Raw genomic sequence first — 115,343 nt, 5'->3', positions numbered from 1 at the left:
TGACACCGATGAGTTGGACGGTCGGAGGGGAATGAGTCGCATGACGTGCTTCCTCGCGAAACTCCGTGCTGTACTCACCATGGAGAAGGTCGAAGCCGTGCAGCGCTGAGCGGCCGGCCGGGACGCGCGGTGCCCCTTCCTTCCTGCCGGGGAGGGAGGTGTACCGCCGTGCTTCCGCCGGCGCTTCCCGATTGACCAACCCGCTTGGTTCGCCAGGGCCGGCTGTTTCGGAGTGGATCAGATGAGGGTTCTTCGCTGGGTACTCGCCGTGGCCGCCGCCGTGCTGGTGCTGGCTGTGACGGACTTCGTCGTCAGTGCCTTCCATGACCGGTCCGCGGCCGGGGACCGTCGCGTCCGGGCGCAGGCCGAGGCCGGGGCGGATGCCCATCGGTACGCGGCCGGGCTGGTGCCTGCCTTCACCGCCGGGCCGCAGACGGCCATGTCGCTGGAGGCGCTCGCGGCGCGCACCGCGGTGCACGTCGTCACGCTGGCCGGGGACGGGGGCTCCGTTGTGGTGGGTGTGATGGCTGACGTGGTGTACCCGACGGGGTGGGGGGCCTCGGAAGTCGGGAGTGCCTGCCTGCGAGTCGTCCTCGCCCGGGCCGGCGAATCGATCTCCGAACAGGCGTCCGACATTCCGTGCTCGGAGCTTCCCCCCGGCGGGTCCCTGACCGAGGCCTTCATCGTGCGCTGACCGAGGCCTGCCGACCCCCGTCCGGGCAGGCCGGGTCCGGGTGTCGGCAGGGTGGGGCGGCTCCGAAGCCTCCCGGTCGCTACTGTCCTTGGTGTTCGAATGTCATGCGGATTGATCGATCAGGAATTCGGTGGAGGATCGTGTGACGAGGGGACGGCGCGTCCTGTTCGGCGTGCTGGGTGGGGTTCTCGGTGTTCTCGGCGTGGGCGTGGTCGTGTGGCTGACGTTCCGGCCTTCCTGGCCTGACGTGTCAGACCCGGTCGGACGGTGGAGCGGCGGCCCGGCGGTGCTCGAGTTCCTCCCGGACGGGCGGATCGGGTCCGCGACGGTGCCGGCCTACGTGTGCGACAGCAGGGAGGCCGATCCGGCGCAGCTGACGGAACTGGAGGGGAGTTGGAAGAAGTCCTACCTCGACGACGCCGGTCAGGGGGTGTATGTGACGGCGACCCGTAAGGACGGGGGAGGCGACTGCAGGATCTGGCTGACGGCCATGACCAACGAGAAGGACCTGTGGCTGCTGGCGAGCAAGGGGTTCGTCATGGAGAAGGGCTGAGATGGCCGTGGTGACTTCGAGTACGACGGCGTGGAGCGAGGGGGAGCTGTGGCTGGTCGATGGACGTACCTGAAGTCCCGGGAGGGCGCTGTCCTGCTGGCGGGTTTCCTGCTGATCGCCGGTCTGACGGGGTATCTGAAGGCTCGGTCGGGAGGGCCGGATCCGAAGGACTACGTGGGGCGTTGGGCGTCGCGGGACGAGGTGATCGAACTGCGGGAGGGCGGCCGGCTCGGTGAGGTGCGGCTCGACGGGTACTTCTGCGCGAAGGATCCCGTCGGGCAGGGGGCGGCGTTGGGGGAGTACCAGGGGAGTTGGCGGACGGGGAGTGTGGACGACGCGGGGTCGGGTGTCTTCGTGGTGCTGCGGGACTACTACTCCGGGGGTGACTGCGAGATCTATCTGCAGGAGGAGCGGAAGGGTACGGTGGCCGCCCTGGGCGGTCAGCCACGGGGGAGCGCGCAGCGGGTCTTCTCCAGGGCGTAGGGGGCTCGGAGAGTTGCAGGTGACCGCCAACTCTTGGCCAAATAAGGATTGTTGAGTGCGGCGCTCCGCTCCACACTGGCGTGACCGGTGGCGAAGGGGGCGCGATGGGGCCGTTCGTGGGGTTCTTCCTCGTGTCGGGCGTCGCCCTTCTCGTGGCCGGGCTCGGCTACCGTGCGGCGCTGCGGGAGCTGCACCGTGCGGAGCGGGCGGCGGGCGGAGCGGAGGGCGTTGAGCGGCTGTACGAACTGGCCTGCCTCGCCCGGCACGTGGGCGAGACCGCGCTCGTGCTGATGCACGAACGCGGCGACCTCGTCGCCTCCCGCTCGGGTGAGGTGACCGCCACTCGCCGGGCGCGGAAGAACGACTTCGAGGCCGCCGTGGTGGCCTCCGTCGGGCAGAGCCGCACCCGTGACCTGCTGAGTGTGGTCGTGGAGGTGGAAGCAGGCCCGGCGGTCGCGGCCCTGCGGCAGCGGCTCGCCGGCCGAGGCCTGGTGCAGGACGAGGGACTGTACCGGCGCGCCGTGAAGGCTCGAACCCGGCTGCGGGTGGTGCTGGGGCTGGCGATGACGGCCGGCGTGGCCGCCGGGTGCTGGTTGGTCGCGGACGGTGGGAACGGCCTGTTGGCGGCGTTGGCCTTCGAGGTTCTGTGCTGCGCCGTTCTGCTGCTCGTCCGCCGGAACAGGCTCGTCCGCCGCCACACCACGGTGCTCGGTGACCGGGTGCTGGCGCAGGCCGGTGCCCAGGCCCGCTGGCGGCACAGAGGGGGAAGCGTCGCGCTCGGCGGGCTGGACGTCCTCCCGCAGGAGCACGACCTCCGGCTGGCGCTCGCCGGGTCGCAGGCACACGCGCGGGTCCTGCGCGAGGCGGCGGTCGCCGCCTCGCGCGCACGCCGCCAGGCCGCTGCTTCCGGGGGAAGCCATGACGGTGGTGGTCTGGGCGGCGCATGCGGTGGCGGAGGCTGCGGCGGCGGGTGCGGGGGAGGTTGCGGCGGCGGACTGTAGACCCGAGGCGCCGGGCGGCTTCCAGGAGGGCATGCCTCGTGAGTCGGCCGTTGCCGGTCGGAACGCCTGGATCGGACAGCTGAGCGCGCTGCTGGCGACGACGTGGTCGGCGATCAGTTTGTCCAGCAGGCAACCCAGGGCCGCTCCGCCCGTAGCGGGAGGGGCGTCAGTTCCCGTCCCCGTGTTTCCAGGGCGGACGGCGTTGATGCGGCGAACCGTCGCCGTATTCGTGCCGATCCGCGGTACGCGGTCGCGGGTCGGTTTGCCGAAACGGCAACAAGCCTCGCCCTGCTCGGTGCGTGCGCAGCATGATCGGCATTGCGTCGGCACCTGAATCGGCACCGCATCGGCACCGCATCGGCACCGCATCGGCATCGTGCCGCCGAACAGCAGCCTGCCGAACCGAACTTGGTGTACGTCGGATCGAGATCCCAGGAGGACGACACATGTCACCGTCGCTGACCACGGGCCCCACGCACCGGCTGGTCCCCTCGCCCGCCGGCCGGATCCACCTGGTGGAGCAGGGCACCGGGCCGCTGGTCCTGCTGCTGCACGGGTTCCCGGAGTCCTGGTACTCCTGGCGCCACCAGCTGCCGGTGCTCGCCGCTGCCGGGTACCGCGCGGTCGCCATCGATGTCCGCGGGTACGGGCGCTCCTCCAGGCCGGAGGAGGTGACCGCGTACCGGATGTTCGACCTGGTCGAGGACAACGTCGCGGTGGTGCACGCCCTGGGTGAACGGTCCGCGGTGATCGTCGGCCACGACTGGGGCTCGACCATCGCCGCCAACTCCGCCCTGATCCGACCGGACGTCTTCCGCGCCGTGGGGCTGCTGAGCGTTCCCTACCTCCCGCGGGGCGGACCGAGGCCCAGCGAGGTCTTCGGGCACCTGGGCGGCGACGAGGAGTTCTACGTCTCCTACTTCCAGGAGCCGGGCCGGGCCGAGGCCGAGATCGAACCGGACGTGCGCGGCTGGCTCGCGGGCTTCTACGCCGCGCTGTCCGCCGACACCATGCCGGCGGCCGACGCTCCCGACCCGCACTTCGTCAGCCGTGGCGGGACACTTCGTGACCGGTTCCCCGCCGGGCGGCGGCCCGGCTGGCTCAGCGCGGAGGAACTCGACTTCTACGCCGGGGAGTTCGAGCGAACCGGCATGGGCGGAGCGCTGGGACGCTACCGGAACATGGACCGGGACTGGGAGGACCTCGCCGACTTCGACGGCGCCCCCGTCACCCAGCCATCGCTGTTCATCGGCGGGAGCCGGGACGCCTCCACCACCTGGCTGGCCGACGCGATCGCGGCCTACCCCGCGACCCTGCCCGGCCTGCTCTCCAGCCACGTCCTCGACGGCTGCGGGCACTGGGTCCAGCAGGAACGCCCCGCCGAGGTCAACCGGATCCTGACCGACTGGCTCGCGTCCCTCCCCTCCTGAACCGGGAGCGGGGAGCGGGGAGCAGGGTACTGCGCGGGCTCGACGGTCGGGTCGAACCCGCGGCCCGTCAGCGCCGTGGTGCTCCGGGGCGCAGCGCTCACCAGGCCACGGTTCGGCCGAGGTAGTCGACGTAGTGCAGGCCCGGGCTGCTCCGGAGGGCGTCGAGCGTCCTGACCACGTTCGGGATGCTCTCGTCGATGCCGAGCAGGGCGTCCGAGCCGCCCATGTCGGTGCGCACCCAGCCGGGGGCCATGAGGACCAGGGGCCGGGGTCCGCCGCTGTGCCGGGCCGCGTAGCTGCGCATGAACGTGTTGAGCGCGGCCTTGCTGCCCCGGTACACCTCGTGGCCGCCGTGCTCGTTGTTGGCCACGCTGCCCTGGCCCGAGGACATCACCGCGATCGTGCCCGCGGGCTCGACGAGGTCCTGGAGGGCCTCGATGACGCGCAGCGGGCTCAGCGCGTTGGTGACCATGACCCGGACGAACTCCTCGGTGGAGGTCTGCGCCACCGTGCCCTCGGGCTGGTTCGTGACGCCGGCGTTCACGAAGAGCAGGTCGAATGTCCGGCCGGCCAGGCGAGCGCTCAGCGCCGCGACCTGTTCGGGCTCGGTGATGTCGACGGTCTCGATCTCGACCTGCCCGGCGTGGGCGTCGGCGAGCTCGTGCAGCCCGGTCCGGCCCGAGCCGCGCACGGTGGCCACGACCTGCCAGCCGGCCCGCGCCCATTCCTGGGCGAGGGCGAGGCCGAGGCCTCGGGACGCGCCGATCAGGAGTACGTGCCTGCCGGGGGCCGGGGCCGGGGACGGCGCGGAGTGGCTTTCCGAGGTGTTCGTCGACATGACAGCGATTGTCCGAGGCGTCACCGCTTCCGGCAAGCCGCCTCCCCGGCGGGGGAGTTGGCAATCCGGGGCCGGGTCCGGGTCCGGGTCCGGGGTGCGGGGCCGGGGGCCTCACGCTTGTCGCCGTGGCGCCGGCCGGCGGCGGCGTGTGGCGGCCGGCTCAGAGGCCGAAGCGGGCGCGGTGGGAGGCGGGGACCAGGTCGGTGTACTCGGGGTGCTTGGTGATCCAGCCGCGGATGAAGGGGCAGTAGGGGAGGACGGCGAGTCCCTGCTCGCGGGCCGTGTCCAGTGCCGCGCGTGCCAGTCGGCCGGCCAGGCCGCGGCCTTCGAAGCGGGGGTCGATCTCGGTGTGGATGAAGGCGATCTCGTCGTCCGAGCGGTGGTACTCGGCGAAGCCGGCGAGCTCTCCGCCGTCCTGGATCTCGAAGCGCGACTTCTCGGTGTTGTCGGTGACGAGCTGGTCCATGGTTCCTCCGCAAGGTGTGGGACGGCCCGGGAGAGCCGGTGGCGGGGTGGTGCGGCATCGCCACTATAGTTTAAGAATCAACATTTGTCGTCCGGTCACCACGCAGGCCGACGGACACGGGCTGGGTCGCCAGGTGACCATCCGGCAGCCGAACTGTCCGGCGGCAGGTTTGCCCGGCGCAGCTGCCGGGATACCCATGGCGCATGATTCCCGCTGCGGTCAGTGACGTCCTGCCGGAACTCGTCCCGTTCGTGCGGGCGGTCCAGGAACGCAGGCCCGACGACGGGACGTGGTGCGAGGCGTGGACGGTGCGGGACGTCCTCGCCCACCAGACCGGCAACGCCGAGGAACTCGCCCGCGTCCTGCGCGCCTTCCACGCGGGTGAGCCCGTGGAGACCCGCGGCTTCGACCGGGAGGAGCCGTACCGGCGGATGTCCGACGCACAGCTGTGGGAGGCCTTCGCCGCCCGCTGCGCCGAACTGGCCGAGGTCGCCGCGGCCGCGGAGAGCGACCTGCCCCCGGACACCGAGGTGCGGTGGACCGGCCGGACCGTGACGGTGCCGTTCTTCGCCGAGCACCTGCGCGAGGAACTGATCCTCCACCGGTGGGACCTCACCGGCGACGACCGTACGGCCCGGGAGGCGCTCGCCGAGCCGTGGATGACGTCGCACAGCGTGCGGCTGGTCGGCCGGCCACTGCTGGCCCGGGGCGTGGCCGGACTCGACCTCGGGCCCGGGGGAAGCGTCGAGGCCCGCCTGCGCGTCCCCGGGACCGACGACGTCCTGGTGACCGCGGACGCCGACGGCGCGTCCATCGCCCTGGCCCCGCCCGAGGGCCCGGCCACCATCGAGAGCGACGCCGCGGTGCGCGTCCTGCTGTTGTGGGGGCGGCGTCCGGCGGACCCGGGCCGCTGGCACAGCACGGTCGGTCCGGAGGAGCTGCGACGGGTGCGTGCCCTGCTGAGCGGCTACTGAGCGGCTACTGAGTGACTACTGAGCGGGCGGGGGGAAGGGGGCGCGCGGGGTGTCCGGCTCGGTCCGGGGCGCCGGGGTGACGGACACCCGGGGAAGCGCCTCGGGGTGGTGTTCGCAGATGTGCGTCACCAGGTGCTCGCGGAGCTGGCAGCGGAGGGAGAACGCGTCGTCGGCGTTGGCGGCGGTCGCCAGGAGCCGGACCACGATGGTGGTGGGCGTGGTGTCGACGACCTGGAGGGCGCTGCCCTCGCCGTCCCAGAGGGGGCTGTCGGCGAGGAACGCGTCGAACTCCTTGCGCAGCAGGGGGACCGGGGCCCGGTGGTCGAGGTGGAGGAAGGCGGTGCCGGTGATCCGGCTGGAGCGGCGCGACCAGTTCTCGAACGGGCGGCCGGCGAAGTAGGACATCGGCATCACCAGGCGGCGCTGGTCCCAGGTCGCGATCACCACCGCGGTGAGGGTGATCTCCTCCACGGTGCCCCACTCGCCGGACACCACGACCACGTCGCCGATCCGGACCAGGTCGCCGAAGGCCAGCTGCACCCCGGCGAAGAGGTTGGCCAGCACGCTCTGCGCGGCGATGCCCGCGACCACGCCGACCAGGCCCGCCGAGGCGAGCAGACTGGTCCCGATGCCGCGCACGGACGGGAAGGTCATCAGCATCGCGCCCAGGGCGGCGATCGCGATGATCGCCTGGCAGATCCGGCCGAGCAGACCCGCCTGGGTACGGGCACGACCGGCCGAGGACGGGTCGCGGCGGTGGACGGCGAGGCGGACGGCGCCTTCGACGACGAGCCCGACCACCCGGGCGCCGAGCCATCCGCCGGAGGCGATCGCCAGCAGGATCAGGAGGTGGTGCAGCTGCTCCCGGGTCTCCGGCGAACCGCCGACCCACGGCTGGACGGCGAGGGACAGCGAGGTGGCGAGCACGGTGATCAGGGGGCGCCGGCAGCTGCGCAGCATCCCCGGCATGACGCTGCCCGGCCGGTGCGGGGCGAATCTGCGGACCAGCCGTTCGGCGGTCCGGTCCAGGACGTAGGTGGTCAGGGCCACCCCCGCACCTGCCAGGAGCAGACGGAACAGGCTCCACCACACGCTCGCTCTCCTCCCGCGACGGCCGCAGCGCGGCGCTGTGGGCGGACCTTCCCCGGGCCCGCTTCCCGGACCCCGTTTTCCCGTTCGGCGGGATTCACACCTGCCGGAGGTGAGGTGTGGGCCCGGCCACGGCTTTAGGCCGTTCGGGTGAGGGGGACGAGGGGGGCGAGGGGGAGCGAGACGGGGGAGACGGGTGAGGGGGGCGAGCCGAGGGGCCGCGTCGAGGGTTCAGCTCGGGTGCATATCGGCCCGGGAACGGGGCAGCCGGGGCCTGAAGGCCCGCCGGCCCGGGCGGGCACCGACATGTCAGGAGGAGCGATGCACCGGATCGAGGAGTCCGTCGAGGTGGCGGCGCCGCTCGGCACGGTCTACGAGAGCTGGGTCAGGTGTGAGGAGTTCCCGCAGTTCATGCGGGGTGTGGTCAGGGTCGACCGGTCGGGCCAGGACACCAGCTGGGTGGTCCGGACCGCCGCCGGCCCGCGCGAGTTCACGGCCGTGACCACGGAGCTGGTGGAGAACGACCGCGTGGCGTGGGACAGCGGCCCCGGCCCGGTGCGGCACCAGGGCGTGGTCACCTTCCACGCCGTGGGCGACGCCGTCACCCGGGTGATGTTCCAGCTTCAGGTCGAACCGCACGGGCTCTGGGAGCACCTCGCCGAGGCGCTCGGGTTCGTCGACCGCCGGGTGATCGACGACCTGACCGACTTCAAGCGCCACGTCGAGGAGGGCGGCGGACCGGTCGAGGCCACGGTCGACGACACGGTGGCATGAAGCTCAGGATCGGGGGCAGCCGAAGCGTACCGACAGCCCGAATCCGACAGCCCGATCCGGCAGTCAGACCTGACAGCCGGATCTGACAGCCAAACCCGACAGCCAGACCCGACGACGGAAGGAGACGGTCGTGAGTGATCGCGTCAACATCTGGGAGTTCCGGGACACCGCCGGTCACACGGCGGGCACCGACCTCATCGGCTTCCACGTCGAGGCCACCGACGGAGCGATCGGCAAGATCGACAAGCTGTCCGAGGCGGTCGGCGCCCAGCACCTGGTCGTCGACACCGGTCCGTGGATCCTCGGCAGGCGGGTGCTCCTGCCCGCCGGCACCGTGATCCGGATCGAGATCGGCGAGCAGAAGGTGTACGTCGACCGGTCCAAGGACGACATCAGGAACGGTCCCGGCCTCGACGACGGCGCGGCCGACGTGTCGGCCGACGTCCGCGACCGCTACGGGCTCTACTACGACCCGTTCTACGGCGGTCGGATCTTCTGACGAAAGGGAGCAGCAGTCATGCCGCACGGTTCCACGCAGCTCCAGCCTCAGCCCCAGTCCCGGCTCCAGCCCCAGTCCCAGTCCCAGTCCCAGTCCGTCGGATCCATCAGTCCGCCGGTGGTGCCGGATCCTCCGTTGCCGCCCGGCGTGCCCGAGCCGCCGCCGGATCCGGTGCTCCCGGGCCCGGCTACGCCGTCACCCGCGCCGCCCGGGCCTGAGCCCGAGCCCGAACCGGGCCTGCCCCGCCCGCCCGAGCCGCCGGACTGAAGAGCCGGACTGAAACGCCGGACGGAGGAGCCGGACAGCGGGGGTGGGCCAGAGCGTTACCCCCAGTACCCCGTGTGCACCGCGGAGGCCTCCTCGAAGAGGTGCGGGCCGGACGCCTCCACCGTGCTGCCGCCGGCGGCGAAGACCTGGCGGCACGGCAGGTCGAGCACCGGCTCCTCCGGGTCCACCCCCGCGATGGCGTTCAGCTCCGCCCCGGCGAGCGCGTAGACGACCTTGTGGATGCCGCTCCAGTAGATGGCCCCGGCGCACATCGCGCACGGTTCGGTACTCGTGTACAGGACGGCGTCGACGAGCTGCGTCGGGGCCAGGGTGCGCGAGGCCTCCCGCACCAGGTTGGTCTCCGCGTGGGCGGTGACGTCGCGGTCGGTCAGCACCGAGTTCTCGGCCGTGAGCAGGACGTTCCCGGCGGAGTCGGTCAGCAGCGCTCCGAAGGGGTGGTTGCCGTGCGCCCGGGCGTCGGCCGCGATCTCGATGGCCGCGAGCAGGTGCTCGCGGGTGCGGTCGGTCATGACGTGCTCCTCAGGGGATCGGCGGTGGGGCGGGCCCCATGGTGTCGCGGTCGGGCGGGGCGGTGGTACCAGGTTGCCGCACCCGCTCTCCGCCCGCGACCACCCCCGGCGGCGGCCCGGGCCCGCGAGCCGGTGCGGAGTGTGCCGCGGGGACCGGCCCCGCCCGGGCGGCCGCGCCGTCGTCAGCGGGCGAACTTCTCGACGGCCGCCGGTGTGACGGGTGTGAAGAAGTTGATGAGGTTGCCGTCGGGGTCACGGAGCAGGAGCGACCGGTTGCCCCAGGGCATCGTGGTGGGCTCGGTCACGAAGTCGGTGACGAAGCCGGTCAGGTTCCGGTGCACGGCGTCCACGTCGGCGACGAGGAATTCGAGGATCACGCTGTTGTTGTCGGCCGGACGGGCGGAGCCGGGCGCGAACAGCGCCACGGTCCGGGTGCTGCCGATGGCGAGGGTCCCGCCGGCGGTCCGCAGTTCGGCGAAGTCCTCGGTGGACCAGTGCGCCCGTACCCCCGTGGCCCGCTCGTAGAAGCCGACGAGGCGTGCGATGTCGTCCGTGATGATCCGGATCGAAACGAAGTCCATGGTGCTCTCTCCTCGGGTCGGTGAAGCCGTTGCACCCCGGACGGTAGAGGAGATAGTGGACAGAATCGGTCCGGTATCAGCGCTAGGCTCGTGGACATGGGCCGACCGACCAGCCGTGTGCTCACCCTCCTGGAACTCCTGCAGTCGGGCGGCATCAGGACGGTGGCCGAACTCGCCGACCGGCTCGGCGTCGACGGGCGCACCGTGCGGCGGTACGTGGACCACCTGGTCGACCTCGACATCCCCGTCGAGGCGGTCCGCGGCCGCTACGGCGGGTACCGGCTCGCCCCCGGGTACCGCCTGCCTCCGCTCATGCTCAACGACGACGAGGCGCTCGCCGTGCTGCTCGGCCTCGTCGCGGGCCGCAGGGCGGGGCTGCTGACGGCGACCGGGACCGCGACCGGGACGGCGGGCGAGACGGCGGCGGCCAAGATCCGCCGGGCGCTGCCCGAGCGCCTCGCCCGTCGGCTCGACGCCGTCCTGGAATCCCTCGCCTTCACGGCCGAGCCCGGCGAGGCGGCCACCCCGGAGACGGGTGTCCTGCTCGCCGTCGCCGACGCGGTGCGTCACTGCCGCCCGATCTCGATCAGGTACACCGCCCGGGACGGCCGGCGGAGCGAGCGCACGCTGCACCCGTACGGGATCGTCACCCACGGGGGCCGGTGGTACGTCACGGGCACCGATCCCGGGATCGAGCCCGAGGTCGATTCCGGGGCCGGCCAGGACCGGACCTTCCGGCTCGATCGCATCGCGGACGCGCGGCCCCTGCCGGGCTCGTTCGAGCCGCCTGCCGGGCTCGACCCGGCCCAGCGCGTCCTGTCCGGGCTCGCCAAGGCCGCATACCGGTACGAGGTGACCCTGCGGATCCACGGGACGGTCGAGCAGATCCGCGCCCGGCTCCCCGCCAGCGTCGCGAGCATCGAGGAGCCCGTACCCGAGGAAGGAACGGATCCGCACACCGAGCGGTGGCTGCACGTCGAACTGCGGGCGGAGCGGCTCGACTGGCTGCCCCCCGTCCTCGCCTCGCTCGACCGGCCGTTCGTCATCGAGCGGCCGGACGAACTCCGCGGCCTCGTCCTCGCGCTCGCCGACCGGCTCGCCGCCTCCGCCCGCCAGGCCTGCGATCCGGACCGGACGGGACGCCGATGCGCCTGACGTGCCCTCACGGACGCCGATGAGCCCGCCCCGGTGTCAAGACCCGCGGAACCTTCCCGGCGCGGGAGCGTTGGCAGTGCACCGGAAGTCCCGGTCAGGTAGGTGGGAGGCAATCGTCGTGCTCGTGGAACCTGTCCTTGTCACCGGCGCCGGCGGTGGGGTCGGCGGAGTCGGACGAAGGGTCCTGGAGGGGCTGCGGGCGCAGAACGCGCCCGTCAGGGCCCTCGTGCACCACGACGACGAACGGGCCTCGGAGCTGAGGGCGATGGGCGGCGTGGAGGTGGTGGTCGGCGACCTCACCCGTGGTGCGGACGTGGTCGAGGCGCTGGCCGGTTGCCGCCGGGCCTACTTCGGGATGAGCGTGTCGTCCGCCTACCTGGAGGCCGCGGCGACGGTGGCGGCCGCCGCCCGGGAGAGCGCAAGCCTGGAACTGCTGGTCAGCATCTCGCAGATGACCGTCTCGCAGATGGACCTCACCAGCGACACCGAGTCCCGGCAGCAGCGACTGCACTACCTCGCCGAACACGTCCTCGACTGGTCCGGGGCGCCGGTCGTCCACGTCCGGCCCACCGTGTTCATGGAGAATCCGCTCTTCACCGGGGTGGCGGCCGCTTCGATCCGGCGGGACGGCACGATCCGCCTGCCCTTCGGCGCGGCCCGGACCTCACCGGTCGCGGCCGCCGACGTGGCCGAGGTCGTCACCGTGCTCCTGCTCGACCCCGCCCCCCGGACCGGCCGCGTCTACGAACTGACCGGGGCCCGATCCCGCGACATGACGGCCATCGCGGCCGAGTTCTCCGCCGCCCTGGGCCGCGAGGTGACCTACGTCGACGTGCCCTACCAGGAGTGGCTGGAGCACGACCTCAGGAACCAGGGCCTGCCGGACCACGTGTTCGACCACATCGCCACGATGGCCAGGCTGCACGGCGAGAACCGGTACGACCGGGCGACGAACGACGTCGCCGACCTTCTCGGCCGCCCCCCACGGGGGTTCGACACCGTGATCGAGGACCTGCTCGCCGGGCGGCGGTAGCCGGCCTGCGACCGTGGTCGGCCTGTGACCGCAGCCGGCCGGGTGTCGGGGGAGCGGTCGCTCAGAGCCAGCCGCGCTGCGCCGCCTTGAGGCCGGCCTCGAAGCGGCTCGACGCGTCGAGGCGCTCCATCAACCCGGCCATCTGGCGGCGGACGCTGCGCGCCGACAGGCCCAGGTTCCGGCCGGCGGCCTCGTCGGTGAGGCCGGACGCGAGCAGCCGCAGGAGTTCCTGCTCGGTGGCGCTGAGGCCGGTCTCGGTGTCCTTGCGCCGGTCGGCGCCGAGCGGGACGGCGGCCTGCCAGGTCCGTTCGAAGAGGGCGACCAGGGAGACGACGATCCCGGGCTCGCGCGTGCACAGGGCGCCGAGCCGGGTGTGGGCCGGGTCGATCGGGACCACGGCGACCTGGCGGTCGAAGATGAGCATCCGGGGCGGCAGCGTCGGGCAGGTGCGGACCAGGCCGCTCTCCTCGGTCATCCAGCGGGCGTAGGCGAGCGTCGCCGGATCGTGTCGCACGCTGTCCTGGTAGAGCGTCAGCAGCGCCACCCCGCGCCGCATGGCCGCCTCGTCCAGCGGCCGGGAGGCGTCCAGGCTGGCCTGGGACTGCGCTCCGCCGGGCATCACGGACAGGCACTCCCCGGTGACCTCCTGGGCGAGGATCTCCAGCTTGGCCTGGATCGCGTCCAGGCCCACCAGGCGCTCGGCGGTCTCGACCGGGGTGTTCGGCCGCAGGTCGGCGTACTCGGCGATCGCCCGGGCGGCCGCGGCCTTGCCGATCTCCAGATCCTGCTGGCGGCGCAGCAGTTCCTGCTCCTGGCGGCGCAGGATCAGCTCCAGCCCGAGCGCGGGGCTCACCGGCAGCAGAAGCCCGGGTGCCTCCCGGGAAGCCCGGAGCAGCTGCAGATCGGCGAGCCGGTCGAGGGCCTCCCGTACGGCGGGCTCGGGCATGCCCAGCTGGTCGCACAACTCCCTGACGCCGCCCTGCGGATCGGCGAGCATGGCCCGGTAGACGGCCTCCGAGACACGGTCCAACCCCAGCATGTCCAGCATGCGCGCAGCCCCCCGGTGCGGTGTCGAACGTGCCGTGCCGCCGTGCGACACATCGGGATCATCCCAGCCCGGCTTCGACTCCACAAGCAGTCCTGCCCCGGGCGGGGTCCGGCTGCTTCGCCGTGCTCGTCTCCTGTGCTCGCCGCCCGTTCTCGTCTCCCGTGCTCGCCTCCCGGTCGCGGGTTCAGGCGCTCGGGGGCAGCAGTCGTGACAGTCCGTAGTGGAAGCGGTTGTCGAAGGAGTCCGCGACCATGAGGTCCTCGCCGATCCGGGCGAGGGCGGGGTAGCCGCCGGTGGCGACGAGGTCGTGGAACGAGCCGCGGGGGCTGTCGGAGGGGGTCTGCTGTTCCTGGGTGAGGCCGAGGGTGAAGTAGACGATCGACCAGCACAGGCGGGCGGCGTCCGGCTCCGGGTGTCCGGCGTCCAGCAGGGCGCCGGCGATGGTGTCGGCCACGCGCAGGGTCTTGCCCGTGCCGTTGAACGTGCCGGCGACCAGGCGGCCGCCGTCGCGGTGTGCGAGCAGGGCGTCCCGGTAGCGGGTGGCGACCGTGCGGGCCCGCTCGACCGGTTCGTCGGGCAGGTGGGTGACGTCGACGGAGCCGACGATGTGGTCGGCCATCGTCTCGATGAGTGTCTGCTTCGTCTTCACGTACGAGCTCACCGAGTTGAGGTGGGAACCGAGGGTCCGGGCGACCCCGCGCAGCGTCAGCTTGTCGAGGCCGTCGGCTTCGAGCGTGGTGAACGCAGCCTCGATCACGTCGTCCAGCGTCCAGCGCATCCTCGTGTCCCGTTCCGTCCTGCGCCACCCACCGGCGACTTCCCGGTCATGGTACAAGGAGCCTGTTCGGTACAAGCAGCCTGTTCAGGGCCCTGTTCAGGCGCCGAACGCCGCCTGGGACACCGCGTCCCAGCGCCCCCACTCCTCGATGCGGGAGGCGTACTCGGCCCGGATCACGTCGAGGGGCCCCTTGCCGAAGAAGATCCGCAGGGGCGGCTCGTCGGCGTCGACGACGGTGAGGATCGCCGTGCGGGTGGCGGTCGGCTCGCCGCGCACTCCGGCCGGGCGTTGCATGGCGGCGCGGAAACCGTCGTAGGCGGGCAGGGGTTCGGCCCGGTCGGCGGAGGGCCCGGCCCAGTCGGTGGAGTATCCGGCGGGTTCGACCAGGGTGACCTTGATGCCGAAGTCCTTGACCTCCTTGGCGAGGCTGGCGGTGAATCCCTCCAGGCCGAACTTCGAGGCGTGGTAGACGCCCAGGCCCGGCAGGGAGAAGACGCCGGCGATCGAGGAGACCTGGATGATGTGTCCGCCGCCCTGGGCCCGCAGGTGCGGCAGCGCGGCCTGGGTGACCCACAGCGGGGCGAGCAGGTTCACGTCGATCTGTGCCCGGGCCTGCTCCTCGCTGATCTCCTCGACCATGCCGAACAGGCCGTAGCCGGCGTTGTTGACGACGACGTCGAGGCGGCCGAAGCGGTCGGCCGCCTGGCGTACGGCGGTGTGGACGGCCGCGCGGTCGGTGACGTCCAGTTGGATCGGCAGCAGGTCGTCGCCGTGGGCGGCGGCCAGGTCGTCGAACGCGCCGGGGGTGCGGCTCGTCGCGGCGACGCGGTCGCCCCGTTCCAGGGCGGCTTCGGCCCACTGCCTGCCGAAGCCCTTGGAGGCGCCGGTGATGAACCAGGTCTTCGTCTTCGTGGGCAGGTCGTGCTCCGTGGTCATGCTGCGCTCCGTGGTCATGTCGTGCTCCTGTGTTCCTCGGTGCCGGTCGGTTCCTGCCGGCCGTGCGGGGTGAGCCGCGATCACGGCCGTGCCCCCTCGTAGGGGGTGTAGTCGGGCAGCGCGAAGCCGTTCGACAGGCGGATCTGGTCGCGCAACAGCAGAGCGCCGAGCGGCAGCCGCTCCTGGAGCGCCACCACGCCGCGCCGGAACGCGATGCCGGCCGGGGTCCGCGGCGTCATCGTCCTGCCGTTGCCCTGCCCGAACCGCTGGACGCGGCTGATCCACGGCCGCAGCCGCTCCTCGTACGCGCGCAGCCCGGCGGCGACGTCTCCCCGCGCCCGGGCCAACTCGCCGGCGAGCACGTAGGCCCCGACGAGTGCGATGGTCGTACCGTGCCCGGACAGCGGCGAGGCGCAGAACGCGGCGTCGCCCACGAGGGCGATCCGGCGCGACGACCAGTGCGGCACCACCACCTGGCTGCACGCGTCGAAGTAGAAGTCCGGGGTGTCCTCCAGCTGGGCGATCAGTTCTTCGGTGTGCCAGCGCATCCCGGCGGCGCGGGAGCGTACGACGGTCTTCAGCGCGGCGCTGTCGCGGGGGTCGTACCGGAACGGGGCGGACCGGAAGGAGAGGAACGCCATCAGCTGGGTGTTGTCGTTCACGGCGCGGGCGCCGATGGTGCGGCCCGGTTCGGAGTACACCTCGGTCCAGTCGCACAGCCCCAGCGTGTTCCGTGCGGTCCAGAACGACAGGTAGTGGCAGAGGTGGCGCAGCCGCGCGCCGCCCGTGTCCTGCGGGCCGAACGCCAGGGCGCGCACGCCCGAATGCAGGCCGTCGGCCCCGACCACGACGTCGAAGCGGCGCGGTGCGGCTTTCTCGAAGGTGACGTGCACGCCGTCACTGCGGTCGTCGAGTGCGCTGATGCGGTCGTCGAAGACGTACTCGGTCGAGCCGCCGGTCGCGTCGTGGAGGATCTCCACCAGCGCGCCCCGCAGGATCTCGGTGTCGGTCACCGGTCCGTCGCCGCCGAAGCCGTCCGCCCGCATCGACGCCTGTCGCCGCCCTCGCGCATCCACGAACGACAGCCCGTCCGCGCCGGTCCGGGCGGCACGGACCGCCTCGGCCAGGCCCGCCCGGGCGATCACGTCGCGCCCGCAGCCGCGGATGTCGATCAGCTGCCCGCCGGTGCGGCGCGCCGGCGCGGACTCGACCACCGTGACCTGCGCCCCGTACCGCGCCAGCCAGTAGGCGAGTGCCGGGCCCGCGATGCCGGCGCCGGAGACCAACGCCTTGATTCCGGGCATCGTTCACCACCTCCAATTTTGGTCATTGACCAACTTCTGCCCCCAGTAAAGTTGGTCAATGACCAAAAATCAACCGCTGTGCCGGTGGTGGGTGCGGGGATCTCACGAACAAGGCGGCGGGCGGCGGGGCATCGGGTCCTGAAGCGGCCAGGCCGGTTGCTGACGGGCTTCTCACCTTCCGGGGCGCGGGCGGTGCCAGCAGGATGGTGGTCACCGGGAGAACGGCGGGGCAACCGCCGAACAGCCTCCCCGAAGCTCTGGTCCTCGATCAGATCTCCCACCACACAAGCCGCCTGGGGTGCCGCCATGTCCAAGACCGCCCGCCTGCTCGCCACCGCCGCCGTCACCGTCGCCCTGTCGGGGATCCTGGCGCCCGCGGCCTCCGCCACCGCCGCGACCACGGCGCCGGCGGGCATCGGCTGGGACGGCACCACCGTCGCGCCGCCGGTCGTCGCGGGCGGGGCCGGGGACGGTATCGGCTGGGACGGCACCACCACCGTGCCGCCGGTCGTGGCCGGCCCGTCCGCCGGCGGCATCGGCTGGGACTGATCGCCGTGCTCCCCGTCCGGGCCACCGTCGTGGACACCAGCGGTGCGCCCACCACGACCGCCGCGGCGCGGATCGTCGAAGACGTCCTGTGGGCGCACGCCACCCCGGAACACGGACTCGAACACGTCCGCGCCGTACCGGACCAGGGCCGCATCGCCCTGGTGCTCTTCGTCCGCGCGGACGGCCCGGCCACCGCGCACGCCCTGGCCGAGAACCTGCTGGCCCGGGCCCTCACCGCGGCAACGGCCGGCCGGTACGCCGCCGCCGTCCACCCGCACTGACCCTCGCCGACCTGTACCGACCCTCGCCCGCCCGCCCACATCCAGGGGGACCCCCATGCCCAGCACGCCCCGTCCTGCCCGTGCCCTGCGCCGCGTCTGCGTGCTCGCCGCGACCACCGTGGCCGCCGGTCTTCTCACCGTCTCCCCCGCCTCGGCGGACGGCACCTACTACCCGGACGGCAACAAGACGCCGACCTCCACCGGCACCCTCGGCACCGGTGTCGGGAACAAGCTCACCGGCGCCCAGATGGTCCAGCGTGCCCGGGACTGGGTCGCCCACGGGGTCACCTACAACCAGGGGCAGTCGTTCTCCGACAGCGCGGTCGGCGGCCCGTACCGCACCGACTGCGGCGGTCTCGTCGACATGGCCTGGCAACTCCCCGGCAGCCCGCCGGTCACGTACCCCGCACCCGGTATCGACGACCCGAAGTACAGCACCAAGCTCAGCAGTTGGTCCCAGCTCCAGCCCGGTGACGCCCTCGCCGTCGCCGGCAAGCACATCAACCTCTTCGCAGGCTGGACCAACCAGGCCGCCGGCGACTTCACGTACATCGCCGAGGACAACAGCAGCGTCCCGACCAAGGAGTACTCGGCCAACACCCACTGGTCCTCCATCGACGGCTACCCCACCTCCTCCTTCGAGCTGCTGCGCTCCAAGAACCTCGCTCCCGCCATCCCCGCCGACTTCAACGTCCTGCTGTGGGGCTTCAACTCGGGCCAGACCGTGTCCGGCACGCTGAACCTCACGGCACACCCGACGCAGAGCGGCGTCATCAACTGGCTCGACTACGTGGTCACCGGCCCGAACGGCTACTACAACCGCTTCCGCGCCACCAGCGGCGGCGCCACCAACTACCAAGTCCCCTTCGACACCGCCCCCTTGGCGGCGGGCACGTTCAGCATCTCGATGATCGCCAACGAGATCGACGGCCAGGAGCACACCTACCAGGGCGGCGTCTTCACCATCGCGCCGCAGGCCTCCACCGCCCGGGGCTCCGCCGACTCGACGGTGCTCACCAGCAACGGCACCATCGCCCTGTACCGGGTCGGTGCGGACGGCAACGTGTACGGCACCAACCAGAACACCCCCGGCGGTCCCTTCGTTCCGTGGGCGCAGCTTTCGACGGGTGGTGGGTTCGTCGGCAAGCCGGCCGCGCTCCAGACACCGAGCGGCCTCATGGTGGTCTACGCCCGGACTACGGGCGGGACCATTCAGGGCACCAACCAGAGCACTCCGGGTGGCCCGTTCGGGTCGTGGGTCACAGTTGCTGATGCGGGTGACCCGACGGGTGTGGCGAGTGACCCGAGCGTGGTGTTCACTCAGTCCGGCACCATCGCGGTTTACGTGACGTCTGCCAACGGCAACGTCGTCGGTGCCAGTCAGGGCACGCCTGGTGGTCCCTTCTCTCCCTGGCAGCAGCTTTCGTCGGGTGGTGGGTTCGTCGGCAAGCCCGCTGCGCTCCAGGTGCCCAACGGCACGATGGTGGTCTACGCCCGTACCACCGCCGGGACCATCCAGGGCAGCAACCAGAGCACTCCGGGCGGTCCGTTCGGGTCGTGGGTCACAGTTGCTGATGCGGGTGACCCGACGGGTGTGGCGAGTGACCCGAGTGCGGTGTTCACTCAGTCCGGCACCATCGCGGTCTATGTGACGTCTGCCAACGGCAACGTCGTCGGTGCCAGTCAGGGCACGCCTGGTGGTCCCTTCTCTCCCTGGCAGCAGCTTTCGTCGGGTGGTGGGTTCGTCGGCAAGCCGGCCGCGCTCCAGGTGCCCAACGGCACGATGGTGGTCTACGCCCGTACCACCGCCGGGACCATCCAGGGCAGCAACCAGAGCACTCCGGGCGGTCCGTTCGGATCGTGGGTCACGGTTGCTGATGCGGGTGACCCGACGGGTGTGGCCAGTGACCCGAGCGTGGTGTTCAGCCAGTTCAACACCATCGCCATCTATGTGACCTCCGCCAACGGCAACATCGCCGGCAGCAGCCAGGCCACCCCCGGCGGTCCTTTCTCTCCCTGGGGCCAGATCGGCTGATCACACCCCAGCCGCAGACCCGCCGCGTGCGCAGACCGCCACCGCCAGGCCCGAACCCCGAGAGGGTTCGGGCCTTGGCGCGTGGCGGCCGGGCGCCCTCGCCGGTCACGCGGGACTACGGCGTCCCCACGGGTTCCTGGGTCCAACGGCCGGGGGCAGGGACGGTCGAGCCGGTTGGACCAGGTCAGTCCTTTCCGATGTCCTTGATCTTCTCGCCGGCCTGCTTCAGGTCGCTCTTGACCTGTTTGCCCCGGCCCTCGGCCTCGACGACCCGGTCGCCCGTGGCCCGTCCGGCGGCTTCCTTGGCCTTGCCGTGGACCTTCTCGGCCGCGTTGTGCAGCTTGTCCTTGGCACTCATCGGATCAGTCCTCTCGGTAGTGGGGGCTCGGTCCACCCCGGACGGCGTCTGCCCGGGATCGCCGGTTCCACACCCGGAACATCCGGAGTCGGCCGTCGGCCATGAGCCGACGCGGTGCCGACGGGGCCGGTTGGGCAGGCTCAGCGGAAGGCGGCGACGTTGCGGGCGGCCCAGTCGGCGAAGGGGCGCGGGGCGGTGCCGAGGACCCGCTGCACGTCCGGGCTGACGCGCAGCTCGGCCGGGTTCGGGGAGCCGAGGATGTCCAGGGTGTCCTCGGCGAGCTCCACCGGCATGCCGTGGGCCATGGCGGCGGAGGCCTCGTCGCGGGTGAGGTCGTGGAACCGCACCGGCGAGCCCAGGGCGGCCGCGATGGCCTGCGCCTGCCGGCGCGGGGTGATCACCTCCGGGCCGGTCAGCTCGTACACGCCGCCGCTGTGCCGGTCCTCCAGCAGGCAGGCCGCCGCGACGTCGGCGATGTCCGCCGGGTCGATGATCGGCACCCCGACGTCGCCGAAGGGCGCGGCGACGACCCGCTGTGCGCGGACGGACTCGGCCCACCACAGGGCGTTGGAGGCGAAGCCGCCCGGCCGCAGGATGCTCCAGCCCACGCCGGACCCCCGCAGGACGTCCTCCAGTTCGCGCATCGCGATCCGCGTCGGGCCGAAGGGCCTGGTCGCCACGCCCTGCGAGGAGAGCAGGACGATCCGGCGGACCCCGCCGGCCACGGCCTGGCCGATGAGGTCGGCCGGGTCGGCCCCGGCGGCGTGCAGGTCGCCGGACAGCAGCAGGAAGAGCGCCTCCGCCCCGGCCAGCGCGGGTTCGAGGCCGGCCGGCCCGGCCAGGTCGGCCGCCACGTGGCGGACACCGTCCGGCACCGCCGCCGCGTGCCGCGACACCGCCGTCACCTGTCGGCCCGCCTCGGCCAGTGCCCGCGTCAGCGGCCGGCCCACATTTCCGGTAGCCCCGGTCACCACGATCATGGTCAGCTCCTCGTTCGACGTCCGCCGTGGCCGCTGTGGCCTCGGTGGTCCTCACGCTAGGAGCCAGGGCTAACCTTTGGTAAGGACATACCTTGACGTAAGCTCAGGACATGGTGGTAGGTGTGCAGCACAGGCAGGGCGAGGCCGGGAAGCGGTATGAGGTGTTTCACACCGACTGCCCCGCGCGCGATGTGGTCGACCACGTGACCAGCAGGTGGGGCATCTGGGTGCTGATCTCCCTGCAGAGCAACGACCTGCGGTTCTACGAGCTGCGCGAGAGCATCCACGGCATCAGCGAGAAGATGCTCGCCCAGACCCTGCGCGCGCTGGTCCAGGACGGCCTGGTCTGGCGGAGGGTCGAGCCGACGACACCGCCCCAGGTCACCTACGGGCTGACCGAGTTCGGTCAGGACCTCGGCGAGCCGCTGGCCGAGCTGTTCGACCGGATCACCCGGGGGCTGCCGCCGCGCGACGCGGGGTAGCGGTGCGGGACAGCGACGCGGGACAGCGGCGCGACACACCCCCGGCCTCCTCCTCGGCGTTGTCGCCCGCGCGCCGTAGGTTCGTCGGATGAAGCGATTGAAGACCACCCGACTGGACGCCATAGACCGAGCCCTCTTCGACCGCATCGCCGCCGCGCCACTGCACGGCACCCGCCCCTGGCTGCGGGCGCTGAGCCGGGCCGCCGACCACGGGGTGCTGTGGATGGGCACCGCCGCCGTCCTCGGCGCGGTCGGCGGACGCCGCGGGCGACGCGCGGCCCTGCGCGGCCTCGGCTCGCTCGCCATCGCCTCGGCCACCGCCAACACCGTCGCCAAGCACGCCACCCGCCGACCCCGCCCGGTGCTGGACGCCGTCCCGGCCGTGCGCCGGCTGCTGCGCCAGCCCGTCACCACCTCCTTCCCCTCCGGTCACTCCGCGTCCGCGGCCGCCTTCGCCGCCGGTGTGGCGATCGAGTCCCCGCTGCTGGGCGCGGCCGTCGCGCCGGTCGCGGCGGCGGTGGCCCTCTCGCGCGTCTACACCGGCGTGCACTACCCGGGCGACGTCCTGGCCGGTGCGGCGCTGGGTACGGCGGCCGCCGCCGCGACCCTGCACTGGTGGCCGCGCTCCTCCGACGTGCCGCCGCCCGCCGCCCCGGCCTCCTCTCCGGCCCCGGCCCTGCCGCAGGGGAGGGGGCTGTCGGTGGTGGTCAACTCGGGCTCCGGCAGCGGCTCTCCGCTCGCCCCCGACGCCGAGGACGTGGCCGGGACGCTGCGCGCCCTGCTGCCCGAGGCGGACGTCCGGGTGTGCGGGCCGCAGGACGACCTGGCGAAGATATTGACGGAGGCCGCCGACCGGGCCGCCCGGGCCGGCGGCGCGCTCGGGGTGTGCGGCGGAGACGGCAGCGTCAACCTGGCCGCGGCGCTGGCCGTCGAGCGCGCGCTGCCGCTGGCGGTCTTCCCCGGCGGCACCCTGAACCACTTCGCCCTCGACCTCGGCGCCACCACCCACGAGGCCACCGCCGAGGCCGTCGAGGCCGGCACCGCCGTCGGCGTGGACCTGGGCCTGGCCGCCGACGACGCCGGCACCCGGACCTTCGTGAACACCTTCAGCCTCGGCATCTACCCCGAACTCGTCCACCAGCGGGAGAAGTTGGAGAAGCGCATCGGCAAGTGGCCGGCCCTCGCGGTGGCCGTCGCCAAGCTGCTGCCGACCGCCGAACCCGTCACCGTCCACGCCGACGGCCGCCCGCACCGGCTGTGGCTGCTGTTCGCCGGCAACGGGGCGTACGAACCGGCGGGCTTCGCCCCCACCCACCGCGCCGCCCTGGCCGACGGACAGCTCGACGTCCGGGTCGTCGACGGCGGCCGGCCCTTCGCCCGCACCCGCCTGGCCGCCGCCTTCCTCTCCGGCACCCTGGACCGGTCCCGGGTCTACCGGGCTGTTCGGCTGCGTGCCCTGGACCTGGACTCCCTCGGCGACGCCGCCCGCATCGCCGTGGACGGCGAGAGCGTCCCCGCGCGCGGGGCCCTGCGACTGTCCAAGGCCCCGGCCGGGCTCACCGTGTACCGGCCCGCGATCGCCGCCCCGGCGGGCGAGCTGCGGGGCCCGGGCGGGGGCGGGCGGTAGCCGCAGGGGGTTTCACCTGGTGTCACCGGGCGTCGGGGGACGACGGGCCGCGCGGCCCGTCGTCCCCGGCCCCGCCGGGCCGCTCCCCGTCGTGGAAGGAGACCTCGACGTGCTGCTCGGGGCGGCGCTCCTCCTGACGGGCGACGGAGGACAGCACCTTCTGGTCGGCGGCGGTGAGCGGCGGCTGCAGGAGGCTGCGGGGCCACAGCCGACGGGTGAGCACCGCGTTGGCCTCGGCGGTGTACACGGTGATCTGCGCGGCCAGGTAGAGCCAGGAGAGCAGGCCGATCACGGTCGCGAAGAAGCCGTAGACCTGGCCCGCGTGGCGCAGCTCGTGGGTCACCAGGAGCGAACCGAACGCCTGGAGGACGGTGAACAGCGGCCCGGCGACGACGCAGCCGGGCAGCAGGGCCCGGGTCGGGATCTCGCGCGGGGTGAGGACGCGGAAGCAGGCCAGGCACAGGGCGGTGTTCAGCAGCGCCGAGACCAGCAGGCCCCCGACCCGGGCGGGCACGCCGCCCAGGGCGCTGCCGACCAGCGAGGCGGCCGCCGTGCCCAGCACCAGGCCGGCGGCCAGGACGGTGAACAGCAGCAGGCCGCGCGCCAGCCGGGGCCAGTAGCCGGGCCGCTGCACCCCGGGCACGTTCCAGACCTCGGCCATGGCGTGCTGGAGGACCTGCGTGATGCCGAGCGCTCCGTACAGCAGGCCGAGCGCGCCGATGGCCAGTGCCAGGCCGCTGCCCTGGAGGGAGTGGACGTTCTGGCGCAGCTGGTCGCCGATGATCGGGAAGTCGGCGAGCGCCGAGTTCAGCACGGACTGCTGGGCCCCGGGGTGGCCGTGCAGGACGAAGCCGAGGACGGTGCTGAGCAGGAGCAGCAGCGGGATCAGGGCGACGAATCCGTAGTAGGTGATCAGGGCGGACAGCAGCCCGCCCCGGTCGTCCCCGTACTTGCGCACGACGCCGATGACCACGGCGGGCACCCGGTGGTGCTGCTGGAAGCGGTCCACGGCGCGCAGGGCCCGTTCGATCGGGTTCATGCCCCGGCGTCTGCCCCGGCCCGCGCCCGCGACACCTGCCGGTTCCGCCCCCCGGAGCGGTGCGGGAGGCACGCACGCGCGAGCCGCCGCGCAGGGGCTGCGCGGCGGCTCGGGCGCCCCGGCGGCCGGCGACGGGGCCGTGCGTACGGCGGGCTACCAGCGGTACCAGCGACCCCGTCCGCCGGAGGAGGTGGTGCCGCGGGCGAGAAAGCCCAGCAGCCAGACGACGAGGACCGCGAGGGCCACCCACCACAGCACCTTCAGGGCGAAGCCGAAGCCGAACAGGAGCAGGGCGAGCAGCAGGACCAGGACCAGGGCGAGCACGGGGACCTCCTCGATCAGGGGATGCGTCGATTCGTCCCTCGGTTGCCCCGGTTCGTCGCGGACATGCGCCTGCCCTGCCCGTCCGACCGCTACCGCACCATCACTCCGACCAGGCAGGTGTCGTCGTCGGTGTCGGCGTTGCTGTAGCGCAGCAGGTGGTCCAGGAGCTCTTCGAGGTTGGCCGAGCCGGTGTCCGAGCCGGCTGCGGACCTGGTGGCGGACCCGGTGGCCGATCCGGTGCGGGACTCCTCGGCGAGGGCCGTCAGGCTGGTCAGCGACGCCTGGAGGGATTCGTCGCGGCGCTCGATGAGCCCGTCGGTGTACATCACCAGCGTGTCGCCGGCCTCCAGGACGAGCTCGCCCTGCTCGTAGTCGGCGTGGCCGATCGCGCCGAGGAGGATGCCGCCCAGCTGGGGCAGGATGGCCGCCCGCCCGCCACGCAGCAGGACCGGCGGCGGGTGCCCGGCGCGGGCCCACCGCAGCCGACGGGTCGCGGGTTCGTAGAGGCCGCACACCGCGGTGGCCGTGACGTTGTCGGTCAGGTGGTGGGTGACGCTGTTGAGCCAGCTCAGCAGCTGGGCCGGCCCGGCGCCGGTGGCGGCCAGGCCGCGCAGGGCGTTGCGCAGCGCGACCATGCCGGTGGCGGCCTCGATGCCGTGCCCGGAGACGTCGCCCACGCACAGCAGGACGTCTCCGGAGGGCAGGGCGAGGGTGTCGTACCAGTCCCCGCCGACCAGGTGGTCCTTCTCCGCCGGGCGGTAGCGCACGGCGACGCTCAGGTCGTGCAGGTCCAGCGGGCCCCGGGTGGGCGGCATGATGGCGTGCTGGAGCTGGAGGGCGAGGCGGCTGCGTTCGGCCGCCTGCTGCTCGCTCTGCGCGAGCTGGTCGCGGGTGGCGGCGAGTGCGACCTCCGTCCAGTGCTGGGCGGAGATGTCCTGGTAGGCGCCGCGGACGGTGCCGAGACCGCTGCCGGGAGCGCTGTCGAGCCTGCTGCCGGCATCGCCGTCGAGACCGCTGCCGGGATCGCGGACGGGCTCCGCGACGACGCGGATGTGGTGGGTGACGCCGTCCGGCCGTTGGAGGCGGAAGGCGGTGGAGGCCGGGCGCCGGTGGTGCAGGAGGGTGCGCAGGAACCGGTCGATGGCGTGGCGGTCGTCCGGGTGGGCGTGGTCGGGGAGCTGGTCGAGGGCCAGGGGCGCGGCGGTGGGCGGCAGCCCGTGCAGCTCGAACACCGTCTCGTTCCAGGCGATCTGCCGGGTCCGCAGGTTCTCCTCGAAACCGCCGATCCGGCCGAGCCGCTGGGCGTGCTGCAGCAGGCGGGCGACGCGCGGGGTGCCGTCGTCGAGGCGCCAGACGACCGCGAGGTGGCTGCCGTGCCGGCTGATGCTCACCTGCGCCCGGGTGGTCAGCGGCACTCCGTCGACCAGGGCGGCGAGGCGCATGTCCTGGGCGCGGAAGGGTTCTCCGGTGGCGAAGACGTGTTCGACCTTGTCGGCCAGGCCGCCCGGTTCGGCCGCCAGCGGGTACGCCTCCAGCAGGCGGGTGCCGGTGATCACGCCGGTGGGCCGGCCGGCGAAGTCGACGAAGGCCGGGTTGAGGTGCCGGATCACGAACCGGGGCGGGAACTCGACGCTGTCCGGCGCCGCCCGCAGGATCATGCACGGGTCGAGCAGGCCGTCGGTGAGCTGCCGCAGTTCGTTGAACTGCGCGTCGGCCGGGTCGCAGGCGGCGGGCTCCTGCCCGCTCCAGGACTCCAGCGTGGTGGCGGCCAGCTCGGCGAGCGCCTCGAACTGGCGTTGGAGCGGCTGGGGGCGCTCGGGCAGCGTGCCGGGCCAGCAGATCTCCAGGACGCCGATGAGCCGCCCGCCGACGCCGGCCGGGACGGCGAGCCGGCCGCCGTGGATCTCGTGCTGGCCGATCGAGGGCAGCGAGGCGCCGGCGAGCGTCGGGTAGCCGATCGCCGCCCGCTCGTCCAGGGCCCGGCGGGCGGGGGTCGGCACGCCCGGCGGGACGTGGCGCCAGCGGCGTGCCTCCTCCTCGGGGAAACCGGCGCTGCCCGCCAGCGACAGGGAGAGGTCCGGGTGGGCGGCCCAGATGGCGACGGCGGATGCGCCGAGCGGCCGCAGCGCGTGTTCCAGCATGGAACGCGCCGCCGCCGCGGCGTCACCGCCGGCGAGCACGTCCGCCTCGGCACTGCGCAGCCGCACGGCCACCGCTTCGGCCGCAGGAGCCGAGGCGTCGGCGACGAACTCGCGGGCGAGGGCGGAGATCTCGTCCGCCGCGGCCTGGTTGACCAGGTCGGCGGCGAGCGCCAGGACCGTCACCCCGGCCTGCTCCGCGAGGCTCTCCAGCTGCCTGGCGGCCTCGGTGGGCCCGCACCGCAGGCGCTCCACCAGCACTCCGACGCCCATCTCGACGACGGCGCGGCCCGCCGCCTGGGCCTGGGCCTGTTCCAGTTCCATCCTGAGCCGCTCCACCGTGGTGGCGAGCCGGTCGACCGCCGCGGACTCGCCTTCGGAGCGGGCCCGGGCCGCCGCCTGCGCCTCGGCAGCGCCCCGCTGCGCTCCGACCCTCGGCATGTCGGCCGGTCCGACCGCTGCGGGACGGTCCGTGGCGCGCGGCTCCTGCGGACGGTCCGTGGCGTGCGGCTCCTGCGGGTGGTGCACGGCTGTCGGCTCCTGGGTTCTGGACTGTCGGGGTGGGCGCGCGGGCTCGCGGGGACGCGGGGCGCACGGGGCAGGGCGGCTACCGGGTGAGGTGGTCCCTGATCCTGCCGATCACCTCGTCGGCGTCCACCGGCTTGGTGATGTAGTCGCTGGCTCCCGAGGCCAGGCTCTTCTCCCGGTCGCCGATCATGGCCTTGGCGGTGACCGCGATGATCGGCAGCCCCTCGTGCTCGGGCATGGCGCGGATCGCCGCGGTGGCGGTGTAGCCGTCCATCTCGGGCATCATCACGTCCATCAGGATCACGTCGATCCCGGGGTGCGCGCGCAGGGCTTCGAGCGCGGCGAGCCCGTTCTCGGCCTGGAGGACCCGCATGCCGCGCAGCTCCAGGATGCTGGTGATCGCGAAGAGGTTGCGGTCGTCGTCGTCGACCACCAGCGCGGTGCGGCCGGAGAGCACCGGGTCGGCCCCGCGGCCCCGGGCGGGGTTCCCGTCCGTGCGGCGCACCGGGGGCAGGACGTGCCCGGGCCCGTCGGCGCCCATGTGGAGGGCGATGCGTTCGCGCAGCTCGTCGAGGCTGGAGATGAGCTCCAGCGGCCGTTCCCCCTCCCGGCGGACGGCGTGCTCGTCGTGGGTGGTGACGCCCCGGCTGTTGTGGGCCAGCACCGGGACGGTGTGCAGGGCCGGGTCGCGTTCCATCTCCGTCAGGAGCGTGGCCGCCGCGCGGTCCGGCAGGTCGAGCTCCAGGACGACGCAGTGGTACGGGGCGGTGGCGAGCGCAGTGGCGGCCTCCGGGGCGCCGACCGTGGTGACTATCTCGACCCGGCGCTGGGCGCCGTCGGAGCGGGCGATGTCGGCGACGGCGTTCTCCGCCACCAGGGACAGCAGGCCGTTGGGGCGGCCTTCGACCACGAGCAGGCGCCGCGGCTGACCGGCGGCGGGAGGCGAGGGGGCGCGCTCCGGGGCCTCGGACGGGCCGGTGCCACCGGCGCCCAGCGCCCTGCGGGCCCCGTCGGCGCCGGCCTCGGCCAGGTCGGGGCGGGTCGCGGGGACGTAGAGGGTGAAGGTGCTGCCCCGGCCCAGGGTGCTCTCCACCGTGATCGCGCCGCCGAGCAGGTAGGCGATCTCGCGGCTGATGGACAGCCCGAGGCCGGTGCCGCCGTACTTGCGGCTGGTGGTGCCGTCGGCCTGCTGGAAGGCGCCGAAGACGCTCTCCACGTGCTGGGGGGCGATGCCGACTCCGGTGTCGCTCACGTGGAAGGCGAGCACCGGGCCGCCGCGCCGGACGGCGTCGGGCAGGTCGGTCTCGTCGGCGGGCTCGATGCGCAGTTCGACCCGGCCCTGCTCGGTGAACTTGACGGCGTTGGACAGCAGGTTGCGCAGCACCTGGCGCAACCGGTAGTCGTCGGTGAGGAGTTCGGCGGGGATCTGCTGGACCGTCCGCACCGTGAAGGCGAGGTTCTTCTGGCTGGTCAGCGGGCGGAAGGTGGCTTCGACGTAGTCGAGCAGCGCGCGCAGCGGCACCGCCTCGATGTTGAGGTCCATCTTTCCGGCCTCGACCTTGGACAGGTCGAGGATGTCGTTGATCAACTGGAGCAGGTCGGAGCCGGCGGAGTGGATGATCCCGGCGTACTCGACCTGCTTGGAGGTCAGGTTGCGACTGGGGTTCTGGGCGAGCAGCTGGGCGAGGATGAGCAGGCTGTTGAGCGGGGTGCGCAGTTCGTGGCTCATGTTGGCCAGGAACTCCGACTTGTACTTCGAGGCGAGGGACAGCTGGTGGGCGCGCTCCTCCAGTTCCTGGCGGGCCTGTTCGATCTCCAGGTTCTTGGTCTCGATGTCGCGGTTCTGCGCCGCCAGCAGGTCGGCCTTCTCCTCCAGCTCGGCGTTGGAGGCCTGCAACTCGTCCCGGCGTGACTGCAACTCCTGTGAGCGGACCTGGAGTTCGGCGGTGAGCCGCTGGGACTCGTCGAGCAGCTCGTCGGTGCGGGCGTTGGCGATGATGGTGTTGACGTTGACGCCGATGGTCTCCATGAGCTGGTCGAGGAAGTCCAGGTGGACCTGGGTGAACGGCTGGACGGAGGCCAGTTCGATGACGCCGAGGACCTGGTCCTCGACCACGATGGGCAGCACCACCAGGGACAGCGCCCCGGTGCGGCCGAGACCGGAGGCGGCGGCCAGGTAGTCCGGCGGCAGCGAGTCGACGGTGATGGCGCGCCGGCTGCGCGCGGCCTGGCCGACGAACGACTCGCCGAGGCGGAAGCGGGTGGGGCGCTCGCCGTCGGGGAAGGCGTAGGAGCCGACCAGCTGGAGCACCGTCCCGACGGGGCTGTCCTCGGCGAGGTAGAAGACGCCGCACTGCGCGCCGACGAGGGGGGCGAGTTCGTCCATGACGGACTCGGCGACGACCCCGAGGTCGCGCCGGCCCTGCATCAGGGCGGAGAAGCTGGCGAGGTTGGTCTTGAGCCAGTCCTGTTCCTCGTTGGCGCGGGTGGTCTCGCGCAGGGAGCCGACCATGGCGTTGATGTTGTCCTTGAGGTCGGCGACCTCGCCGGAGGCGTCCACGCTGATCGAGCGGGTGAGGTCGCCGGCGGCGACGGCGCTGGTGACCTCGGCGATCGCGCGGACCTGCCGGGTGAGGTTGCCGGCCAGCTCGTTGACGTTCTCGGTGAGGCGCTTCCAGGTGCCGGAGACGCCCTCCACCTCGGCCTGGCCGCCGAGTCGGCCCTCGGTGCCGACCTCCCGGGCGACCCTGGTCACCTCGTCGGCGAAGGAGGACAGCTGGTCGACCATCGTGTTGATGGTCTCCTTCAGTTCCAGGATCTCGCCGCGCGCGGTGACGGTGATCTTCTGCGACAGGTCCCCGCGTGCGACGGCCGTGGCCACCCGGGCGATCGCGCGGACCTGGCCGGTGAGGTTGCCGGCCATGAAGTTCACCGAGTCCGTGAGGTCGCGCCACGTCCCCGAGACGCCCTTGACGTCGGCCTGGCCGCCGAGGATGCCTTCGGTGCCGACCTCCCGTGCCACCCGGGTCACCTCACCGGCGAACGAGGACAGCTGGTCGACCATCGTGTTGACGGTGTTCTTCAGCTCCAGGATCTCGCCCCGGGCGTCGACGGTGATCTTCTGCGACAGGTCCCCCTTGGCCACCGCGGTGGCGACCTGGGCGATGTCCCGCACCTGGGTGGTGAGGTTGCCCGCCATCGCGTTGACCGAGTCGGTCAGGTCCTCCCAGGTGCCCGACACCCCTGGCACCTGGGCCTGGCCGCCGAGCCGGCCCTCGGTGCCGACCTCCCGGGCGACCCTGGTCACCTCCGAGGTGAACCGCGACAGTTGGTCGACCATGCCGTTGAACACCGTGGCGATCTCGCCCAGCAGCCCGTCCGCGTCGCCCGGCAGCTTGGTGCTGAAGTCGCCGTCGCGCACCGCCGTCAACCCGGCCAGCAGCAGCCGCAGTTCCGGCTCGCCCACCTGCGCGGCGCCCGCCCCCTCGTCCGGGTGGTGCTGTGAGTCGCGGGACGGGGTCGGGCCAGCCATCGAACGTCGCCTCCGTGGAACGCCGGGCCGACTGGCCCGAATCCGGTCGTGGGCACCCCGAAGGACGGGCCGGGGGACCTGGCCGTCGTTCCAGGTGTTGTACCGCCCTCGGAGGCTACCCCAGCCCGTACACCGCCGGACAACGGTCGCCACCCGGTCGTACGCCCCGTCCGTCGCCCCGACGCGCGCCCGGACGCGCTTCCGCGCCCCGGAGCCGGTGCGGGCTTCACGAAACCTCCACGGGGGGCGGCTGCATCGATCCGCCGACACGGGGTACCGGGGGGCAGACCGCGCCGACACGAGAGAGCACGAGAGAGGGAGTCCGATGGCCACGACCACTGGGGAACTGCCCGCCTCCGCCCACCCGTCGACGGGAGGTCCGTCCCGCACGGCCGCTCCTGGCGGAGAGTCCCGGGACCTGCCGTCGCCGGAACTCGCCGACGCCGGAGGGCTGCGGGACCTGCTCCCGCCGGAGCTCGCCGACGCCGACGACCTGCGGGAGATCGCGCCGGCCGACGCGCGCGAGCTCAACAAGGTGCTGCTGCGCCGGCTCCGCACGCTGGAGGAGGGGACGAAGGAGTACTCGTACGTCCGCGCCACCCTGGTCGAGACGAACCTGTCCCTGGTGAGGTTCGCGGTCCGCCGCTTCAACTCGCACCGCGAGCCGCAGGAGGACCTGCTCCAGGTCGGCGCGGTCGGCCTGATCAAGGCCATCGACCGCTTCGACCCCGACCTCGGCGCCGAGTTCACCACCTTCGCCATACCGACCGTCCTCGGCGAGATCCGGCGCCACTTCCGCGACACCACGTGGGCCGTCCACGTGCCACGGCGCCTCCAGGAGCTGCGCATCCTCCTGGCCAAGGCGCAGGAACGCCTGTCGCAGGACCTGGACCGGGCCCCCACGGTCGCCGAACTGGCCGAGCACCTCGCGCTCTCCCCCGAGGAGGTCGTCGAGGGGCTGACCGCCGCGAACGCGCACACCGCCGGCTCCCTGGACCTCGGCGGCAGCAACGACGACGACGCCCCCGGCCCCCTGGGCGACCGGCTCGGCGAGGACGACCGGGACCTCGCCCTCGTCGAGGACCTGGTGACGCTCAAGCCGCTCATCGCCGACCTGCCGGAGCGGCAGCGGCTCATCCTGTCCATGCGCTTCTGCGAGGACATGACGCAGTCGCAGATCGGCGCCCGCCTCGGGCTGTCCCAGATGCACGTCTCCCGGCTGCTCAGCCGCACCCTGCGGCACCTGCGCGACGGGCTGGAGGACGGCTGAGGATGCGTGGCCGCACGAGCCCCGGGGAGGACCAAGCCGGGCGCACACCCCCGTGTTTGGCAGTCCGGCACAACCTCCGTATGGTCGGAAGGCATGGACATGGAGGAGACGACGATGATGCCATTCGACGACGTCCGGGCCGCCGCGCCGGCAGCGTCCCCGCGCCCCGGGGAACTGGTGGTCGAGACCCGTGCCACGGACTCCGGCGCGGTGGTGTGCGCCCTCGTGGGCGACCTCGACATCGAGACGCTCGCCTCGGCCGCCAACCTGCTCACCAGCGTGATCGCGCAGCGCCGCGGCGCGGTGGTGATCGACCTCGCCGGGGTGGGTTTCTGCGACTCCTCCGGCCTGAACCTCCTGCTCAAGACCCGCCTCGCGGCGGCGGAGGAGGGGCTGCAACTGCATCTGGCCGCCGTGGCGCCGACCGTCATGCGGGTCCTCGAACTGACCGGCGCGCAGGCGGTGTTCTCCATCCACGACTCGGTCGACGAGGCCCTGGCGGCCTGACCGCCCCGGCTCGGGCCGCCAGGGCCTCGGCCCGAGGCGGGCCGGCCGCCCGCCCCGGCCCCGGTTCGACGCCGGCGCGGGGCATAATCCGAGAACTGCCGGGAAACCGACCGTGCGAGACCGCCGTCGATCCGAAAGGGTGTCCTCACATGACGATGAGCCGGGGAACCCTGGACGGCGATCCGTACCAGCCGGGCCCGGTGCTGCCCGTCGGCGGCCAGCGCAGGCGGCTGACCCTGTCCGGCATCCCCAAGCCGGTCGCCCTCGCCAGGACCTTCACCGCCCGCGCCCTCGACGACTGGTACGCGGCCGCCGCCGGGCCCGGCGTCGACGAAGACGCCCTCGCGGACGTCGTCCTGCTGGTGGCGGAGCTCGTCGCCAACGCCATGCTCCACGGCGACGGCCCGCTGGAACTGGTCCTGGACGCCACCGGGGCCCGCCTGCGGGCCGAGGTCAGCGACCGCAGCCCGACCCTGCCCACCCCGCGCCGCCCGCACAACCCGGCCCTGCCCGGCGGCCACGGCCTGTTCATCGTGGAGCGGACCGCCGACCGGTGGGGCGCCGAACCGCACAGCCACGGGAAGACGATCTGGGCCGAGTTCGACGCCTCGCGGCTGGCCCGCGGCTGACCCGTCGCGGACCTGAGACGGCGCCGCACCGGATCGCACCGGTGCGCCGAGTTCGTCATCCGCGCCCGGCCGGGGCCGCCACGCCGACTCCGGTTCAGAGAACCTTGCCACGCTGGGTGATTGCATGGCGCCACAGCGTGTGTCCCGGCGAGCGTCTCCGCGTCTTTCCCCCGCGGGTACGGGCGGGCCCCGGCAGGAGGAGGAAGCGGATGGCGCAGACCCGGCGGCGGGCCGCCGCCCGCCCGGCGCCCGGCGTGGTCCGGCGGCGTCAAGGCTCGGCGGTGCTGCGGTGGTTGAGCACGACCGACCACAAGGCCATCGGCAACCTGTACCTGACGACGGCGTTCGGGTTCTTCCTGTTCGCCGGGCTGCTGGCGATGCTCATGCGCGCGGAGCTCATGCGGCCAGGGCTTCAGGTGGTGAGCAACGACCAGTACAACCAGTTGTTCACCATCCACGGGACGATCATGATGCTGCTGTTCGCCACGCCGACGTTCGCCGGTTTCGCGAACGCCGTGATGCCGCTGCAGATCGGTTCCCCGGACGTGGCGTTCCCCCGGTTGAACGCGTTCACGTACTGGGTGTACCTGTTCGGCGGCCTGATGGTGGTCGGGGGCTTCCTGACCACCGACGGCGCCGCGTCGTTCGGCTGGTTCGCCTACGCCCCGCTGAACGGGCCGATCCACAGCCCGGGAACGGGCGCCGACCTGTGGGCGGTGGGGCTGATCGTGGCGGGTCTGAGCACGATCCTGGGAGCCGTCAACTTCATCACCACCATCGTCTGCCTGCGGGCACCGGGCATGACGCTGTTCCGGATGCCGGTCTTCACCTGGAACGTGCTGTTCACCTCGATCCTCGCGCTGCTCGCCTTCACCCCGCTGACCGCGGCGCTGTTCGCGCTGGAGGCGGACCGCAAGCTGGGCGCCCACGTCTTCGACCCGGCCAACGGCGGGGCGATGCTGTGGCAGCACCTGTTCTGGTTCTTCGGCCACCCCGAGGTGTACATCGTGGCGCTGCCGTTCTTCGGCATCATCTCCGAGGTCATCCCGGTGTTCAGCCGCAAGCCGGTCTTCGGCTACTACGGACTGATCGGTGCCACGATCGCGATCACCGCGCTGTCCGCGGTCGTGTGGGCCCACCACATGTTCGCCACCGGCCAGGTGCTGCTGCCGTTCTTCTCCCTGGCCTCGCTGCTCATCGCGGTGCCGACCGGGGTGAAGTTCTTCAACTGGATCGGCACCCTGTGGAACGGCTCGCTCTCCTTCGAGACGCCCATGCTGTTCTCCCTCGGCTTCCTGGTGACCTTCCTCCTCGGCGGGCTGACCGGCGTCCTGCTGGCCGCGCCCCCGATCGACTTCCACGTCACCGACAGCTACTTCGTGGTCGCCCACCTGCACTACGTCCTGTTCGGGACGGTCGTGTTCGCGATGTTCGCCGGCTTCTACTTCTGGTGGCCCAAGATCACCGGCCGGCTGCTGGACGAACGCCTCGGGAGGATCCACTTCTGGATGCTGCTGCCCGCCTTCCAGATCACCTTCCTCGTGCAGCACTGGCTCGGCGCCCAGGGCATGCCGCGCCGCTACGCCGACTACCTGCCCTCGGACGGCTTCACCACCCTGAACACCGTCTCCTCGGTCGGTGCGTTCCTGCTGGGCGCGTCGACCCTGCCCTTCCTGTACAACGTGTGGCGCACCGCCAGGTACGGCGCCCCGGTCACCGAGGACGACCCGTGGGGCTACGGGCGCTCCCTGGAATGGGCGACCTCCTGCCCGCCGCCGCGCCACAACTTCCACGCCCTGCCCCGCATCCGCTCCGAAGGCCCGGCCTTCGACCTGCACCACCCGGAGTATTCGCGCACGGCGCTCGAAGGCGAGGAGAACGCGCGGTGAAGACCGAGTCCTACCTGTTCGCGGGCGTCGCGCTGTTCTTCGCCGTCGCCGCTTCGATCTACGGCTGGTTCGCCCGGGAGCCGGCCGGCAAGGCGGCGCTGGTCGTGGCCTTCATGATGTCCACGCTGATCGCGTTCTTCTTCCGGACCCAGTACTCCCGCCGCGGCCGTCGGCCGCAGGACCGCACCGACGCCGAGATCGTCACCGGTGCCGGGCCGCTGGAGTTCTTCGCACCGCGCAGCTACTACCCGCTGCTCACCGCGGCGGGCGTCGCGGTCACCGGGCTGGGGCTGGTGTACGCCTTGTGGCTCCTCCTCATCGGAGCGGGTGTGACGGGCGCCGGCGTCCTGGGCTTCGTCTTCCAGCACGCCCAGCGCGGGCAGTGAGTTCGGCGGGTCGGCGGTCGGTCGTCGGGGTCACCGCTCGGCGCGGCCCGCGTCGGCGGACGTGAGCGGCCCCGGCTGCGGCTCGTCCACCGCCGTCTCCACGTCGTCCCGGTAGTACCAGGAGCTCAGGGCGGCCCGCAGCCGTGCGCGCCGCGAGGCGCCCTCGCCCGGCGCCGGCAGGGGAAGCGGGGCGTCGCGCAGGGCCAGCGTGTAGCGCAGGCCGGCGGGGAGCGGCCGGTGCTCGCCGTGGAAGGCGCCCTCGACGGCCTCGTGCACGAACCCGGTCTCGTCGCCCTCCGTCACCCGCTCCAGGTCCCGCTCCTGCAGGGCCAGGCACAGGCGCCGGGTGATCCAGAAGGCCGCCACCGGCCCGACGAACAGGCCCACCCGCAGGAACCGGTTCAGGCCCTCCACCGGCACGTCCAGTGCCCGGGCGACGACGTCCTGGCCGCCGGCGACCAGCAGGACGACGTAGAAGCACGTCCCGGCGACACCCAGCGCCGTCCGGGTCTGCCGGTTGCGGGGGCGGTCGCACAGGTGCTGCTCGCCGCTCCCCGGGGTGATCCAGCGCTCGAAGAACGGATAGCCGTACAGGGCGGCGAAGAACAGCAGCGGGAACAGCACGGCCGGAATCAGCGGGTTCCAGGCGACGGTGTGGCCCCACAGCCGGGTCTCGGCGCCGGGCATCAGCCGCAGCGCGCCCTCGATGAACCCCATGTACCAGTCCGGCTGCGCGTCGGTGGAGTCCTGGTCGGGGCGGTAGGGCCCGTACAGCCAGATCGGGTTGACCTGGGCGAGGGCGGCGGCCAGCGCCAGCACCCCGAAGACCATCGCCATCAGGCCCGCCGTCTGGACGCTGAAGTGCGGGAAGAGGGGCTTCCCGACGACGTTGCGGTTGGTGCGTCCGGGCCCGGCCCACTGGGTGTGCTTGAGGTGGAAGACCAGGATCAGGTGCGCGGTGATCAGGCCGAGCAGGAGACCGGGCAGCAGCAGGATGTGCGCGCTGTACAGGCGGGGGATGATGTCGTGCCCGGGAAGCTCCCCGCCGAAGAGGAAGAAGCTCAGGTAGGTGCCGACCAGCGGGACCGACAGGATGAAGCCCTGGGCCGTGCGCAGGCCGGTGCCGGAGAGCAGGTCGTCGGGCAGCGAGTAGCCCGCGAAACCCTCCAGCAGGGCGAGTTGGAACAGCGTCAGCCCCACCAGCCAGTTGACCTCCCGGGGTCGGCGGAACGCGCCGGTGAGGAAGATGCGCAGCAGGTGCGCGCAGATCGCGGCGGTGAACACCAGTGCCGCCCAGTGGTGGATCTGGCGGATCAGCAGGCCGCCGCGCACGTCGAAACTGATCGACAGCGTCGAGGCGTACGCCTGGGACATCCGCACCCCGCGAAGCGGCGGGTACGTTCCGGCGTACACGAGCTCGGCCATGGACGGTGTGAAGAACAACGTCAGGAAGACGCCGGTCAACAGCAGCAGCACGAAGGTGTAGAGCGCCAACTCGCCGAGCAGGAAGGACCAGTGGTCGGGAAAGACCTTCCGGAGCAGGCCCTTGGCCCCGTCGAACAGCGGCAGCCGCCGGTCCAGCGCGACCGCCGTGTTCCGGGCGGCCCGCTCCGCCCGCCGCCCGGCCCGCGTCCTCCACCTCGACAGCCGCACGCCGCTCCTCCCGTCCGCTCCGATCGTGTGTCCCGATAGCCATATCCCGTGGCGGCAGGACGGCCGGACGGGGCTCGCCCACCGCCCCGGGCTTCACCCGGACGGCCCCGGTTCGATGGCCGTTCGCCCTCTCGGGCCCCGGTGTCAGGCTGCTGACCTGCGAACTCTCCCCGGTCCTCGGTCTGCGCGGCGGGTCGGGCCACGAACGGCGGGCGTGAACGGACGCCCGCGCTCCGGTCGAGACGTTCACGAAATGATGGCTGCGGGTAGTCGAATGGGTGCGAAAGGTCACCAGGTGGGGGGTGTTGCAGGGAGCGACGATGCCGGAACACGAGCAGTTCGGCGTGCGGGCCGAGGCGGACGGGCCGGCGAGCCGGACCGGAAGAGTCCCGCCCCAGGCGAGTCCGGAGGAGGCCCCCGGGGCCGCCCCCGCCCCCGTCCCCGGGGAAGGCCGAGTTCCGGGGGAAGGTCGAGCTCCCGGGGAGGAGCGGACTCCCGGAAGGGGCCGAGCGCCCGGCCGGGCGGCGCCGCCCGGGGCGGGGAGCGGATCCGCCGACGCCGACGGCACGGCGGCCTGGCCGGACCTGATGCTGCCGCTGCTGCGCACCCCGACCACCGACCGCCCGCTGGTGACCGGCGAACCCGGTGCGGACGACCCGGGGCCGGCCGCGGTGGCCGCCGTCCTGGACCTCGCGCTGCTGGTGGGCGAGCTGATGCTGGCCTGCGGCGAGGCCGCTGAGGACGTCGAGGCCGCCATGCTCGCCGTCGCGCAGGCCTACCGGGCCCAGCCCTGTGACCCCCAGGTCACCTTCACCCGGGTGGCGATCTCGTACCAGCCGGGCCCCTCGGAGCCACCCGTGACGGTCGAGCGGTCCGTGCGCCACCCGGCCGGGGACTACGCGCGGCTGGCCGTGCTCTTCCGGCTGGTCACCGAGATCACGACCGGCGGACTCGTCGTCGACGACGCCCACCACCGGCTGAGGGCCGTGCGCCGGCACTGCCGCCGCTACCCCGCCTGGCTCCTGGTCCTGTCCTCCGGCCTGCTGGCCGGCGCCGCGACGCTGCTGGTCGGCGGCCGGGCCGACGCCCGGGCCTGGCTGGTGTTCGTCAGCGCCGTCGCCGCGGCACTGGCCGGCGACCGGCTCGCGGCGCTGGTCGGACGCCACGACCTCCCGGAGTTCTACCGGATCGCGACGGCCGCGACCCCGGCGGCGGCGATCGGCATCCTGCTGTCCTTCAACGGGCTGAACCTGGGCGGATCGGTGGTGATCACCGGAGGGCTCTACACGCTCCTGCCCGGATGGCCCATGGTGGCGGCGGCGCAGGACGGCCTCGCGGGCTTCTACCTCACCGCGGCCGCACGCCTGATGGAAACGCTGTACATGATGGCCGGCGTGGTGGTCGGGGTGATGACCGTGCTCTACATCGGCGTCAACAACGGCGCCGACCTGGCGGCCCGGCCCGTCCCGGTCGCGGCGTCGAACCCGCCGCTCCAACTGGTGGCGGCGCTCCTGCTCACCCTGACCTTCGCGGTGCTGCTCAACACCGAGCCGGGCACGCTGCCGGCCGTCCTGCTCAACAGCGGGGTCGGCTGGACGACGTACGGCGTCCTGGTCAACGCCGGCGGCGAGCCCATCATGGCCACCGGCCTCGCCGCCGGGCTGGTGGGCCTGTCCGGCCAGCTCATGGCCCGGTACCGGGGAAGCTCCTCGCTGCCGTACGTCACCGCGGCCCTGGGGCCGCTGCTGCCCGGCTCGCTGCTGTACTTCGGGCTGCTGGCCTTCGTCCGGGGGGAGCCCGATCTCGGGCTCGCCGGCGTCGGGCGCGCCACGGCCACGGCGATGGCGGTGGCGATCGGCGTGAACCTGGGCCGCGAGGTCGCCCGGCTGTTCCTCCCCGCCCCGGGCGTGATCCCGGCGCCCGGCCGCAGCGCGGGTCGCCACCGCCGTTGAGGGCGAGCCGCCTCCGCCGTTGAGGACGGCGGGCGGTGCGGTGCGGTGCGGTGCTGCGGGCGGTGCGGTGCGGCTGTCGGCACCGTGCGGCTGTCGGCGTCGGCACCCACGTGGTGCCGGGGCTGACAGCCGCACGAGCCGGTGAACGGGTGGATCAGGTGGTTGGGGCGGGTGGTGCGGAAAGTAGGACGAGCGGATCAGTAGTAGTGGCGACGCCCGCCGACGGCGTGCCCGACGGAGCCCGCGATCCACAGGACGAGGCCGATGACGGCCAGGATGATGCCGATGGTCCACAGGATCGAGATCCCGGTGACGAAACCGATGATGAGCAGGATGACGCCGAGGACGATCACGAGGTCCTCCCGTGTGGTGACTGGGACGGTTGTCAGGAGGGGCGGTCCGGCCGTTCGATGGTGATGCCGGAACCGTCCGGGGGTGGCGGAGCCGTCGTTTCTCCGGCCGCGCCCATGATCCGCGTGTACCGCTCTGCGGGCCGGGCAAACCATCCCGCCCGCAGCGGAATGGTTCGGCTCCCCGCTCGGGCATGCCGGGCCCTTCACCGAGCGGTCGCCGCCGTCGCCCGTGGCGGGTCAGGACCGGATCCGGTCGAGGACGGCGTCGATGTCGAGGTGGTCGGATTCGGTGCCGGCCGGCACCAGGGCGAAGGAGTCGAGGAGGAAGGCCGTCACGGCGTCCGCGGGGATGCTGATCACGGCCCGGCCGTTCTCGGCGCACAGGGTGACCAGGACCCGGCCCGCCCGCCCGGGCGCCACCGTCACGTCCCCGTGGCCGGCGGGGGCGTGGCGGCCCTCGTTCAGCAGGTCGCGCGCGAAGACCCACTGCGCCTCCCCGCCGCCCCCGAGGGGCGGGAAGACCAGGCACACCGCGTACGGCAGCGAGGTGTCGAAGCGCAGCTGCGCCTCGACGGTCACATCGGGGAACGGGCCTTCGGGCAGCGTGACGGCGGTGGACCAGGAGGTGACGACGGTCATACGACGGACTCCGTTTCTGGCAGTGACGCCGGGTTGTCCGCAGCGGCACCGAACGCCGGCGGCGGCAGCGCTCGGCTACCCGCCCCGGGCCGATTCATGGCCCTGGTCCCGGAAACCCGCCCGGCGCCCGGGCCGTTCGCCGGCCTCGGCGCGGTCGGCGCGGTCGGCGCGGTCGGCCGGGCGGTCCGGCCATCAGTGCTTCCCGTCCTGGCCGTCGGGGGACCGCATACGGCGGGACCGCGTACGGGCGGCGGACCTGCGGCGGCGCACGCGCCAGACGATGAGGGCGATGACGACCACCGCGGCGAGCAGGGCGGCGACGACACCGCCGACCGTGCCCTCGACCTTGGTGTAGGCGGCCCCGGCGAAGAAGCCGAGAAGGGTGAACCCGACGCCCCAGGCGAGGCCGCCGAGGGCGTTGAAGAGGAGGAAACGGCGGTACGGCATGCGGGAGACACCGGCCAGCGTCGGCACCACGGGGCGGAAGAAGGCGACGAAGCGGCCGAAGAACACGGCGGCCGGCCCCCGTCGGCGGATCAGGTCACGGGCCTTGTCGACCTGCTCCTCATGACGCCGCAGCATCCGCGTGTCGAGGACCGCCGGGCCGAAGTGGCGGCCGATCTCGTAGGCGACGGAGTCCCCCAGGACGGCCGCGCAGACCACGGCGAGGACCAGCCAGCCGATGGACACCCTGCCCTGGTGGGCGAGGAAACCGCCGAGGACGGCCGCGCTCTCGCCGGGGATGAGGAAGCTGAAGAAGAGGGCGTCCTCGGCGAAGACGAGGGCGGCGACGACCACGTACACGACCGGGCCGGACAGGCCGTCCAGCCAGTCGGTGATCGCGTGCATCAGCCACCCCGTTCGGGATCTCCCGCCCCTTCTGCCGCCCCCTGCGCCTCAATGTAACGGCGGGCGGTCCCGCACGCAGTGCGCTCCTCGGCGGGCGGGCGGCCCTCCGCCGGCAGGCCGCGCTGCCGGCGGTGGCGCGTCAGCCTCCGCGCTGCCGGTGGCGGCGTTAGCCTCCGCGCTTCCCGGGTAGCCGCTCCGCCGGACCGCGACGGATGACCCTGCGAGGAGGACGCACCATGGACGGACGCGAGCAGGAGGCGCTGCTCGGGATCGAACGGGAGGTGCGCCGCGACCGCGTCCTGGAAGCACGGCTGCACAGGTTCGGTCTCGGACTGCGCAGCAGGGCCTGGGACATGACGCGCGGGGTACGGCCGCGCACCGTGCTCGGGCTCGCCCTGCTGTCGCTCGGCCTGCTGGCGGCCGGACTCCGGACGGCGGAGGCGCCCGTCCTGTGGGCCCTCACCGGCTGCTGGGCGCTGACCCTCGGGATCGCCTTCGCCGTGCTCTGCGCCTGCGCCGACGGCCGGGGGAGCGGCGGGTGAGCGGACCGCCCGGCCTGTCCGGACCAGGCCCGCCGTCCGTTGTGCGCTGTCCGCCCGGATGACGGTCGCCCTCGCCCCCCCGCCCCGCCCTGCGTACGGCCACTACCTGGCGGCTCCGAAGCGGTCGGCTCGCGCTGAGGAGGCGACCGGCCGTCGGCCGCCGCCCGCGCACTCCATGTGCTCGACGCCGTGGGTGCGGCGCTCAGCGCGCGGCGGTTTCCGCCGGGTGGGCGTCGTCCTCGTGCTGGTCCTGGACGGCCGCTTCGGTGGCGTCGGGTGCGGGGCCCTGTCTGGCGGCCTGGCAGGTGCTGCAGGTGAGCCAGTGCGCTGGAGGTTGGTGGGCGTAGCGGTGCGGGGCGAGGGTCATTCCGTCGGTGTCCAGGCCGCACAGGGTGCGGAGGCCGCAGGTGCCCGAGGCTTCCGCGGGGGCAGCGTGTACGCGGCGCACCGGGCTCTCCGGGTCCGCCGGGGTGTGGTCGGGGCCGAGGAGCCGCACGTTGGTCGGCATGTCTAGCTCAAGTACGACGACGATGTCCATTTTCTCAACGTCGCTGCTGGGCCGGTCCGCCGCACCTGCTCGGTGGCATCCGGACCAGCCCGGGCCACCCCCGGCGGACGGGCTCCGACCGGCCGCGTGCGCGACGGCGGAGAACCTGAAGGCGGAGAACCTGAAGGCGTGCCCCGCCCCAGCGCGACGCCGCCCGTGATCGGCGGCGGCGTGGCGCCGGCGGGTGATCAGCTCAGCTCCGGCGACGGGGTGGAACCCGCCCGGGGGGCCGCCCGCTTCTCCCCGGCGCGGCGATCACAGCGCGCGAAGGGCGCGCTCGCACTCCTGGCACCGCTGGTCGGCGAGCGTGGGCGGGTACCAGGGTTCGCCGGGCCGGATCGGCCGGTAGTGCGTGTGTTCCATCGGGCCGGTCTCCAGCCCGCACAGCGTGTACGGCTGTGGGTCCTCGGGCACGTCGGGGTCGGCCCCGGCGGCGTGCACCGCGATCACGGCGGGCTCGGCACCTTCCGCATCTTCCGCACCGATGGCCCCGGTGGCACCGATGGCCCCGTCGGGCTCCAGCTCGAAGAGCACGATGATCGATGCCATGCACCGAGCCTCGGCCATCGTCGGCGGACCCACATCCGGGGGTGAGCCTTTCGAGGCGAGCACCCTCGCCCGGTTCCGGCCCGGTTCCGGCCCGGCTCCGCCTGGACGAGCGGCGGGATCGACGACCGCATGGGACGACCGCATGGGACGACCGCATGGATCGCGCCCGTCGGGGCCTGCTGCCATGCTCGGGTGATCACACCTCGTGCACGGAGGGAGTCCGTCGATGATCGTGCCGCCCGCGCTGGAACGGTGTCCGGGCGGGCTGCGGTGAGGGGCTGGGTGGTCGGGGCCGTCGGCGAACCGGGCAAGCCGTGCAAACCAGGCGAGCCGGGGCGGCTGCTGGTGGTGCTCGTCGACGGTCGGCGGCTGGTGACGCGCGAGCTGTCCGGGCAGGAGCGGGCGGAGCTCGGGTCGCCCGTCGCCGGGCGGCTGCGCAAGCCGCATCCGGGCGCGCGGTCGATGGTGCGCTGGCTGCGCCCGGTGCTGGCCGTCGTCGTCGAGCTGGAAGCCGGACAGGTGCGCCGCATCGCCTTGCCCGCAACGGGCGACTGAGCGGTCCGCCGCCTCCACCCGGTCCCGGCGCTGCGCACCGCGCTCCGAGCCGGACCCGTCGGCGCCACCGCGGCGGCTGGCGCGGGGTTCACCCGATTGCCCAGCGTCCGTCCGGCCGCCCCCGGGACGGACCGGGCGCCCGGGGGCGGGCCGCGTCCGGGCGACGTAGGTTGCGGGCATGACCAGTGACGAGACGACGATCCCGGCGGTAGGGGTGCGCCTACTGGACGAGGTGTTCGACGCGATCGAGGCGGCCAACGGCCGCCCGCAGCCGTGGACCGGTTTCGACCACGGAATCCTGGGGGCCTACCGATGGGCCGCCGGCGCCCAGGTCGCGGCGCCCCTCACCGCTGCCGCCGCGCTCGGCGCCACCGGGCCGTGCCGGGCGCAGCTCCTGGCCGAGTGCCAGGCCGCCGCCGTCCGCCTGCGCGACGTCTCGGCCTTGGCCCTGGCCTCGGCTGAGGGCGACGGCGACGGCGCGGACGAAGGCGCGAACGCCGCGTACGCCCTGGGCGCCTACCAAGCGCTGGCCTGGCTCTGCGGCCACCACGAAGACCGCCCCTGACCCGACGGCCCGAAGAGCCGGCACCGACCTGCGGGCCCGCAGACCTGCCCGCATCGCGTACCCGCGCACAGGGAGACGACACCGTGCCGAAGGACGACAAGTCGCCCGGCGGGGGCAGGGACGAGACACCCCAGGAACGGGCCGACCGGCTCTGGAGCGAGATGCTCCAGGAGGTCCGGGTGTGCCAGACCGGCGCGCAGATCCTCTTCGGCTTCCTCATCAGCGTGGCCTTCACCCCGCGCTTCGCCGGCCTGCCCGACTTCGACAAGGACCTCTACGTCGCCACCGTCATCCTCGGCGCCCTCGCCACCGGCACGCTCGTCGCCCCCGTGGCCTTCCACCGCCTCCTCGCCGGCCGTGGCATGAAACCCGAACTCATCCACGTCGCGGGCCACCTCATCGCCACCGGCCTCGTCACCCTGGCCCTGACCATCGCCGCCGCACTGCTGCTCCTGCTGCGTACCGCCACCGGCAACCCGGTCGCCGCCTGGGCCCTCAGCGCAGCCGTCCTGCTCTGGTTCACCACCACCTGGCTTGTTCTGCCGCAGATCGTGCTGCGGCGCACGGCCGCCCGCCGGACGGCTCCATAGCGCCGGTCCTACGCGCGTCCGGACCCCGCCGTGGCGTCGTGGCCGGAGCGGCCGGAGCGGCGCCAGGAACGGCGGGGTCCGCCAACCGGATCTCCGAGGGCGTGCGAACGCGTCGCGACCGGCGTTCGGGGTAGACGCGGGGGCAACCCGAGGAGGAGAGACATGCCCGCCGGTTCGAGCAAGAAGCAGCCGCCGGGCCCGCGAGGCCACCTCCCGAGGGCACCGAATCTGCCGACCGACCTGATGAGAAGGGCTACGCCATGAGCACGCACGACACGGGCACCACCCCCGCGGAGCACGACGCCTCGCGGGACGGCGACGACACCGTACGGGAGCGGTCCGCGGAGGAACGGAACATCGTGGCGCCTACCCCGAAGGACGTCCGCGCCAAGGCCGACGAGCCCGACGACGCGCCCACCCCACCCGCAGCCGACACCCAGGCCCCCTGACCGGTGACACGCCTGTCGTCCAGCGACGGCGTGCCCGGCAGACGCACCAGGTCGGGTGCCGGTGAACCGGGGCTGGGTTGGCGAAGGTTGTGTCGCGCGCCTGCGGCAGGCTATCGGGGAAACGGAAAGGAGCCTAGCGGGGCTCGGAGTCGCCCTGTTCCATTGTCAGGAGCACAGTTGGTGCGGCCGGGGCCTGCGGCACTGGGTGTGCCACAGGCCCCGGGTCGGCTGGTCAGGGGTGAGGGTCAGGCGGTGTTGGGGTAGATGGTCCAGCGCTGGTTGGCATGGCTGCCGATGCAGTCCCAGATGTCGAGGGCTGTGCTGTTGGCATCATTCCAGCCGGGGAGTTCGATGCATCGGTTGGCGGTGGGGTTGTAGAGGGTGCCGTCGGCGCGGAGGGTCCAGGCCTGGCCGGTGGCTCCGGTGCAGTCGAGGATGACGACGGCGGTGCCGTTGGCGGTTGCGTTGTCCTTCGTGGCGACGCAGCGTCCGCCGGTGCGCAGTGTGCCGTCGGCGGCGAAGGTGAGCTTCTGGTTGCCGCCGTTCCAGCAGTTGTAGATGAGCAAGGAGGTGCCGTTGCCAGCACCCCAGTTGTCGAAGCACCGGTTCGGGTTCTGGGCGGAGCTGATGTTGTAGCTGGCAGGTGTGGCGGAGGGGAGGGTGCGCGGGGTGCCGAAGCGGGGCAGCCCTGCGTCAGGTGCCGTGCCGAGATACTGGGTGAAGATGCCGTTGGCGTCAGTGGTGATCAGATCGGGGTTGCCGTCACCGTTGATGTCGCCGGGAGAGTCGATGGTCGGGTACGCAGCGGAGCTCGCGCCGAGTGGCAGCACAGCCTGGGCGGTGGGGCTGGTCCACTTCTGGCTGACGTCGTCGAGGCAGTCCCAGAGGATGAGGTGGTTGCCGGGGTCGTTCTTGCCTTCGGGGACGGCGAGGCAGCGGCCGGACTGCGGGTTCCGTAGGGTGCCGGAGTAAGGACCGTCGGCCCACTTCTGGGCGCCGGTGTTGTTGCAATCCCAGAGCTGGATACCGCTGCCGTTACCGGTGGCAGCGTCCTTGATGTCCAGGCACTTGCCGAGGACGTGGAGTGTGCTGTCGATGCCGCGGGTGAAGGCCTGGGCCCCTGTCGTGTTGCAGTCCCACAGTTGGGCTGTGGTCCCGTTGTCGGGGAGGCCACGGTCTACGTCGGCGCACATGTTGGCGCCGGTGGGGTTCTTGACTGCGGAGACCAGGGCCTGGTGAGCGGGGATGTGCAGGGACTTCGCGGCCGGGGCACCGTCGGTGAGGGGCAGGGGGAAGGTGTTGATCGCGCCGGTGATGCTGTCGCGTACCCACAGCGCCGGGGTGTTGCCGATGATCCCGGGGGACAAGAGGGTGAAGTTGCTCCAATTCTCGTTGTCGGCCCCGAGTTCGATCCCTTGGGCGAGGAGGCAGCCGCCGACTGTGGTGCCAGGATAGTAGCGAAGGTGGCCCGCCTCGATGGTGATCAGGTTGGGTCGGCCCGCGCTGGTGGGGGTCGCGCTGAGTGCAGTCAGTTGCGTGAGGTTGTTCCAGGTTCCGTCGACGCCTCTGGCGCAGTCGGTCCTGTTGCCGATCTGCGCGATCCCGGCGCGGTCGCTGAAGTGGCCTGGTGTTCCGGCGGGCACGCGGGTGGAGTCGTTGAAGTAGATGTAGAGCTGCTTGGAGCTCTTGTTGTAGGCGAGCAGGTCGTCGACACTGTTGGCGCTGACCGAGCCGCGGTGGGCGATCAGGTAGTTGTTCCAGCTGTCCTGTTCGGGGCTCTGCGCCTTGGTGGATGCGGTGCCGGGTTGGGCGGTGAAGTCGCTGTTGCCTGGAAGCAGGGTCAGCGAGCCGTCGGCGGCGGGGACAAGGTAGTCGGGGGTGCCGTCGAAGTTGACGTCGCCGGCGACGACTTTGGTGGCCGGGTTCCAGGGCGCGTAGAAGTCGTAGGTCGCGGCCTGCGATTGAGTGTTGCCGGCGTTGTCCGTGGCGCGCACGTGCAGGCGGTGGGTGCCCCACTGGTCGGGGTTGAGGTTGATCGGGATGTCCGCGTAGGCGTAGCCGTTGGCGTCCACCCCGGCGACGGGCTGGGCCTTGTAGCCGGTCGGCGGGATATTGTCGTCCAGGTTGTACTGGAACTCGCGCACGCCGCTGGACAGGCAACTGCCGCGGGTGCAGCCGGTCGGGACCGGGTCGGTGCTGGTGACACGGATGGTGGCGCCCTGGTCGCCGGCGTGGCCGGTGGGCTTGATGCCGCTGCCGATCGGCGGGAAGACGGTGGAGGGCGTGATGTAGGCGAGAGTGGGCGGGGTCAGGTCGACGTTGAAGTAGCAGTAGGCGGTGCCCGCGCTGCCAAGCAGTCCGTCGGTGGCCCACGCGTTCCAGCCGTACTGGTGGCCGTCGGAGATCGGGAAGCCGATGTTGGCGTCGCCCCAGCCCCGGCCGTTGATGCTCTGGCTGGCGGGCCAGGTGACGGTGGTGGGGTTGCCGTTGGCGTCCGCCGCCATGTTGTCCCAGACGTGGAAACCGATGACGATGTTGGTGCCCGGCATCGGCGTGGAGCCGTAGGCGTGCAGGGTGATGTCAGAGGCGCCGTTGCCTAGCGGCACGGTCCGCCCGATCCAGCCCGGCTGGCCACCGCCGCAGGCGTAGCCGTTCGGGTTGATCGGCTGGGGACTGGTGTACATGGAGTCGGGGGTATTCGGCGGGAGATCGTAGGTGGCGATGAGGTACGGGTTGGGGGCGAACCGCATGAAGTTGTCGTTGTTGGTCGAGTTGTTCTCGTCGCCGAACAGGCCTACCGTCCAAGCCTTGCTGCCGGCCTGGGCGACTGAGCGCAGTGCGTCCGTGACGTTGAAGGTGACCGTCTGCCAGCCGCATTTTCCGTAGGCGGACTTGGGCCACTGACCGTTGATGTCTTGGTAGACGGTCGGCTGGTGGTTCCAATCGGTGCCGCCGTCGATCGCCTCCCTCATCCACCTCAGGGCGACGGGGGCGGTGTGGCCGCAGTCCCAGCTGGCGCCGTAGGTCTCGGTGAAGTACATCTTCGCGTCGTCGATGTACATCTGTGGTGCCACGGCGCTGGTGTTGAACTCGTAGTACGAGCGTTCCATGCCATAGCAGTTGGTTCGGTAACGTTGGAATCCGACGCCCTGGCCGTTGTCCTGCGCGATGTCGTATTGGGGACTGGCCGGGCAGCCCTGCATCACCTGGGCGAAGTGGTTGGTGCCCATGGTCGGGGCCGGCTGGAAGGTCGGGTCGATGTAGAGCGGCCAGACGGTGTCCTTGCCACCGAGCAGGTCTGCGTCCGGGGTCAGCGTGAGGGCGCTGGGCGTGGCCTCGACCGCGATCGGCTTGATGTGCGCGCCGCGACCTGGTCCATCCGTCGAGGACTCGCTGTCGTCCGCGCCTGCTTGGGCACCTCCGGAGATCGGACCGGAGATGGAGGAGGCGAGAGGCGCTGCGGCGGCTTTGATGGTTGGGGTAGTCGGCGGCGCCGGGGTGTCTGACGCGGAGTCCCACATCAGCGGGGAAGGTGCGCGGAAGACGGGCTTTCCATCGGCGGCAGCGGCAGTGAGGTTGCCGTGCGCGTCTGCGGACACGGTGAGGTTCGTGGTTCCGATGCCGAGCTTGAGTGATTTCAGTGCGGGGTTGGCGGCGGCGCTCGCGTCCTTGACTGCCAGGACTTCGCGGACCGCGCCCTGCGTGGTGACGTCCACCCGCAGATCGACACCGGGCAGAACCTCCGCGTAAGTGGCGGCGCTGCCGGTCACGGTGGGCGCGGGCAGCTTTGCGGGAAAGGCCAATGCGAAGCTGTGACCGTCTTTGTCGGTGAGCGTGGCCAGCGGTCCGGTGCCGCCGGAGAGAGTAACCCCTGACGGCGTGGCAGTGGGCGAGTAGCCCCCATCCGGGTTGCGGGTCAACGTGGCGTCGACTGCGGTCCAGGTGCCGTTCTTCTTTACCCGGGCTGCCTGAAGGTGGGTGGTGGCGGTGAGCTTGCCATCGGGTCCGGCCACCGTGAGCGACGTCTCGCTGGTCAGCTCGTCTACGGTGACCGGCTTACCCGTCTTCTTGGCCTGAAGGCGGGCGGTTTGTACGGGGCCCGGGGCGGGTTCGGGAAGCTTGGACGCCTGGGCGGCCGACCCGGGCGGGACGGCGAAGGTGCGGTCGTCGGCGACTGCGGCGCCGGGTGCGGCCAGGACGAGCCCGACGGCGCACGCGGTTGCCAGATGCCTTATCAGGTAATGCCGCTGCGGCGGCGGAGTGGGAAGGAGTTCCCCCATGGCGTCATCACTTTCACGACACGGCTGACCCCGCGCGCAGGCTGTGGGATGCATCACACTCGCTGGTGCGCGGGGCGCCTTTGTCCAATTGTGGAGCGATTTCTAAGCAATCGTCAGCTGACTGATCATCAATTTGATTGCCAATCGCAGCCGAACGCTATTGCGTTGCCCAAGAGTCTGGCAATACGGTTCCCGCCGTCATGTTGGGCGAGCTGTGGTTGCCATCTGTAAGTGGTCCCAGGCCCATTGCGAATTCACGAACGTGGGGGTATGCGTGCAGCCCAGTTTGAGTTGGTTCGTCCACCGTGAACGGGGAGGGGGTCGCAGGCGACGGAACACGCTCACCGTTGCCGCGCTCACCGCCGTGATGGCACTGGTGGTCCCGCTCGCAGGTGAGAACGTCGGCTTAGGCCGTGCGTACGCCGCCGACCAGAGCAAGGAGAAAATCCCCCAGCTCCCACGAGTCAGCGGCCACGACGCCGACGGCAAGGGCGAGTCGAAGCCGCTGCCGCGCCCTGTCGGGGCACGGGAACTGACCGTCCACCACAGCGGGCCGGTCAACTGGCCCGCAGCCGCTACCGTATCCGTCGACCTCACGAAGGCCGGCTCCAGCCAGGGCACCCGCGCCGACAGGGTGCCCAGTACCGCGATGCGGGTCGGTGCGACCCCCGTTCTGCTCGCCGCAGCCTACGCCGAGCAGGTCGGTGCCAAGGCCAGGGCCGCAGCAGACGCTGAACCGGCCGCCCTGCCGGGCAGTGTCGAGGTCAAGGTCGCTGACCGGCCCCAGACCGAGAAGGCGAACGTCGACGGTCTTCTGGTCGCCCTCCAGCGCACGGACGGCGGCAAGGAAGCCGCAAGCCTGGACGTCTCACTCGACTACAGCGGGATCGCCGACGCCTTCGGCGGAGGCTGGGCCTCCCGGCTGCACCTGGTCGCGATGCCGGCTTGCGCGCTGACCACGCCCCAGCTGTCGGAGTGCCGCACCCGAAAGCCGCTGGAGTCGGTTGTCGACCCTGTGGCAAAGAGGGTCAGTGGCACCATCGCCCTGCCCGGTGACACCAGCACGGCCGCGAAGACCGCACCCGGCGAGGTACCCGCGACCAAGCTCGACTCCGCGCTCTCCCCGGATGCGGCCAGCGGCGGAATGGCGGTTGCGGCAGTCTCCGACACGGGAAGCTCCCAGGGGTCCTACACAGCGACCGACCTGTCCGCGTCCGGCGCGTGGTCGCAGAGCTCCTCCGGCGCATTCACCTACGGTTACCCGGTCACCACTCCGCCATCATTGGCCGGGGCCGGCCCGGAAGTGACGCTGTCGTACAACTCGCAGTCGGTGGACGGCGAGACCTCCGCCCGTAACTCGCAGGCTTCGTGGATCGGTGACGGCTGGTCCTACAGCCCCGGCTTCCTCGAACGCTCCTACAAGTCCTGCAAGAACGCCGGCATCAAGGATTCCGGTGACGAGTGCTGGGCTGGATGGAACGCCACGCTCGCCCTCGGCTCCCACAATGGCGAACTGATCCGGGACGCGGATGGCCTGTACCACCTTCAGAGTGATGACGGCACCCGCATCGAGCGGCTGACGGGCGCGGCGAACGGCCTGTGGCAGGGCGAGTACTTCAAGGTCACCACCACCGACGGCACCGCCTACTACTTCGGTCTCAACCACGCCCCCGGCACCACCGGGGATGGCGCGACCAACAGTGCCTGGGCCGTACCGGTGTACGACCCGAACAATGGTGACCCCTGCTACAACGCAACCAAGGGCAAGGACTCCCAGTGCGACCAGCAGCTCGGATGGCGCTGGAACCTGGACTTCGTGGTCGACCCCCACGGCAACCTCCAGCGCTACGACTGGGCCGCCGAGGCCAACCGGTACGCCATGGGCAGCGGCCAGGGCGCCGGTGGCACCGGCACCCTGGCCCCCTACTCTCGTGGCGGCCACCTCGCCCGCGTCTCCTACGGCTACCAGCTCGCTGACGCGCTCGCAGGCCGTGAGCCGTCCGCCCGGGTGAACTTTGACACCGCCGAGCGGTGCACGGTCTCCGATGCCGTTTGCAAGCCGGAGAACCTGTCGGCGGCCACGGCCTCGAACTGGCCGGATGTCCCGTTCGACCTGGCCTGCCAGGACGGCTGGACCACCAGCGGCACGGGATCCAACGTCTGCCGTCTCGCCTCGCCGACCTTCTGGTCCACCAAGCGCCTCAGTACCATCCGCACCGAGCTGCGCACGCAGAGCGGCTGGCAGAACGTCGACCGGTACGACCTCACGCACCTGTTCTCCGCTGCCGGGGGCACCTACGATCCGGTGACCGGAAAGACTCCGGACAAGCAGAACGTCGGCTCGTTGCAGTCGGTGATGTGGCTGTCCCAGATCCGGCACACCGCTCAGGACACCTCGGCCGGCGGCAGCGGCCAGATCACCCTGGACCCGGTCACCTTCGCCGGTACCGAGGTGGACAACCGCGTCGACAGCTCGGACGTGTCCTCGCTGCCGCTGTATCGGCCTCGCATCATCGGGATCAACACCGAGTCGGGCACCTCGATCGCCGTCACCTACCGCGACCCGGAGTGCTCCCGGACCAGGGGCAGCATGCCCGCCTCGGCCGACGGCAACACGATGGCCTGTTACCCGGTGTACTGGACCACCCCGGGCGGGGCTGCGCCGGTCGCCGACTGGTTCCACAAGACGCTGGTCGCCAAGGTCACCGTCTCGGACACCACCAAGGCGAACTCCCCGGCTCGGATGACCGCCTACACCTACGGTGGTGGCGCGGCATGGCACCGGGACGACTCCGACCTGACCGACGACCGGTACCGCACCTGGAACGACTTCCGCGGCTATCGCACCGTCACCACCACGGACGGCGCCAGTCCGGACCTGGTCAGCCAGACCACCGTCTCCTATCTGCAGGGCATGAACGATGACTACAAGACGGACCGCTCCCGCCGGGTCGTCAAGCTGAAGAACTCCCTCGGCGAGGAAACCGTCGACAGCCCCTGGCTGGCCGGCACGGCGCAGGAGTCCGTCACCTACACACAGGCTGGCGGCACCGCCATCGCCAAGCAGTTCACCGACACGCCTGTCAGCACCGTCATCACCAGCCGGGACAGGACGGCGTGGACTTCGAAGGACGGAGGGTTGCTGTCGGCGCTCCCAAGGCTTGAGGCCCGCCGGGTGCAGTCGATCGGCTCGCGTTCCAGCTCGCTTCTGTCCGATCAAGTGACGTGGCGCACCGCCCGCACCAGCACCACGTACGACAGCCTCGGACGACCCGTCAAGGTCGAGTCACAGCCGGATGTGACCACCACGGCCGACCAGAGCTGCACCACCACGAGCTATGCGACGCCCCCAGCGGCCAACCCGATGATGCTCGCCTATCCGAGCGGAGTCCTGACCCTCGCCGGCCCCTGCGGCACCAAGCCGTCTGCGTCCACAACGGTCAGCGACCGCAGGCTCATCTACGACGGCAGCACTGATCTGAACAACCCCGGCCCGCCGGGTGTTCTTGGGCAGAACGGTTCGACCGCCGGCTTCGTCACCGCCACCCAGTCCGTCAAGGCCTACGACGCTCAGGGCAACGCCGCCTACCAGACCCTGGCCGCACAGGAATTCGACGCCTACGGCCGCGCTGTCCGCAGCATCGACGGCGCGGGTGCGGTCAACCGCACTGCCTATACCCCGGCGACAGGCTTCCTTCCGACCGAAGTCACCACCACCAACCCTCTGGGCTGGACCGCGAAGAGCGTCGTATCCCCGGCCCGCGGCCTGGTGACCCGCGCCGTGGACGCCAACGGTCGCGTCACGGACTCAATCTACGACACACTCGGCCGCCGCACCGCCATCTGGCTCCCCGGCAACAGCAAGGACGCCGACAAGAAGGCGGACCGCACCTTCAGTTACGAGATGCACGGCGTCGACCCGGCCCCGTCCACACGTGCCAACCCCCCGAGCGTCACGACGAACACACAGCTGGAGAACGGCACCTACACCACATCGGCCACCATCTACGACGGCTTCCTGCAACCCCGTCAGACTCAGTCCACCCCGGCCAACGGAACCCAAGGCCGCCTCCTGGCCCACACGCGCTACGACAGCCACGGCCAGGTGACCAAGGCCACCGCGGCCTGGTACGACCCCCTCACCGCACCCGGCACCACGCTGTTCGAGGAGGCTGACAACACCGTCCCCTCCCAGACCCGCTACCTGTACGACGGCACCGGCCGGAAGGTCGCCAGCAAGCTCTACGCCAAGGGCACCGAGCTGTGGCAGACCACCACCACCTACCCGGGCGCCGACCGGACGGATTCCACCCCGCCCAGCGGCGGCACCCCGAGCACCGTCTACACCGACGCCCTCGGCCGGACCACCGCCTCCGTGCTCCACGGTGGCAGCACCGGCGACGCCACCACCCGCTACACCTTCGACCAGCGCGGCAAGCTCGCCACCATCTCGGACAACGTTGGCAACACTTGGACCTACGCATACGATCTCCAGGGCCGACGCACTTCCCAGACCGATCCCGATGCCGGCACCTCCACCGCCGCTTACGACGACCTCGGTCACGTCACCAGCACGACCGACGGCCGCGGCAAGCAACTCTCCCTCGCCTACGACCTGCTCGGCCGCGTCACCGGTCGCTACGAGGGCACCGACACCGGCGACCAGTCCAAACTGCTCGCCTCCACCGCCTACGACACCCTCGCCAAGGGCTACCCGACCTCCATCACCCGCTACGCCGGTGGCGCCACGGGCAGTACATACGTACAGAAGATCAACGGCTACACCACGCGCTACCAGCCCACCTCCACGACGACTTCCATCCCCGCAGCCGAAGGCAAGCTCGCCGGCGACTACACCCAGACCGCCCACTACACCGACAACATCGGTCTTCTCGGCGGATTCAGCTACAACGCGGATGGCGGCTTGCCCGCCGAGACGCTCGGCTACACTCTCGACCTCCAAGGCGAGGTCGTCCAGAGCGGCACCGAAACCGCTGCGCTCCTCGACATGGCCAACTACAACGCACTTGGCCAACTGCTGCTCTCCCAGTACGGCGACCGCGGCGGCCTGCTGCGCACGGCCCGGACGTACGACGACACCACCGGCCGGCTCACCACAAGCAGCGTCAAGCTCCAGCAGGCCGACGTCAACCCGATCTCGTTCACCAGCTACGGCTACGACCAGGTCGGAAACCGCACCAGCACCTCCGAGCTGCAGTCCTCCGGCGGCACGGACCAGGTGTCCGATACCCAGTGCTTCCGCTACGACGGTCTGAACCGGCTCGTGGAAGCGTGGAGCGATACCGCGAGCGTCTCCTCTCCAAGCGCCGGGCAGGTCTCGCACTGCAACAACAGCAGCGTCGGGCTCAACTCGCTGGGCGGTCCGGCACCGTACTGGCAGAGCTTTCAGTACAACATGCTCGGCGACCGCACCCAGCAGGTCCGCCGCGATGTCACCGGCGACACCGCCCGCGACGTCACCCAGACCAGCGTCTACCCGGGCGACGGCCGTACCCCGGCTGCCAAGCCGAACACCGTCACCACGGTCACCACCAGCACTGGCACCCCCACCAGCAGCCTGACCTCGGCGATGGCGGGAACCGGAGGCGAACGGCTCTGCCTGGACGTCACCAGCGCGCGCACCGCCGACGGCACCCTCGTCGAGACGTGGACCTGCAACAGCACGGGCGCTCAGAAATGGACCCGCCCCGGTGACGGAACCCTGCGGGCACTCGGAAAGTGCGCCCGCCCGGCCGGCGGCAGCGCCGGAGCGGGCACTGGTATCGAGCTGGCCACGTGCGACGGCAGCGACAGCCAGAAGTGGCAGGACGGCGCCAACGGAGCCCTCGTCCACGCCGCCTCCACCCTGTGCCTGGACCTCCCCGGCTGGAACCAGAACCCCGGTACCCCGGTCGGCCTGTGGTATTGCACCGGCAGCGCCAACCAGCAGTGGCCCGCCACGGCCAATGCTCCTACCGGTCCCAGTTACACGAGCACCCTGACCCCGCAGTACGACACGGAAGGCAGCACCACCTCCCGGACCACGACCAGTACCACCACCTTGCCCTCCGCTGTTCCGACCGGCACCACGCCGCTCTGCCTTGACGCCGCAGGCGCCCACAATGCCAACGGCACCTCCGTCCAGACCTGGACCTGCAATGGCACCGAAGCGCAGAACTGGACTATCGGCACCGACGGCACCCTGCGCGTCCTCGGTACCTGCGCCCGCCCGGCCGGAGGTAATGCCGGCTCCAGCGCACAGATCGAGCTGTGGACCTGCGACGCCAACGACGCCAGCCAGCAGTGGCGCACTCGCACCGACGGCGCCCTGGTCAACAGGGCATTCGGCCTGTGCCTCGACATCCCCGGAACCAGCAGCACCGCAGGCACCCGTGTCGCTCTATGGACCTGCAACCAGGGCTCCAACCAAAAATGGGGACCCGGCGGCACCCAGCCCACCGCTGGTACCACCCAGGCCTTCACCTACAACACCGAAGGCCGCACCGAAACCGTCACCACGCCCAACGGTGACAGCACCAGCATCTCCCGGTACCTGTACGACGCCAGCGGCAACCTGCTCATCCAGCGTGGCCCCGACGGCACCGTCCTCTACCTGTTCGGCGGCGCCGAACAACTCACCCTCTCAGCCGACGGCGCCGCCGTCACCGGCAAGCGCTACTACCGCCAGCCCGACGGAACCAGCATCGTCCGTTCCAGCACCGGAGGCCTCACCTACGAGCTGACCAACCCCCAGAACACCTCGACCCTCCAGATCGACGCAGCCAGTAAAGCCATCACCCGGCGAGCCTTCGACCCCTACGGAAACCCCCGCGGAACCGTCCCCGCATCGTGGGCGGACAATCACGGCTACCTCGGCAAACCCGTGGACACGAACAGCGGTCTCAACCTGCTCGGCGCCCGCAACTATGACCCCACGCTCGGCCGCTTCCTCACGGCGGACCCGCTCCTGGAACCTGGCAATCCCAGCCAGATGGGCGGATACACCTACGCCAACGACAATCCGATCACCCTCAGCGACCCCAGCGGCCTGTGGCCAGGGTGGCTCAAGGCCACGGGAAAGTTTGTTGCAGGCGCAGTGGACAGCGCGGCCGGCTGGCTCGCGAAGTACAGCCCGTACACGGCGGGAAACAACATCCTGGCCGGGATCAACGGAGAGGTCGCCAAGCAAACCGGTGGCTATTCGGTGTTCCCGGGGATCACTCCCATTCAGCCCTCCGAGCACCCGGTGGCGGATGCCTTCGGCATTCCCCACGACGACAAGGCGTACGTCGCTGGCGAGGTGACCGAGACCGTCGTTGAAATCGCGGCTGACGGCTACGGGCTCGTCAAGTTGGGCGTGAAGGGATTGAGGTATGCGCTAGAGGCCGTTGAGGAAGTCGGAGGCATCAGGAACGCATTCGCGAAGCTCGGGTCCAAGAGCACTCCCAAGAGCTCGCCCTCAAGCCCGGTTCCCGCACCGGAAGAACCCAACCGTCTCAAGACCAGGCCGTCCGACCCTAAAGCGCCAGTCACCCCAAAGCCCAGCCCGACCTCGCCAGAACAGCCCGTCGGGAAATCGTGCAGCTTCACACCTGAAACTCAGGTTCTCATGGCCGACGGTTCGGCCAAACCGATCGGCGACATCAAGGCTGGCGACGCCGTCGAATCCGCAGACCAAGGTACGGCCACAGACCAGGGCGGACGCACCGTCAGCGCCCAACTGGTGCATGACGACGAGGACCTGATCGACCTCGACGTCACGACCGATGGTGCCGCAAGCACGATCAAGACGACCGCCAACCATCCGTTCTGGGACGACACCGATCACGCCTGGGTGCCAGCCGGCAAGCTGACCCCCGGCCACGCACTCAAGGCCGACACCGGCGAACGCGTCGTCGTCACCACCGTCCGCGCCATCGAAGGCCGCGCACGGATGTACAACCTGACCGTCTCGCAGCTGCACACGTACTATGTGCTCGCAGGCTCGACGCCGATCTTGGTCCACAATTCTTGTGGGCCGGGTGGATCTGATGATGCCGCCCTTTCGCAGCAAGCTGCTCAGGGTCTTCAGGATTTGCGTTTTAATGCCACCAACGATCATTGGCAGGCTGGCGATCGAGGCACTACTGCCGTCGTCGGAGTCCGTAATGCCAGCACCGGTGATTTGAGCATCCGAACCGGAATTAACGGTGGCGCAACGGAGGCGCCGGACAGTTGGCCGCAATGGGCCAGAGATGCATTCGTGTCCGGCGCTGGTCACGCCGAAGAGGGGATTGTCAACGGGCTTGGGATGAACGAATTCGTTGAATTCGGTGGAACATCGCGAAATATTTGCTGGGATACATGTTATCCACTTCTGAATCAGCGTGGTGTAATGGTGGGTGGTCCAGAGTTCCCCGGTAATGCTGACAAGTCGCCCTGGCGCATGTTCTGGGCGGACCCTGCGGATCCTAGCTAGTAGGATGGCTGGCGGCAGTCAGCGAACATGCCCTGACCAGCGAGATTGGATCTATCGCACATGCCTAGCAGTGACTTCCGCGTCGGCGAGGTGTTGACTCTGACGTGTCCGCCGCAGGATGGACGCGTTGTAAAGGCAGATGATCGGTACGTCTTTGTCGAATGGCCCTGGCGCGAGGCCGATCCGGACTCGCAGTTCCGATGGAATGGCCAAGTGGCGTTCCCTCGACGTTCCGAGAGCTATGAATGGGTCAATACGCCATGGCGGCTTGAGCCAGAGCCCAGCGAGCTTGAATCCGGCGATTCGTGCATGGTGGGGATCCCCCCAACGGGCGTGCGTGTGCGTGCTGTGAGGGAGTATGGGCCGGCGAAGGATGTTGGCTGGCTTCCCAGGCCAACTCTCGGGATCTCGGTGGTTCCGATCGGAGATAGCGAAGATGACGATGAAGCTGGATACATCGTCTATGTCGATGGTGCAGAGCCGGTCTCGCTGAAGCGCGACAATGGGAATCGTGGTTAATCGAAACCTGAAAGCAGCGGGCCCCACCGGATGTATAGCCGGTGGGGCCCGCTGTGGCGTCTGACGGCAGTAGTTGACGGCAACGTCGGCGGACGAGTGCTGCACGCGGCGCCGGGTCATCGCCGTCATCAGGCCGACTGGTCGTCTCTGCGGGATCGCGGAGGGCGCGGCCGAGGAGGTCGATGGCGTCGGGCTGGAGGCGGAGACGGACGTGGGCGTAGATGGTGGCGGTGACATCGATGTGGGTGGGGCTGAGGATTTCGTTGATGACGAGGAGTTCGACGCCCTGATCCAGGAGGAGGACCGCGGTCGAGTGATGGAGGTCGTGGAATCGGATCTGACGGAGTCCCGCTCGGCGGAGGAGCGCCTTTAACGACCTGGTGCGTGATAGCGGCGGCGATGTGACCAGCAGTGTTGTGACCGGCATGATCTGACGCTGTGGCAATCAAGGTGAATCGTGCCGTCCTCGGCCATCAGGTGCTGACTGGAATCTCGCGCCGGCATCTGGCGAGGCTCATCGCCGAGCTCGCGTCTCCCTGGCAGGCCGAGGTCGAGGGACGGAGATATGTCGTCCGTGGTGGAGCGCGTCAACGGGCCGCCGGTGCGGGTGCCCGGCACCGGCTCGTGTTCGTCGACCGGGTGGCCGCCACGCTCATCCACCTGCGCCACGACCTGCCGCACTCGGTCCTGGCCCTGCTGTTCGGCGTCGACCGCTCCACGGTCAGCCGGGCTGTCGGCGAGGTCAGGGGCCTGCTCGCCGCCCGAGGCTTCGGGGTGCCCGATCGGCCTGGGATCCGCCTGCGGACCCTCTCGGACGTCTTCGCCTACGCGCAGGCCGAGGGAGTCGCGCTGCGACTGGACGCTACCGAGGTCCAGGTCCGCCGCCCTACCCCGCACCGCGGTGGGCGCAGGGCCTTCGTTTCCGGCAAGAAGAAGCAGAACACGATGAAGGCCACCGTCGTGGCCGATGAGAAGGGCCGCACCCTGTGGGCCGGGAACCTCCGCCCGGGACGCATGCATGACGCCACCGCGATACGGGGTGAAGGCATCGACGACCTCTTCCGCCAGTTCCCGAAGGTCCAAGTACTTCTCGACGACGGCTACTTGGGTCTCCGCAGAGACCACCCCGGCAAGGCGGTCACACCACCCAGGAAGCCGAACAAGATCGCCGCACCGGAAGTGCACGAGGCTCGGGAGTTGGCCCGTCATGAGCACTCGTCCCAGCGCATTCCCGTCGAGCACGCCCTCGCCGACCACAAGCGCTGGAAAGGACTGGCCCGCTGGACCCACCGTCGCGACACCCTCCCGGCGACCTACCTCGCTGTCGCCGGCCTCGTCTCCGACCGCACAGCCGCCGTCTGACCCACGGCCGTCGCTCAGGCCGTCACATCGCCGCCGCTATCACGCACCAGGTCGTGAGGTTTTCAGGGTGGAGTCGGTGGAGTGAGTGACAGGCCGGTGCCGGTCAGGCATCCCTCGATGAGGGTCGACTGGAGCTGGATGTGTCGCAGGCCTCGGCGAAGGGTGCGGGTGAGGTGGTCGGCGTCGGTGAAGGCGGCATTCGCCATGGGGCCGCGCCGTAGGAGTGACCAGAGGCCTTCGACCGGATTGAGGTCCGGTGCGTACGACGGCAGCTGGAAGACGGTCAACCAGTCGTGCTCGGCCGCGTACCGTTTCATGCCGGCGGCCAGGTGTGTGTTCAGGTTGTCCCAGATCAGGACGACAGGGCCGCCGAGCTGGATGTGCGCGCGGACGGCGAGGTCGCGGTAGTCGGTCCAGGCGAAGCTCTTGCGGGCTCCCTTGAACGGCATGTGGAAGCGGGACCGGTAGATCATCCGGCTCTTCTCCCCGGGTTTGTAGCAGCAGAGTGCGGCCACTGAGATCCGACGGCGGGAGCGTCCTCGGACACGGACGATGGGCGTGTGCCCGCGTCGGCCCCAGGTATGGGCGCGCGGCGGCGTCATCGCGAACCCGGCCTCGTCGCTGAGTAGGCCCGGGGCGCGGTGCCGGGATTGCTCCCGGTCCGTTTCCCCGGACCTCTCGCCGAACCCGCCGTGCGCCTCTCGACGCAACGGGCTCTCCACGGTCTCTGCCGTCAGGTGGTTGCAGTGGCCCAGGGGTTGGGAATCGTGTTGCCGCGGTAGCGATACCGGGTGACCGGGATCGCGCTGATCTTCCGCAACTCGATCTCGCCCGCGCTGATCGGCAGCCACCGCCCGGTGGCGGTGGTGAGCCGTCTGCGGACGTCCGACCAGTTCCAGTGATGCCGCTCTTGCAGCAGCCGGATGACCCGCCACCAGACGAGGTTGTCCAGGTTGCTGAAGGTGCGCTTTGCGACGGCATGCCTGAAGTAGTTGGCCCATCCGTGGGTGACCCTGTTCAGATTGATCAGCACCACGGCCAGGTCCTGTTGCGACGTTCTGTGGGTGAGGGTACGGATCTTCGCCTTCACCGACCGGAGAGGCCGGTCGGCGATGAAGGTGTAGACGTACCACTTGTCCGTTCCGCGCTTGCGGCGCCACTGGATGCGGAACCCCAGGAAGTCGAACCCCTCGCTCAGGTGTACCAGTTGGGTTTTGGCTTCGGAGAGCCGCAGCCCCATCGGCGCGAGTACCTGAGCGATCTCCTCGTGCAGTGCCTCGGTGTCCTGCCTGGTTCCCTTGACCAGGACGACGAAGTCGTCCGCGTAGCGGACGAGCCGCCACGAGGGCAGGCCCTTGGAACTCCGCCGCTCGCGCCGAGGGCTGGTGGACAGCTCTCCGTCCGGTTCCCATGCCCGGTGCAGGTGCCCATCGAGCGCCGACAGGGCGATGTTCGCCAGGAGAGGGGGAGATGATGCCCCCTTGCGGCGTGCCGGTGAAGGTCTCCTGCTGTTCCCCGAGCTCCGTGAGGAGGCCGGACTTCAGGAACGCCTTCACCAGTGCCAGCACCCGCTTGTCCTTGACCCGGTTCCGAACACGGTCCATCAGCGCGACGTGGTCGATCTCGTCGAAGCACGCCGCGATGTCCACGTCCAGCACCCACCGGTAGCCGTGGGTGCCATAGAAGTGGATCTCGGCAATCGCGTCCTGGGCCCGCCGCTTGGGCCGGAAGCCGTATGAGACCGGCTTGAAGTCGGCCTCGAAGATCGGCTTCAGCACCAGCTTCAGCGAGGCCTGGACGACCTGGTCGGCGATCACGGGAATCCCCAGTCGCCGGACTTTCTCCGATCCGCCCGGTTTGGGGATCTTGCGCTCCCGCACCGGTAGCGGCCGGAACGCCCCCTGCTTGAGCTGGGCCCGTAGGTCGTCCAGGAATCCGGGGACCCCGAATTGCTCCTCGACGTCAGTGGCCGTCAGGCCGTCCACGCCGGGTGTGCGGGCTCCCCGGTTGCCGGCGACCCGGTCGAACGCCGCGATCAGCGTCGCCGGGTCGTGCATGAGGTTGAACAGATCATCGAACCGGCGGCCGGGATCGGCCGCCGCCCAACGGTGAAGCTTGGCCTGCATCTCCGATACCCGCTGGCGTGGACCCACCGGGTCTTCCTCCAGCAGAGCGCCGCTGTTCAGCAGTGCATCTTTCGGCATTGCAGTCTCCTTCCCTCCTCGAAACCGCTGCCGCCCTTCCCCATGTGCGCGGGCTCTCCCCGGCTCGGAATACTACGGCGGCTCCGCCCCACCCGGACCGTTCGGCGGTCGATGCGCCTGTCCCCCACCAGGCACTGGCCGTGCACGACCGGGGAGCTGAGAACGGGTGGTTCCCGTGTTCACTGCGATTCGTTCGTTGGAGTAGGAGCCCGACTGTGTCCCTGCGGCATCGCCACGAGTACGCCGTAGACCTTCCTCGTGGCCTCCCGGACGGCTTCGAAATACCGATCAAGGAGTTCCCCGCCGCCACCAGACGACGAGTGCGCACCGCCTCCGGCCCAGATCCGCCAGGTTCGAGCCGGTGTAGTCGTTAAGAGACGTAAAGACGCCGGTTCCTCGCCTACTCCTCTCCATCCCGCTCGCCGGACCCGCACCATCTGGCAGTACTGGCACGTCCCGGCTTTGTCAGGGCCGCTCCCGCCCTTCCCGGCATCACCCGGATCAGGCTGCCCTCAGCTCCACGTCCCTGCTACGACAGGTCAGCGGTGAAGGTCTCTCACCTCCACACGAATCACAGCGCCTCACGGCGCAACTCGAAGACGAGCCAGGCCCCGGGCGCCGTCGCGGTGCTTTTACCCGCGGCCACACCTCCTGCTTCCACAGCTCCACCGCGCGCTCGTCCCGCTCCAGCGCCCTGCGGGCCGGGGCCTGCCAGGACCAGCCGTGTCGCTTCAACAGCCACCACACGGTCGCGATCGACAGTCGCGTCCGGAACCGGCGGCCGATCACTGCTTGGACCCGGGCCAGGGTCCACCGCTGGTCCTCGAACCCGTGAGCGGCGGGTCCTTTGCCCAACTCCTCCTCCAGTTCGACGAACTGGGCCGCAGACAGCTTCGGCATATTCGCAGGGCCCGACGAGCGCAGGGCCTCATTTCCCCCTTCACGCCAAGACCGTCGCCAGCGTTCCACCGACCGTTCGCCGACCCGCAGGTCACGAGCGATCGCCGAGGTCTTCTCACCGGCCTCGAACCGGGCAGCGGCCTCGAGCCGCACCTGTTCACGAAACGCCCGCCGCTCAGCGGTCAGGCCCCCACCCTGCGCGTACCGCATACCACCGGCATACCGCAGGGATCACTACCTGTCACTACCGACAACCACACGAAAACCTCAGTAGTAAGTGCCGGGTGAAGGTAACGGGTTCGATCGGGTGGTCGTCGGGCGGGTGAATACGTGACCGCTTTCCTTCCAGTTCTCGCCAGCCTTTCTCCCGTTCTCGGGCCTGCTGGTCGAGGTGGTCGCGCAATGAGCGCAGACAGGCAGCGGGCAGGGCGATACGGTGTTCGGAGCTGAGGGTCTTGGTGGGGAGGGTGGTCAGGCCGTCGGGTTGGCGCGCTGGAGGGAGCGGCGGATGGTGGCGGTGCCGGCTTCGAGGTCTAGGCAGTTTCGTTTGGATCATCTGGTCGTTGGTCTGGTTGTGCCGTTGACTGACACACAGGGGGCATGAATTGAGCCGTTGTTGCCGGACCGAACGCCGAAGCGCGGTGGCCGGTGGTGCGACCACCGTGAGGTGATCGACGCGATTGTCTTCAAGCTCCAGACTGGGTCGCAGTGGGTGTACCTGCCGGAGAGGTGCGGCAACTGGCGGGATGTCTACAACCTGCTGCGGATGTGGGCCGTCGACGGGACCTGGGAACGGGTGTTCGTTGCGCTGATGGCCCGGGCCGATGTCGATGAGGACCTGGACTGGGTGGTCTTGGCGGACTCCCCGATCGTGCGTGCGCACCAGCACGCGGGCGGGGCCCGCAGAGGGGCCTCGGCCGGAGGGCTGGGCTCGTGTTGTGGCCTTCCGGGTTGCCGCTTTCGCTCCCCAAAGTGGTTTCAGTTTCAACTATGATGGTGTGGTGGCACGCCGGCCACGAGCGATTCGTTGATCTGTCGATCTGCTGATCCGCCAGAGGAGTTCCCGTGAGTGATGTGACCACCGATGTGACCGCTGCCCCGGTGCGGCGGCGGGTGTTCGTCGACAAGCAGAGCCCTCAGGCCTACCGGGCGCTGCGGGCGACCGCCGAGGCGGCCGGGGCGGGGGCGGCGGAGGCCGGGCTGGACCGCAGGCTGGTGGAGCTGGTCAATCTGCGGGTGTCCCAGATCAACGGGTGTGCCTACTGCCTCAACGTGCACACCAGGGCCGCTCTGCAGGCCGGTGACACCGCGCAGCGCCTGGGCACGCTGCCCGCGTGGCGCGACACCGAGCTGTTCACGCCGCAGGAGCGGGCCGCGCTCGCCCTGGCCGAGGTGACCACCGATCTGTCGGACGCCGGTGCGCAGGAAGCCGCCTACGGCGCCGCCCGCGAGGTCCTGACCGATGACCAGATCTCGGCGGTCATCTGGGTGGCGATCGCCATCAACGCCTTCAACCGGGTGTCGATCCTGAGCAAGCACCCGGTGCGCGCGATTCCGGCACAGTGACGGCGCCGCGCCGGATCGCCTCGGTGATCAGGGCGCGGATCGCCGTGGCCACGGGGGCCGGCCGTTCCTGCATGGCGACGTGGCCGACGCCGGGGAGGGTGAGGAGGCGGGCGTCGCGGAAGGCCGCGTAGGCCCGGGGCGCCGTGCGGAAGGGGACGAGGGAGTCGTCCCGCCCGTAGACGAGCAGGGTGGGGGCGGTGACGCGGCGCGCCAGGTGCCAGGCGGAGGCCTCGCCCCGGCGCAGGAACGCGTGGACCACCGAGCGCACACCTTCGGCCAGCATGTCCTGCGCGTACGGCAGTTCGGCGCGGCGTCGGCGCTCGTGCGCCTCCACCGACCGCTGTTCGGTGCCGACGAGGGCGGGGTTCGCGTAGATCAGGCGGTAGAGGTCGTCCAGTTGGCGGTCGGGGCTCTGGGCGGCCAGGAGGCGGGAGTGCAGGCGCGGCGCGCCCGGCAGGCCGAGCAGGGCCACCCGTAGGGCCGAGGCGGGCGGGAACGTCGGCAGCACCGGTGAGATGAGGGTCAAGGAGCCGACCAGGTCGGGCCGTTGGGCGGCGAGGCGCAGTGCGATCAGGCCGCCGAGGGAGTTGCCGACCAGGTGCACGCGGTGGTGTCCGGTCCGGTCGAGGTGGTGGGCGACGGCCGCGGCCTGGCGTTCGACGGTGACGTCGCCGTCGGGCGGGGGTGCCGACCGTCCGAAGCCCGGGAGGTCGAGGGCCAGGCAGTGCGCCGAGGTCCGCAGCAGGTCGATCAGGTGGGCCCAGTTGTGGGTCCAGCCGCCCAGTCCGTGCAGGAAGACGGCGGTGCCGGCGGCCGGAGCGGGGCTGCGGACGTACTCGGCGGCGAGGGGGTGGTGCATGGTGGTCCGTGGTCCGTTCCTTGGGTGTGGTGCCGCCGTTGACCGCCTGTCGGCCCGCTCAGCGGTGCAGGGGCTCGGCCGTCCCGGTGCGGGCGAGCCGGTAGTGCTCGACGAGGCGGTCGCCGACCGTCTCCCAGCTGCGCTGCGTCGCCGCGGCACGGCCCGCCTGCCCGAAGGCCGCCCGCAGTTCGTCGTCGCGGGCGAGACGTTCGACGGCCTCCCGGAACCCGTCCGCCGCGCCGGGTGGGACGAGGAACCCGGTGTGCCCCGGGTGGACGAGGTCGAGCGGTCCGCCGGCCGCCGGGGCGACGACGGGCAGCCCGCTCGCCATGGCCTCCTGGAGGGTCTGGCCGAAGGTCTCGAACGGCCCCGCGTGGACGAAGGCGTCGAACGAGGCGTAGAGCCGGGCGAGTTCGTGCCCGGACCGGAGGCCCAGGAAGACCGCGTCCGGGAGTACGGCCTCCAGCCGGGCCCGGCACGGGCCGTCGCCGACGACCACCAGCCGGACCCCGGGGATGCGGGACACCTCCGCCAGCCGGTCGACGTGCTTCTCCGGGGCCAGACGCCCGACGTACCCGACCAGGACGTCTCCGGGGCGGCCGAGGCGCCGGCGCAGGGTCTCGTCACGGTGGCGGGGGTGGAACCGTGCGCAGTCGACGCCGCGCGGCCACAGGTGGACCCGGGGGATGCCGTGCGCCAGCAGGGCGCGCAGCGAAGCCCGCGACGGTGCCAGCGTCCGCGCCGCCAGGGAGTGCACCCGTCGCAGCCGCCACCAGGCCAGCCGGGGTCCGGTCGCGCCCAGCGCCGGCAGGTAGGTCCTGGCGTAGGCGGCCAGATCGGTCTGGTAGACCGCCACGGACGGGACCCCCGCCCGGTCGGCCGCCGCGGCGCCGGCCGCCCCGAGTGCGAACGGGCTGGCCAGGTGGACCACGTGCGGGCGGTGCCGCTCGATGGCGTCGGCCACCCCGCGCCCCGGGAGCGCGACCCGCACCTCCGGGTAGCCGGGCAGGGGCACCGACGGGACGCGGACCACCTCGTAGCCGTACTCCGGGTCGCGGTGCGGGTCGCCCGCGTGCCGTCGCGCGGCTCGGGCGGCTGGTGCGGCTGGTGCCCGCACGGCGGGTGCCACCACCACCGGGGTGTGGCCCCGGGCGACGAGGTGTTCGGCGGTCCGGAGGACGCTGTGGGCGACACCGTTGAGCTGCGGGGCGAAGGACTCGGTGACGATCAGGACGCGGAGCCGTTCGCCGCCGGGGGCCGGGCCGTCCGCGGTGCGCGCCGCCGGCCCGGACAGGACTCCGCTCACCGCGCCGCCGCCCCCGCTTCGGGCGCGGCCTGCGGCTCCGGGGCGGAAGGCAGGGTCGGTGGGGCCGTCGGCCGGGTCGGCTCCGGAGCGGAAGGCCGGGCGGGCGGGGCCGGCTGCGCCGGGTCGACGGGGAGGGAGCGGCCGACGGCCCGCAGGTCCCGCAGGATCTCCCGCAAGCAGGCGAGCGGGCCCGCCTCGCTGTACGGCACGCCGATCTGCTCGCAGTAGTCGCGCACGATGCGCGAGGCGGGGCGCAGCGCCGCCACCGGCATGGCCGGGAAGAGGTGGTGCTCGATCTGGTAGCCGAGGCCGCCGAAGAGGAAGTGGACGAACCGGCCGGCCCGCAGGTTGCGCGACGGCAGCACCTGCCGGCGGAGGAAGTCGGCGCGCTCCGCGTCCGGGCCGATCATCGGCATGCCCTTGTGGTTGGGCGCGAAGATGCAGCCCAGGTACACGCCGAGGACCGCCCCGAACAGCACGGCGAAGGCCAGCGCCTGGAGCGGTGCGAGGACGACGGCCAGGAGGGCCACCGCCAGGGCGTAGTGCAGCGCGGCGAGCGTGCGCTCCAGGGCCGGGTACCGGACGGTGCCGCGGGTCAGGGTCACGCAGGTGGCGACGAGCAGCCCGAGCGCCTGAAGGGACAGCAGCGGGAAGAACAGTTCCGCCTGGTACCTGGCCGCGAGCCGCCTCAATCCCCTTGTCCGGTCGGCCTGTTCGGTGGTCCGGGCGAAGAGGAGGGAGTCCGCGGCCGGGTCGTGGCCCTCGCGGTTCGGGTGCGCGTGGTGCCGGTTGTGGTCGCTCACCCACCACCCGTAGCTCATGCCGACCACGAGGTTGCCCAGCACGATGCCCGCCAGGTCGGTCGCCCGCCGGCCGGCGAACACCGTGTGGTGGGCGACGTCGTGCCCCAGCAGCGCCAACTGGCCGAGCACGAAGGCGAACAGGGGCGCGAGGCACAGCTGCCACCAGCTCGCGCCGAGCGCGACGAACCCGGCCAGGAGCAGCGCCAGGCCGGTGAACAGCCCGGCGCTCCGGCCCGCGTAGTACAGGGGACGCCTGCGCAGCAGACCGGCGTCGGAGACGCGTCGGTGCAGCTCGGCGAAGTCGCCGCGCCGGGTGGTCCCGGTGGGCGGGGTGTCCTGGACGGTCATGCCACCATTCCGGTCTCGGGTCGCTCCGGTCGCTCCGGTCGCTCGTTCCCGCCGCGCCGCGAGGCCCCGGGCAGGGTGGCGTCAGCCTTCCGCATCCGGACCGCCGTTGTCGCGGCGCTTCGCCGTGTCGCGGCCGGACGTGGCCCGATCGGGTGGCGGCGAGCCCCGCCGGTCCGTCGTGCGTCCGATCACCGTTAGCCCGTTCGCCCGTTCGGTGCGGACACGGTCCGCTCCGGGTGGCCGTGGATGGTGAGGCGCCCGTGGGATGGGAAGCGGAGTGGGAAGTCGGCCTGGCCGACTTCCCACTCCGCGGGCTCCGGTAGGGCCTCAGTACTGGCGGGACTGCTTCCAGAAGACGTAGCCGCCCCAGGCCGTCGCGACCAGGTAGGCGCGGTAGGCGTCCATGATGAGCCGCGGGCCGTACGGCGAGGTGAAGCTGTTGGACTCGCGCACCCAGCTGCCGCGCGCGCCGGCGTCCGAGATGTCCTCCATGTGCAGCAGGCCCGTTCCCTGTTCCCGGATGGCGACCTGGCCCCAGCCGTTGGGCGTGATGCCGATGGCCGGCTGCGAGTCGGTGAGGACGCCGTCGAGGATCGAACGCCCGTACCACTGCTGGGACTGGTAGTTCGCGCGGATGACGTTCACCCGGTTGTCCGTGCCCCGGTAGGCCAGCAGGATGTGGTTGTTGTTGGGGCTGAAGGCCAGCGACGGCGAGGAGTCGCTGGTGGCGCCGAAGGTGCGGAGCGGGACGTCCCAGTAGTTGCCCGGGATGTTGAAGGTCATGCCCCAGATCTCGTTGCTGTTGGCACCGTGGTAGGCCATGTACACGTTGTTGTGGGGCAGGGCGACGGCGGCCACGGGGCGGCCGTCGTTCGTCCGGGCGTCGTTCCCGACCTGGCGCCAGTCGCCGATCTGCAGGTACCGCTGGCCGTTGTTCCCCACGTTCACCCGGAGGATGCTGAAGAAGATGAACCCGTTCGTGCCGGTGTGGAACAGCATGAACTGGGTCCCGCCCACGTAGACGACCTGCGGGCTGGCGTTGGTCTGGCCGGCGAGCGTCATCGGCCGCCCGTGGTCGAGCGACAGGTACATGTTGGCGTTGTCGGCTCCGCGCCACACCTGGATGAGGTCACTGTTGTCGGCGCGCGCCTCGCCCATGATGCCGCTCGCCGCGACGGGGACGTTGTCCTCGATCTCGTTGGCCCACCTGGTGCTCTCGCCGGGCGCCACGGCGTACGCCGAGGAGTTCGAGAACATCAGGACGGCGAGTGCGGTCGTGACGGTGACGGCGGCCAGGCGCCACTTGGTACGTATGGAGTTCATGGGGATTCCTCGGAGGATCGACCCGTGGGGACGGGGGAGTGGGGACGGGAGGCCGGGGCGATGGGCGTTCCGGCCGTCGAAACCACAGTGATCCACTCGGCGCATGCGCAGCATCAGTCATCTGACTGTCAACTGTTCAACAGTCATGAGTGGGAAGCACGGCCGCCGACGGCCCGCGGCCCTGCCGGTCACAGCGGCGGGCGGATCCGGATAATCGCTGGTCACGCCGTCCGTGGCGGGCTAGCCTCGCTGCTCGTGACTGACTGGTACAAGATCTACTCCGACGCATGTGCGGTGCCCCCGGGCGGCGATCTGGACGAGCTCACCGCAGAACTGGCGGAGTGCCTGCGGGATCCGGACCCGGAGGTGCGCGACGGCTACCCGTACGTCGTGCTGCGGACCTGGATCGAGCGCGACGTCATCGACGGCGACCGGCGGGTCCGCCTGGGCGATGACATGGCGGCCCGCTTCGCGGCCGGTTCGCCGATTCAGGCCCGCACGTTCGCGCCGCTGGTCCTGGACATGATCGTCAGCCGCGGGGACCTCCGGCAGGAATGGCTCGACGCGTTCGTCCGCTGGTACCCCGCGGAGAGCGATCTGCGCGGCCACGACGCGCAGTTGGGCTGGCTGCACGCGGTGGCGCACGGCGCCGACCTGCTCGGTGCCCTCGGCTGCCACCGCGAGGTCGAACCGGTCGAGATGCTGGACCTCGCGACCGCCCGGCTCCTCGCGCCCACCGACTACCTGTACGCCGAACGGGAGGACGACCGGCTCGCCCGTGCGATCGCGCTGACCCTCACCAACCCGAAGCTCACCGCGGACCGGTCCGTCGCCTGGCTCGACGACATCGGCGCCGACTTCCGGGCCGTGGCCCGGGGCACCACCCCGACATACGTGTCCAACGCGCTGCGCACCCTGCGGATGCTCTACCTCCTCACCGACCTCGGCGTCCCGCCGCAGCCGGGGCAGCCGCCTCGTCAGGTCCCGCATCGCGACGCGGTCAAGCGGCGGCTCGTCGAAGTACTGGCGGACGACGCGAAGTCCGTCGGCTGACAGCCCCGCGCCGCGAGCCGTCCGGGCCTCCACGCCGTCGCCCGCCGGTGCCCTCGTCCCGCTACCGGATCCTCTTCTCGACGATCGCGTGGTCGGGGAAGAGACCGCTGCGGGCTCCGTTCCAGTTGATGTCGATGCTGAACTCGTTGACGGTGGCGTTGATCGCGGGGGTGTCCGTCGACGGCGCCAGGGCGCCGGCGGGCTGGCGCCACCCGTCCCAGGTGTCACCGCCGGTGGAGGAGGTGTTGATCCAGACGTAGCCGTCGGCCCCGATGCAGGCGAGCATCTGCCGGCGCTGGTTGGCGTACTGGGGGTCGCCCGGGGCGACGGTGTAGTCCTGGTACCCCATCCGCGCGGCCGACACCCCGGAGATGCACACGGCCCCGCCCGGTACCTGGCTCGCGGTTCCGGTCGCCCCGGTGGCGGGGTTGCGCCAGATCTGCCAGACGTGGTTGTCGGTTCCGACCAGGTAGATGTGCTCCATCTCGCCGCCCGCCGCCTCGTTCCAGGTCATGATCGGGCTCGGTCGCCGGGTGCCCGTCGTGCCGCTTCCCTGCGGCCCCACGTGCCACTGGCTGTTGGGGAAGCTGATCGCGGTCTGCGAGCGGGTGCCGTCCGGGCGGGTGTGCACGCTGGTGATCCGGTAGAGGCCGTTGACGTCCGCCCAGTCGAAGAGCACCGTGCTGCCCAGGCTCTCCAGGGAGATGCCGCCCCAGGCGGCGGCGTCACCCTCGATGCGGTGCCACGGCTCCCACTGGTTCGCGGACGGGTTCTGTACGGCGGTCCAGTAGATCTGGTTGTCCACCCCTTGGTGGGCGACCATGACACGGTCCTGCCACTGCACGATGGCGGGGGAGTAGTAGCTCTGGGCCTGGAAGCCGCCCAGCGGCTGCCAGGCGCCGTTGTTGAACCGGAACCAGATGCCGTTGTCGAGGCCCCTGGTGACGTCGTAGGTGTTGCCGTTGACCGTCACCGTCTTCATGTAGGACAGGCTGCTGACGCCGACGCCCCGCCAGTCCAGTTCCACCGCCCCGGCAGGGGCCGGGGCGGCCAGGAGCAGGACGCCTCCGGCCATCGCGGCCGCGATCGTGTTCCCCACCCGGCGCAACGCCGTCGTCCGTCGCAGCGGGTGAGCAGTTGTCCGGTGCACTTCGGGCTTCCTTTCGCTGAGGATCCCTCGGCTCCCCCCGAGCGAACGTGCAGGGGCGGCAACCGGGATTCCGCGGACTCGGCCTTCTCGCCGTGCAAGAACCGTAGTTGCCGTGCGGCTCCGCAGTGTGCTCTGCGCGCACTCGTCGTTGACGGTCAACGCAGCAGTGGCCGAACCAGCCGCCGACGCGCCGCCGCACCCTGAGTTTCGGCGAAGCGGTTGAGGGCGATCGGGGCGGGCCGATCGGTGGGCGGCGGGCCGTCGGCGGACTGCTGGCAATGAAGTTGGGACTGCCGGACAATTCTTCTCCTGGGACCGATGAGTTCGGGCGGCGGCGCGTGCAGGGGGTTCTGAGAGTCGCCGCGACCACCGACGCCATCCTGGAACTGGGCGACGCCAACCACGGCCACTCTCACTACGGAGCCTCGGCCGTCACCTGCACAGGGCGGCGTCGAGGAGGGCCAGGACATCGGAGGGGCCCTGCTTGGTGGGCGCCGTGTCGGCGGTGACGGCAACCGTGACGGCGCGGCCGTCATCGGTGACGCCGGTGCGCGTCTGGTAACCGGGGATGTCACCGCCGTGCCCCCACATCAGGCCGCCGCAACTCAGCGGCGTACTGGTCACTCCCAGCCCGTACCGGGCACCGGGCCACATTCCGCCGGGGACCTCGACGGTGGTCCGCATCTGGGCGAGCTGTGTGGGCTTCAGGAGCTTGCCGCCGAAGAGGGCGGAGAAGAATCGGTTCAGATCGCTCGGGGTGGAGATCACCTGCCCGGCGGCCCAGGACCAGGAGGGGTCCATCTCGGTGACGTCCTCCAACGGCCCCCCGGGCTGCGCGTAGTAGCCCTGGGGGTGTGCTTCCCGGATGCCCTCGTCGCCCGCGCCGGGGAAGTAGGTGTGGCGCAGTCCGATGCGTTCGATGATCCGGTGGGTGATCTGCTCGGCCAGCGGACGGCCGGTGACCTTCTCGATGATCAGGCCGGCCAGGAGGTAGTTGGTGTTGCTGTACGCCCAGCTGGTCCCGGGGGCGAACAGCGCCTTGTGCGCCAGCGCCAGGTCGAGCAGGGTTCGGGGCTGGAGGTAGGTGTGGCGCTCCGTGCCGACGAGGTCGCCCACGAAGTCGACGTAGTCAGGCAGTCCGCTGGTGTGCTGCAGCAGCTGACGTACCGTGATGTGGCGGCCGTCGATGCCCTCGCCGCGCACCAGGTTCGGCAGGTACTGCTCGACCGGGGCGTCGAGGGCGACCTTGCCTTCGTCGACCAGTTGCAGGACGACCGTGGCGGTGAACGCCTTGGTGTTGCTCCCCGCCCGTACCTGCCCGTCGACCGGCACCTTCTTCCCGGTGCTCAAGTCTGCGACGCCGGCAGCGTAGTTGCGGGTGCGCCCGTCGCGGCCGAGGTCGGAGGCCAGGGCGGCGGGGTACTTGTCCTCGTGCACCAGGCGGTCCAGGCCTTGCCGCACGACCTCACCCGGAGCCGCGGGGCTGTGCCGCGGACGCGGGCAGAGCGCCTCCCACGGCCAGACCGGTGGCGACCGTCACCACCACCATCGCGATGCCTCGCCCCGGCCCGGACGACGAGGCGCGGGCACGTCGAAGCGGGCGAGAACGATCGGTCATGGGGGAACCCTCCTTGTGCACCCTGCCGGATGCATCGGCAATTCGTATGCCTTCAGCCTGGGTGTTCAAGATCCACCGATCCATCCGGGCAGCGGGCCCATGCGAGAGGGGGATAACCCCCGGTCGGGGCCGTCATGGAACCCTTTTCCGGGTCCAGCCGTGGAAGGCCTCGGTGGTCCTGGCCGCACTTCGTGCCGGCCGTCGGCGGGAGGATTTGAATATGATCCGGCCGCTGGCGTCAACACGCTTGGTGTGTCAGATAGTTGTGGTACGTTCCGTGACCTAACCACAAATAGGTGACCCCGGCAGCGCGCCAACGCTCCGGGGCCCGGCAACAGGAGAAGCACCTCCCGATGCGCGTCCATCGTAGCGCCCACGTGCGCGATTTCACCGTGCTGCCCAACACCATGCTCCAGTACCGGCGGCTGTCCTACACCGCTCGCGGTCTGCTCGCGGACCTCCTCTCCCGCCCGGACGGCTGGCGCGAGGACGGCCGGCACATGGCCGACACCAGCCCCCAGGGGCGCTGCGCCATTCGCAAGGCGCTGAAGGAGCTGGCCGAGGCGGGCTTCTACCGGGTCGAGAAGATCCGGATGCCCGACGGCACGATCATCACCGAGACCCACGTCCACGACACCCCGCAGCTGATGCCGCCGGGTGCCAACCGTCCGGCCCCCGGCGAAGGGACCACCGGCGGCGCTGACGCCCTGGTAAAGAACCCGGTGAAAGAACCCTCCCTCCCCTCCCGGCAGTCCGGAGAGCCTGGCGCTGCCCTGGGGGCGGAAAGGCGGGAGGGGGACTCCGAAAAGGACGCGCCGGACGAACGGCTCCGCGAGGCGGTCGCCACCCTGTTCCGGGTCATCCGCCCCGAACCGCGCCTGAGCCTGGGCGAGGCCGAGGCACGCGAACTCGCGCCCCTGGTCGCCCAGTGGCTGGAGCGCGGCAGCACACCCGCCGACCTCGCCCGGGCCCTGCTGCCGGGCCTGCCCGCCCCGGTGTACTCGGCGGTCGCGGTGCTCCGCTACCGCCTGGAGCGCAAGATGCCGCCCGTCCGGGCCGCCGCACGGCCCGTAGCGGCCGGCTACGCCGAGTGCGCCCAGTGCCACGACCCCGTCCCCCAACCCGGCATCTGTCGCGCGTGTGCGGGCCTCGTCAGCCGCCCTGCGGACGACAGCCGCACGACGGGAATCGCCTCCGCAGGCGCGGCGCGGGTCCGGGCCGCGCTCGATGCCGCCAGAGCCGCCGCACGGGCACCGGCCGCCGTCGCGGCCAGGTGAAACGTCGGCCGGTTCCGGACGGGGCGGAACCGGTATTCGGGCCGTGCGGGCCGGGCACTCGTCGGGCGACTTCTGGGCTGGCATCCGGGTGAAATGGGGCGGAGTCGCCTGGCGCGAATGGAAGCCGGGTACGACGCTGCCAGAATGCAATTTCCCTGAAGGCCACCTGCACAGGCGGTGCCGCCGGACAGCTGGAGCAGAACATGCGAATCATTCGACCACGCAACAGTCCGGAAGAAGCGGCCGGTGGAGGTGCGGGGCGTTTTCCGTGGACGCTGATGTACCACTCGGTGGCGTCAACGAGTGAGGATCCCTATCTGATTACCGTCGACCCTGCGCGCTTTCGCCGCCAGCTGCGCTGGCTGTCCGCCCGCGGGCTGCGCGGGGTGTCGGTCGGCGCCCTGATGCGCTCGCACCGGGGTGGTGGCGCGGCGGGCATGGTGGGGCTGAGTTTCGACGACGGATACCGCGACTTCGTGGAGGAGGCCATGCCCGCACTGGCGGAGTACGGCTTCACGGCGACGGTCTACGTGGTGGCCGACCGGCTGGGCGGATACAACGACTGGGACCGGCAGGGTCCGCGCAAGCCGCTGATGACGGCGTGCCAGGTCCACGAGGCCGCCGCCGCCGGGCTGGAGATCGGCTCGCACGGGCTGACGCACCGGCGGCTGGCGGGCCTGGGCGCGCGGGAGCTGGCAGCCCAGGTCGCCGACAGCCGCCGCGTGCTGGAGGACCTGACGGGGCAGGCGGTCGAAGGGTTCTGCTACCCGTACGGTTCGCTCGACGCCGCCGCGGTGGAAGCGGTGGCGCGAGCCGGCTACGGGTACGGGTGCGCGGTCAGCCCCGGGGTCCACAGCGGGGTGTACGCGCTTCCCCGCTGCTACGTCGGTGACCGGGACGGGCCGCTGCACCTGGCCGCGAAGCTGGTGCGCGACCGCTGGCGGCGCTGACGGCGCTGGCGGCGCTGGCGGCCGGCGAGGACCTGCCGGCGACGAAAACCTGCCGGGCACCGCGGAGGGCGGTGCCCGGCAGGGCGGTGGTCGGCGGGCGGCGGGCGGTGGCGGAAGGTCAGTGGGCGGTGGCGGCGGGTTCCAGATGCAGCCAGGACTCGTGCCACAGCAGGGCGCAGCGGCGGTCGCAGCCGGTGGCGAGCGGCTCGCCGCCGCAGCGCAGGCCGTTGAGGATGAACCAGCGGCCCTTGGTGGGGTGCTGCCACCAGGCGAGGGAGCGGTGGCGCAGTTCGGTGGCGCTGTGGCGGGTGTCGGCGTGGAGCTCCATGCCCGGCTGGAAGGGGACGCCGTCCAGCCGCCCGTCGGGGTCGAGGGTGGCGTGGATCTCCGGGAGGCTGCGCACGGTCGCCCAGAGGGCGGCGGGCCGAGCGGCGGGGACCGGCGCGGGGGCGGGCTCCAGCCATTCGTCGCGGAACAGCAGGGCGCAGTCCAGTCCGCAGCCCTGGGCCCCGTCCGCGCCGTGGCAGGTGGCGCCGGCCAGGGCGACGGTGCCGGACAGGCGCCGCACGCGGTAGTGGTCGTCGATCATGCGGCGCACGATGCGTTCGACCTGGTAGACGCCGCCGCAGAACGACCACTGACTGCGGGTGAACCACAGGCCGCGGTGGCGGTCCTTGGCGTCGAGGGTGGCGCGCACCGTGGCCTCGTCCTTCACCCGGACCCAGTCTCCCTCGGTGAAGCGGGAGGGCCGGCCGGGCGTCGGGACGGCGGCGCGGCGCTCACGCAGGCCTTCGCGGACGATCCGGGCGCGGCGCACGACACCGAGCGGGGGAAGGTCGCGCAGGGGGAGGCTCTTGTACTGGCACCGGTTCGCAGCGGTTCCGCAGCGCAGCTCCGTGGTACGGGTGGACCATGATTCCTCGACGGCCATCAGTGAAATCCCATCGGGTCGGAGATATCGGCACAGGCTAGCGCACCGCGACTTTTCCGCGCTGGCCCACCGGACCCTGTCGACACCATGTCGAGAGAAATAGCACTAAACGCATTAAGGGTCTTCTGGAGTGAAAGATCGGCGTCGCCGGGTAATCCCCGTTCATGTGCGTGTAATGTTTCCCTCGTTGCCGCGGTGGAGTGGCTGAGTGGCGAGGCGACGGCTTGCAGGGCCGTTTAGATGGGTTCGATTCCTATCTCCACCTTTTCTTTCCGGCGATTTCGCCCGTATTCCTGGTCCATGGATTGTCCGGGTTCGCGCTCTGATTTATCGGAGAGTCGCGGCCGACGGCCCGAGTCGGTGGCCCGCGCAGCGCGGCCCACACCCTCCCGTTGTGGACGCCATGGAGTCAGTGATCCGCCCGGCGGTTCCGGCCGACCTGAACGCCGTGGCCGAGATCTTCGCGCACTACGTCCGCCACACCGTGGTCACCTTCGAGGAGGCCCCGCCACCGGCGGCCGCCCACGGGTTTGACCGGCAGGCGACGCAGATGTGCTCGTCGCGCCGTTGTCGCGGCGGGGCCGGCCACCGCGCCGAGGATCTGTACACGGCGGGTGGCCGGTGGTGCCGGGGCGGTGGTGTGGCTGTGTGTCAGCTGGTCAGGATCGCGGTGACCTTGTCGAGGACGTCGGGGTTCGTCAGGAAGTCGTTGTGCTTGAGGCCGTCCGTCTCGATGTTGGTGGCGCCGTTCAGCTTGGTGCTGGTGGTCGGGGAGATCTGCTCGTCCTTGGGGGACCAGAAGGTCGTGTACCGGGTGGGACCCGGGGTCTCGGTGTCCTGGTTGAGGTGGCTGATGACCCACGAGTTGGGCGTCATGTCCTTGCACCCCTGGTCCCAGAGGGCGCAGAGGTAGCCGAGGGAGGTGCCGTGGTTGGGGCCGGCCAGGGAGATCCAGTTCGCGACCTTCTGGTTGCCGCCTCCGAACTTGATGTACCAGCGGCTCGGCAGGCTGCCCAGGCTGTGGGCGACGATGTTCACCTTGGCCGCGCCCGTCTGGCTCAGAACGTTGTCGACGTACTGGGTCAGTTCGCCGGCCAGGACCTCGTTGGTCGACCGGGAGGTGTCGTAGCCCCAGGCGAAGGCCGGGACGTCCTTCGAACGGAGGCCGGTCATCAGGGTGCCCCATACTCCGGGGTCCGCGTTGCGGCCGTGGATGAGGATGACGGGGATGTGTGCGGTGTCCGCGTGGGCCGGGACGGCGGCCCCCGGTCCGGTCAGCATGGCCGCGGTTATGGCGGCGGTCAGTGCGGTTGCGGCGGCGGTGGTGGGGCGACGCATGTGTGCTCCGAGGTTCGTCGGCGGATGGACGGCACGGATCGCGGGGGCGCCCGCAGGATGGCGGGTGCCCCCGTGTCGCGCCAAGCGCATCATCGGTGACGGGGTGCCGAATTGGCGGAGAGCGTTCGACCTTCACTCGATCGGGTGATTTGTGGGCGCGGGTCGCACTCGTTCGAGGGCCGTCCTCGGTCAGCAGCCACCCACCGGCGAAGACCACCCCACCGGACGGCCGACCTGCTGGAGCTCGTTCGGGTCGCCGCCCAACCAGCCGAACCCGCCGGCGCCGACGGCTTCCTGGTTTGGCGGCGGCGGGTTCGGCCTGGGCGGTGCGCGGGTGGTCAGGTCCTGGGGGCCGGGTGGAGCCAGTGCGGTCCTGTGGTCCAGCCCAGGAGGCGGCGCCCGGCGTCCGCGTCCGCGGCGCCGCCGCGGGCGGCCTGGCGCAGGCCGGCCAGGGCGGGGGCGAGACGGGCCGCGACGTGGGCGGGGTGGCGGGCGGCCTCCCCCCGCAGTCCGGCGATGACCCGGGCCTGCGCGGCGGGCTCGCACAGGGAGAGGTGGAACACCAGCTGGCGCCACGCGTACGCCGCGTCCTTGATGGTGGACAGCGGCCGCAGGTTGTCGTGGATCCGGGCCGTCGCGCGGCACACGGTGGTGAAGCTGCGCCAGGCCAGGTCGTCCCAGCCCGGCTCGGGGCTGATGCCGACCCGGATGACCAGGGTGGCCAGGTTGTGGGTGGTGAGGATCTGGGCCTGCTCGATGATCTTCCCGTTGGACGCGATCGACCATCCTCCGGACACCTCGGCGCGCTGCGCGCACAGCTCGGTGAACCCGGGGGAGGAGCGGGGGCGTCGGCCTCGCGCCGGGGCCTTGTTCGCCCTGCCTGCCTTGCCCGCCTTGCCCGCCTTGTCTGCCTTGCCCGCCTCGGCGGTCGCGAGGTCGTGGACGGCCGCGTAGTCGATGGCGTAGTAGCGCTCGTACAGCGTGCCACCGAGCAGGTCCGCGGCGGCCCGGGCCGCCGCAAGGTACTTCGGGGTGAAGGTGCCCGTGAAGATGTCCGCCGCCAGTTCCTCCACGAACGGCGCGTCGAGCTCGGCCTGCCGGGCGAGCACGCCGAGTTCGCGCACCAGCGCGTTCGGCAGGAGCGTGCCGGGGAACGCCTGCACGGCCAGTTCGCCGAGCCGGCGCAGCGCGGTACGCGCGGGTGCGCGGCCGTCCTCGCCGACGCGGTGTGCGGCCACGGCCCGTACCCAGGGCAGTTCGTCGACCCGCACCTGCCCGGTGAGGTCGCTCAGGAGCAGCGAGCGGCGGTTGCGGAACGCCCGGTAGTTCGCCGCCATCAGGGTGCGCAGTGCCTCGTCCGGGTAGGACTGGGCGCCGGCCACGGCGACGAGCTGCGGGACCAGTTCGGCCAGGACCTCGGCCGAGGGCACCATGCCGCGCTCCACGAGCGTGTCGATCGGGGCGCTGAGCGCGGCTTCCACCACCTGTCGGATCGCTGCGGGCACCGGGGTGCCTGCGGGGAGACGGGTGGTGTGGCCGGCGGGGGTCGCGTGTGCCTCGTGCGCCTCGTGCGCCGAGACGTCGGCGACCAGCGGGGACACGTCGGCCACGCCCGTCTCCTGGGGCAGCCCGGAGAGGCGGCGCAGCACCAGCTGGGCGAGGTCGTGGTGCGAGGGCTGGGCCGTCTGCACGGCCTGGCGGGTGCGCAGTTCGGTGTGCCGGTCGGAGCCCGGCCGGCCGCGTCGGCGCACCATGGATGCCACCGCGTGCCGCAGCAGTCCGAGGCGGCGCGCGTCCAGCGGCCGGCCGGCGGCGGTCTCCGCCCGGGCGCCGCGCAGGATGCCGAGGTTCTCCTTCGGGTCGCGGTGCTTGGTGCAGCGGGTGTGGGCCGCGGCGAGTTCCTCGTAGCGGCGGAGCAGCACCGCGCCGCGCTCCGTCCAGGCGCTGTCGGGCGTACGCTCCAGGACCCGGCCGGCCTCGGCGGTCTCCAGCCAGTGGGCCAGCAGTTGGTCGCCGAAGGGCTGCCAGACGGTGAGCGCCTCGCGCTGCGCTTCCACGGCGGCGTTCGGCCGCCGGCCCGTGAGGGTCGTGACGGCGTCGCCGACCGTGCGCCGGTGCACCGCCTCGGCGTCCGGCGCGGGCAGCGCGGACGGCCGGGGGGTGAAGCGCAGCCGGTCGGCGAACGGCTCCAGGACGTCGACGAGTTCCAGCGCGCCGGCCGCGTCCCCGGCCCGCGCGAGCCACGCCACCGTCAGCAGCGCCGCCTCCTCCGGCACGGCGGCCTCGTAGCCGCCGCTGTCGAGCAGGTCGTACAGCCGGGACAGGCCGGGCTCGGTGAGGCAGTACGCGAAGAGCGCCCCGCGCTCGGCCGCCACCCCGGCCAGGGCCGCAGCCTCGTGCTCGTACGGCTGGAGCGGGCCCTCGGCGCTCGCGGCGGACGTGGCGAAGCCGCCCCGTACGACCTCGGGCGTCACCCAGGCGGGCAGTCCGGCCACCGGGGTGCGCGAGCCGATGGCCAGCCGGCCGTCGGCGATCCCGGCGAGCACGGCGCGCCAGCGGGCAACCCGGGCCTCGGCGTTGCGCCAGTTCTCGGCGTGGGAGTCGGTGCCGGAGTTGTCGTCGGGGTGGGCCGTCGAGGTCAGGAATGCGCGGGCCAGGGCCAGTTGGCGCTGCGGGTAGTGCGCGGATATCCCGGCCCCGGTAGGGTGCTGCTGGTCAGCGTCGTCGTCCATAGGCCGACGTGGCAGGTGCCGCCCCTGCGCCCTCCGGGTCCAGAGCCCGGTGCTCTGCTGCTGAGCTACACGTCGATGGCGTGAGCCTATGCGTCAGGTCGGCGGCCGTGCAACGCACTTTCGCTGTCTCCGCCGGGCTCGCGGCGTAGCCTGGCCCTTCGGGTGTCCGATGGGGGGAGCCGTCGTGTCGATCGAGTTCGTTCGCCGCCTGGACGGTCTGGTGTACCACTTCCGCGCGGACGGCGTGTTCAACGGCAGGCCGTCGTACAGGCGGGTGGACCTGGACGTGTGGTGCCGGTGGCTGCCGGAGCGGGGCTGGTGCACCGTCGGCGCCGACGGGGTCGCCAACTCCGGGCCGCTGGCGGGGCGGACGGGCGACCAGGAGCTGATCCCTCCGCTCGGCCCTTGGCGCAGCTGGAAGGCTGGCAGGTCGTACCTCTACGATCTGCGCCGCGTCGACGATCCGGGCGGTAGCGGTACTGCTGGTGCTGATGGCACTGATGGGACTACTGGCGTTACCGGCGGTACCGGCGGTACCGGCGTTACCGGCGTTACTGCTTGACAGGGTGCGTAATACTGTAACGCGCATCCCAGCAGCTCGGAGCACCACATGCACCCCTTCCTCGACCACCCCGGGCCGCTCGCCTTCGCACACCGGGGCGGTGACCTCGGCCACCCCGAGAACTCGCTCGCCGCCTTCGCGGCCGCCGTCGCCCTGGGGTACCGCTACCTCGAAACGGACGTGCACGCCACCCGCGACGGCGCGCTGGTGGCCTTTCACGACACCCGCCTCGACCGGGTCACCGACCGCACCGGTGCGGTGGCCGACCTGCCCTGGGACACCGTCAGGCAGGCCCGGATCGGCGGCACCGAACCCGTGCCGCTGCTGGAGGACCTGCTCGACGCGTTCCCCGGGGCCCGCTTCAACGTCGACGTCAAGGCGGCGGCCGCCGTCGGGCCGCTGGTCGAGACGATCCGTCGGACCGGCGCCTGGGACCGGGTCTGCGTCGGCGGCTTCTCCGACAGCCGCCTCGCCGCCGTCCGCGCCGCCGCGGGCCCCCGGCTGGCCACCTCGCTCGGCCCGCGCGAGGTGGCCCGGCTGCGGCTGCGTTCGCTGGCCGGGCCGCTGCTGCGGGGGCGTGGGGCGCGCTCCTGGGCGCAGTTCGGGTCGCGGTTCGGGTCGCGGTTCGCCGGGGCGCCGTTCGCCGGGGTGTGCGCGCAGGTGCCCGAGCGGCACCGGGGCGTCCGGGTCGTCGACCGGGCCTTCGTGCGCGCCGCCCACCGCCTCGGCCTCCAGGTTCACGTCTGGACTGTGGACGATCCCACACGGATCAGGGCTCTCCTCGGCCTCGGTGTGGATGGCATCATGGCCGATCGCATAGACGTCCTGCGGGACGTCCTCGGCGAGCGCGGCTGCTGGAGCGACGGCAGCACCGGCTCCAGCACGGTGATGGGATCCCCATGACGAGCACCACGGACAACCTGCCGGACCGTCTCCCGGACGATCTGCCGGACGGCCCGCCGGAGCGCGAGGCGGCCGCCGCCGATGACAGCGCCCTGCGCCGGATACGGTTCGGCTGGTACATCAACGACTGGGCCAACGCAGCCTTCTCGGCCACCGTCCTGACGGTGTTCCTCGGGCCGTACCTGACGACCGTCGCCAAGAACGCCGCCGACGCGGCCGGCGACGTGCACCCGCTCGGACTGTCGGTGCGCGCCGGGTCGTTCTTCCCGTACACGGTCTCCTTCTCCGTGCTGCTCTCGGTCGCGGCGATGCTGCTGACCGGCACGGTCGCGGACCGCACCGGGCGGCACAAGGAGCTGATGTGCGGCTTCGCCTACGTCGGCGCGGTCGCCACGATGGGGATGTTCCTCCTCGACGGCGACCGCTACCTCCTCGGCGGCGCACTGCTGGTGGTCGCCAACATCGCGTACGCGGTGTCGGTCGCCCTCTCCTACGCCTACCTTCCCGGCCTGGCCACCCCCGACGAGCGCGACGCGGTCTCCTCCAAGGGCTGGGCCTACGGCTACGCGGGCGGCGGACTGCTGCTGATCGCCAACCTGGCGCTGTTCCAGGGCCACGACGCGCTCGGCCTGTCCTCCGGCACCGCCGTGCGGATCTGCCTGGCCTCGGCCGGCCTGTGGTGGGCGCTGTTCACGCTCGTCCCGATGCTGCGGCTGCCCTCCCGGGCGGGCGCGGCCCCCGACCGCACCCCGGTCGTGTCCGGCCGTACCCCGGCTGCGCCGGCCCGGCCCGCCGCCACGCCGGACCGGCCCGCCGCCGGCAGCCTGCGCGAACTCGCCCGCACCCTGCGCGGGATGCGTCAGTACCCGCTCACGCTGCTCTACCTGGGCGCCTTCCTCTGCTACAACGACGGCATCCAGACCGTCGTCTCCCAGGCCTCGCTCTACGGCAGCGAGGAACTCGGCATGGACCAGACCTCGTTGGTCGCGGCCGTGCTCCTGGTCCAGATCGTGGCGATCGGCGGCGCGCTGCTCCTCGGCCGGATCGCCCGCCGCTACGGCGCCAAGCGGACCGTCCTCGGATCCCTGGTCGGCTGGGTGGCCACCCTCGCCCTCGGGTACTTCATTCCCGCTCACCAGCCCGTCTGGTTCTTCGTCCTGGCCTGCATGATCGGCCTGGTGCTCGGCGGCAGCCAGGCGCTCTCCCGCTCGCTGTTCTCCCACCTCATCCCAGCCGGCCGGGAGGCCGAGTACTTCAGCGTCTACAAGGTCAGCGACCGCGGCACCAGTTGGATGGGCCCGCTGCTCTTCGGCCTCGCCTACCAGATCACCGGCAGCTACCGCTCGGCGATCATCTCCCTGCTGGTGTTCTTCCTCATCGGCTTCGTCCTCCTGCTGAAGGTCCCCGTCCGCCGCGCCATCGAGGCCGTCGGCAATCCCGTTCCCGAACGGCTCTGACGCCCCCGGCCCGGCCGCGCCTACGGCTGGCGGCTGCTTCTGCCGCCGTCGAGGGCTTACGAACCGGGGAAGAGCCGGCCGAGGTGGTAGCGCAGGACCGCCACCGCGTCGTCCGCCGTCCGCTGGCCGAGGAGGACGCTCAGGCCCAGGCCGGCGGAGACCGCCAGGAGGACGACGGCCTCCTGGCGGGCGTCCATGCGCGGATCGGTGTCCCCGGCCTGCCGGGCGGCGGTCAGCTGGCCGACCAGGAAGTCCTCCATCTCGTTGGGCGCCGCGAGGAACGACTGCCCGGCGAGCGCGGGGTCGGTGATGGAGAGCACCGCGTACTCGGTGTAGACGAGGTGGAAGGTCCGGCTCTCCTCGTCCGTCGGCACGGACTCCAGCAGCACCGCCTCGACGATGTCGCGCGGTGACGCCGAGGGCCCGGCCGCCCCGGCGCGGTCGCGGACCCGTTCCTCGACCCGTCCCTGGATCCGTCCCTGGACCCGCTCTTGGATCCGCTCGCCCATCCGTGCGGCCAGGCGGGTGAGCGCCGCGAGCAGCAACTGCTCCTTGGTGTCGAAGTAGTACTGCACGAGCCGCACCGAGACACCCGCCTCGATCGCGACGGACCGCATGGTGACGGCGTGCAGCCCGGTGTCCGCCGCCGTGCGCAGCAGGGCGTCGATGATGTGGGCCCGTCGCTCCTCGTGATCCACCAGCTTCGGCATCGGGTTCCCTCCAGACGTTTTTATGGTACAAACATACCATCAAGTGCTGCTGTTTCGTGCATTCCGAGCACCGGGAGGGACCATGACCAGGACCAGCGTCGGACACTTCGTCAGCGAGAAAGCCCGAACGAAGTTCCTTGAGGCCTACGACCGCGCGATGGAGCTGTGGCCGGCCCCCCGCCGGGAACTCGATGTCGAAACCAGCTACGGCACCGTCCACGTCCACCACTACGGACCCGAAACCGGCGAACCGATCGTGCTGCTGCACGGCCACGCCGGACACCCGTCCAACTGGTACCCGCAGATCGCCGCCCTGGGCGAACACCACCCGGTCTACGCGATCGACACGCTCGACGACCCCGGCCGCAGCGTCCAACGCGCCGTCGCGGCCGGCTCCGAGGAGAACGCGGCCTGGCTCGGCGAGGTCTTCGCCGGCCTCGGACTCGACCGCATCCACCTGGTCGGCCTCTCCTACGGCGGCTGGCTGACCCTCAACCAGGCCATCCACGCACCCGAACGCCTCGCCTCGATCGCGCCGATGGACCCCGGCGGCATCGAGAAGGTCCCCGCCCGGTTCTACGCCCACATGATCGGCGGCCTGTTCGGCATGCTCGCCCCGCGGCCGCTGCGCCCCGCGCTCGGGCGCCTGCTCGCCAACCCCGCACTCAGCTCGCCGCCCGAGATGATCGCCCCCCTGATGCTCGGCATGCGCAGCTACAAGCCGAACACCCGCCCCGCCGCCAGGCCGTTCACCGACGAGGAACTGAGTTCCATCCGCCTGCCCACCCTCGTCCTGCTGGGCAGGCGCAGCGCTCTGCTCCGCCCGCGTCACGTCCTCCAGCGGGTCACCGCGCTGATCCCGGGAGTCCGGGCCGAGATCGTGCAACGAGCCGGTCACGGCCTCAACCTGGAACGCCCCGAGCTGGTCAACGAACACCTGCTGCAGTTCATCACCTCCTCCCGGCAGCAGACCCGGAGCTGACGGGCGGCCTCCATCGCCGGGTTGGCGGCTGACGCCGAATCCGCAGAAGCCGCAGAATCCGCAGAAGGGCTGCCCTCGGAGGGGCGGCCCTTCTGCTTGCCGCACGGGCCTGAACAGGGTGCTCGCCGACCTGCCACCGTGGCCAGGGGGAGACGGGTCGCCCGGGCGGTCTGCCACCCGGCCGTGCGGGCCGGGGGGACCGCTCCGCTACCGGCGTGGGCCGTAGCTCCAGTAGTGGTCCGGGTAGTTTCCGCAGGGGTACTGCATCAGTGGGGCGCGCGGGGCGGTGCTGCCGTAGGAGACGGCGAGACACTGGTGGCTGTTGCCGTTGACGAAGCGGATGCCTTTCGGCCACTTCTCGATTCTCCAGGACTGCCCGGGGTCGTTCTTGCACGCGGACTGGATCACCCGGGCGTCGGCCTCGGTGCTGGAGTCCTGGACCGTGAGGCACAGGGCACTGTTGTAGCTGACGAGCCGGTAGTAGGTGTTGCCTTCGGCGTCCGTGAAGGTCTTCTGGCTCTCCCAGAAGTGGTCGGGGTAGTCCCCGCAGGGGAACTGCTGGGCTTCCTGGCCTTCCTCCCGGGTGCCGCCGGATGTGGCCACGCACTGCAGGCTGTTGCCGTTCTTGATGGAGACGGACCCCGTCGGCGGGACCATCGGGGTTCCGCCGAGCCGGTCGGGCGTCCAGGGTTCCGCCGTCGGCGGCGATATGGAGCTGGGCGACGGCGAGGACTTCATGGGCGCGCGGTTCCCGTCCGAAGGGGAGGGGACGACGGATTCCGGTGGGGTGCTGGACCCTGCGGTGGGGGTCGGCGTACCGGCCGGTGCCGGTACCAGCGGCGCGCTCCCCGGTCCGGCGGTCCGAGGATCGGCCGGTGAGGCGGGCGGCGGGACGGTCGGTGGGACGGCCGGTGAGGCGGTCGGTGAGATGGACGGCGAGGCGGTCGGCGGCGTGCTGGGTGCCGACGGCGAGGGGCTGTCCCCCGCCGGCGCCGAGGGGCCTGCGCCCGCGCCGGCCGCCCGGGTGAGCGCGTCGACGGGGGCGGGCGCCGTGCCGAGCCGTATGCCCACCAGCACCCCGGCCAACACCAGCGCCCCGGCCAGGAGCACCGCGGTCGCCCCCATGGCCGCACCGGTCCGGGCCGTGCGATGCCGCCGCGCATCGGCGGGCCCTCCCCGCAGCGGCCCTCCTCGCAGCGGCCCCACGAGCGGCGGCCCGATGACCGTGGGGCTGATGACCGCGGGGCCGTTGGGCGGGGGGCCGAGCGCGAGCGGGCTGGTCGGCGGGTTGTCCGGGGCCCGGACCAGTTCGCCGCGGACAATCCCGGACCCGGCCGCGGTGGGCCGGACCATCCGGCTCACCTCCCGGCACTGGTCGGCCAGTGCTTCCCGCACCTCCACGAGGTCGGCCTCCAAGCGCCGCAGCACCGGCAGGTGCGCCTGGACCCCGCCGTCCACCACCAGCTCCGCACCCGGCTGCTGACCACCGTCTTCCTGGGCCCGTGCCCGCTCCTGGTCGACCAGGAGCCCGACGGTGTCCTCCTCCCAGCCCGCCGTCCGCTGCACCTGGCACGTGTCCTCCCTGATGCGCCGCACCTCGGCCAGGCAACGCGTCGCCTCCCGCAGCCGGGACCGCCGCGACTGCGCCGCGTACCCGCCGTCCGAGACCCGTCCACCGGGACCCGCCCCGTCCTCGGTGCCGGCGCTCAGCTCGCCCCGCAGTTCGGCCACGATCGCCACCAGCACGCGGATCAGGTCCTCGGCCTGGGCCACGCCCGCCTCGGCCTGGCGCTGCGCCTGCCGGGCCCGTTCCAGGGCCTGCCGCGCGGCCGACCGCCCTTCCGCGTGCGAGGGGGCTGTCCCGGCCGCCGCCCGGCCGGCCTGCTCGTGCAGGGCGCGGGCGCGGACGAGCAACACCGTTCGGGCCTGCGGGTCCACCGCGCAGTCGTGGACCAGCCGTTCGAGCAGGTGCCACGGAATGTCTTTCTCCGCGGAGCGGTACTCGCTCCAACTGGTCTTGCTGGCCGGGTACCGCTGAGCGAGCTCGCGGACCGTGGCCCCGCCCGTCACCTCCCGTACGAACCGGGCCAGGGCGTTCGCCTGTTCCGTCTCTCCCTTGAGCTGTCCCTGCGGTCGTCCAGCACTACCCACCGTGCCTCCTGTCCTGTCCGACCCTTTGTCCGGTCCTGTCCGGCGGCCGAAGCGGGATTGTCCGCCGCTCACCTGGGCCGTGTCGGTTTTTTGTTGATGGACAATCAAATTAGCCCGCACGGTGGAGTCTCCATCGGATCTTCGGACACTTCAAGGTCCCGTGACGCGGCCCCCCACGGCGGCGTTCCGGACCGGGAACCCGAAGACGGAGCCGGGGGCCGACGGCACCACCGCCACGAACGGGGGACGTGGCGGCACCGATGGACCGGCCCCCCGTACCCGTCGCACCGAAACGCACCCGAACCGGGATCCGCCCCGCCTCGGGGCGTTCGGACTCCAGGAGGAAGACCATGAAGACTCGACGCATCCTCACCACCCTGCTGCTCGCGGGGACGGTGGCCACCGCGACGCTGGCCGTGTCGCCCGCCGCGCAGGCCGCGCCGAACAACCCGAACTGCCTCGGCGCCAGGGCCTTCTGCCTCTGGTACAACGCCAACCAGAGCGGCTCGGTGGCCGGTTGGGACCTGAGTACCGGGTTCAAGGGCTTCGACAACCTCGCGAACGCCGGCGCGTTCCTGACGCCCGGCCCCGGACAGGGCACCGCGGTGAAGAACAACGCGGCCTCCGCCACCTACCAGTACCCGGGCCACTGCGTCGGCAACGTCCAGGTGTTCTACAACGAGAACTGGTCCGGGCCCTCGGACCTCATCGTGGCCTGCGGCAACGGCAACCTGGTGAGGACGAAGAACGAGGACGCCTCGTTCCTCGTCAACGGCTGACCGCAGCAGCACCCCGCCGGGCCGTCCGACTGGTCGGACGGCCCGGCGGCGCAGAGATTCGAGGCCACGTCACCATGAACGCACCACGGCTCGCCGCCCCGCTCGCGGCCCCGCTCGTAGCTGTCGTCACCTGCTGCCTGTTGCTCGCCTCCTGCTCCACTTCCACGAGCGGAGGGGGCGCCACCGGCACGCCGCCCTCCTCCGCCGCCGTCACGTCGGAGGCCGTACCCGGGGTCACACCTGAGGTCACACCTGAGGTCACACCTGAGGTCACACCTGATTTCACGCCCGGGGCCGCCACCGACGGCCCCGCCGTCATCTCCCTGCCGCTGGACCCGTACTTCCTCCCGCCCGCCGACGAGGCCCGGTTGCACACCGCCCTGGACCGATTGGTCGCCGACTGCCTGCGAAGCGCCGGCCTCCAACCGCCCGCCCCGGCCGGCGTCCAGGCACCCCTGCTGGGCCGGTACGAACGGCGCTACGGTCTGACCAGCGCCACCGGCGCCCGCACCGTCGGCTACCACCTGCCCGACCACCCGGCCCCGACGCAGGCACCGCTCTCCCCGGCACAGATGAAGGCGCTCACCGGCCCGCAGGGCTGCCAGGAGTCCGCCGCGCGGCGGATCACCGGCACTACCGGCTACCCGGGAGACGCCTACGTGGTCCGGTCGGCCAACCAGGAGTCCTTCGAGCAGTCGGCGAAGACGCCGGAGGTCGTGGCCGTCGTCACCGCGTGGTCCCGGTGCATGAAACGGGCGGGGTACGACTACGCGACGCCGCTCCAGACCGGCACCTGGCCGTCCGAACGAGCCACCGGCGAGGAACGGACGACCGCCCTCGCGGACGTCGTCTGCAAACAGGAGACCGGGCTCGTCCGGATCTGGAACGAGGCTGAGACCGCCGTCCAGCGCACCCTGATCCAGCAGAACGCCACCGCGTTCGACGGCGTTCTGGCCGAACGGCGGCGCATGCTCAGCGAAGCGGACGCCGTCCTCGGCCGCCCCGAACCCGGACCGTAGCGTCGTCGTTGCCGTTGCCGCTGCCGTCTTCGACCGCACTCGGCCGAAACGCGGTGTCACATTTCCGCCAGCGCAGGTGTCTCGCCCACGAGAGAGTCGGCGACGGTTCGTGTTCCTGATCGCGGACCTGTTCGTCCGGCACTTCGCGAAAGGCACAGCGCATGCACGTCGTCCCCGGGCTCAAGGTCCTGTACTTCGGAACTCCGGTGGTGCTGATCAGCTCACTCAACGAGGACGGCACGGCGAACCTCGCGCCGATGTCCTCGGTGTGGTGGCTGGGCCAATCCTGCATGCTCGGTCTCGGCAACAACGGCCAGACCACCGCGAACCTGCTGCGGGAAGGCGAGTGCGTGCTCAACCTGCCCTCGTCGGCGATGGTCGATGCCGTCGACCGGATCGCGCTCACCACCGGGAAGCCGGTCGTGGCGGACTACAAGGTGAAGCAGGGCTACCGGTACGAGCCGGAGAAGTTCTCGGTCGCGCAGTTGACCGAGCAGGCGTCGGACCTGGTCCGGCCCCCCAGGGTCGCGGAATGCCCGGTCCAGCTGGAGTGCAAGGTCGTCTCGGCCCACCCCTTCGGCGGTCCCGAGCCGCACGCGACCGCCTTCGAGGTCGAGGTCCTTCGCGCCCATGTCGAGGAGAGCCTCGTCATCCCCGGGACGCACTACGTGGATCCGCTCGGCTGGGATCCGCTGATCATGAAGTTCTGCGAGTTCTTCGGCGGGGGAGCCAACGTTCACCCGTCGAGGCTCGCCGAGGGCTGGAACATGCCGCACCAGCTCCAGTCGACGACCGTCTGAGCGGGCATCTGGAGATTGCGTCGGCGTCCGGATCGTGCTGCGTTTCGTTCGTCCTCCTACCAGAGGGTGGCCGGTCCCGCGAGGACCCAGCCGGCGTTGGTGGGCTTCACCCAGAAGCTCAATGACACCTCGATGATCCGCGCGCGGTAGGTGATCTCGATGTAGAAGCCGGTGCCCTCGTGGCCCCTCGGGGATCCGGCCGGCTCGGAGCAGACTGAAGTAGCGACAGACGACCGCTTCGACGTCGGCTTTGGCAGGGCGCTCCGTCCAGATCTTCACCGTGGGATTTTAAGGGAGCGCCTTACGGATCCCGCTCTCAGCACGGGAAGTCGGCCGGTCCGACTTCCCGTGCTGCGAAAGCCCCAAGCGCCGCTGCCAAGCCCTGTCCCGGAGTTCATCACTCCAGTCTGCTCACATCACTGCCGCCTGGTGACCGTTCCCTGCCGATCACACTGCCGTGGCCCCTGCCAGGGCCCTGGCGATGACCGGCGCCTTCGTGGCCAGTGGGCTACCGACCGCGGCGGTTGTCCTCCCAGTCGTCGAACCAGCGGAGCCAGATGGGCGTGCCGACACCGCGGTGCCACTGGTCGCGAGCGGCTTTCTCCAGCTCCGGGGTCGTCAGACCCTCCTCGTGCTCCAGCCAGTCGATGTACCACTCGCCGAAGCCGGCCGGTCGCCCCGCATCCGTCAGCAGCGGGTTGAGGCGATCGCAGGTCGGCCGGCCGTCGAACCACATACTGCCGCGATCCGGACCGCTGACGATGAGCAGGGTGCTGAAGTTGTGGCCATGGCCCGCCAGAAACACACCGCCCGTGACCCGGTCCCGTTCCGCCGCCTCCACGGCCTCGTTCCGAGCGTCCCGGGCGGCTTCGAAGTCGGCAGGGTTGGCGTAGTCCTCTTCCCGTACGAACTTCTCCCACACCTCGTCACTCGCCGCCAGCGCGGTGTCGTGATCGGGGAACGGCACGTGCAGCCGCTCCAGTTGGGTGTCCGCGTCCTCTGCCCAGTGCCATCCGTCGGGTCCCCGCCGCAACTCCCTGGGCCACCGTCCACCCGCACTCACCCGCAGCAGGAACTCCCGGTAGTCCGCCGGAAACGTGATCCCGAACTGCCGCTCCGCCTCCACCACCTGGACTTCGGTCAGCGGCGCAGCCAGCTCAGCCCCCGGCCCGCTCCACCCCTGCTCCTCGCGCACCGCGCATACCCGCCCCCGGACGTCGTCCCAGTCAATGCTCTGCATGATCGGCCAGGATATGACCTTGGTGTTTCAAGGCCCTGGCGGCCGGGGGTGCTGCTGAGGATCTGATTCAGGCGGTGATTCGAGGCACTGCTGAACACCTGGGACGGGGGGTTCGACCTCAGCTCCGTCTGGGCGGATGTGGGCCCGGAGTCCCGTGGATACGTCGGCCGAGGCCGTCGACTTGGTCGGCAAACCGAAACCGAGACCACGGAACGACGATGGCCCGGGCCGCTGAGCGGGCCGGGCCATCGTTTGCGGTGGGTGGGTGGGTGGATGGGGTCAGGGGGTGGGGCGGAGGGTGGCGGTGGTGGTGCGGGCCAGCCAGACGCCCAGGAGGGCTTGGAGGAGGCTGATCAGGAGGGTTGCGGTGATCATCAGGGAGGCGAGGGCCGGGAGGCCGGCGAGGGCGGCGAGGGTGCGGGCGGTGCCGGCCACGGCTTCGCCGGTGGCGGCGCGCCACAGGAGGGGGGCGGCCCAGCCGGCGAGGGCGGCTGTGGTGGCGGTGAGGACGGCGGTGCGGGCTCGTTGGCCGCGCAGGGCCGTGGTGGTGCCGAGGGCGAGGCCGCAGAGGAAGGGGAGGTACCAGAGGGAGTAGAGGGAGCCGAGGGCTATGACCACGGTGGCGAGGAGAGTGGGGAGGAGGGTGCGGAGGTGGGGGGTCGTCATGGTGGTCAGGCTCCCGGTCGCAGGGTCCACACCTTGGTGGAGGCGGGTTGGTCGGCGGCCATCAGGAGCGGCGGGTTTCGGCCCTCCCACCAGTACGGGATGAAGTTCCGGTACCAGGGTGAGGCCGGGTTCTCGCTCTGGCCGCCGGGGTAGACGGCCTGCGCGGTGGCAGTGTTCGGGCCCTTCCAGTCGACGACCATGCGCCAGCTCGGGCCGAAGGTGGAGTTCATGCCGCCGTCGGCCGCGTTGACGGTCCAGCGGTCGCCCTCGGCGGGCTCGGGGCCGTAGCCGAGGGCTTCGGCGCCGGTGAGGGAGGGGATCTGCCGGGTGTGGACGCGGTCCCAGGTCCAGGTGGCGGGGTCGTTGCCGAGGTCCTGGGACAGTTCGGAGACGGCCTGGGCGAACGCGGTGCGCATGGCGTCCGTCGCGGTGCGGGTCGGGCCGCCGGGGGAGGTGAAGGCCGGGTTGGTCGGGTCGTGCAGGGTCCAGGCTTCGAGGTTCTCGTCGAGGCTGGGCAGGGCGCTGGAGACCTTGAGGTACAGGCGGTCGCGTTCGACCGGCACCTTGGCGTGGTCCCACCAGGGCTGGAAGGTGGTCTCCAGGTAGTCGTTCCAGAAGGTCCACCAGATCGGGCCGCCGGCGACGCCGGGCTTCATGGTGTGGTCCCAGCGGTTCAGGACGTCGAGGGCGGCCTGTTGGCGGGGGTCGAGCTTCTGGTCGGCCAGGGCGGTCTTCAGGTGCGGCAGGATGACGGTGGCGAGGTAGTCCGTGACGTCGTTCTGCAGGGTGGTGAAGTCCGCGCTGGTCATCGCCTGGTGGCTCTCCAGGTACTGGTAGATCCGGTTGGCCCGGTAGCCGTTGTCGAAGGCGTTGAGCGTGGTGCCGATGTAGTACGGGTAGTCGGCGGAGACGGGGCGCTGGTTGGCGGTCGCGACCACGTGGTTCGGCGGGTTGTAGACCTGCGGGGTGGCGTCGAAGGGGATGGCGCCGACCACGTCGTACTCGCCGGTGCCGGGCAGCGGGAACCAGGGGTTGCCGCCCTTGGTCAGGGGGAAGTACCCGGCGGCGACCACGCCGATGTTGCCGCCGCCGTCGGCGTAGGCGAAGTTGAGCGTGGGGGCGTGCCAGTCGGCGAGCGCGGTGCGGAACTCCTGGTAGTCGCGGGCCTTGTTGACGGAGAGCAGGACGGCCAGGTCGGGGGAGGGGATGTTGCCCATCCAGCTGACCGAGGTGGTCTGCCCGGCCCGGGTCAGGACCGGCCCGTGCACGGTGAGGTCCACGGCGAGGTGTTCGGTGTCGCCGCCCCGGACCGGGATGGTGTACTCCACCCGCTGCATCGGGTGCCACGCGTTGTTCCAGAAGTACTGGCCGGGGTGGTCGGGGCTGGTCTGCTCGCTGTAGAAGACCGTCGACTGGTTCTGCCCGTCGGTCAGGGACCAGGAGATGTTGGCGTTGCGGCCGATCAGCACGCCGGGCATGCCGGCCATGCTGGCGCCGGTGACGTCGGTCTCCGGCGAGGACAGCGCGATCTGGTACCAGTACGAGGGCAGGGTCATCGGCAGGTGCGGGTCGCCGGCGAGCATCGCGTTGCCGCCCGCCACGGCCGGGCCGTTCGCCGCCCAGGCGTTGCTGTCCGGGAAGGTGTGGACCTGGGTGGCCGGGAGCGCGCGGATGGTGTCCAGCAGGGTGTGGGCCGCGGTCGCCTCCCCGGCGGGGTCGGGCTTCCCGGTGGGGGCGACGGGCGCGGGGCGCGGCTCCGACCGGTTGGCGGCGGCTTGGCCGTCGGGCCCGGCGGTGTTGACGTTCGGGGGCAGCGGCGCGATGCCGAGGTCGCGGTACGGTCCGACGTCGTACGGCCGTTGGTCGTTGGGCGCGTGGACCGGGAACCAGTCCATGGTGCGCTCCTCGCCGAGGGACTCCCGGAAGATCGCGTAGTCCAGCGGGGTGCTGGTGAAGTCCATGCTCTGGGTGAGGAGTTCCTGGATGACCAGGCTGTCGACCGGGGTCCAGTCGGCCGGGTAGACGCCGGTGAGGGAGAAGATGGCCGGCCACTGCCCGTTGTGGCGCAGCTCGGAGATCCAGGCGTTGACTCCCCGGGTGTAGCTGGTGAGGGCGCGGCCCGCCGGGCTGTCGGGCGCGGTGGCGGCCCAGGTGGCCTCGGCGGTGCGCAGGAGTCCCATCTGGAGTTCGAAGCGGTCGGACTCGACGCTCCCGGGCCCGTTGAGTTCCGCCAGGCGTCCGCGTCCGGCGCGCCGCTCCAGGTCGAGCTGGGCGAGCCGGAAGCGGGCGTGCAGGTAGCCCTGGGCCTGGAACAGGTCGGTGTCGGAGGCGGCCTTGACGGTGGGGACGCCGTTGTCGTCGAAGGCGACCGTCACCGGCGCGTTCAGGCCCGCCAGGGTGAGGGTCTCGGTGTGCGGGAGTTCGGCGCCGGCGGCGGAGTCCCACGCACCGGCCCCGGGGACGAGGGCGGTTCCGAGGGCCGGGACGGGCCCGATGCCCAGCGCGAGCAGCGCGAGGACCAGGCCGGAGACTACGGCTGCCACCGCCGCGTGGGTGGCTGTGCGTATGCGCCGCGGCAAGTTGACTCCAGGGGTGCGAGGTTGGGCGGGGTGAAGGGGGCTGGGGTCGAGGCAGGGGGGCTCAGGGAGCCGTCAGGACCAGAAGTCGGCCATCGTGCGGTGGATGCCCTCGACGGTGGCCCGGAGCTCGGGGTGCCCGGGGACCGTGCCGTAGACCGTGCCGATCAGCCACTCGGTGCCGGCCCGCCAGTCGGCCCGCCAGGACGGGTCGATCGTGGCGTCCACCAGGTCCACCCCGGGGAGGTGGTGGAGGCCGTCGAGCACCTCGCCGGGGCCGGGGGCGAGGCCGTCGGCGGGCGGGGAGATGAAGTACTGGAACGCCACCTTCGGGCAGCCTGCGCCCAGGGCGAGCACCGGCTGGGGCGGGTCGAACGCGCCGAGTGCCAGCCGGAGGGCGAGGGCGAGCAGGTCCGTCCCGGCGGAGCGCTTGAGGACGTCCGAGACGTGCCCGCCCAGGCGGCCGTTGACCTCGATCAGCCGCGGCCCGTCGGGGGTGAACTTGATCTCGGTGTGGGTGACGCCCTCGCGGATACCGAGCGCCCGCAGCGCGCGCTGCTCCAGGGCCACGACCTCGTCGGCCAGGCCGGCGGGGAGCAGGGCCGGGGTGAAGTAGCCGGTCTCCCGGAACGGGGGGGCCAGTGGCAGCTTGCCGGTGACCGCGACGGTGCGGATCTCGCCGTCGCGGATCGCGGACTCGACCGAGACGTAGTCGCCCCAGAACTCCCCCACCACGGTGGGGTCGCTCACCAGGTACTCCTCCAGCACGAACACCGCCGGGCTCGCCACGCCCTCGGTGAACTCGGCGTACCGGTCGGCCAGTTCGGCGGCGGTGCGGACCAGGCAGGTGTCCACGCTGCCGGCGCCCGAGCGGGGCTTGAGGACGGCGGGCAGCCCGGTCGCGGCGAGGGCCGGGCCGAGGTCGGCGGCGGAGTGGACCGTCCGGCAGGCGGTGGCCTGTACGCCCGCCGCCGCCAGGGCCTCGCGCTGGCGGAACTTGTCGACCAGGACCTCGACGGTGGCGCGGTCGTGGAACGGCACTCCGCACCGCGCGGCCACGGCGGACGCCGTCCGGAGCAGGTGGTCACTGAAGGTGATCACTCCGGAGGCGCCGAACTCGGCGGCCCGGTCGCACAGTTGCTCCTCGGTCAGGCCGGACGTGTCCACCACGGTGACCGACTTCGGCAGCTGGGCCAGGTCGGCGGCCACCTTCGGGTCGCCGAGGTCGCCGAAGAAGACCGCCGTGCACAGCCGCCGCCCGGCGGTCAGGACCCCGCGCGCGGTCGCCGAGCCCCGGCCGTAGACGACCAGCAGCACCGGGGGCGTCGGGGACGAAGGGGGCGTAGGGGACTCCGGGGGCGCCGGGTGGTCCGTCGGGTTCGAGCCGCCCATGTCAGCGCTCCTGCGGCTGGTTCGGGCTGAACGCCGCGCGCTCGGCGGCGACGGACCGGTGCTCCCAGGCCTCCCGGTCGCGCAGGTAGAGCGGCCGGTCGGCGACGACGGCCCGGGTCTCGGCCGAGCCCGCCGAGAGCCGCCACCGCACCGAGCCGGTGACGTGCGCCGAGCAGACCTCGATGAACGCCTGGCTGGCGCGGCGCAGTTCGCCGAACCAGCGGCCCTCCAGCGCCTCGCGGACCCACAGCTGCTCCTGGTTCAGCTTCTCCCGCAGCAGCTCGGCGGAGAGGGTGGCCGTCTCCAGGTGGCGGCGCGAGCGCAGCAGCAGCCAGGCGGCGGGCATCTCGCGGATCTCCAGCACCTTCGGCCCGTGGCCCAGGTGTTCGAGCCCGCTGTACCGGCCGAGGCCGTGCGCGCCGACCAGGTGGTTGAGGGTGTCGATCAGCTCGGTCAGCGGCAGCCGGCGGCCGTCCACCGCGACCGGACGGCCGGCCTCGAAGGCGACCTCGACGGCCTCCGGGGCCTCGGCGGGGCGCAGCGCGCTCCACTGGTAGAGCCGCTCGGGCACGGCGTGGTCCTCGGGGTCGTCGAGGATCCCGGACTCGAACTCCCGGCACCACAGGTTGGAGTCGCCGCTGACCAGCCGCTCGCTCAGCTGCTCCAGGCCGGCTTCCTTGAGCTCGCGCATCTTCTGGTCCCGGTCCACCGGGTCCAGGTCGTACGGGCTGCCGTAGCGTCCGGCGAAGCCGAGCAGTTCGAGGGCGCCGTTGAGCCGGCGCAGGGTGTTCTGGGAGCGGTTGGCGGTGTGCAGCACGGTGGTGGCGCCGAGTTCGCGGGCGGTGTCGACGGCGACCTTGGCGATCAGCGGGCGGCTGAGCGAGGAGCTGACCGGGTGGGTGTCGAGGTAGACGGCGTGCGCGGCGATGGCCGGGCGGACGTAGTCCTCGGCGAACTCCTGCCGGCCGTCGACCAGGTGCAGCCGGATGCCGAGCCGGTCGGCGATCCGCTGCTTGTGCTCGCTGCTCTCGTCCTCGCCGAGGTCGACGCTGACGGCGTGGACGTTGCGGGCGCCGGCCCGGGCCAGGCGGTGCAGCAGGTAGCTGCTGTCCAGCCCGCCGCTGAACAGGGTGACGACGGGGGCCGACGGATCGCGGGCGATCGCGTCGAGCTCGCCGAAGGAACGGACGACCTGGGCAGTCACCGCGATCCCTCCGGTCCCTGCTCGGCCAGGGCGGCGGTGAAGGCCGTCACCGTGGGCTCGTCGTACATCAGGTGCATCGGGACCTCGACGCCGAGCAGCGCCTCCAGCTTGCGGGTGGCGCGGACCACCTTGAAGGAGTCCCCGCCGATCTCGAAGAAGTCGTCGTCCGGGCCGATGGCGGGCAGTCCGAGGACCTCGCACCAGACCGTGGTGACGGTGGCGGCCACGCCGTCGCCGGGCGGTGCTTGCGGTTCGTCGGTGACGGCGGGCAGGACGGCCCCGGCCCGCTCGGTCAGCAGGGCGCGGTCCAGCTTGCCGTTGGCGGTCAGCGGCATCGAGTCGACGGTGGCCAGCGACGCCGGGACCATGTACGAGGGCAGGGCGCCGCGCAGCGTCTCGCGCACGGCGGCGGTGACGCTCGCGGGCTCGGCGCCGGGTGCGAGCACCAGGAAGCCGACCAGCCGGGCGTCGCTGCCGCGGCCGTGGGCCACCACGGCCGCCTGCCGGACCTCGGGCACCCGCAGGGCGGCGGACTCGATCTCGCCCAGTTCGATCCGGTAGCCGCGGATCTTCACCTGGAGGTCGACCCGGCCCAGGAACTCCAGGCCGCCCACCGGGTGGGTGCGGACCAGGTCGCCCGAGCGGTAGAGCGGGCCGGGGCCGTCGCCGAGGTGGTCCGGGACGAAGCGCTCCGCGGTGAGCTCGGGCCGGTTGAGGTAGCCGAGGGCGAGGCCCTCGCCGCCGATGTAGAGCTCGCCGGGCTCGCCGTCCGGTACGGGCTTGCCGTCCTCGTCGAGGATCCACAGGGTGGTGTCCTCGATGGCCGGGCCGATGTAGACGGTGTCCAGGCCGGGGTCGCGCGGGGGCACCCAGGCGGTGCAGTAGATGGTGCACTCGCTCGGCCCGTAGAGGTTGGTGAGCGGCGCGGTGGACTGGGCGTGGAAGCGGCGGACCAGCTCGGGCGCGAGCGGCTCGCCGCCGGTGAGGACGCGCCGCAGGCCGTCGAAGCGCTCCTCGGGCCCGCGGGCCAGCAGGAACAGCTCCAGCAGCGAGACCACGCAGTAGAAGATGGTGATGTCGGCGGCGCGGATGGTCTCGGCGAGGTAGTCGGCGTCGCGCTGGCGGCCGGGGGCGGCGATGACGATGGTGGTGCCGGTGATCAGCGGCCAGTACACCTCGATCAGGAACATGTCGAAGCTGCACGCGGTGTGGTGCAGCATCCGGTCGTCCGGGCCGAGTCCGTGGCTGCGCTGGAGCGCCCGCAGGCGGGTGGTCACCGCCCGGTGCGGGATCAGCGAGGCCTTCGGCCGGCCGGTGGAGCCGGAGGTGTAGATGACGACCGCGGGCTGCTCGGCGAGGTCGGCCGCCGGCTCGAACGGGCCGGCCGGGCGGGCCGCCGCGCACTCGTCGACGGTGACGACCTCGGTGCCCGGCAACTCGGGGAAGCGGGAGCGCAGTTCGGGGGTGGTGATCAGCAGCCGGGGCGTGCAGTCGGCCAGCATGTCGAGGGTGCGGGCGACCGGGTCGTTGACGTCGAAGGCGACCTGGGCGGCGCCGGCCAGGATCACCCCGGCCACGGCGACCACGAAGTCGGCCGAGCGCTCCAGGTAGACCGCGACCCGCTCGCCCGGGCGTACCCCCCGCTCGCACAGCAGCGAGGCGACCCGCACGGTGCGGTCCCTGAGCTCGCCCGCGAGCAGGACCCGGTCGCCGTCGACCACGGCGGGCTGCGCCGGGTCGGCCTCCCAGCGGGAGAGCAGCAGGGTGTCGAGCCGTCGTTCGCCGTCGTCGAGAATCGTGGCCGTAGAGCTAGCCATGGAGGTTGTGTCCAATCGGTGTGGTCGGTGCAGGGGCGTCCCGGCGGCCGGGGCCGGCCGCCGGGACGCCGGTTGGTTCACTGGTCGGCGTCGGAGCCCGGGGCGTCGGAGCCGGCCGGTGCGTCGGCGTCGGCCGGTGCGTCGGCGTCGGCCAGGGCGGGGCCGATGGCCGCGGTGAGGTCGCGGACCGTGGAGGAGTCGAAGAGCAGCTCGATGTCGAGCGAGCAGCCGAGTTCCGCCTCCAGCCGGGAGACCAGTCGCAGGGCGCGCAGCGAGTCGCCGCCCAGCTCGAAGAAGTCGTCGTCCAAACCGACCTCCGGCAGTGCCAGGACCTCGCGGAACAGCCGGGCCACCAGCGCCTCGTGGTCCGCCGTGCCGCCCGGCCCGCCGCTCGGCGCGGCCTCGTCGGCGAACCCGGCCGGGGTGGGCAGGGCGAGCAGGTCGGTCTTGCCGGCCGGGGTGAGCGGCAGCTCGGCGAGGACGGTGACCGCCTCGGGGACCATGTAGGAGGGCAGCGAGCGCCGCAGCCCGGCCTGGACCCCGGGGGTGTCGAGCGGGGCGCCCCGGTCCGCGGGCACCACCCAGGCGACCAGGCGGCCCTCCCGGACGGCGACCGCGGCGGCCGCCACCTCGGGCAGGGCCAGCAGGACCTGCTCGATCTCGCCGGGCTCGATCCGGTAGCCGCGCAGCTTGAGCTGGCGGTCCATCCGGCCGAGCAGTTCGATCCGCCCGTCGGGCAGGCGGCGGGCGTGGTCGCCGGTGCGGTACATCCGGCCGCCCGTGAACGGGTCGGTGACGAACCGCTCGGCCGTCAGCTCGGGCCGCTGCCAGTAGCCCTGGGCCACGCCGTCGCCGCCGATGCACAGCTCGCCGACGCAGCCGACCGGCAGCAGTTCGCCGTCCACGGTGTCCAGCACGTGCAGCACGGTGTTGGCGATCGGGCGGCCGACGGTGACCCGGGTGGTGTCGGCGGTGATCCGCTCGACGCTGGAGTACACGGTGGTCTCGGTCGGCCCGTACATGTTCCACACCGACTCGCCGCGCTCGGCCAGCGGCGCCGCCAGGTCCGCGGGGAAGGCCTCGCCGCAGCTGTAGAGCCGGGGGCGGCCGGCGCCCTGCCAGTCGGAGTCCAGCAGCGCCCGGTAGCGGGACGGGGTGGCCTGGAGCGCGGTGATGCCGTGCTCGACGCTGTAGCGGTCGAGTTCGCGGCCGCTCAGCCCGAGGGCCTGGCCGCCGACGTGCACCGTCGCGCCGACGGCGAGCGGCACCAGCAGCTCGGCCAGCGAGGTGTCGAAGCCGAGCGTGGTGAGGGCGAGGAAGCGGGTGTCGCCGTCGAGGCCGGGGTGACGGCGGGCCAGGCTGTCCACCAGGTTCGCCAGTGCCCGGTGGCCGACGGCGACGCCCTTGGGGCGGCCGGTGGAGCCGGAGGTGAACATCAGGTAGGCGAGGCCGTCCGGGGCTGCGCCCGGCAGCTCGGCGGCGGCGGGGTCGGCGGCCTCCTGGAGCATCAGGTCGAGGTCGGCCAGGTCCAGGGAGGCCAGGTCGACGGCGGTGCCGTCCCAGCCGGCCAGCGCGGGCGCGCCGGTCGCGTCGGTGAGCACCACGGCCGGGGCCGCGTCCGCCAGGACGAGGCCGATCCGCTCCACCGGGTGGGCCGGGTCGAGCGGGACGAACGCGGCCCCGGCCCGGGCGACGGCCAGCACCGCGGTCACCAGGTCGGCGCTGCGGCCCAGGCAGACGCCCACCCGGTCGCCGGGGCGCACGCCGCGCGCGGCCAGCTGCCGGGCCAGGGCCTCGGCCCGCCGGTCGAGTTCGCGGTAGCTGTACCGGGTCTGCTGGTCGACCACCGCCGGGTGGTCCGGGCGGCTGCGGACCGCGTCGTCGATCAGCCCGGACAGCAGGGCCGACGGCTCGCCGCGGTCGATCTCGCTGCCGTTCCAGGTGTCGAGCTGGCGGGCGCGGGCCGCCTCGGGGACGGCGAGCAGCTCGCGGACCGGGCGGCCGGGCTGCGCGGCGATGCGGGTCAGCACCGCGACGACGTGGTCGAGCAGCGCGCCGGTCTCCTCCGGGGTGATCCGCCCGGCGTCCACCACCGCCTGGAGCTGCATCTCGGCGGCGGCCCGCACGACCAGGGTGACCGGGTAGTTGGTCCGCGTCTCGTAGCGGACGTCGCTGACCGTGACCGCGCCGTGGGAGAGCACCGCCTCGGTGCGGTCCGGGTAGTTCTCGACCACCACGACGGTGTCGAACAGCGGCACGCCGGGCGCGGTGTCGGCCCAGCGCTGGATGTCGGTCAGCGGGGTGTGCTGGTGGTCCAGCAGCGGGTGGCGGGTCGCGGCGTGGCGGGCCAGCCACTCGTCGCCGGGCAGCTCCCGGTCGATCCGCACCCGCACCGGGACGGTGTTGATGAACATCCCGAGCATCCGGTCCGCCCGGTGCAGGTCGACGGGGCGGCCCGAGACGGTCACGCCGACCACCACGTCGTCGCGGCCGCTGTGGCGCGCGACCGTCCCCGCCCAGGCGGCCTCGACCAGGCTGCTGAGCGTGGTCGCCTTGCCGGCGGCCAGCCGCCGCAGCGCGGTGACGGTCTCGGCGGGCAGCTCGGCCCGCACCGTGCGGAAGTCGCCGGACGGCTTGGCGCCCGGGCGCACGCCGGGCAGGCTCAGCGTCGCCGGCTCGCGGTAGCCCGCCAGGTAGCCGGTCCAGAACGCGCGGTCGCGCTCGGCCTCCTGACGGCCCAGCCAGGCGATGTACTCGCGGAAGGCGGGCGGCGCGGGCGGCTCGGCGGCGTCACCGGACAGTCCGGCGGTGACCTCGGCCAGCAGCAGCGCGGCGGACCAGCCGTCCAGCAGCAGGTGGTGGTACGTCCACACCACCAGGTGCTCGTCGGGCAGGCGCAGCACCAGCAGCCGCATCAGCGGCGGCCGGGCCAGGTCGAAGCGCTCGCGGGCGCGCTGCTCCAGCTCCTCGGCGACGGCGCGCTCCCGGGCCGGCTCGTCCAGCCCGGACAGGTCGCGGAACTCGATCGGCAGGTCCGCCTTGGGCAGCACCACCTGGTGCGGGGTGCGGATCCGCTCGCGGACGAAGGCCGTGCGCAGCACCGGGTGCCGGGCGATCGCCCGCTGCCAGGCTGCTCCCAGTTCCGTCAGGTCCAGTTCGCCGCGCACCCGGAAGGTGGTCAGCTCGACGTACAGGCCGTGCTCGGGGGAGGTGGTGCTGTGGAAGAGCATCCCCTCCTGGGTCGGCGAGAGCGGGTAGATGTCCTCGATGTCGTTCACTTGGTGTCCTCTCCTGACCGGAACAGGGCGAATACCCGGGCCAGGTCGTCTTCGCTGAGGTCCGCGTCCGAGAACGCCTCGCCCGCCCCCTTCGCGGGGGCCGGATCGGGCTCGGTGGGAGCGGTGGGCGGGGCGGGGGTGTCGGACGCCGGGGCGGCGGCGGGCGTGCGGTCCGCGCGCAGCCGGGCGGCGAGCTGTCCGACGGTGGGGTGGGCGAAGAGGTCGCCGGGGGAGACGGTCAGGCCCTGCCGCTGGAGTTCGGCGGTGATCTGGACGATCAGCAGGGAGTCGCCGCCGAGTTCGAAGATGCTGTCCTCGGGGCCGATCCGGGGGACGCCCAGCAACCGGGACCAGACCGCGGCGATCTGCTCCTCCAGCCCCTCGGGGCCGGTCGCCGGTGCGGACGCCAGGGCGGCCTCCGGCGCGGCCTGCGATGCGGTCGGGACGGGCGTGGCCGGCCCGGCCGCGCGGGGGCTGACCAGCACGTGCGGGAGGTGACGGTTGGCCAGGATCCGGTCGAAGGCCAGCAGGCCCTCCCGGGTCGGGATGCCGCCCTGCTCGGGCCCGGCGGCCGCGGCGTGCCCCGCGTCCGGGCCGGGGGCGGCCGGGGCCGGGCGCAGCACGAAGCCCTCGACGAGCACGGCCGGAGCGCCGTCCGGCCCGGCGACGACCACGTCGACGACCAGCGTGTCGCCCGCCCCGGCGTCACCGGAGCGGCGGTCGACCCGCACCACGGCCTCGGGGCCGAGCGGGCCGAGCACCACCAGGCGGCGGTAGGCGACCGGCAGGTGGCTGCCGGTGCGGGCGGTGACGGCGCCGGTGGCGGTGTCCAGCAGCGCGGGGTGCAGCGGGTGCGCGGCCAGGTCGCCGTGGAACGCCTCGGGCAGGCGCAGCCGCAGCATCGCCCCGCCGCGCCCGTCCTCGCGGACCTCGGTGACGCTCTCCCAGCGCGGCCCGGTGCGCAGCCCGCTGGCGCCGCCGGGCCGCTCCCCGGCGGCGGCGGACACCGCGACCTGCGGCACCGGGGCGCAGCGGGCCGCGAGGCCGTCGAGGTCCAGGCGCTCGGGGGAGTCGCCCCCGTACGGCGCGATCCGGCCCTGGGCGTGCGGCCTGGACGGCACGGCGGTGGAGCGCACCTCCCACAGGTGCCCGCCGTCGGGCGCCGGACGCAGCCGCAGGGTGACCTCGGGCGGGGCGTCGGCGGGCATCCGCAGCGGGTGGGTGAAGACCGCGTCCAGCTCGACCGGCCCGTCCCCGACCGCCAACCGGTGCCCGGCGACGGCGAGTTCGAGCAGCGCGGTGCCGGGCAGGACCGGGACGTCGCCGATCCGGTGCTCCTCGGCCGGCCAGGCGCTCTGCCCGGTGCGGCGCAGCCGCAGCTCCACCGTCCCGTCCGGCTCCGCCCGGCGGGCGTCGAACAGGGCGTGGTCGAGCACCTCGCCGCCGTCGAGCCAGTCGCGCCGGCCGGACCGCAGCGCCATGCCGGTCTGCGACCAGCGGTCCCAGCCGATCGACACGGCGGCCCGGGAGCCGGCGGCGAAGCTGTCCAGGAAGGCGTTGGCGCCGGTGTAGTCGGCCTGGCCGACCGCGCCGGTGACCGCCAGCACCGAGGAGCAGAGCACCAGCACCGGCCGGTCCACGGCCGTCAGCCGCTCCAGCAGGACGGTGCCGAGCACCTTGGGGGCGAGCACCCGCGCCATCTCCCCGGCGCTGCGCAGGGCGGTGACGCCACCGCCGGGCACCCCGGCGGCGTGGACCACCCCGGCGATCGGGCCGTACGCGGCCCGGACCCGGTCGAGCGCGGCGCCGAGCGCGGCCTCGTCGGTGACGTCCGCCTGGACGAGGCAGAGCCGGGCGCCGTGCGCGGTCAGCCCGGCGAGGGCCTCGGCCAGCTCCGGCGGGCAGCTCGCGGCGGGCGCCGCGTCCTCGGGGCGCAGGCTCCGCCAGCCGGCGCCGTCGGGGACGGCACGGCGGGTGAGCAGGACGAGCGTCCGGTCGGCGTCCTCGGCGAGGTGGCCGGCCACGGCCAGACCGATCCCGCCCAGGCCGCCGGTGACCAGCCACACGCCGGACGGCGCGGCGGGCTGCGGCCCGGCCGGGTCGGTGAGGACGGGCCGCTCCGGGGCCGGCACCAGGTGCGCCCGGCCGCGGACGGCGGTCAGCGGCGCCGCAGCGTGCCCGGCGCGCAGCTGCGCCACCACGGTCTGCGCCGCCAGGGCCAGTTCCTCGGGTTCCCGGGTCGGGCAGTCCAGGTCGAGGGCCTGGACGGTGACGCCGGGCAGCTCCTGCGGCAGCACCCGCACCGCGCCCAGCCCGGCGGCGGCCTGCGGGGTGCGGGCGGGCTGCCCGTGCACCCCGTGGGCGGCGTCGGTGACCAGCAGCATCCGCAGCGGCCGGCCGGGGAACGCCTCGCCCAGGGCCCGGGCCAGCTGGACCGGGACGGTGAGGGCGCGCAGCGCGCCGTCGGCCGCCTCGCCCGGGGTGGCCGAGCGCAGCGGCGGGGTGTCCAGGGCCCAGCAGGAGAGGACGGCGTCCGGCGCGGTGCCGCGCGCGGCCAGGGCGGCGGCCAGCGCGGGGAAGGCGGCGGGGTCGTCGGCGTCGAGCGTGAACGGGGTGCCGTGCGTGAGCGCGGTGGACGCCCCGGCGCGGACCAGGCTGACCTGGGCACCGGCGGCGGCGAGCTCTCCGGCGACGGCCTCGGCGAGGCCGGACTCGTCGGCGAGCAGGAGCACCGACGGCGGGAGCGGCCCGGTGCCGGACGGCGGCAGGGCCTGCGTCCAGGACACGACGTGCAGCCAGTCGTCCACGCCGCTCGCACCGTCGGAAACCTGCGCGGGCCCGGCGGGGCCCTGGGCGGTGACGGCGGCGGGTTCGGCGGCGGTGGGCTCGAACCAGTGCCGGGTGGGCTCGAACGGGTAGCCCGGCAGCGAGACGTGCCGGCGCCCGGCGCGCTCGCCGAGGGCGGACCAGTCGACCTCGGTGCCCCGCTCCCACAGCCGGGCCAGCGCGGTGAGCCGGGCCAGCGGCTGGTCCGGGGCGGGCGCGGCGCCGCCGAGGGTGGGCAGCGCGGGGCGTCCGGCGCCCAGGGTCCGCACGGCGAAGCCGCTCAGCCCCCGGCCGGGGCCGAGCTCCAGCAGCGGGCCGTCGCCCGGCAGCGCGGCGAGCGCGTCGGCGAAGCGGACGGTGTGCCGCAGCTGGCTCGCCCAGTACTCCGGTGACGCGGCCTCCTCGGCGGTGAGCTCACGCCCGGTCAGGCCGGAGACGAGCGGCACGGCGGGCGCCTGGACCGGGACGGTGGCGACCAGCCGGGCGAACTCCTCCAGCAGCGGTTCGGCGTCCCGGGAGTGGAAGGCGTGCCGCACGGCCAGTTGCCGGGCGGCCACACCGCGCGCGGCCAGCCGCTCGGCGAGCCGCGCGACCGCCTCGGGGGCGCCGGCCACCACGCAGCGGTCGGGCGCGTTGACGGCGGCCAGCTCCGGCCCGGCCGGGTCGTCCAGCAGGGCGCGCAGCTCCGGCTCGGGCAGCGGGACGCTGAGCATCGAGCCGGGTGCCATGGTGCCCATCAGCCGGCCGCGTTCGGCCACCAGCCGGGCGGCGCCGGGCAGGTCGAAGACCCCGGCGGCGCAGGCGGCCGCGAACTCGCCGACGCTGTGCCCGGCGAGTGCGACCGGCCGGATGCCGAGCCCCGTCCACCACGCGGTGAGCGCGTACTCCACCGCGAACAGGGCCGGCTGGGCGGTCTCGGTCCGGTCGAACAGGTCCGGGTGGGCCGGGTCGAGCAGCAGCTCGCGCAGCGGCGCCGTGGTCCACGGCCGCAGGGCGTCCAGGCAGCGGTCGAGCGCGGCGCGGAAGAGCGGCTCGGCGCGGTACGGCTCGGCCGCCATACCGGGGTGGCCGGCCCCCTGCCCGGGGTAGAGGAAGGCCACCTTCCGACCGGTTCCGACGGCCTGGACGGCCTGGGCGGCGGGGGACGCCTCGCCCGAACGCCCGGTCAGGACGGCGCGCCGCCACGGGTGGTGGCGCCGCCTGGTCTGGAGGGTGAACGCGGCGTCGCCCGCGCCGGGCGCACCGGGGGCGGCCAGCGCCGTGCCGATCCGCTCGGCGGCCCGGTCGAGCGCCCGCTCGCTCCTGGCGGACAGCGGCAGCAGCTCCCACTGCGCGGGCTCGGCGGCGGGCGCGGCGGGCAGCGGCGGCGCGTCCTGGAGGATCAGGTGGGCGTTGGTGCCGCCGATGCCGAAGGAGCTGACGCCCGCGATCCGGGCGCCGTCGCGGCCGGACCACGGCTCGGCCTCGGTCAGCACCCGGAACAGGCCCGGGGCCAGTTCGGGGCTGGGGCTCTCGAAGTGCACGGTCGGCAGCAGCGTGCGGTGCTGGAGTGCGAGCACCGTCTTGATCAGCCCGGCCATCCCGGCGCAGGTGTCCAGGTGGCCGACGTTCGACTTGACCGCGCCGAGCACCCGGCGGGAGTCCGGGGCGTCCGCGAACACCCGCCCCAGCGCGGCGAGTTCGATCCGGTCGCCGAGCGCGGTGCCGGTGCCGTGCGCCTCGATGCAGGAGACCTCGCCGGGCGTGACCCCGGCCACGGACTGGGCCGCCGAGACGACCCGGACCTGTCCGTCCAGGCTCGGCGCGGTGAAGCCGACCTTGCGGTTCCCGTCGTTGTTGACCGCCGAGCCGAGCAGCAGGGCCCGTACGGTGTCGCCGTCGGCGACCGCGTCGGCCAGCCGCTTCAGCACCACCACGCCGACGCCGCTGCCGAAGACCGTGCCGGTCGCGTCGGCGTCGAAGGGGCGGCAGTGCCCGTCGGCGGAGAGGATGCCGCCCTCGGCGTGCAGGTAGCCGAGCCCCTGGCCGATCCCGGCGGAGACGGCGCCGGCCAGCGCCACGTCGCACTCGCCGCTGAGCAGCGCCTCGGCGGCCAGGTGGACCGCGAGCAGGGCGGAGGAGCAGGCGCTCTGCACGCTCAGGCTCGGGCCGGTCAGGCCCAGCCGGTAGGAGGTCTGGGTGGCGAGGTAGTCCTTGTCCCCGGCGGCCAGCCACTGGACGTCGGCCCGGTCGGCCAGGTGGGCCGCGTTGGGCAGCAGGTGGTGCGTCAGGTAGGAGTTGAAGCCGGCCGAGGCGTAGACGCCCACGCCGCCCTCGACGCCGTCGGTCAGCTGCCCGGCGTCCTCCAGCGCGGTGACCGCGCACTGCAGGAACAGCCGGTGCTGGGGGTCCATCAGCTCGGCGTCGCGGGGCGGGATGCCGAAGTACTCGGCGTCGAACTCCGCGAGGCCCTCCAGCACGCCGCCCGCCCCGACGAACCGGGGGTCGGCCAGCCGTTCGGCGGGGACGCCCAGGGCCGCCAGCTCCTCGGGGCTCCGGAAGGTGACGCTCTCGCGGCCCGCGACCAGGTTGGCCCAGAAGGCCCCGGCGTCGGGAGCTCCGGGGAACCGGCAGGCGAGGCCGGTCACGGCGATCGCGTCCGGCAGGTCCGGCGGTGCGGCGGCCGGGCCCCCGGGGGCGTGGGTGGTCATCGGGCTTTCTCCTCATGGGTGGTGATGCGACGCGGCTCGCGGGGGTCCGGCGGCCGACACCCGGCACGGGGTGCGGGGTGTCGGCCGCCGGCCGTCGGGGTCAGCCGGTCGGGCCGGTGCCGGAGCCGCCTCGGCGGGCGGCGCGGCGCCGTTCGTGGTGCTGCCGGCGGTCGCCGCCGGCGGGCTGCGCGGTGTCGGATGCGGCGGTGTCGGGTCCAGCGGTGTCGGGTCCGGCCGTGTCCGAGGCGGGCTCGGGTGCCGATGCAGCCGGTAGCGCCTGCGGCGCCGGGGCGCCGGCCGGCCGGTCCAGCAGCTCGGCCAGGTGACGGATGGTCGGCCGGTCGAACATCTCAACCACCGAGAGCTCCTGCCCGAAGTCCTCGGCGATCCGCCGCTGGACCCGGACCAGGTGGATGGAGTTGGCGCCGGCCTCGAAGAAGTTGGTGTCGACGCCGACCTCCGCCCCGTCCATCACCTCCCGCCACAGCTCGGTGAGCCGCTCCATCGCGCCGAGCGCGCTCGGCCGGTGCGCCGCCGCTCGCGCCACCGGTGAAGCCGGGGCCGCCGCGAGGGCGGGGGCGACGGGGACGGCGGAGACGACGGCGGGGGCGGGCACCGCGGCGCCCAGCCGGGCGAGCGCCGCCCGGTCGACCTTGCCGTTGGCGGACAGCGGCAGCGCCTCGACCGCCCGCACCCGCTGCGGAACCATGTAGCCGGGCAGCCGCTCGGCGAGCGCGTCGCGCAGCGCGGCCGTCCAGTCGGTGCCGGAGCCGGGCTCCTCGGCGGACGCGTTCAGCGGTCGGCCGCCGACGAGCGTGTGCAGCACGCGCTGGCCCTCCTCCAGCCGCAGCGCCTCGCGCAGCGGATCCGGGAAGACGTCGCCGATCGGGCAGAGCGCCACCGCGCAGTCGGCGGCGCGGTGGCGCAGCAGCTGCGCCATCGCCCCGGCCTCCAACAGGCAGAAGCGGTCGGCGAGTTCGCCGTACACCGGGGCGATCGCGGCGGTCCGGGAGACCAGGAAGACGGCGAAGCCGGCCTGGTCGAGCAGCGGCCCGTTGGCCTCGCTGTAGAGCGCCCGGTCCAGCGCCCGGGCCGAGCCCGGTGCTCCGTCGAGGGCGACCAGCGCCGGCCCGGCCGGGTCGACGTAGTAGGTGCCGGCCGGCAGGCCCGCCACCCTGCCGGGGGCGACGGCCAGGTAGGTCTGCACCGGGTACAGGCCGCCGGCCGAGCCGTAGGCGTACCGGGGCACGCCGTCCTCGTCCTGGCGGGCGAGCACGGTCAGCAGCGCGTGCAGGTCGGCCAGCCGCACGGGGGCGTCGGCGAACCCGGTGGCGGCGCCGCGCAGGGCGGCGGCCCGGCGCAGGTCCAGGGTGTCGGTCGGCAGGGCGAAGGGCAGGACCTCACGGCCCGCCAGGTCGGCGCGGCGGCCGGGCTGGCGCAGGCGCGCCTCCAGCCGGCGGACCCGCTCGGCGTCCAGGGCCGGGGCCGCCGCGGGAGCGGGGGCGGCGGGCTGCGGCCGGGCGGCCTCGCGGACCACGAAGGCCGCGAGCCGGGCGCCGAGCCCGTTGCCCTCGACCAGCGCCGCCGCCTCCCGGACGCCGTCCATCCGGACCAGCGCCGATTCGATCTCGCCCAGCTCGATGCGCATGCCGCGCACCTTGACCTGGCAGTCCTCCCGGCCGAGGAACTCCAGCTCACCGTCGGGCAGCAGCCTGGCCAGGTCGCCGGTGCGGTACAGGCGCTCCCCGGTGACCGGGTGGGTCGGGAACGCCCGGGCGGTGAGCTCGGGGGCGTTGCGGTACCCGACGGCCAGGCCCACGCCGGTGATGAACAGGGCGCCGGCGACGCCGACCGGGCGCGGCCGGAAGGCCTCGTCCAGGACGACCATGCCCTGGTTCCGCATCGGCCGCCCGTACGGGATGCTCGGGCGGCCCGGCTCGACCGCGCCGATCGGGTGCAGCACGGACCAGATCGACGCCTCGGTGGCGCCGCCCAGGCTGATCACCTCGGCCTTGGGCGACAGAGCGCGGACGTGGTCGGGCATGCCGACGGGGATCCAGTCGCCGCTGAGCATGACCAGGCGCAGCGACTCCAGGTCGGCGGCCGGGTTGCCGCCGGCGTACGCGAGCAGCATCTCCATCAGCGCGGGGACGGAGTTCCAGACGGTGACGCCGTGCTCGGCGACCAGCCGGGACCAGCGCGCGGGGTCGCGCTCCTCCCCGGGCCCGACCAGCACCAGCGCGGCGCCGGCGGCGAGGGTGCCGAACAGGTCGTAGACCGAGAGGTCGAAGCCGAGCGAGGAGAGGCCGAGGACGCGGTCGGCGGGGCCGACCCGGAACCGGTCGTTGACGTCCACCACGGTGTTGAGCGCGCCGCGGTGGTCGATCATCACGCCCTTGGGGTCACCGGTGGAGCCCGAGGTGTAGATGACGTACGCGAGGTCCGCCGGGGTGGTGGGCGCCGGGGCCGGCTCGGCGTCGGCCGGGGCGGCCAGCGCCTGTTCGAAGCCCAGCAGGGTGACCCCGGCCGGCACCGCGCCGGCCGCGTCCCAGGACTCCCGGGCGAGCAGCGCGGTGGCGCCGGCGTGTTCGAGCGAGCGGGCGACGCGGGCGGCCGGCAGTCCGGCGTCCAGCGGCAGGTAGGCGCCGCCGGCCCGGATCACGCCGATCGCGGCCGCGACCTGCTCCCAGCCCCGGTCGGCGCGCACGCCGACCAGGTCGCCGGGGCCGACGCCGGCCCCGCGCAGCGCGTGGGCCACGGCGGCGGAGGCGCGCTCCAGCTCGCCGTAGGTCACGGTGCCGGTGGCGGAGACCACGGCGGTCCGCTCGGGGGCGGTGCGCGCCTGGGCGAGGAACGGCTCGTGCAGCAGACCGTCGGGCCGCGGGCCGTCCGTGGCGTTGAGCGCGCGGTAGGCCTCGGCGTGGGCGGCGGGCAGGGCGGCCAGGTACGGGTCCGTCCAGGCGTCGGGCCGCTCGGCGAGGGCGGTGAGCAGGCCGGTGTAGGCCTCGAACATCGCGTCGAGCAGGTCCTCGGGGAAGAGCTCCTCGACGGCGTCCCAGGTCAGCCGCAGCCGGCCCTCGTCCTCGGAGATCTGGTGGTCCAGCCAGACCTGGGGGGTCTGGGTGATGGTGTGGGCGACCCGGGCGCCGAGCTCCCGCAGCACCTGGCTGCCGCCGACCTCGCCGGCGCCGAGCTCGCTGGTGAAGACGACCGGCATGGCGGCGTCGGCCACCCCGCGTCGGCGGGCCAGGTCGCCGCCGACCCGCACGCCGCTGACCAGCTGGTGGTCCAGGTCCTCCCAGAGCCGGTCCTGGAGCCGGCGGGCCCGCTCGGCGAAGGAGCCGGCCGTCGCGCCGTCCACCTCGAAGAGGCTGAGCGCGGTGAAGTCGCCGACCATGGCGGCCAGGTCGGGGTGGTCGCCGACGCGGTTGAACAGGGTCAGGTTGAGGGTGAAGCGGTCGGCCGCCGCCCAGGTGCCGAGCACGGTGGCGTAGGCGGCCAGGGCGAGCGCCGAGGGTGTGACCCGGCCGGCGGCGGCCCGGCTCTTCAGCCGCTCCCACAGCTCGGCGGGCAGGTGCGCCTCGCGGCGGTGGAACCTGGTCTGCGTCAGCTCCTCGGGACGCCGCGCCAGCGGCAGCGCGGGGGCGGGCGGCAGGGTCTCCAGGCGGCCGTGCCAGTAGTCGAGGTCGCGTTGCAGCGCGGGGCCCTCGCGGCGGGTCCGCTCGGCCAGCACGTAGTCGCGGAACGAGAGCTCCATCGGGCGCGGGTCGAGCGAGCCCTGGTAGATCGCCAGCAGCTCGCGCAGCAGGATCTGCACGCTGCCGCCGTCGGCGATCAGGGTGTCGATGCTCAGGTGCAGCCGGGCGTCGGTGCCCTCGGTCCGGCTGGCGTGCAGCTCGAACAGCGGCCAGGTGTCGGCGGGCAGCACCTGGTGCGACATCCGGGCGCGGGTCCCGGCGAGGGCGGCGGCCCGCTCGGGCTCCGGCAGCCCGCGCAGGTCCTCGACGGCCAGCTGGTACGCGGGCACCTCGGGCAGGATGCGCTGGGTGCCGTCCTCGGCGAAGACCAGGCGCAGCGCGTCGTGCCGCCGCACCAGGGCCTGCCAGGCGTCCTGGAGGCGCAGCGGGTCGACGTCGGCGACGTCCACTTCGAGGTAGAGGTGGCAGGCGACGTCGCCGCCGACGGCGCCGCTGCGGCCGATCCAGTACGCGCGCTGCACGTCCGTCAGCGGGAAGGGCTCGTGGCGGCGGGCCGGGTCGGGCAGCAGCTCGACCGGTTGGGCGGGCGCCGCGGTGGCCCCGCCGGCGCCCAGCGCGTCCACGGCCCGGGCGAGGGCGGCGACGGTCGGCGAGTCGAACAGGGTGCGCAGCGGCAGCTGGACGTCCAGGTCGCGGCGGATCCCGGCGACCATCCGGGCGGCCAGCAGGGAGTGGCCGCCGAGCTCGAAGAAGTCCTCCTCGGTGCCGACCTCGTCGAGCGTCAGGGCCTCGCGCCAGATCGCGGCGATCCGCTCCTCGGTCGGCGTGGCGGGCGCGGTGCGGTCGCGGCCGGCGGCGGGGACGGTCTCGGGGGCGGGCAGCGCCGCGCGATCGACCTTGCCGTTGCCGGTGAGCGGCAGCGCGTCGAGCGGGATGAACCGGGACGGGATCAGGAAGCCCGGCAGCTGCCCGGCCAGGGCGGCCCGCAGCTCGGCCGGGGCGGGCGGCGCGGCCGGGTCCTCGGGCACCAGGTAGGCGGCCAGCGCGGCCCGGGCGGTGCCCAGGCCGTAGGCGGTGACCACGCACTGGCGGATGCCGGGCAGCGCGGTGAGCGCGGCCTCGACCTCGCCGGTCTCGATCCGGAAGCCGCGGATCTTGACCTGGTGGTCGTTGCGCGAGAGGTACTGGAGGCGGCCGTCGGGCAGGGTGCGGACGAGGTCGCCGGTGCGGTACAGCCGGGCGGCGGGGTCGGCCGAGCCCGGGCCGGCCGACTCGGAGCCGGCCGACTCGGGGCTTGCCGAGGCGGGGTCGGTCGCCTCGGGGTCGGCGACGAAGCGTTCGTCGGTGAGCCGGGGCAGCCCGAGGTAGCCGGCCGTCACCCCGGCGCCGCCGATCAGGAGTTCGCCCGGCACGCCGACGGGCACCCGCCGCCCGTACGGGTCGAGGACGCGCACGGTGGTGCCGGCGATCGGGCCGCCGATGGTGACCAGACCCTCGGCCGGGTCGACCTCGGCGGTGGTGGACCAGACGGTCGTCTCGGTCGGCCCGTACATGTTGCGGATCGGGCCGCCGAGGTGCTCGGCCAGCCGGCGCACCAGCTCGGCGTCGAGGGCCTCGCCGCCGAGCAGCAGCTGCCGCAGGCCGCGCAGGGCCTGCGGGTCGGCCTCGTCGAGCAGGGTGCGGGCCCGCGAGGGGGTGCACTGCAGGTGGGTGACGCCGTGGGCGCGCACCAGCGCCGTCAGCTCGGTGTCGGCCGCGACCGCGAGGGCGGCCGGTGCGGCGGCCGCGGTGCGGCGCAGCTCGGCCAGCCGGGGCAGGGCGGCCAGCGCGACGTCGGTGTCGACGCCGAAGTCGACCAGGCAGCCGATCTCGTCCACGCCGGCCGCGGCCAGCCGGTGCACCAGCGGCAGGCACTCCTCGGCGGTGCCGATCAGCGAGCCGTGGCCCAGGTAGCGGGCGCAGGCGTGGTCGAGCAGGGCCTCCTGGTCCTCCGCGGTGAAGTCGTTGCTGCGCACGTCCATGCCGAGGCCGCGGGCCAGGTTCTCGATCAGGCCGACCGAGCTGCGCAGGTAGTCGCGGAACGGCTGCCAGGCGTGCGCCCGGACGTCGGCGGCGTCCGCGCCGACGTAGCTGTGCAGCATCAGGGTCACGTGCGGCTCGCCCGGGTGGCCGGCCTCGTGCCAGGCCTCCCGGTAGAGGGCGATCTTCTCGCCGAGTTCCTCGACGCTCTGGCCCAGCAGGTGGGTCAGCAGCCGGGCGCCGACCCGGCCGGCCGTCCGGCAGGTCTCGGGGTTGCCCGAGGAGGTGAGCCAGTACGGCAGCTCGGCCTGGACGGGGCGGGGCAGCACCTGGACGTCGACGGTGCGGCCGCCGGGCCCCTCGAAGGGGAGCCGCTCGCCGCGCCACAGCCGGCGCACCTGCTCGATCCCGCTGACGGTGAGCGCCTGGCGGTCCTGGTAGGCGTCCTTGGCGAGGACGAAGTCGTCCGCGTGCCAGCCCGAGGCGAAGGAGAGCCCGACCCGCCCGCCGGACAGGTTGTCGACGACCGACCACTCCTCGGCGACCCGGACGGGGTGGTGCAGCGGCAGCACCACGCTGCCGGCCCGGATCCCGATCCGCTGGGTGGCCTGGGCGATCGCGGCGGCCAGCACCGAGGGGGCCGGGAACGGCCCGCCGAAGGCGTGGAAGTGCCGCTCGGGCAGCCAGACGGCGGAGAAGCCGTTGGTGTCGGCGAAGCGGGCGCCGTCCAGCAGCAGCCGGTACTGGTCGGGGCCGGGCTCGGCGCCGGCGGTGTCGCTGGCGAAGTAGAAGAGGCTGAACTCGGGGACGGCCGGGGCGTCCTGCGAGGCCGGTGCGGCCGGTGCGGCCGGGGCGGGGGCCGCCGTGCCGGGGTCGGGGTTGACCACGACGCGGTGGCCCCGGCTGAGCGTCCAGAGCAGTTCCAGGACGGAGATGTCGAAGGAGACGCTGGTGACGGCCAGCCAGGTGGCGGGCTCCCCGTCGTCCGCCAGCACGCGGTCCATCGCCGCCAGGAAGGCGGTGAGGTTGCGGCGCAGCACGACGACGCCCTTGGGGCGGCCGGTCGAGCCGGAGGTGTGGATGACGTACGCGGGGGCGTCCGGATCCACGGGTGCGGCTGTGGGCGCGGGTCCGGCGGACTCGGCCGGGGCGTCGAGGTCGAGCAGCGGGGCGCCGGCGGGCGCGGAGTCCCGGGTCGCGGCGTGCACCACGACCACGGCGGGCTCGGCGTCCTCGACCACGTGGCGCAGCCGGGCCGCCGGGTAGTCCGGGTCGAGCGGCAGGTAGGCGGCGCCGGCCCGGAGCACGGCGAGCATGGCGGCGGGCAGGTCGGTGCCGCGGCGCAGGCACAGGCCGACCCGGTCGCCGGGGCGCACCCCGGCGGCCTGGAGCCGGGCGAGCAACTCGTCGACCCGGGCGTCCAGTCGGGCGAAGGTGAGGGCCAGCTCCGGGCGGCCGCCGGGCAGCACGGCCTCGGCGTCCGGGCGGGTGCGCACGGCCTCGGCGAAGGCCGTCACGACGTCCGGCGCGTCCGCGGGCAGCGCCGGGCCGTCGCCGGCCGAGGCCAGCAGGGCCTGCTCGACGGGGGTGAGCGCGAGCAGTTCGGAGAGCCGCAGTCCGGGGTCGGCGGCGCCGCGGGCCAGCACCCGCTGAAGGGCCTCGGTCAGCGTGCGCACGGTGTCGTCGTCGAACAGGTCGCCGCTGAACTCGCAGACGCCTGCCGTGAGTTCGCCGTCACGGGCGAGTTCCAGGCTCAGGTCGGTGCGACACAGGCCGTTGTCCAGCTCGACCAGCTCGACCGTGACGCCGGGCAGGGCGATGTCGGGGGCGGGGACGTTGCGGTAGCCGAACTGCACCTGGTAGAGCGGGGCGTGGCTGAGGTCGCGGTCCGGGCGCAGCTCGCGGACCAGGCGCTCGAAGGGCACCTGGGCGTGGGCCAGCGCGCCGAGCGAGGTCTCCCGCACCCGGCCGAGCAGTTCGCCGAAGGTCGGGTCGCCGGAGAGGTCCGAGCGCAGCACCAGGCTGTTGACGAACATGCCGACGAGCCCGGCGAGTTCGGGCCGGTCGCGGCCCGCGGTGGGCACGCCGACCACGACGTCCTGCTGGCCGGAGTGGCGCATCAGGACGGCTTGCCAGGCGGCCAGCGTGACCATGAACGGGGTGGCCCGGGCCGCCCGGGCCGCGCCCTCCACGGCCTCGGTGGTGGCGGCGTCCAGGGTGAAGTGCACCCGGCCGCCCCGGTGGCCGGGCACGGCCGGCCGGGGCCGGTCGGTGGTCAGCTCCAGGACGTGCGGGGCGCCCTCCAGCCGCTCGCGCCAGTAGCCGAGCGGCTCGGCCAGCGCGGTGTCGGTGAGTTCGCGGCGCTGCCACTGCGCCCAGTCGGCGTACTGCACGGCGAGCGGCTCAGGGGCCGGGCCGCCCTCGCGGAAGGCCCGGTAGCGGGCGCAGAGCTCCTCCACGAGCACCGCGCGGGACCAGGCGTCGCCGACCAGGTGGTGGTTGACCACGACCAGCAGGGCGCGCTCGGGCGCGGAGCGGATCAGCAGGGCGCGCAGCAGCGGTCCGTGCTCCAGGTCGAACGGCAGGGCCGACTCCCGCTCGGCCAGCGCGCGCTCCTCGGCCTCGCTCCAGCCGGCCTCGCCGCCGGCCGGCTCGACCACCCGCAGCACCGGGGCGGTGCGCTCCAGCACCCGCTGCACCGGGCCGTCCTGGCCGGCGGCGATGACGGTGCGCAGCGCCTCGTGCCGCTCCACCAGGCCGTCCAGCGCGGCCTCCAGCGCGGCGACGTCCAGCGGGCCGCTCAGGCGCAGGCCCACGTACTCGTTGAACACCCCGAGCCCGGGGGTGAGCTGCTCCAGGAACCAGAGCCGCTCCTGGCCGAAGGACAGCGGCGCCGGCAGCGCCGGGTCGCGCGGCGGCACGGCGGGGGCGGTGGCGGCGGGGCCGGCCGTGGCGGCCGGGGTGGTGCCTGCGCGGCCCCGGGCGCGCGCCTCGAAGGCGGCGCGCTGCTCGGGGGTGAGCCGGGCGAGGCGGTCCTCGCGGCGGCCTGCGGGGTTGGTCACTGGTTCTCCAGGTCGGCGAGGATGCGGTCTTCGATCTCGGTGGCGAGGTCGGCGACGCGGCCGCCCTCGAAGAAGACCCGGGCGGGGACGTCGACCTCGAACTCGGCCCGCAGCCGGGCCGCGATCTGGGCGGCCAGCAGCGAGTGCCCGCCGAGCTCCAGGAAGTCGTCGTCCACCCCGACCCGGTCGAGGCCGAGCAGTTCGGCGTAGATCTCGGCCAGGCGCTCCTCGGTCGGGGTGGCCGGGGCGGTGTACGGCGTGGCGAGCTCGGGGCGGGGCAGGGCCGCCGTCCGGGGGGCCTCGGC

Annotated in this window: 85 protein-coding genes, 2 tRNA genes and 2 pseudogenes (1 of these 89 only partly in view); 42 read left to right on the top strand and 47 right to left on the bottom strand. The window is 72.5% G+C overall.

Annotated elements, in window-relative coordinates; translation table 11 throughout:
* The first annotated feature begins 268 nt into the window (after positions 1 to 268).
* The 5 genes from OG556_RS38480 (at position 269) to OG556_RS38460 (ending at position 4,161) form a co-directional block, all read left to right on the top strand.
* Positions 269 to 694 (top strand): hypothetical protein, encoded by a 426-nt coding sequence (locus OG556_RS38480; protein ID WP_331744933.1) that lies wholly within the window; start codon positions 269 to 271, stop codon positions 692 to 694.
* Positions 695 to 824: 130 nt separating this feature from the next.
* Positions 825 to 1,247: a hypothetical protein gene (locus OG556_RS38475; RefSeq protein WP_371523130.1), complete on the top strand. Its 423-nt coding sequence runs from the start codon at positions 825 to 827 to the stop codon at positions 1,245 to 1,247.
* 48 nt (positions 1,248 to 1,295) lie between these two features.
* Entirely contained in the window at positions 1,296 to 1,730 is a 435-nt protein-coding gene (locus tag OG556_RS38470; RefSeq protein WP_331744929.1) for a hypothetical protein, read from the top strand.
* Between the two features lie 104 nt (positions 1,731 to 1,834).
* Positions 1,835 to 2,731, top strand: a complete 897-nt coding sequence (locus OG556_RS38465; RefSeq protein WP_331744927.1) for a TIGR04222 domain-containing membrane protein — start codon at positions 1,835 to 1,837, stop codon at positions 2,729 to 2,731.
* Between the two features lie 446 nt (positions 2,732 to 3,177).
* On the top strand, positions 3,178 to 4,161 hold the full coding sequence (locus tag OG556_RS38460; RefSeq protein WP_331744924.1) for an alpha/beta hydrolase: 984 nt from the start codon (positions 3,178 to 3,180) through the stop codon (positions 4,159 to 4,161).
* A gap of 97 nt (positions 4,162 to 4,258) precedes the next feature.
* Here OG556_RS38460 and OG556_RS38455 read toward each other — a convergent pair whose 3' ends face one another.
* Both OG556_RS38455 and OG556_RS38450 read right to left on the bottom strand, forming a co-directional pair.
* Positions 4,259 to 4,999, bottom strand: a complete 741-nt coding sequence (locus tag OG556_RS38455) for an SDR family NAD(P)-dependent oxidoreductase (protein ID WP_331744923.1) — start codon at positions 4,997 to 4,999, stop codon at positions 4,259 to 4,261.
* Between the two features lie 160 nt (positions 5,000 to 5,159).
* Entirely contained in the window at positions 5,160 to 5,465 is a 306-nt protein-coding gene (locus OG556_RS38450) for a GNAT family N-acetyltransferase (RefSeq protein ID WP_331744922.1), read from the bottom strand.
* A gap of 203 nt (positions 5,466 to 5,668) precedes the next feature.
* Between OG556_RS38450 and OG556_RS38445 the strand changes: the two genes are divergently transcribed.
* On the top strand, positions 5,669 to 6,439 hold the full coding sequence (locus OG556_RS38445) for a maleylpyruvate isomerase N-terminal domain-containing protein (RefSeq protein ID WP_331744920.1): 771 nt from the start codon (positions 5,669 to 5,671) through the stop codon (positions 6,437 to 6,439).
* A 15-nt stretch (positions 6,440 to 6,454) separates the two neighbouring features.
* Here the strand turns inward: OG556_RS38445 and OG556_RS38440 are convergent, their stop codons facing one another.
* Positions 6,455 to 7,531: a mechanosensitive ion channel family protein gene (locus OG556_RS38440; protein ID WP_371523129.1), complete on the bottom strand. Its 1,077-nt coding sequence runs from the start codon at positions 7,529 to 7,531 to the stop codon at positions 6,455 to 6,457.
* A gap of 318 nt (positions 7,532 to 7,849) precedes the next feature.
* Between OG556_RS38440 and OG556_RS38435 the strand changes: the two genes are divergently transcribed.
* Both OG556_RS38435 and OG556_RS38430 read left to right on the top strand, forming a co-directional pair.
* A complete protein-coding gene (locus OG556_RS38435; RefSeq protein WP_331744916.1) occupies positions 7,850 to 8,302 on the top strand; it encodes an SRPBCC family protein in 453 nt (150 codons plus the stop codon).
* Between the two features lie 130 nt (positions 8,303 to 8,432).
* Positions 8,433 to 8,801 carry a hypothetical protein gene (locus OG556_RS38430; RefSeq protein WP_063352503.1) on the top strand — a complete coding sequence of 123 codons (369 nt, stop codon included), beginning with the start codon at positions 8,433 to 8,435 and terminating at the stop codon, positions 8,799 to 8,801.
* A gap of 323 nt (positions 8,802 to 9,124) precedes the next feature.
* Here OG556_RS38430 and OG556_RS38425 read toward each other — a convergent pair whose 3' ends face one another.
* Positions 9,125 to 9,598, bottom strand: coding sequence for a nucleoside deaminase (locus OG556_RS38425; protein WP_331744912.1), 474 nt, complete (start codon positions 9,596 to 9,598; stop codon positions 9,125 to 9,127).
* Between the two features lie 182 nt (positions 9,599 to 9,780).
* A complete protein-coding gene (locus OG556_RS38420; protein WP_331744910.1) occupies positions 9,781 to 10,179 on the bottom strand; it encodes a VOC family protein in 399 nt (132 codons plus the stop codon).
* 96 nt (positions 10,180 to 10,275) lie between these two features.
* Here OG556_RS38420 and OG556_RS38415 point away from each other — a divergent pair, with 96 nt between their 5' ends.
* Positions 10,276 to 11,334, top strand: coding sequence for a YafY family protein (locus OG556_RS38415; RefSeq protein WP_331744908.1), 1,059 nt, complete (start codon positions 10,276 to 10,278; stop codon positions 11,332 to 11,334).
* 118 nt (positions 11,335 to 11,452) lie between these two features.
* A complete protein-coding gene (locus tag OG556_RS38410; RefSeq protein WP_331744907.1) occupies positions 11,453 to 12,367 on the top strand; it encodes an NAD(P)H-binding protein in 915 nt (304 codons plus the stop codon).
* Positions 12,368 to 12,428: 61 nt separating this feature from the next.
* Here OG556_RS38410 and OG556_RS38405 read toward each other — a convergent pair whose 3' ends face one another.
* The 4 genes from OG556_RS38405 to OG556_RS38390 form a co-directional block, all read right to left on the bottom strand.
* Positions 12,429 to 13,415, bottom strand: coding sequence for a LuxR C-terminal-related transcriptional regulator (locus tag OG556_RS38405; RefSeq protein ID WP_331744905.1), 987 nt, complete (start codon positions 13,413 to 13,415; stop codon positions 12,429 to 12,431).
* 184 nt (positions 13,416 to 13,599) lie between these two features.
* Positions 13,600 to 14,193: a TetR/AcrR family transcriptional regulator C-terminal domain-containing protein gene (locus OG556_RS38400; protein WP_331744902.1), complete on the bottom strand. Its 594-nt coding sequence runs from the start codon at positions 14,191 to 14,193 to the stop codon at positions 13,600 to 13,602.
* Between the two features lie 96 nt (positions 14,194 to 14,289).
* Positions 14,290 to 15,147 (bottom strand): SDR family oxidoreductase, encoded by an 858-nt coding sequence (locus OG556_RS38395; RefSeq protein WP_331744900.1) that lies wholly within the window; start codon positions 15,145 to 15,147, stop codon positions 14,290 to 14,292.
* Between the two features lie 62 nt (positions 15,148 to 15,209).
* Entirely contained in the window at positions 15,210 to 16,433 is a 1,224-nt protein-coding gene (locus OG556_RS38390; protein WP_331744897.1) for an FAD-dependent monooxygenase, read from the bottom strand.
* 306 nt (positions 16,434 to 16,739) lie between these two features.
* On the opposite strand from OG556_RS38390, the gene OG556_RS38385 reads away from it, so the two are divergent.
* From OG556_RS38385 to OG556_RS38375, 3 genes are read left to right on the top strand one after another with little or no spacing between them, the layout of a single operon-like run.
* The gene (locus tag OG556_RS38385) at positions 16,740 to 16,982 is read left to right on the top strand and encodes a hypothetical protein (protein WP_331744896.1); all 243 of its coding nucleotides are present in this window, start codon (positions 16,740 to 16,742) and stop codon (positions 16,980 to 16,982) included.
* 5 nt (positions 16,983 to 16,987) lie between these two features.
* The gene (locus OG556_RS38380) at positions 16,988 to 17,263 is read left to right on the top strand and encodes a hypothetical protein (RefSeq protein ID WP_331744894.1); all 276 of its coding nucleotides are present in this window, start codon (positions 16,988 to 16,990) and stop codon (positions 17,261 to 17,263) included.
* Positions 17,264 to 17,318: 55 nt separating this feature from the next.
* Complete coding sequence (locus OG556_RS38375) at positions 17,319 to 19,298, top strand: hypothetical protein (RefSeq protein WP_331744893.1); 1,980 nt, start codon at positions 17,319 to 17,321, stop codon at positions 19,296 to 19,298.
* Between the two features lie 184 nt (positions 19,299 to 19,482).
* Here OG556_RS38375 and OG556_RS38370 read toward each other — a convergent pair whose 3' ends face one another.
* Both OG556_RS38370 and OG556_RS38365 read right to left on the bottom strand, forming a co-directional pair.
* Complete coding sequence (locus tag OG556_RS38370; RefSeq protein ID WP_331744891.1) at positions 19,483 to 19,656, bottom strand: CsbD family protein; 174 nt, start codon at positions 19,654 to 19,656, stop codon at positions 19,483 to 19,485.
* A 140-nt stretch (positions 19,657 to 19,796) separates the two neighbouring features.
* Positions 19,797 to 20,636 (bottom strand): NAD(P)H-binding protein, encoded by an 840-nt coding sequence (locus OG556_RS38365; RefSeq protein WP_331744889.1) that lies wholly within the window; start codon positions 20,634 to 20,636, stop codon positions 19,797 to 19,799.
* Between the two features lie 110 nt (positions 20,637 to 20,746).
* Here OG556_RS38365 and OG556_RS38360 point away from each other — a divergent pair, with 110 nt between their 5' ends.
* Together OG556_RS38360 and OG556_RS38355 are read left to right on the top strand one after the other, a co-directional pair.
* On the top strand, positions 20,747 to 21,118 hold the full coding sequence (locus OG556_RS38360) for a helix-turn-helix domain-containing protein (RefSeq protein ID WP_331744886.1): 372 nt from the start codon (positions 20,747 to 20,749) through the stop codon (positions 21,116 to 21,118).
* An 88-nt stretch (positions 21,119 to 21,206) separates the two neighbouring features.
* On the top strand, positions 21,207 to 22,745 hold the full coding sequence (locus OG556_RS38355) for a phosphatase PAP2 family protein (protein WP_331744884.1): 1,539 nt from the start codon (positions 21,207 to 21,209) through the stop codon (positions 22,743 to 22,745).
* A gap of 22 nt (positions 22,746 to 22,767) precedes the next feature.
* On the opposite strand, the gene OG556_RS38350 is transcribed toward OG556_RS38355, so the two are convergent.
* The 4 genes from OG556_RS38350 to OG556_RS38335 form a co-directional block, all read right to left on the bottom strand.
* Positions 22,768 to 23,784 carry a YihY/virulence factor BrkB family protein gene (locus OG556_RS38350; protein ID WP_331744881.1) on the bottom strand — a complete coding sequence of 339 codons (1,017 nt, stop codon included), beginning with the start codon at positions 23,782 to 23,784 and terminating at the stop codon, positions 22,768 to 22,770.
* Between the two features lie 153 nt (positions 23,785 to 23,937).
* Positions 23,938 to 24,108, bottom strand: a complete 171-nt coding sequence (locus tag OG556_RS38345) for a hydrophobic protein (protein ID WP_331744879.1) — start codon at positions 24,106 to 24,108, stop codon at positions 23,938 to 23,940.
* A gap of 89 nt (positions 24,109 to 24,197) precedes the next feature.
* Positions 24,198 to 26,687: a SpoIIE family protein phosphatase gene (locus OG556_RS38340; RefSeq protein ID WP_331745477.1), complete on the bottom strand. Its 2,490-nt coding sequence runs from the start codon at positions 26,685 to 26,687 to the stop codon at positions 24,198 to 24,200.
* Positions 26,688 to 26,853: 166 nt separating this feature from the next.
* On the bottom strand, positions 26,854 to 30,306 hold the full coding sequence (locus OG556_RS38335) for a HAMP domain-containing protein (RefSeq protein WP_331744877.1): 3,453 nt from the start codon (positions 30,304 to 30,306) through the stop codon (positions 26,854 to 26,856).
* A 325-nt stretch (positions 30,307 to 30,631) separates the two neighbouring features.
* On the opposite strand from OG556_RS38335, the gene OG556_RS38330 reads away from it, so the two are divergent.
* The 5 genes from OG556_RS38330 (at position 30,632) to OG556_RS38310 (ending at position 34,987) form a co-directional block, all read left to right on the top strand.
* Positions 30,632 to 31,576, top strand: coding sequence for an RNA polymerase sigma factor SigF (locus OG556_RS38330; protein ID WP_331744875.1), 945 nt, complete (start codon positions 30,632 to 30,634; stop codon positions 31,574 to 31,576).
* A gap of 114 nt (positions 31,577 to 31,690) precedes the next feature.
* Entirely contained in the window at positions 31,691 to 32,083 is a 393-nt protein-coding gene (locus OG556_RS38325; protein ID WP_371523128.1) for an STAS domain-containing protein, read from the top strand.
* 149 nt (positions 32,084 to 32,232) lie between these two features.
* Positions 32,233 to 32,712, top strand: a complete 480-nt coding sequence (locus tag OG556_RS38320; protein ID WP_331744871.1) for an ATP-binding protein — start codon at positions 32,233 to 32,235, stop codon at positions 32,710 to 32,712.
* Between the two features lie 209 nt (positions 32,713 to 32,921).
* Positions 32,922 to 34,601: a cytochrome c oxidase subunit I gene (ctaD, locus tag OG556_RS38315; protein ID WP_331744868.1), complete on the top strand. Its 1,680-nt coding sequence runs from the start codon at positions 32,922 to 32,924 to the stop codon at positions 34,599 to 34,601.
* Complete coding sequence (locus OG556_RS38310) at positions 34,598 to 34,987, top strand: cytochrome c oxidase subunit 4 (protein ID WP_331744866.1); 390 nt, start codon at positions 34,598 to 34,600, stop codon at positions 34,985 to 34,987. Before ctaD ends, OG556_RS38310 begins: the two co-directional genes overlap by 4 nt.
* 30 nt (positions 34,988 to 35,017) lie before the next feature.
* Here OG556_RS38310 and OG556_RS38305 read toward each other — a convergent pair whose 3' ends face one another.
* The gene (locus OG556_RS38305) at positions 35,018 to 36,640 is read right to left on the bottom strand and encodes a ubiquinol-cytochrome c reductase cytochrome b subunit (RefSeq protein ID WP_331744864.1); all 1,623 of its coding nucleotides are present in this window, start codon (positions 36,638 to 36,640) and stop codon (positions 35,018 to 35,020) included.
* Between the two features lie 587 nt (positions 36,641 to 37,227).
* Between OG556_RS38305 and OG556_RS38300 the strand changes: the two genes are divergently transcribed.
* Complete coding sequence (locus OG556_RS38300) at positions 37,228 to 38,592, top strand: threonine/serine exporter ThrE family protein (RefSeq protein WP_371523127.1); 1,365 nt, start codon at positions 37,228 to 37,230, stop codon at positions 38,590 to 38,592.
* Positions 38,593 to 38,789: 197 nt separating this feature from the next.
* Here the strand turns inward: OG556_RS38300 and OG556_RS38295 are convergent, their stop codons facing one another.
* The 3 genes from OG556_RS38295 to OG556_RS38285 all read right to left on the bottom strand — a co-directional run bounded on the left by OG556_RS38295 (position 38,790) and on the right by OG556_RS38285 (position 40,433).
* Positions 38,790 to 38,945, bottom strand: coding sequence for a DUF6131 family protein (locus OG556_RS38295; RefSeq protein WP_167745913.1), 156 nt, complete (start codon positions 38,943 to 38,945; stop codon positions 38,790 to 38,792).
* A gap of 237 nt (positions 38,946 to 39,182) precedes the next feature.
* Entirely contained in the window at positions 39,183 to 39,584 is a 402-nt protein-coding gene (locus OG556_RS38290) for an SsgA family sporulation/cell division regulator (RefSeq protein WP_331744857.1), read from the bottom strand.
* Positions 39,585 to 39,776: 192 nt separating this feature from the next.
* Positions 39,777 to 40,433 carry a DedA family protein gene (locus OG556_RS38285; protein ID WP_331744856.1) on the bottom strand — a complete coding sequence of 219 codons (657 nt, stop codon included), beginning with the start codon at positions 40,431 to 40,433 and terminating at the stop codon, positions 39,777 to 39,779.
* Between the two features lie 236 nt (positions 40,434 to 40,669).
* On the opposite strand from OG556_RS38285, the gene OG556_RS38280 reads away from it, so the two are divergent.
* Positions 40,670 to 40,975 carry a hypothetical protein gene (locus OG556_RS38280; RefSeq protein WP_331744854.1) on the top strand — a complete coding sequence of 102 codons (306 nt, stop codon included), beginning with the start codon at positions 40,670 to 40,672 and terminating at the stop codon, positions 40,973 to 40,975.
* Positions 40,976 to 41,177: 202 nt separating this feature from the next.
* On the opposite strand, the gene OG556_RS38275 is transcribed toward OG556_RS38280, so the two are convergent.
* Both OG556_RS38275 and OG556_RS38270 read right to left on the bottom strand, forming a co-directional pair.
* Positions 41,178 to 41,483, bottom strand: coding sequence for a hypothetical protein (locus OG556_RS38275; RefSeq protein WP_331744852.1), 306 nt, complete (start codon positions 41,481 to 41,483; stop codon positions 41,178 to 41,180).
* Positions 41,484 to 41,777: 294 nt separating this feature from the next.
* Entirely contained in the window at positions 41,778 to 42,071 is a 294-nt protein-coding gene (locus tag OG556_RS38270) for a hypothetical protein (protein ID WP_331744851.1), read from the bottom strand.
* Positions 42,072 to 42,341: 270 nt separating this feature from the next.
* On the opposite strand from OG556_RS38270, the gene OG556_RS38265 reads away from it, so the two are divergent.
* The 4 genes from OG556_RS38265 to OG556_RS38250 all read left to right on the top strand — a co-directional run bounded on the left by OG556_RS38265 (position 42,342) and on the right by OG556_RS38250 (position 44,230).
* Positions 42,342 to 42,626, top strand: a complete 285-nt coding sequence (locus tag OG556_RS38265) for a hypothetical protein (protein ID WP_331744850.1) — start codon at positions 42,342 to 42,344, stop codon at positions 42,624 to 42,626.
* Positions 42,627 to 42,804: 178 nt separating this feature from the next.
* Complete coding sequence (locus tag OG556_RS38260; protein WP_331744848.1) at positions 42,805 to 43,191, top strand: hypothetical protein; 387 nt, start codon at positions 42,805 to 42,807, stop codon at positions 43,189 to 43,191.
* Between the two features lie 83 nt (positions 43,192 to 43,274).
* The gene (locus OG556_RS38255) at positions 43,275 to 43,781 is read left to right on the top strand and encodes a DUF6328 family protein (RefSeq protein ID WP_331744845.1); all 507 of its coding nucleotides are present in this window, start codon (positions 43,275 to 43,277) and stop codon (positions 43,779 to 43,781) included.
* Positions 43,782 to 44,041: 260 nt separating this feature from the next.
* Positions 44,042 to 44,230, top strand: a complete 189-nt coding sequence (locus OG556_RS38250) for a hypothetical protein (RefSeq protein WP_331744842.1) — start codon at positions 44,042 to 44,044, stop codon at positions 44,228 to 44,230.
* A 245-nt stretch (positions 44,231 to 44,475) separates the two neighbouring features.
* On the opposite strand, the gene OG556_RS38245 is transcribed toward OG556_RS38250, so the two are convergent.
* Positions 44,476 to 48,510 (bottom strand): ricin-type beta-trefoil lectin domain protein, encoded by a 4,035-nt coding sequence (locus OG556_RS38245; RefSeq protein WP_331744840.1) that lies wholly within the window; start codon positions 48,508 to 48,510, stop codon positions 44,476 to 44,478.
* Between the two features lie 367 nt (positions 48,511 to 48,877).
* Here OG556_RS38245 and OG556_RS38240 point away from each other — a divergent pair, with 367 nt between their 5' ends.
* From OG556_RS38240 to OG556_RS38230, 3 genes are all read left to right on the top strand, one after another.
* Positions 48,878 to 56,968, top strand: coding sequence for a ricin-type beta-trefoil lectin domain protein (locus OG556_RS38240; protein ID WP_371523126.1), 8,091 nt, complete (start codon positions 48,878 to 48,880; stop codon positions 56,966 to 56,968).
* 592 nt (positions 56,969 to 57,560) lie between these two features.
* Positions 57,561 to 57,860 (top strand): hypothetical protein, encoded by a 300-nt coding sequence (locus OG556_RS38235; protein WP_371523125.1) that lies wholly within the window; start codon positions 57,561 to 57,563, stop codon positions 57,858 to 57,860.
* A 65-nt stretch (positions 57,861 to 57,925) separates the two neighbouring features.
* The gene (locus OG556_RS38230; RefSeq protein WP_331744835.1) at positions 57,926 to 58,849 is read left to right on the top strand and encodes a transposase family protein; all 924 of its coding nucleotides are present in this window, start codon (positions 57,926 to 57,928) and stop codon (positions 58,847 to 58,849) included.
* Positions 58,850 to 58,911: 62 nt separating this feature from the next.
* Here the strand turns inward: OG556_RS38230 and OG556_RS38225 are convergent.
* The 3 genes and pseudogenes from OG556_RS38225 to OG556_RS38215 all read right to left on the bottom strand — a co-directional run.
* Positions 58,912 to 59,478 (bottom strand): annotated as a pseudogene (locus OG556_RS38225) (transposase); the annotation flags it as partial.
* A 104-nt stretch (positions 59,479 to 59,582) separates the two neighbouring features.
* Positions 59,583 to 61,053: pseudogene (ltrA, locus tag OG556_RS38220) on the bottom strand (group II intron reverse transcriptase/maturase).
* Positions 61,054 to 61,554: 501 nt separating this feature from the next.
* Positions 61,555 to 62,163 (bottom strand): winged helix-turn-helix domain-containing protein, encoded by a 609-nt coding sequence (locus tag OG556_RS38215; protein WP_371523124.1) that lies wholly within the window; start codon positions 62,161 to 62,163, stop codon positions 61,555 to 61,557.
* 403 nt (positions 62,164 to 62,566) lie between these two features.
* Between OG556_RS38215 and OG556_RS38210 the strand changes: the two genes are divergently transcribed.
* Both OG556_RS38210 and OG556_RS38205 read left to right on the top strand, forming a co-directional pair.
* The gene (locus OG556_RS38210) at positions 62,567 to 62,947 is read left to right on the top strand and encodes a transposase (RefSeq protein WP_331744833.1); all 381 of its coding nucleotides are present in this window, start codon (positions 62,567 to 62,569) and stop codon (positions 62,945 to 62,947) included.
* 71 nt (positions 62,948 to 63,018) lie between these two features.
* Complete coding sequence (locus OG556_RS38205) at positions 63,019 to 63,519, top strand: carboxymuconolactone decarboxylase family protein (RefSeq protein WP_331744831.1); 501 nt, start codon at positions 63,019 to 63,021, stop codon at positions 63,517 to 63,519.
* Here OG556_RS38205 and OG556_RS38200 read toward each other — a convergent pair.
* The 4 genes from OG556_RS38200 to OG556_RS38185 form a co-directional block, all read right to left on the bottom strand.
* On the bottom strand, positions 63,464 to 64,378 hold the full coding sequence (locus OG556_RS38200; protein ID WP_331744830.1) for an alpha/beta hydrolase: 915 nt from the start codon (positions 64,376 to 64,378) through the stop codon (positions 63,464 to 63,466). The two genes, OG556_RS38205 and OG556_RS38200, sit on opposite strands and share 56 nt — an antisense overlap.
* A gap of 58 nt (positions 64,379 to 64,436) precedes the next feature.
* Positions 64,437 to 65,609: a glycosyltransferase family 1 protein gene (locus tag OG556_RS38195; protein WP_331745475.1), complete on the bottom strand. Its 1,173-nt coding sequence runs from the start codon at positions 65,607 to 65,609 to the stop codon at positions 64,437 to 64,439.
* Positions 65,610 to 65,680: 71 nt separating this feature from the next.
* Positions 65,681 to 66,835 carry an acyl-CoA desaturase gene (locus tag OG556_RS38190; RefSeq protein WP_331744829.1) on the bottom strand — a complete coding sequence of 385 codons (1,155 nt, stop codon included), beginning with the start codon at positions 66,833 to 66,835 and terminating at the stop codon, positions 65,681 to 65,683.
* 327 nt (positions 66,836 to 67,162) lie between these two features.
* On the bottom strand, positions 67,163 to 68,158 hold the full coding sequence (locus OG556_RS38185; RefSeq protein WP_331744827.1) for a hypothetical protein: 996 nt from the start codon (positions 68,156 to 68,158) through the stop codon (positions 67,163 to 67,165).
* A gap of 255 nt (positions 68,159 to 68,413) precedes the next feature.
* On the opposite strand from OG556_RS38185, the gene OG556_RS38180 reads away from it, so the two are divergent.
* Positions 68,414 to 69,211, top strand: coding sequence for a DUF2785 domain-containing protein (locus OG556_RS38180; protein WP_331744826.1), 798 nt, complete (start codon positions 68,414 to 68,416; stop codon positions 69,209 to 69,211).
* A gap of 61 nt (positions 69,212 to 69,272) precedes the next feature.
* Here the strand turns inward: OG556_RS38180 and OG556_RS38175 are convergent, their stop codons facing one another.
* Together OG556_RS38175 and OG556_RS38170 are read right to left on the bottom strand one after the other, a co-directional pair.
* Complete coding sequence (locus OG556_RS38175) at positions 69,273 to 70,361, bottom strand: hypothetical protein (RefSeq protein ID WP_331744823.1); 1,089 nt, start codon at positions 70,359 to 70,361, stop codon at positions 69,273 to 69,275.
* Between the two features lie 432 nt (positions 70,362 to 70,793).
* Positions 70,794 to 71,822, bottom strand: coding sequence for a serine hydrolase domain-containing protein (locus tag OG556_RS38170; RefSeq protein WP_371523123.1), 1,029 nt, complete (start codon positions 71,820 to 71,822; stop codon positions 70,794 to 70,796).
* Between the two features lie 510 nt (positions 71,823 to 72,332).
* Here OG556_RS38170 and OG556_RS38165 point away from each other — a divergent pair.
* Together OG556_RS38165 and OG556_RS38160 are read left to right on the top strand one after the other, a co-directional pair.
* Complete coding sequence (locus OG556_RS38165) at positions 72,333 to 73,256, top strand: hypothetical protein (protein ID WP_331744820.1); 924 nt, start codon at positions 72,333 to 72,335, stop codon at positions 73,254 to 73,256.
* A 290-nt stretch (positions 73,257 to 73,546) separates the two neighbouring features.
* A complete protein-coding gene (locus OG556_RS38160) occupies positions 73,547 to 74,206 on the top strand; it encodes a polysaccharide deacetylase family protein (RefSeq protein WP_363584418.1) in 660 nt (219 codons plus the stop codon).
* Between the two features lie 118 nt (positions 74,207 to 74,324).
* Here OG556_RS38160 and OG556_RS38155 read toward each other — a convergent pair whose 3' ends face one another.
* Complete coding sequence (locus OG556_RS38155; protein ID WP_331744814.1) at positions 74,325 to 75,137, bottom strand: hypothetical protein; 813 nt, start codon at positions 75,135 to 75,137, stop codon at positions 74,325 to 74,327.
* Between the two features lie 194 nt (positions 75,138 to 75,331).
* Here OG556_RS38155 and OG556_RS38150 point away from each other — a divergent pair.
* Positions 75,332 to 75,402, top strand: a tRNA-Cys gene (locus OG556_RS38150).
* A gap of 386 nt (positions 75,403 to 75,788) precedes the next feature.
* On the opposite strand, the gene OG556_RS38145 is transcribed toward OG556_RS38150, so the two are convergent.
* The 3 genes from OG556_RS38145 to OG556_RS38135 form a co-directional block, all read right to left on the bottom strand.
* On the bottom strand, positions 75,789 to 76,475 hold the full coding sequence (locus OG556_RS38145) for a triacylglycerol lipase (protein WP_331744811.1): 687 nt from the start codon (positions 76,473 to 76,475) through the stop codon (positions 75,789 to 75,791).
* A gap of 338 nt (positions 76,476 to 76,813) precedes the next feature.
* Positions 76,814 to 79,207, bottom strand: coding sequence for a hypothetical protein (locus OG556_RS38140; protein WP_331744809.1), 2,394 nt, complete (start codon positions 79,205 to 79,207; stop codon positions 76,814 to 76,816).
* Between the two features lie 3 nt (positions 79,208 to 79,210).
* A tRNA-Gln gene (locus tag OG556_RS38135) sits at positions 79,211 to 79,282 on the bottom strand.
* 109 nt (positions 79,283 to 79,391) lie between these two features.
* On the opposite strand from OG556_RS38135, the gene OG556_RS38130 reads away from it, so the two are divergent.
* From OG556_RS38130 to OG556_RS38120, 3 genes are read left to right on the top strand one after another with little or no spacing between them, the layout of a single operon-like run.
* Positions 79,392 to 79,769 carry a hypothetical protein gene (locus OG556_RS38130; protein ID WP_331744806.1) on the top strand — a complete coding sequence of 126 codons (378 nt, stop codon included), beginning with the start codon at positions 79,392 to 79,394 and terminating at the stop codon, positions 79,767 to 79,769.
* A gap of 48 nt (positions 79,770 to 79,817) precedes the next feature.
* Positions 79,818 to 80,672: a glycerophosphodiester phosphodiesterase gene (locus OG556_RS38125; RefSeq protein ID WP_331744803.1), complete on the top strand. Its 855-nt coding sequence runs from the start codon at positions 79,818 to 79,820 to the stop codon at positions 80,670 to 80,672.
* Positions 80,669 to 82,129, top strand: a complete 1,461-nt coding sequence (locus tag OG556_RS38120) for an MFS transporter (RefSeq protein WP_331744800.1) — start codon at positions 80,669 to 80,671, stop codon at positions 82,127 to 82,129. The genes OG556_RS38125 and OG556_RS38120 overlap by 4 nt, the downstream gene beginning before the upstream one ends.
* 56 nt (positions 82,130 to 82,185) lie before the next feature.
* Here OG556_RS38120 and OG556_RS38115 read toward each other — a convergent pair whose 3' ends face one another.
* Positions 82,186 to 82,839 carry a TetR/AcrR family transcriptional regulator gene (locus tag OG556_RS38115; RefSeq protein ID WP_331744798.1) on the bottom strand — a complete coding sequence of 218 codons (654 nt, stop codon included), beginning with the start codon at positions 82,837 to 82,839 and terminating at the stop codon, positions 82,186 to 82,188.
* A gap of 82 nt (positions 82,840 to 82,921) precedes the next feature.
* Between OG556_RS38115 and OG556_RS38110 the strand changes: the two genes are divergently transcribed.
* The gene (locus OG556_RS38110; RefSeq protein ID WP_331744796.1) at positions 82,922 to 83,821 is read left to right on the top strand and encodes an alpha/beta fold hydrolase; all 900 of its coding nucleotides are present in this window, start codon (positions 82,922 to 82,924) and stop codon (positions 83,819 to 83,821) included.
* A gap of 207 nt (positions 83,822 to 84,028) precedes the next feature.
* On the opposite strand, the gene OG556_RS38105 is transcribed toward OG556_RS38110, so the two are convergent.
* Positions 84,029 to 85,972, bottom strand: coding sequence for an RICIN domain-containing protein (locus OG556_RS38105; protein ID WP_331744793.1), 1,944 nt, complete (start codon positions 85,970 to 85,972; stop codon positions 84,029 to 84,031).
* 350 nt (positions 85,973 to 86,322) lie between these two features.
* On the opposite strand from OG556_RS38105, the gene OG556_RS38100 reads away from it, so the two are divergent.
* The 3 genes from OG556_RS38100 (at position 86,323) to OG556_RS38090 (ending at position 88,570) form a co-directional block, all read left to right on the top strand.
* Positions 86,323 to 86,751 carry a hypothetical protein gene (locus tag OG556_RS38100; protein ID WP_331744791.1) on the top strand — a complete coding sequence of 143 codons (429 nt, stop codon included), beginning with the start codon at positions 86,323 to 86,325 and terminating at the stop codon, positions 86,749 to 86,751.
* Between the two features lie 74 nt (positions 86,752 to 86,825).
* The gene (locus tag OG556_RS38095; protein ID WP_331744789.1) at positions 86,826 to 87,770 is read left to right on the top strand and encodes a hypothetical protein; all 945 of its coding nucleotides are present in this window, start codon (positions 86,826 to 86,828) and stop codon (positions 87,768 to 87,770) included.
* Between the two features lie 161 nt (positions 87,771 to 87,931).
* Complete coding sequence (locus OG556_RS38090) at positions 87,932 to 88,570, top strand: flavin reductase family protein (RefSeq protein ID WP_331744786.1); 639 nt, start codon at positions 87,932 to 87,934, stop codon at positions 88,568 to 88,570.
* A gap of 508 nt (positions 88,571 to 89,078) precedes the next feature.
* On the opposite strand, the gene OG556_RS38085 is transcribed toward OG556_RS38090, so the two are convergent.
* From OG556_RS38085 to OG556_RS38040, 10 genes are all read right to left on the bottom strand, one after another.
* Complete coding sequence (locus tag OG556_RS38085) at positions 89,079 to 89,810, bottom strand: SMI1/KNR4 family protein (protein WP_331744783.1); 732 nt, start codon at positions 89,808 to 89,810, stop codon at positions 89,079 to 89,081.
* A 279-nt stretch (positions 89,811 to 90,089) separates the two neighbouring features.
* Positions 90,090 to 90,476, bottom strand: coding sequence for a hypothetical protein (locus OG556_RS38080; protein ID WP_331744782.1), 387 nt, complete (start codon positions 90,474 to 90,476; stop codon positions 90,090 to 90,092).
* A 5-nt stretch (positions 90,477 to 90,481) separates the two neighbouring features.
* Positions 90,482 to 93,019 carry a penicillin acylase family protein gene (locus tag OG556_RS38075; RefSeq protein WP_371523122.1) on the bottom strand — a complete coding sequence of 846 codons (2,538 nt, stop codon included), beginning with the start codon at positions 93,017 to 93,019 and terminating at the stop codon, positions 90,482 to 90,484.
* Positions 93,020 to 93,127: 108 nt separating this feature from the next.
* Entirely contained in the window at positions 93,128 to 94,444 is a 1,317-nt protein-coding gene (locus OG556_RS38070) for an ATP-grasp domain-containing protein (RefSeq protein WP_331744780.1), read from the bottom strand.
* A gap of 1 nt (position 94,445) precedes the next feature.
* Entirely contained in the window at positions 94,446 to 95,648 is a 1,203-nt protein-coding gene (locus OG556_RS38065; RefSeq protein WP_331744778.1) for an argininosuccinate synthase-related protein, read from the bottom strand.
* On the bottom strand, positions 95,645 to 97,465 hold the full coding sequence (locus OG556_RS38060) for a non-ribosomal peptide synthetase (protein ID WP_331744777.1): 1,821 nt from the start codon (positions 97,463 to 97,465) through the stop codon (positions 95,645 to 95,647). Before OG556_RS38060 ends, OG556_RS38065 begins: the two co-directional genes overlap by 4 nt.
* A 77-nt stretch (positions 97,466 to 97,542) precedes the next feature.
* Positions 97,543 to 100,743, bottom strand: a complete 3,201-nt coding sequence (locus tag OG556_RS38055) for an amino acid adenylation domain-containing protein (protein WP_331744776.1) — start codon at positions 100,741 to 100,743, stop codon at positions 97,543 to 97,545.
* Entirely contained in the window at positions 100,740 to 106,259 is a 5,520-nt protein-coding gene (locus OG556_RS38050; protein WP_331744775.1) for a type I polyketide synthase, read from the bottom strand. The genes OG556_RS38055 and OG556_RS38050 overlap by 4 nt, the downstream gene beginning before the upstream one ends.
* A gap of 100 nt (positions 106,260 to 106,359) precedes the next feature.
* On the bottom strand, positions 106,360 to 115,038 hold the full coding sequence (locus OG556_RS38045) for an amino acid adenylation domain-containing protein (RefSeq protein WP_331744773.1): 8,679 nt from the start codon (positions 115,036 to 115,038) through the stop codon (positions 106,360 to 106,362).
* Positions 115,035 to 115,343 carry the end of an SDR family NAD(P)-dependent oxidoreductase gene (locus OG556_RS38040; RefSeq protein ID WP_331744771.1) on the bottom strand. 4,164 nt of this gene lie beyond the right edge of the window, so only the last 309 of its 4,473 coding nucleotides appear in the window; its start codon lies beyond the right edge, outside the window — the gene reads right to left on this strand; it ends in the stop codon at positions 115,035 to 115,037. The genes OG556_RS38045 and OG556_RS38040 overlap by 4 nt, the downstream gene beginning before the upstream one ends.

It is taken from the genome of Kitasatospora sp. NBC_01300, from assembly GCF_041435235.1.
GTDB lineage: Bacteria > Actinomycetota > Actinomycetes > Streptomycetales > Streptomycetaceae > Kitasatospora.
This window is presented reverse-complemented; position numbering and strand designations above follow the sequence as displayed.

Bases quoted from the DNA above. Each gene is read 5' to 3' on its own strand.
- OG556_RS38420 (WP_331744910.1), bottom strand. From the start codon at position 10,179: ATGGACTTCGTTTCGATCCGGATCATCACGGACGACATCGCACGCCTC.
- OG556_RS38285 (WP_331744856.1), bottom strand. From the start codon at position 40,433: ATGCACGCGATCACCGACTGGCTGGACGGCCTGTCCGGCCCGGTCGTG.
- OG556_RS38145 (WP_331744811.1), bottom strand. From the start codon at position 76,475: ATGCGTCGCCCCACCACCGCCGCCGCAACCGCACTGACCGCCGCCATA.
- OG556_RS38360 (WP_331744886.1), top strand. From the start codon at position 20,747: ATGGTGGTAGGTGTGCAGCACAGGCAGGGCGAGGCCGGGAAGCGGTAT.
- OG556_RS38405 (WP_331744905.1), bottom strand. From the start codon at position 13,415: ATGCTGGACATGCTGGGGTTGGACCGTGTCTCGGAGGCCGTCTACCGG.
- OG556_RS38465 (WP_331744927.1), top strand. From the start codon at position 1,835: ATGGGGCCGTTCGTGGGGTTCTTCCTCGTGTCGGGCGTCGCCCTTCTC.
- OG556_RS38280 (WP_331744854.1), top strand. From the start codon at position 40,670: ATGGACGGACGCGAGCAGGAGGCGCTGCTCGGGATCGAACGGGAGGTG.
- OG556_RS38240 (WP_371523126.1), top strand. From the start codon at position 48,878: ATGGCACTGGTGGTCCCGCTCGCAGGTGAGAACGTCGGCTTAGGCCGT.
- OG556_RS38330 (WP_331744875.1), top strand. From the start codon at position 30,632: ATGGCCACGACCACTGGGGAACTGCCCGCCTCCGCCCACCCGTCGACG.
- OG556_RS38120 (WP_331744800.1), top strand. From the start codon at position 80,669: ATGACGAGCACCACGGACAACCTGCCGGACCGTCTCCCGGACGATCTG.
- OG556_RS38070 (WP_331744780.1), bottom strand. From the start codon at position 94,444: ATGGGCGGCTCGAACCCGACGGACCACCCGGCGCCCCCGGAGTCCCCT.
- OG556_RS38355 (WP_331744884.1), top strand. From the start codon at position 21,207: ATGAAGCGATTGAAGACCACCCGACTGGACGCCATAGACCGAGCCCTC.
- OG556_RS38115 (WP_331744798.1), bottom strand. From the start codon at position 82,839: ATGCCGAAGCTGGTGGATCACGAGGAGCGACGGGCCCACATCATCGAC.
- OG556_RS38340 (WP_331745477.1), bottom strand. From the start codon at position 26,687: ATGCCGAGGGTCGGAGCGCAGCGGGGCGCTGCCGAGGCGCAGGCGGCG.
- OG556_RS38385 (WP_331744896.1), top strand. From the start codon at position 16,740: ATGTCCAAGACCGCCCGCCTGCTCGCCACCGCCGCCGTCACCGTCGCC.
- OG556_RS38325 (WP_371523128.1), top strand. From the start codon at position 31,691: ATGATGCCATTCGACGACGTCCGGGCCGCCGCGCCGGCAGCGTCCCCG.
- OG556_RS38395 (WP_331744900.1), bottom strand. From the start codon at position 15,147: ATGACCACGGAGCGCAGCATGACCACGGAGCACGACCTGCCCACGAAG.
- OG556_RS38390 (WP_331744897.1), bottom strand. From the start codon at position 16,433: ATGCCCGGAATCAAGGCGTTGGTCTCCGGCGCCGGCATCGCGGGCCCG.
- OG556_RS38165 (WP_331744820.1), top strand. From the start codon at position 72,333: ATGCGCGTCCATCGTAGCGCCCACGTGCGCGATTTCACCGTGCTGCCC.
- OG556_RS38260 (WP_331744848.1), top strand. From the start codon at position 42,805: ATGACCAGTGACGAGACGACGATCCCGGCGGTAGGGGTGCGCCTACTG.
- OG556_RS38250 (WP_331744842.1), top strand. From the start codon at position 44,042: ATGAGCACGCACGACACGGGCACCACCCCCGCGGAGCACGACGCCTCG.
- OG556_RS38290 (WP_331744857.1), bottom strand. From the start codon at position 39,584: ATGACCGTCGTCACCTCCTGGTCCACCGCCGTCACGCTGCCCGAAGGC.
- OG556_RS38375 (WP_331744893.1), top strand. From the start codon at position 17,319: ATGCCCAGCACGCCCCGTCCTGCCCGTGCCCTGCGCCGCGTCTGCGTG.
- OG556_RS38185 (WP_331744827.1), bottom strand. From the start codon at position 68,158: ATGAACTCCATACGTACCAAGTGGCGCCTGGCCGCCGTCACCGTCACG.
- OG556_RS38190 (WP_331744829.1), bottom strand. From the start codon at position 66,835: ATGACCGTCCAGGACACCCCGCCCACCGGGACCACCCGGCGCGGCGAC.
- OG556_RS38095 (WP_331744789.1), top strand. From the start codon at position 86,826: ATGAACGCACCACGGCTCGCCGCCCCGCTCGCGGCCCCGCTCGTAGCT.
- OG556_RS38245 (WP_331744840.1), bottom strand. From the start codon at position 48,510: ATGGGGGAACTCCTTCCCACTCCGCCGCCGCAGCGGCATTACCTGATA.
- OG556_RS38350 (WP_331744881.1), bottom strand. From the start codon at position 23,784: ATGAACCCGATCGAACGGGCCCTGCGCGCCGTGGACCGCTTCCAGCAG.
- ctaD (WP_331744868.1), top strand. From the start codon at position 32,922: ATGGCGCAGACCCGGCGGCGGGCCGCCGCCCGCCCGGCGCCCGGCGTG.
- OG556_RS38125 (WP_331744803.1), top strand. From the start codon at position 79,818: ATGCACCCCTTCCTCGACCACCCCGGGCCGCTCGCCTTCGCACACCGG.
- OG556_RS38335 (WP_331744877.1), bottom strand. From the start codon at position 30,306: ATGGCTGGCCCGACCCCGTCCCGCGACTCACAGCACCACCCGGACGAG.
- OG556_RS38110 (WP_331744796.1), top strand. From the start codon at position 82,922: ATGACCAGGACCAGCGTCGGACACTTCGTCAGCGAGAAAGCCCGAACG.
- OG556_RS38365 (WP_331744889.1), bottom strand. From the start codon at position 20,636: ATGATCGTGGTGACCGGGGCTACCGGAAATGTGGGCCGGCCGCTGACG.
- OG556_RS38140 (WP_331744809.1), bottom strand. From the start codon at position 79,207: ATGGACGACGACGCTGACCAGCAGCACCCTACCGGGGCCGGGATATCC.
- OG556_RS38435 (WP_331744916.1), top strand. From the start codon at position 7,850: ATGCACCGGATCGAGGAGTCCGTCGAGGTGGCGGCGCCGCTCGGCACG.
- OG556_RS38270 (WP_331744851.1), bottom strand. From the start codon at position 42,071: ATGGCATCGATCATCGTGCTCTTCGAGCTGGAGCCCGACGGGGCCATC.
- OG556_RS38060 (WP_331744777.1), bottom strand. From the start codon at position 97,465: ATGGCTAGCTCTACGGCCACGATTCTCGACGACGGCGAACGACGGCTC.
- OG556_RS38275 (WP_331744852.1), bottom strand. From the start codon at position 41,483: ATGCCGACCAACGTGCGGCTCCTCGGCCCCGACCACACCCCGGCGGAC.
- OG556_RS38090 (WP_331744786.1), top strand. From the start codon at position 87,932: ATGCACGTCGTCCCCGGGCTCAAGGTCCTGTACTTCGGAACTCCGGTG.
- OG556_RS38215 (WP_371523124.1), bottom strand. From the start codon at position 62,163: ATGCGGTACGCGCAGGGTGGGGGCCTGACCGCTGAGCGGCGGGCGTTT.
- OG556_RS38425 (WP_331744912.1), bottom strand. From the start codon at position 9,598: ATGACCGACCGCACCCGCGAGCACCTGCTCGCGGCCATCGAGATCGCG.
- OG556_RS38370 (WP_331744891.1), bottom strand. From the start codon at position 19,656: ATGAGTGCCAAGGACAAGCTGCACAACGCGGCCGAGAAGGTCCACGGC.
- OG556_RS38085 (WP_331744783.1), bottom strand. From the start codon at position 89,810: ATGCAGAGCATTGACTGGGACGACGTCCGGGGGCGGGTATGCGCGGTG.
- OG556_RS38460 (WP_331744924.1), top strand. From the start codon at position 3,178: ATGTCACCGTCGCTGACCACGGGCCCCACGCACCGGCTGGTCCCCTCG.
- OG556_RS38455 (WP_331744923.1), bottom strand. From the start codon at position 4,999: ATGTCGACGAACACCTCGGAAAGCCACTCCGCGCCGTCCCCGGCCCCG.
- OG556_RS38400 (WP_331744902.1), bottom strand. From the start codon at position 14,193: ATGCGCTGGACGCTGGACGACGTGATCGAGGCTGCGTTCACCACGCTC.
- OG556_RS38155 (WP_331744814.1), bottom strand. From the start codon at position 75,137: ATGGCCGTCGAGGAATCATGGTCCACCCGTACCACGGAGCTGCGCTGC.
- OG556_RS38320 (WP_331744871.1), top strand. From the start codon at position 32,233: ATGACGATGAGCCGGGGAACCCTGGACGGCGATCCGTACCAGCCGGGC.
- OG556_RS38300 (WP_371523127.1), top strand. From the start codon at position 37,228: ATGCTGCCGCTGCTGCGCACCCCGACCACCGACCGCCCGCTGGTGACC.
- OG556_RS38450 (WP_331744922.1), bottom strand. From the start codon at position 5,465: ATGGACCAGCTCGTCACCGACAACACCGAGAAGTCGCGCTTCGAGATC.
- OG556_RS38445 (WP_331744920.1), top strand. From the start codon at position 5,669: ATGATTCCCGCTGCGGTCAGTGACGTCCTGCCGGAACTCGTCCCGTTC.
- OG556_RS38200 (WP_331744830.1), bottom strand. From the start codon at position 64,378: ATGCACCACCCCCTCGCCGCCGAGTACGTCCGCAGCCCCGCTCCGGCC.
- OG556_RS38415 (WP_331744908.1), top strand. From the start codon at position 10,276: ATGGGCCGACCGACCAGCCGTGTGCTCACCCTCCTGGAACTCCTGCAG.
- OG556_RS38050 (WP_331744775.1), bottom strand. From the start codon at position 106,259: ATGACCACCCACGCCCCCGGGGGCCCGGCCGCCGCACCGCCGGACCTG.
- OG556_RS38080 (WP_331744782.1), bottom strand. From the start codon at position 90,476: ATGACGACCCCCCACCTCCGCACCCTCCTCCCCACTCTCCTCGCCACC.
- OG556_RS38100 (WP_331744791.1), top strand. From the start codon at position 86,323: ATGAAGACTCGACGCATCCTCACCACCCTGCTGCTCGCGGGGACGGTG.